The 115,343-nt window shown below is 46.1% G+C and carries 107 protein-coding genes (2 of these 107 only partly in view); 52 read left to right on the forward strand and 55 right to left on the reverse strand.

Features of this window, described 5'->3' with window-relative positions:
* The 3 genes from ACSF8X_RS09330 to ACSF8X_RS09340 all read right to left on the reverse strand — a co-directional run.
* Positions 1–485: the start of an acyltransferase gene (locus ACSF8X_RS09330; protein WP_500849753.1), read on the reverse strand. 541 nt of this gene lie to the left of the window's left edge; only the first 485 of its 1,026 coding nucleotides appear in the window; its start codon is at positions 483–485; its stop codon lies beyond the left edge, outside the window.
* A 160-nt stretch (positions 486–645) separates the two neighbouring features.
* A complete protein-coding gene (locus ACSF8X_RS09335) occupies positions 646–2,112 on the reverse strand; it encodes a protein adenylyltransferase SelO (protein WP_500851171.1) in 1,467 nt (488 codons plus the stop codon).
* 93 nt (positions 2,113–2,205) lie between these two features.
* On the reverse strand, positions 2,206–3,564 hold the full coding sequence (locus ACSF8X_RS09340; RefSeq protein ID WP_047878060.1) for a hypothetical protein: 1,359 nt from the start codon (positions 3,562–3,564) through the stop codon (positions 2,206–2,208).
* Positions 3,565–3,817: 253 nt separating this feature from the next.
* Between ACSF8X_RS09340 and ACSF8X_RS09345 the strand changes: the two genes are divergently transcribed.
* Complete coding sequence (locus ACSF8X_RS09345; protein WP_047878061.1) at positions 3,818–4,657, forward strand: CvfB family protein; 840 nt, start codon at positions 3,818–3,820, stop codon at positions 4,655–4,657.
* Positions 4,658–4,789: 132 nt separating this feature from the next.
* Positions 4,790–6,406, forward strand: a complete 1,617-nt coding sequence (locus ACSF8X_RS09350; protein ID WP_500849754.1) for a peptide ABC transporter substrate-binding protein — start codon at positions 4,790–4,792, stop codon at positions 6,404–6,406.
* Positions 6,407–6,497: 91 nt separating this feature from the next.
* Here ACSF8X_RS09350 and ACSF8X_RS09355 read toward each other — a convergent pair whose 3' ends face one another.
* From ACSF8X_RS09355 to moeA, 3 genes are all read right to left on the reverse strand, one after another.
* Positions 6,498–7,130 carry a MarC family protein gene (locus ACSF8X_RS09355; protein WP_500849755.1) on the reverse strand — a complete coding sequence of 211 codons (633 nt, stop codon included), beginning with the start codon at positions 7,128–7,130 and terminating at the stop codon, positions 6,498–6,500.
* 121 nt (positions 7,131–7,251) lie between these two features.
* Positions 7,252–8,004 (reverse strand): molybdopterin-synthase adenylyltransferase MoeB, encoded by a 753-nt coding sequence (gene moeB, locus ACSF8X_RS09360; protein WP_500849756.1) that lies wholly within the window; start codon positions 8,002–8,004, stop codon positions 7,252–7,254.
* 84 nt (positions 8,005–8,088) lie between these two features.
* Positions 8,089–9,321 (reverse strand): molybdopterin molybdotransferase MoeA, encoded by a 1,233-nt coding sequence (moeA, locus tag ACSF8X_RS09365; protein WP_500849757.1) that lies wholly within the window; start codon positions 9,319–9,321, stop codon positions 8,089–8,091.
* A gap of 339 nt (positions 9,322–9,660) precedes the next feature.
* On the opposite strand from moeA, the gene folE reads away from it, so the two are divergent.
* Both folE and ACSF8X_RS09375 read left to right on the forward strand, forming a co-directional pair.
* Positions 9,661–10,314 carry a GTP cyclohydrolase I FolE gene (folE, locus tag ACSF8X_RS09370; protein ID WP_047878064.1) on the forward strand — a complete coding sequence of 218 codons (654 nt, stop codon included), beginning with the start codon at positions 9,661–9,663 and terminating at the stop codon, positions 10,312–10,314.
* A gap of 106 nt (positions 10,315–10,420) precedes the next feature.
* Positions 10,421–11,368 carry a LysR family transcriptional regulator gene (locus ACSF8X_RS09375; protein WP_500849758.1) on the forward strand — a complete coding sequence of 316 codons (948 nt, stop codon included), beginning with the start codon at positions 10,421–10,423 and terminating at the stop codon, positions 11,366–11,368.
* 10 nt (positions 11,369–11,378) lie between these two features.
* Here the strand turns inward: ACSF8X_RS09375 and ACSF8X_RS09380 are convergent, their stop codons facing one another.
* Positions 11,379–12,245 carry a YjjW family glycine radical enzyme activase gene (locus tag ACSF8X_RS09380; RefSeq protein ID WP_500849759.1) on the reverse strand — a complete coding sequence of 289 codons (867 nt, stop codon included), beginning with the start codon at positions 12,243–12,245 and terminating at the stop codon, positions 11,379–11,381.
* Positions 12,211–13,749 (reverse strand): YjjI family glycine radical enzyme, encoded by a 1,539-nt coding sequence (locus ACSF8X_RS09385; RefSeq protein ID WP_500849760.1) that lies wholly within the window; start codon positions 13,747–13,749, stop codon positions 12,211–12,213. The genes ACSF8X_RS09380 and ACSF8X_RS09385 overlap by 35 nt, the downstream gene beginning before the upstream one ends.
* Positions 13,750–14,066: 317 nt before the next feature.
* On the opposite strand from ACSF8X_RS09385, the gene ACSF8X_RS09390 reads away from it, so the two are divergent.
* Positions 14,067–15,845, forward strand: a complete 1,779-nt coding sequence (locus tag ACSF8X_RS09390) for a L,D-transpeptidase family protein (RefSeq protein WP_500849761.1) — start codon at positions 14,067–14,069, stop codon at positions 15,843–15,845.
* Between the two features lie 77 nt (positions 15,846–15,922).
* Here the strand turns inward: ACSF8X_RS09390 and ACSF8X_RS09395 are convergent, their stop codons facing one another.
* Positions 15,923–16,867, reverse strand: coding sequence for a TerC family protein (locus tag ACSF8X_RS09395; RefSeq protein WP_047878068.1), 945 nt, complete (start codon positions 16,865–16,867; stop codon positions 15,923–15,925).
* 627 nt (positions 16,868–17,494) lie between these two features.
* Between ACSF8X_RS09395 and ACSF8X_RS09400 the strand changes: the two genes are divergently transcribed.
* The 3 genes from ACSF8X_RS09400 to ACSF8X_RS09410 all read left to right on the forward strand — a co-directional run bounded on the left by ACSF8X_RS09400 (position 17,495) and on the right by ACSF8X_RS09410 (position 19,937).
* Positions 17,495–17,653 carry a hypothetical protein gene (locus ACSF8X_RS09400; protein ID WP_500849762.1) on the forward strand — a complete coding sequence of 53 codons (159 nt, stop codon included), beginning with the start codon at positions 17,495–17,497 and terminating at the stop codon, positions 17,651–17,653.
* A 331-nt stretch (positions 17,654–17,984) separates the two neighbouring features.
* Positions 17,985–19,202, forward strand: coding sequence for a glucose-1-phosphate adenylyltransferase (gene glgC / locus ACSF8X_RS09405; RefSeq protein WP_500849763.1), 1,218 nt, complete (start codon positions 17,985–17,987; stop codon positions 19,200–19,202).
* A gap of 336 nt (positions 19,203–19,538) precedes the next feature.
* Entirely contained in the window at positions 19,539–19,937 is a 399-nt protein-coding gene (locus tag ACSF8X_RS09410; RefSeq protein WP_500849764.1) for a hypothetical protein, read from the forward strand.
* An 89-nt stretch (positions 19,938–20,026) separates the two neighbouring features.
* Here ACSF8X_RS09410 and ACSF8X_RS09415 read toward each other — a convergent pair whose 3' ends face one another.
* Both ACSF8X_RS09415 and ACSF8X_RS09420 read right to left on the reverse strand, forming a co-directional pair.
* Positions 20,027–21,433 carry a basic amino acid/polyamine antiporter gene (locus ACSF8X_RS09415; RefSeq protein WP_047878071.1) on the reverse strand — a complete coding sequence of 469 codons (1,407 nt, stop codon included), beginning with the start codon at positions 21,431–21,433 and terminating at the stop codon, positions 20,027–20,029.
* Between the two features lie 333 nt (positions 21,434–21,766).
* On the reverse strand, positions 21,767–22,240 hold the full coding sequence (locus tag ACSF8X_RS09420) for a SulA-like leucine-rich domain-containing protein (RefSeq protein WP_500849765.1): 474 nt from the start codon (positions 22,238–22,240) through the stop codon (positions 21,767–21,769).
* A 689-nt stretch (positions 22,241–22,929) separates the two neighbouring features.
* On the opposite strand from ACSF8X_RS09420, the gene ACSF8X_RS09425 reads away from it, so the two are divergent.
* The 6 genes from ACSF8X_RS09425 (at position 22,930) to ACSF8X_RS09450 (ending at position 28,159) form a co-directional block, all read left to right on the forward strand.
* Entirely contained in the window at positions 22,930–23,760 is an 831-nt protein-coding gene (locus tag ACSF8X_RS09425; RefSeq protein ID WP_500849766.1) for a DUF2262 domain-containing protein, read from the forward strand.
* 126 nt (positions 23,761–23,886) lie between these two features.
* The gene (cyaB, locus tag ACSF8X_RS09430; protein WP_500849767.1) at positions 23,887–24,444 is read left to right on the forward strand and encodes a class IV adenylate cyclase; all 558 of its coding nucleotides are present in this window, start codon (positions 23,887–23,889) and stop codon (positions 24,442–24,444) included.
* Positions 24,445–24,734: 290 nt separating this feature from the next.
* Entirely contained in the window at positions 24,735–25,508 is a 774-nt protein-coding gene (locus ACSF8X_RS09435; RefSeq protein ID WP_500849768.1) for a DUF1007 family protein, read from the forward strand.
* 65 nt (positions 25,509–25,573) lie between these two features.
* The gene (locus ACSF8X_RS09440) at positions 25,574–26,599 is read left to right on the forward strand and encodes a nickel/cobalt transporter (protein ID WP_500849769.1); all 1,026 of its coding nucleotides are present in this window, start codon (positions 25,574–25,576) and stop codon (positions 26,597–26,599) included.
* Positions 26,600–26,645: 46 nt separating this feature from the next.
* Complete coding sequence (locus tag ACSF8X_RS09445) at positions 26,646–26,867, forward strand: DUF7661 family protein (protein WP_500849770.1); 222 nt, start codon at positions 26,646–26,648, stop codon at positions 26,865–26,867.
* Positions 26,868–27,151: 284 nt separating this feature from the next.
* Entirely contained in the window at positions 27,152–28,159 is a 1,008-nt protein-coding gene (locus tag ACSF8X_RS09450; RefSeq protein WP_500849771.1) for an ankyrin repeat domain-containing protein, read from the forward strand.
* A 117-nt stretch (positions 28,160–28,276) separates the two neighbouring features.
* On the opposite strand, the gene ACSF8X_RS09455 is transcribed toward ACSF8X_RS09450, so the two are convergent.
* Positions 28,277–28,726: a DUF411 domain-containing protein gene (locus tag ACSF8X_RS09455; RefSeq protein ID WP_047878078.1), complete on the reverse strand. Its 450-nt coding sequence runs from the start codon at positions 28,724–28,726 to the stop codon at positions 28,277–28,279.
* Between the two features lie 797 nt (positions 28,727–29,523).
* On the opposite strand from ACSF8X_RS09455, the gene ACSF8X_RS09460 reads away from it, so the two are divergent.
* Entirely contained in the window at positions 29,524–29,880 is a 357-nt protein-coding gene (locus ACSF8X_RS09460; RefSeq protein WP_047878079.1) for a helix-turn-helix domain-containing protein, read from the forward strand.
* Between the two features lie 84 nt (positions 29,881–29,964).
* On the opposite strand, the gene ACSF8X_RS09465 is transcribed toward ACSF8X_RS09460, so the two are convergent.
* The gene (locus tag ACSF8X_RS09465; RefSeq protein ID WP_500849772.1) at positions 29,965–30,714 is read right to left on the reverse strand and encodes a phosphatase PAP2 family protein; all 750 of its coding nucleotides are present in this window, start codon (positions 30,712–30,714) and stop codon (positions 29,965–29,967) included.
* 135 nt (positions 30,715–30,849) lie between these two features.
* Between ACSF8X_RS09465 and ACSF8X_RS09470 the strand changes: the two genes are divergently transcribed.
* Entirely contained in the window at positions 30,850–31,803 is a 954-nt protein-coding gene (locus ACSF8X_RS09470) for a Gfo/Idh/MocA family protein (RefSeq protein WP_500851172.1), read from the forward strand.
* A 341-nt stretch (positions 31,804–32,144) separates the two neighbouring features.
* A complete protein-coding gene (locus tag ACSF8X_RS09475; RefSeq protein ID WP_500849773.1) occupies positions 32,145–33,719 on the forward strand; it encodes a BCCT family transporter in 1,575 nt (524 codons plus the stop codon).
* Positions 33,720–33,865: 146 nt separating this feature from the next.
* Here ACSF8X_RS09475 and ACSF8X_RS09480 read toward each other — a convergent pair whose 3' ends face one another.
* The 4 genes from ACSF8X_RS09480 to ACSF8X_RS09495 form a co-directional block, all read right to left on the reverse strand.
* On the reverse strand, positions 33,866–35,461 hold the full coding sequence (locus tag ACSF8X_RS09480; RefSeq protein ID WP_500849774.1) for an efflux transporter outer membrane subunit: 1,596 nt from the start codon (positions 35,459–35,461) through the stop codon (positions 33,866–33,868).
* Complete coding sequence (locus ACSF8X_RS09485) at positions 35,454–38,603, reverse strand: efflux RND transporter permease subunit (RefSeq protein ID WP_500849775.1); 3,150 nt, start codon at positions 38,601–38,603, stop codon at positions 35,454–35,456. The genes ACSF8X_RS09480 and ACSF8X_RS09485 overlap by 8 nt, the downstream gene beginning before the upstream one ends.
* Before the next feature lie 9 nt (positions 38,604–38,612).
* Positions 38,613–39,797, reverse strand: coding sequence for an efflux RND transporter periplasmic adaptor subunit (locus ACSF8X_RS09490; protein WP_500849776.1), 1,185 nt, complete (start codon positions 39,795–39,797; stop codon positions 38,613–38,615).
* 255 nt (positions 39,798–40,052) lie between these two features.
* Positions 40,053–40,610: a hypothetical protein gene (locus ACSF8X_RS09495; protein ID WP_500849777.1), complete on the reverse strand. Its 558-nt coding sequence runs from the start codon at positions 40,608–40,610 to the stop codon at positions 40,053–40,055.
* A gap of 179 nt (positions 40,611–40,789) precedes the next feature.
* Here ACSF8X_RS09495 and nagE point away from each other — a divergent pair, with 179 nt between their 5' ends.
* The 3 genes from nagE to ACSF8X_RS09510 all read left to right on the forward strand — a co-directional run bounded on the left by nagE (position 40,790) and on the right by ACSF8X_RS09510 (position 44,344).
* The gene (nagE, locus tag ACSF8X_RS09500) at positions 40,790–42,148 is read left to right on the forward strand and encodes an N-acetylglucosamine-specific PTS transporter subunit IIBC (protein ID WP_500849778.1); all 1,359 of its coding nucleotides are present in this window, start codon (positions 40,790–40,792) and stop codon (positions 42,146–42,148) included.
* A 215-nt stretch (positions 42,149–42,363) separates the two neighbouring features.
* Positions 42,364–43,041: a winged helix-turn-helix domain-containing protein gene (locus tag ACSF8X_RS09505; RefSeq protein WP_047878085.1), complete on the forward strand. Its 678-nt coding sequence runs from the start codon at positions 42,364–42,366 to the stop codon at positions 43,039–43,041.
* Complete coding sequence (locus ACSF8X_RS09510) at positions 43,022–44,344, forward strand: sensor histidine kinase (RefSeq protein ID WP_500849779.1); 1,323 nt, start codon at positions 43,022–43,024, stop codon at positions 44,342–44,344. Before ACSF8X_RS09505 ends, ACSF8X_RS09510 begins: the two co-directional genes overlap by 20 nt.
* Positions 44,345–44,448: 104 nt before the next feature.
* Here ACSF8X_RS09510 and ACSF8X_RS09515 read toward each other — a convergent pair whose 3' ends face one another.
* The 7 genes from ACSF8X_RS09515 to ACSF8X_RS09545 form a co-directional block, all read right to left on the reverse strand.
* The gene (locus ACSF8X_RS09515) at positions 44,449–45,165 is read right to left on the reverse strand and encodes a DUF3581 domain-containing protein (protein WP_047878087.1); all 717 of its coding nucleotides are present in this window, start codon (positions 45,163–45,165) and stop codon (positions 44,449–44,451) included.
* A 298-nt stretch (positions 45,166–45,463) separates the two neighbouring features.
* Positions 45,464–45,778: a hypothetical protein gene (locus tag ACSF8X_RS09520; RefSeq protein WP_205626052.1), complete on the reverse strand. Its 315-nt coding sequence runs from the start codon at positions 45,776–45,778 to the stop codon at positions 45,464–45,466.
* A 17-nt stretch (positions 45,779–45,795) separates the two neighbouring features.
* Positions 45,796–47,571, reverse strand: a complete 1,776-nt coding sequence (locus ACSF8X_RS09525; RefSeq protein WP_500849780.1) for a bifunctional molybdopterin-guanine dinucleotide biosynthesis adaptor protein MobB/molybdopterin molybdotransferase MoeA — start codon at positions 47,569–47,571, stop codon at positions 45,796–45,798.
* A complete protein-coding gene (mobA, locus tag ACSF8X_RS09530) occupies positions 47,568–48,152 on the reverse strand; it encodes a molybdenum cofactor guanylyltransferase MobA (protein ID WP_047878089.1) in 585 nt (194 codons plus the stop codon). The genes ACSF8X_RS09525 and mobA overlap by 4 nt, the downstream gene beginning before the upstream one ends.
* A complete protein-coding gene (locus tag ACSF8X_RS09535) occupies positions 48,139–48,843 on the reverse strand; it encodes an ATP-binding cassette domain-containing protein (RefSeq protein ID WP_047878090.1) in 705 nt (234 codons plus the stop codon). The genes mobA and ACSF8X_RS09535 overlap by 14 nt, the downstream gene beginning before the upstream one ends.
* Before the next feature lie 12 nt (positions 48,844–48,855).
* The gene (locus ACSF8X_RS09540; RefSeq protein ID WP_047878091.1) at positions 48,856–49,557 is read right to left on the reverse strand and encodes an ABC transporter permease; all 702 of its coding nucleotides are present in this window, start codon (positions 49,555–49,557) and stop codon (positions 48,856–48,858) included.
* Complete coding sequence (locus tag ACSF8X_RS09545) at positions 49,558–50,370, reverse strand: ABC transporter substrate-binding protein (protein WP_047878092.1); 813 nt, start codon at positions 50,368–50,370, stop codon at positions 49,558–49,560.
* A gap of 264 nt (positions 50,371–50,634) precedes the next feature.
* On the opposite strand from ACSF8X_RS09545, the gene ACSF8X_RS09550 reads away from it, so the two are divergent.
* Together ACSF8X_RS09550 and ACSF8X_RS09555 are read left to right on the forward strand one after the other, a co-directional pair.
* Positions 50,635–52,155, forward strand: coding sequence for a sigma-54-dependent transcriptional regulator (locus tag ACSF8X_RS09550; RefSeq protein ID WP_500849781.1), 1,521 nt, complete (start codon positions 50,635–50,637; stop codon positions 52,153–52,155).
* Positions 52,156–52,158: 3 nt separating this feature from the next.
* Positions 52,159–54,204 (forward strand): sensor histidine kinase, encoded by a 2,046-nt coding sequence (locus ACSF8X_RS09555; protein WP_047878094.1) that lies wholly within the window; start codon positions 52,159–52,161, stop codon positions 54,202–54,204.
* A 434-nt stretch (positions 54,205–54,638) separates the two neighbouring features.
* Here the strand turns inward: ACSF8X_RS09555 and ACSF8X_RS09560 are convergent, their stop codons facing one another.
* Positions 54,639–55,817, reverse strand: coding sequence for a transglycosylase SLT domain-containing protein (locus tag ACSF8X_RS09560; protein ID WP_500849782.1), 1,179 nt, complete (start codon positions 55,815–55,817; stop codon positions 54,639–54,641).
* A gap of 311 nt (positions 55,818–56,128) precedes the next feature.
* Between ACSF8X_RS09560 and ACSF8X_RS09565 the strand changes: the two genes are divergently transcribed.
* The 6 genes from ACSF8X_RS09565 (at position 56,129) to ACSF8X_RS09590 (ending at position 60,469) form a co-directional block, all read left to right on the forward strand.
* The gene (locus ACSF8X_RS09565; RefSeq protein WP_500849783.1) at positions 56,129–56,638 is read left to right on the forward strand and encodes a lecithin retinol acyltransferase family protein; all 510 of its coding nucleotides are present in this window, start codon (positions 56,129–56,131) and stop codon (positions 56,636–56,638) included.
* Positions 56,639–56,799: 161 nt separating this feature from the next.
* Positions 56,800–57,078, forward strand: coding sequence for a polyhydroxyalkanoic acid system family protein (locus ACSF8X_RS09570; protein ID WP_047878097.1), 279 nt, complete (start codon positions 56,800–56,802; stop codon positions 57,076–57,078).
* A gap of 337 nt (positions 57,079–57,415) precedes the next feature.
* Entirely contained in the window at positions 57,416–58,027 is a 612-nt protein-coding gene (locus tag ACSF8X_RS09575) for a phasin-related domain-containing protein (RefSeq protein WP_084722180.1), read from the forward strand.
* 106 nt (positions 58,028–58,133) lie between these two features.
* Positions 58,134–58,493, forward strand: coding sequence for a phasin family protein (locus ACSF8X_RS09580; RefSeq protein ID WP_047878098.1), 360 nt, complete (start codon positions 58,134–58,136; stop codon positions 58,491–58,493).
* 337 nt (positions 58,494–58,830) lie between these two features.
* A complete protein-coding gene (locus ACSF8X_RS09585; protein ID WP_047878099.1) occupies positions 58,831–59,769 on the forward strand; it encodes an alpha/beta hydrolase in 939 nt (312 codons plus the stop codon).
* A 331-nt stretch (positions 59,770–60,100) separates the two neighbouring features.
* Positions 60,101–60,469 (forward strand): MmcQ/YjbR family DNA-binding protein, encoded by a 369-nt coding sequence (locus tag ACSF8X_RS09590; RefSeq protein WP_500849784.1) that lies wholly within the window; start codon positions 60,101–60,103, stop codon positions 60,467–60,469.
* Positions 60,470–60,586: 117 nt separating this feature from the next.
* Here the strand turns inward: ACSF8X_RS09590 and ACSF8X_RS09595 are convergent, their stop codons facing one another.
* From ACSF8X_RS09595 to fdhD, 5 genes are all read right to left on the reverse strand, one after another.
* Positions 60,587–61,219, reverse strand: coding sequence for a TetR/AcrR family transcriptional regulator (locus ACSF8X_RS09595; protein WP_047878101.1), 633 nt, complete (start codon positions 61,217–61,219; stop codon positions 60,587–60,589).
* Between the two features lie 96 nt (positions 61,220–61,315).
* Complete coding sequence (locus ACSF8X_RS09600; protein WP_047878102.1) at positions 61,316–61,834, reverse strand: DUF2505 domain-containing protein; 519 nt, start codon at positions 61,832–61,834, stop codon at positions 61,316–61,318.
* 10 nt (positions 61,835–61,844) lie between these two features.
* Positions 61,845–63,830, reverse strand: coding sequence for an SDR family oxidoreductase (locus tag ACSF8X_RS09605; protein WP_500849785.1), 1,986 nt, complete (start codon positions 63,828–63,830; stop codon positions 61,845–61,847).
* 739 nt (positions 63,831–64,569) lie between these two features.
* Positions 64,570–65,520: a substrate-binding domain-containing protein gene (locus tag ACSF8X_RS09610; RefSeq protein ID WP_240478268.1), complete on the reverse strand. Its 951-nt coding sequence runs from the start codon at positions 65,518–65,520 to the stop codon at positions 64,570–64,572.
* Between the two features lie 3 nt (positions 65,521–65,523).
* Positions 65,524–66,420 carry a formate dehydrogenase accessory sulfurtransferase FdhD gene (gene fdhD, locus ACSF8X_RS09615; RefSeq protein WP_047878104.1) on the reverse strand — a complete coding sequence of 299 codons (897 nt, stop codon included), beginning with the start codon at positions 66,418–66,420 and terminating at the stop codon, positions 65,524–65,526.
* A gap of 276 nt (positions 66,421–66,696) precedes the next feature.
* Between fdhD and ACSF8X_RS09620 the strand changes: the two genes are divergently transcribed.
* The 9 genes from ACSF8X_RS09620 to cobB all read left to right on the forward strand — a co-directional run bounded on the left by ACSF8X_RS09620 (position 66,697) and on the right by cobB (position 76,529).
* The gene (locus ACSF8X_RS09620; protein ID WP_047878105.1) at positions 66,697–67,200 is read left to right on the forward strand and encodes a DUF3305 domain-containing protein; all 504 of its coding nucleotides are present in this window, start codon (positions 66,697–66,699) and stop codon (positions 67,198–67,200) included.
* Positions 67,190–67,861 (forward strand): DUF3306 domain-containing protein, encoded by a 672-nt coding sequence (locus ACSF8X_RS09625; protein WP_053062399.1) that lies wholly within the window; start codon positions 67,190–67,192, stop codon positions 67,859–67,861. The genes ACSF8X_RS09620 and ACSF8X_RS09625 overlap by 11 nt, the downstream gene beginning before the upstream one ends.
* Before the next feature lie 382 nt (positions 67,862–68,243).
* Positions 68,244–69,905 (forward strand): 4Fe-4S dicluster domain-containing protein, encoded by a 1,662-nt coding sequence (locus ACSF8X_RS09630; protein ID WP_500849786.1) that lies wholly within the window; start codon positions 68,244–68,246, stop codon positions 69,903–69,905.
* 24 nt (positions 69,906–69,929) lie between these two features.
* Entirely contained in the window at positions 69,930–70,514 is a 585-nt protein-coding gene (locus ACSF8X_RS09635) for a TorD/DmsD family molecular chaperone (protein WP_240478270.1), read from the forward strand.
* Positions 70,515–70,667: 153 nt separating this feature from the next.
* Complete coding sequence (locus ACSF8X_RS09640; RefSeq protein ID WP_047878108.1) at positions 70,668–70,868, forward strand: twin-arginine translocation signal domain-containing protein; 201 nt, start codon at positions 70,668–70,670, stop codon at positions 70,866–70,868.
* A gap of 13 nt (positions 70,869–70,881) precedes the next feature.
* The gene (locus tag ACSF8X_RS09645) at positions 70,882–73,740 is read left to right on the forward strand and encodes a formate dehydrogenase subunit alpha (RefSeq protein WP_047878109.1); all 2,859 of its coding nucleotides are present in this window, start codon (positions 70,882–70,884) and stop codon (positions 73,738–73,740) included.
* Positions 73,741–73,751: 11 nt separating this feature from the next.
* The gene (gene fdh3B / locus ACSF8X_RS09650) at positions 73,752–74,369 is read left to right on the forward strand and encodes a formate dehydrogenase FDH3 subunit beta (protein WP_047878110.1); all 618 of its coding nucleotides are present in this window, start codon (positions 73,752–73,754) and stop codon (positions 74,367–74,369) included.
* A 111-nt stretch (positions 74,370–74,480) separates the two neighbouring features.
* On the forward strand, positions 74,481–75,557 hold the full coding sequence (locus ACSF8X_RS09655; protein ID WP_047878111.1) for a formate dehydrogenase subunit gamma: 1,077 nt from the start codon (positions 74,481–74,483) through the stop codon (positions 75,555–75,557).
* A gap of 255 nt (positions 75,558–75,812) precedes the next feature.
* Entirely contained in the window at positions 75,813–76,529 is a 717-nt protein-coding gene (cobB, locus tag ACSF8X_RS09660; protein ID WP_500849787.1) for a Sir2 family NAD+-dependent deacetylase, read from the forward strand.
* 50 nt (positions 76,530–76,579) lie between these two features.
* On the opposite strand, the gene ACSF8X_RS09665 is transcribed toward cobB, so the two are convergent.
* Positions 76,580–77,014, reverse strand: a complete 435-nt coding sequence (locus ACSF8X_RS09665) for a PACE efflux transporter (RefSeq protein ID WP_500849788.1) — start codon at positions 77,012–77,014, stop codon at positions 76,580–76,582.
* Positions 77,015–77,105: 91 nt separating this feature from the next.
* Here ACSF8X_RS09665 and ACSF8X_RS09670 point away from each other — a divergent pair, with 91 nt between their 5' ends.
* On the forward strand, positions 77,106–77,987 hold the full coding sequence (locus tag ACSF8X_RS09670; protein ID WP_500849789.1) for a LysR family transcriptional regulator: 882 nt from the start codon (positions 77,106–77,108) through the stop codon (positions 77,985–77,987).
* A gap of 57 nt (positions 77,988–78,044) precedes the next feature.
* Here the strand turns inward: ACSF8X_RS09670 and ACSF8X_RS09675 are convergent, their stop codons facing one another.
* The 5 genes from ACSF8X_RS09675 to potA form a co-directional block, all read right to left on the reverse strand.
* Positions 78,045–79,088 carry an extracellular solute-binding protein gene (locus tag ACSF8X_RS09675; RefSeq protein ID WP_047878115.1) on the reverse strand — a complete coding sequence of 348 codons (1,044 nt, stop codon included), beginning with the start codon at positions 79,086–79,088 and terminating at the stop codon, positions 78,045–78,047.
* A 344-nt stretch (positions 79,089–79,432) separates the two neighbouring features.
* Positions 79,433–80,464, reverse strand: coding sequence for an extracellular solute-binding protein (locus ACSF8X_RS09680; protein WP_047878116.1), 1,032 nt, complete (start codon positions 80,462–80,464; stop codon positions 79,433–79,435).
* A 108-nt stretch (positions 80,465–80,572) separates the two neighbouring features.
* Positions 80,573–81,343 carry a spermidine/putrescine ABC transporter permease PotC gene (potC, locus tag ACSF8X_RS09685; protein ID WP_047878117.1) on the reverse strand — a complete coding sequence of 257 codons (771 nt, stop codon included), beginning with the start codon at positions 81,341–81,343 and terminating at the stop codon, positions 80,573–80,575.
* Positions 81,343–82,200, reverse strand: a complete 858-nt coding sequence (gene potB, locus ACSF8X_RS09690) for a spermidine/putrescine ABC transporter permease PotB (protein ID WP_047878118.1) — start codon at positions 82,198–82,200, stop codon at positions 81,343–81,345. The genes potC and potB overlap by 1 nt, the downstream gene beginning before the upstream one ends.
* Positions 82,184–83,332, reverse strand: coding sequence for a spermidine/putrescine ABC transporter ATP-binding protein PotA (potA, locus tag ACSF8X_RS09695; protein ID WP_420835120.1), 1,149 nt, complete (start codon positions 83,330–83,332; stop codon positions 82,184–82,186). The genes potB and potA overlap by 17 nt, the downstream gene beginning before the upstream one ends.
* 357 nt (positions 83,333–83,689) lie before the next feature.
* On the opposite strand from potA, the gene ACSF8X_RS09700 reads away from it, so the two are divergent.
* The 3 genes from ACSF8X_RS09700 to ACSF8X_RS09710 are packed head-to-tail and all read left to right on the forward strand — an operon-like array spanning position 83,690 to position 85,947.
* The gene (locus ACSF8X_RS09700; RefSeq protein ID WP_047878182.1) at positions 83,690–84,490 is read left to right on the forward strand and encodes a membrane protein; all 801 of its coding nucleotides are present in this window, start codon (positions 83,690–83,692) and stop codon (positions 84,488–84,490) included.
* Complete coding sequence (locus tag ACSF8X_RS09705) at positions 84,487–85,281, forward strand: glucosaminidase domain-containing protein (RefSeq protein ID WP_500849790.1); 795 nt, start codon at positions 84,487–84,489, stop codon at positions 85,279–85,281. The genes ACSF8X_RS09700 and ACSF8X_RS09705 overlap by 4 nt, the downstream gene beginning before the upstream one ends.
* 3 nt (positions 85,282–85,284) lie before the next feature.
* On the forward strand, positions 85,285–85,947 hold the full coding sequence (locus ACSF8X_RS09710) for a DUF2987 domain-containing protein (RefSeq protein ID WP_500849791.1): 663 nt from the start codon (positions 85,285–85,287) through the stop codon (positions 85,945–85,947).
* Positions 85,948–86,019: 72 nt separating this feature from the next.
* On the opposite strand, the gene ptsG is transcribed toward ACSF8X_RS09710, so the two are convergent.
* Positions 86,020–87,459 carry a glucose-specific PTS transporter subunit IIBC gene (ptsG, locus tag ACSF8X_RS09715; RefSeq protein ID WP_047878120.1) on the reverse strand — a complete coding sequence of 480 codons (1,440 nt, stop codon included), beginning with the start codon at positions 87,457–87,459 and terminating at the stop codon, positions 86,020–86,022.
* A gap of 206 nt (positions 87,460–87,665) precedes the next feature.
* Between ptsG and ACSF8X_RS09720 the strand changes: the two genes are divergently transcribed.
* From ACSF8X_RS09720 to pepT, 4 genes are all read left to right on the forward strand, one after another.
* Complete coding sequence (locus tag ACSF8X_RS09720; RefSeq protein WP_500849792.1) at positions 87,666–88,370, forward strand: response regulator; 705 nt, start codon at positions 87,666–87,668, stop codon at positions 88,368–88,370.
* Positions 88,367–89,821 carry an ATP-binding protein gene (locus ACSF8X_RS09725; protein ID WP_500849793.1) on the forward strand — a complete coding sequence of 485 codons (1,455 nt, stop codon included), beginning with the start codon at positions 88,367–88,369 and terminating at the stop codon, positions 89,819–89,821. The genes ACSF8X_RS09720 and ACSF8X_RS09725 overlap by 4 nt, the downstream gene beginning before the upstream one ends.
* Entirely contained in the window at positions 89,821–91,068 is a 1,248-nt protein-coding gene (locus tag ACSF8X_RS09730; protein ID WP_500849794.1) for an ABC transporter substrate-binding protein, read from the forward strand. Before ACSF8X_RS09725 ends, ACSF8X_RS09730 begins: the two co-directional genes overlap by 1 nt.
* Before the next feature lie 118 nt (positions 91,069–91,186).
* Positions 91,187–92,416: a peptidase T gene (gene pepT, locus ACSF8X_RS09735; protein ID WP_047878184.1), complete on the forward strand. Its 1,230-nt coding sequence runs from the start codon at positions 91,187–91,189 to the stop codon at positions 92,414–92,416.
* A gap of 79 nt (positions 92,417–92,495) precedes the next feature.
* On the opposite strand, the gene ACSF8X_RS09740 is transcribed toward pepT, so the two are convergent.
* Complete coding sequence (locus ACSF8X_RS09740) at positions 92,496–92,786, reverse strand: hypothetical protein (protein ID WP_047878124.1); 291 nt, start codon at positions 92,784–92,786, stop codon at positions 92,496–92,498.
* Positions 92,787–92,963: 177 nt separating this feature from the next.
* The gene (locus tag ACSF8X_RS09745) at positions 92,964–94,448 is read right to left on the reverse strand and encodes a carboxypeptidase M32 (protein WP_500849795.1); all 1,485 of its coding nucleotides are present in this window, start codon (positions 94,446–94,448) and stop codon (positions 92,964–92,966) included.
* Positions 94,449–94,758: 310 nt separating this feature from the next.
* Here ACSF8X_RS09745 and ACSF8X_RS09750 point away from each other — a divergent pair, with 310 nt between their 5' ends.
* From ACSF8X_RS09750 to ACSF8X_RS09760, 3 genes are all read left to right on the forward strand, one after another.
* Positions 94,759–95,937, forward strand: a complete 1,179-nt coding sequence (locus ACSF8X_RS09750; protein WP_047878126.1) for a D-alanyl-D-alanine carboxypeptidase family protein — start codon at positions 94,759–94,761, stop codon at positions 95,935–95,937.
* 206 nt (positions 95,938–96,143) lie between these two features.
* A complete protein-coding gene (ttcA, locus tag ACSF8X_RS09755) occupies positions 96,144–97,037 on the forward strand; it encodes a tRNA 2-thiocytidine(32) synthetase TtcA (RefSeq protein WP_047878127.1) in 894 nt (297 codons plus the stop codon).
* Positions 97,038–97,231: 194 nt separating this feature from the next.
* Positions 97,232–97,594, forward strand: coding sequence for a hypothetical protein (locus ACSF8X_RS09760; RefSeq protein WP_240478271.1), 363 nt, complete (start codon positions 97,232–97,234; stop codon positions 97,592–97,594).
* Between the two features lie 52 nt (positions 97,595–97,646).
* On the opposite strand, the gene uspE is transcribed toward ACSF8X_RS09760, so the two are convergent.
* From uspE to ccoN, 10 genes are all read right to left on the reverse strand, one after another.
* The gene (uspE, locus tag ACSF8X_RS09765) at positions 97,647–98,588 is read right to left on the reverse strand and encodes a universal stress protein UspE (protein ID WP_500849796.1); all 942 of its coding nucleotides are present in this window, start codon (positions 98,586–98,588) and stop codon (positions 97,647–97,649) included.
* A gap of 256 nt (positions 98,589–98,844) precedes the next feature.
* Positions 98,845–99,600: a fumarate/nitrate reduction transcriptional regulator Fnr gene (gene fnr / locus ACSF8X_RS09770; RefSeq protein ID WP_047878129.1), complete on the reverse strand. Its 756-nt coding sequence runs from the start codon at positions 99,598–99,600 to the stop codon at positions 98,845–98,847.
* A 75-nt stretch (positions 99,601–99,675) separates the two neighbouring features.
* Positions 99,676–100,353, reverse strand: a complete 678-nt coding sequence (locus ACSF8X_RS09775; protein WP_047878130.1) for a sulfite exporter TauE/SafE family protein — start codon at positions 100,351–100,353, stop codon at positions 99,676–99,678.
* Positions 100,343–100,543: a cbb3-type cytochrome oxidase assembly protein CcoS gene (gene ccoS, locus ACSF8X_RS09780; RefSeq protein WP_047878131.1), complete on the reverse strand. Its 201-nt coding sequence runs from the start codon at positions 100,541–100,543 to the stop codon at positions 100,343–100,345. Before ccoS ends, ACSF8X_RS09775 begins: the two co-directional genes overlap by 11 nt.
* The gene (locus ACSF8X_RS09785) at positions 100,536–102,926 is read right to left on the reverse strand and encodes a heavy metal translocating P-type ATPase (protein WP_500849797.1); all 2,391 of its coding nucleotides are present in this window, start codon (positions 102,924–102,926) and stop codon (positions 100,536–100,538) included. The genes ccoS and ACSF8X_RS09785 overlap by 8 nt, the downstream gene beginning before the upstream one ends.
* The gene (locus tag ACSF8X_RS09790) at positions 102,923–103,414 is read right to left on the reverse strand and encodes a FixH family protein (RefSeq protein ID WP_500849798.1); all 492 of its coding nucleotides are present in this window, start codon (positions 103,412–103,414) and stop codon (positions 102,923–102,925) included. The genes ACSF8X_RS09785 and ACSF8X_RS09790 overlap by 4 nt, the downstream gene beginning before the upstream one ends.
* A 64-nt stretch (positions 103,415–103,478) precedes the next feature.
* Positions 103,479–104,462 (reverse strand): cytochrome-c oxidase, cbb3-type subunit III, encoded by a 984-nt coding sequence (gene ccoP, locus ACSF8X_RS09795; protein WP_500849799.1) that lies wholly within the window; start codon positions 104,460–104,462, stop codon positions 103,479–103,481.
* 5 nt (positions 104,463–104,467) lie between these two features.
* The gene (locus ACSF8X_RS09800; RefSeq protein ID WP_047878135.1) at positions 104,468–104,641 is read right to left on the reverse strand and encodes a cbb3-type cytochrome oxidase subunit 3; all 174 of its coding nucleotides are present in this window, start codon (positions 104,639–104,641) and stop codon (positions 104,468–104,470) included.
* Positions 104,642–104,650: 9 nt separating this feature from the next.
* The gene (ccoO, locus tag ACSF8X_RS09805) at positions 104,651–105,271 is read right to left on the reverse strand and encodes a cytochrome-c oxidase, cbb3-type subunit II (RefSeq protein ID WP_500849800.1); all 621 of its coding nucleotides are present in this window, start codon (positions 105,269–105,271) and stop codon (positions 104,651–104,653) included.
* Between the two features lie 11 nt (positions 105,272–105,282).
* Positions 105,283–106,710, reverse strand: coding sequence for a cytochrome-c oxidase, cbb3-type subunit I (ccoN, locus tag ACSF8X_RS09810; protein WP_047878137.1), 1,428 nt, complete (start codon positions 106,708–106,710; stop codon positions 105,283–105,285).
* Between the two features lie 272 nt (positions 106,711–106,982).
* Here ccoN and ACSF8X_RS09815 point away from each other — a divergent pair, with 272 nt between their 5' ends.
* Positions 106,983–107,423 carry a hypothetical protein gene (locus tag ACSF8X_RS09815; RefSeq protein ID WP_500849801.1) on the forward strand — a complete coding sequence of 147 codons (441 nt, stop codon included), beginning with the start codon at positions 106,983–106,985 and terminating at the stop codon, positions 107,421–107,423.
* A gap of 76 nt (positions 107,424–107,499) precedes the next feature.
* Here ACSF8X_RS09815 and ACSF8X_RS09820 read toward each other — a convergent pair whose 3' ends face one another.
* On the reverse strand, positions 107,500–108,219 hold the full coding sequence (locus ACSF8X_RS09820; RefSeq protein WP_500849802.1) for an SDR family oxidoreductase: 720 nt from the start codon (positions 108,217–108,219) through the stop codon (positions 107,500–107,502).
* A 167-nt stretch (positions 108,220–108,386) separates the two neighbouring features.
* Here ACSF8X_RS09820 and ACSF8X_RS09825 point away from each other — a divergent pair, with 167 nt between their 5' ends.
* The 3 genes from ACSF8X_RS09825 to ACSF8X_RS09835 all read left to right on the forward strand — a co-directional run bounded on the left by ACSF8X_RS09825 (position 108,387) and on the right by ACSF8X_RS09835 (position 112,671).
* Positions 108,387–109,568, forward strand: a complete 1,182-nt coding sequence (locus ACSF8X_RS09825) for an FIST signal transduction protein (protein ID WP_500849803.1) — start codon at positions 108,387–108,389, stop codon at positions 109,566–109,568.
* A gap of 3 nt (positions 109,569–109,571) precedes the next feature.
* Positions 109,572–111,668 (forward strand): ATP-binding protein, encoded by a 2,097-nt coding sequence (locus ACSF8X_RS09830; RefSeq protein WP_500849804.1) that lies wholly within the window; start codon positions 109,572–109,574, stop codon positions 111,666–111,668.
* 535 nt (positions 111,669–112,203) lie between these two features.
* Positions 112,204–112,671 (forward strand): phage protein, encoded by a 468-nt coding sequence (locus ACSF8X_RS09835; protein ID WP_047881200.1) that lies wholly within the window; start codon positions 112,204–112,206, stop codon positions 112,669–112,671.
* A gap of 27 nt (positions 112,672–112,698) precedes the next feature.
* Here the strand turns inward: ACSF8X_RS09835 and ACSF8X_RS09840 are convergent, their stop codons facing one another.
* From ACSF8X_RS09840 to ACSF8X_RS09860, 5 genes are all read right to left on the reverse strand, one after another.
* The gene (locus ACSF8X_RS09840) at positions 112,699–112,854 is read right to left on the reverse strand and encodes a hypothetical protein (RefSeq protein ID WP_157037953.1); all 156 of its coding nucleotides are present in this window, start codon (positions 112,852–112,854) and stop codon (positions 112,699–112,701) included.
* A gap of 9 nt (positions 112,855–112,863) precedes the next feature.
* On the reverse strand, positions 112,864–113,061 hold the full coding sequence (locus ACSF8X_RS09845) for a hypothetical protein (RefSeq protein ID WP_500849805.1): 198 nt from the start codon (positions 113,059–113,061) through the stop codon (positions 112,864–112,866).
* A 94-nt stretch (positions 113,062–113,155) separates the two neighbouring features.
* Positions 113,156–113,770 carry a hypothetical protein gene (locus ACSF8X_RS09850; protein WP_500849806.1) on the reverse strand — a complete coding sequence of 205 codons (615 nt, stop codon included), beginning with the start codon at positions 113,768–113,770 and terminating at the stop codon, positions 113,156–113,158.
* The gene (locus tag ACSF8X_RS09855) at positions 113,767–114,912 is read right to left on the reverse strand and encodes a hypothetical protein (RefSeq protein WP_500849807.1); all 1,146 of its coding nucleotides are present in this window, start codon (positions 114,910–114,912) and stop codon (positions 113,767–113,769) included. Before ACSF8X_RS09855 ends, ACSF8X_RS09850 begins: the two co-directional genes overlap by 4 nt.
* Positions 114,909–115,343, reverse strand: the 3' portion of a protein-coding gene (locus tag ACSF8X_RS09860; protein ID WP_500849808.1) for a hypothetical protein. It continues 291 nt past the right edge of the window; 435 of the gene's 726 nt are visible here — the last part of the coding sequence; the start codon falls outside the window, past its right edge — the gene reads right to left on this strand; the stop codon is at positions 114,909–114,911. Before ACSF8X_RS09860 ends, ACSF8X_RS09855 begins: the two co-directional genes overlap by 4 nt.

Consider the following 115,343-nt stretch of genomic DNA (forward strand, 5'->3'; position numbering starts at 1 on the left):
ACGATTGCTGTATGCGGCACCTTGTATTTAAAGCAAAGGGCGATAACAAACAGGCCAGATAGCAACCCAGGGATGTACCAAAGGTGGACCATTCCGCCTTCAAACAAGGTATTAAGTGGTTGAGAAAGCAAATATTGCCAGTAACCCATGCGCTCGGCAAAGTAGCCTTGTTTGATCAGGGTATCGAAATTAAACGGCGAAACGAGGTAGATCACACTCCAAGCCAGCCAGACTTTAAGGAGTGGCTGGCCATATTTTTTTAACGTTGGAAAAGGCGCATCTTTAAGTTTTGGGGCAATAAAATAGCCAGCCAGAATAAAAAATAGGGGAACAGCAAAACGACTGAGTTGGTTTAGGACTAATCCAACCCATGGCTCCCCATTGATCAGCGGGGCGGTTTTAAAGAGTTGGCAGTGGATGGTAATGACGGCAAATAGTGCAATGACTCTGCCTGCATCAAAACTGGTAATACGATTTGTGTTCATAGCGTCAAGATTGAGAGAAAACTGCCATGAATTTACCAATATTTGAGAACAACACGCCATGTTTTGGGTTGTATTCTTCTTAAATTCCTCGATTCTTTTTTCGTTTCGTGAACCAACTCTATATTTTATAAATTAACACCGTTCTTATTTTGGCGTGTTTTCAAGATGAACAGCTAATGATGATTTTCTTCCCCCATGCTGGTGGCATTGCTGCCAGCGATTCGAAGTGCGGCTGCTCATCAAAGGGAGTGCTGAGCGCAATCAGGAGATCATTGATCATACTGACATCCCCATGCTCAGCTTTTTCAATCGCCTGTTGGGCAAGGTAGTTTCTCAATATGTATTTGGGGTTGTTATTCAGCATGATGTTGCGGCGCTGTTCGTCGCTGCTTGTTTGTAGGGTTAATCTTTGTGCATAGTGTTTTAGCCAATGTTCTAGAGGGGGGAGTTGGCTAAACAGCGTGCGAAATTGTGAGGCTGACTGTGGGATATCTGGTTGGGCAATATGGCTTAGGGTACGGAAGAACAGGGTATAGTCGACGTGTTGTGATGCCAATAGTGCAAATAGCTCTTCATATAACTGCGCATCTGTAGCGGAGGGGGCATCAAGACCGAGTTTTCGCTGCATATTAATATTGTATGCTGCCTGCAGGGTGGGCTCGTAGGTATCAAGAACCGTTTCAATCTGTTGTTTGTCGATAAGAGAGCTCAACGCGTAGCCAAGAGCTGACAGATTCCATAATGCGATGCTAGGTTGGCGATTGAAAGCATAGCGGCCCGCATAGTCAGAATGGTTACAGATATACCCGGGGTCATAGTCATCAAGAAACCCAAACGGCCCGTAGTCAAGCGTTAGCCCTAGCACGGACATGTTATCCGTGTTCATTACCCCGTGGGCAAATCCGACTGCTTGCCAATCGGCAATCATGTGTGCGGTACGTGTTACGATTACCTTGAACATTGCCCGATATCGGTTCTGGGAGTCTAGGGTGGCCAAATCGGGGAAGTGGTGCGTGATCAGGTAATCAGCCAATGTCGCTATTTTGTCATGTTGTCCGGTATAGAAAAGGTATTCAAAATGGCCAAAACGAAGATGGCTTTCTGCAACTCGAACCAAGGTTGAGCCTCGTTCGACATCTTCGCGGTAAACCGGTGTGTCGCTGGATAGCACCGCAAGGGCATGGGTTGTTGCAATCCCCAATCCATGCATGGCGGCACTGGCAAGGTATTCCCGAATGCATGATCGTAAAACGGCACGCCCGTCACCCATTCGAGAGTAGGGGGTGATACCCGAGCCTTTGAGGTGAATATCCCATTTCTCGCCTGCATTATTGATGACCTCACCCATTAACAGCCCACGCCCATCACCCAGATCTGGGTTGTATTGCCCAAATTGATGGCCGGTATATTTCATGGCGAATGGGGCGAATCCGGCCAGTTGGTCATTGCCGGTAAATATATTGATAAAGTATGGATGCTTGGCAGATTCGGGGTCGAGATCAAGGGTTCGGCACACTTGTGGGTTAACACTGATCAGAAACGGCTGGGTGAGCGGGTGTGGGGATACCGGAGTGCCAAAGCCTTCGGGCAAGGTGAGGAAAGTGTTGTTAAATACCCATTGGGACAAGGTTTTCATCATATTCTGCTATTATTCTCAGCCAAGTACAGTTTCAGTTTGGCTGAGAATAGCAGCAGTTACAACGGACTAATTGTAGGGTTATCAAGCCGACTCTTTGCTTTCGATCGCTTCGATATCGACAATTTTGGAACGGTTCATGATCACTTTCCAGCGTTGGATTCGAACGGTTTGATCTTCATCTCTCTCGCGGGTGATGAGGTTAAACAAATGCCGTTTTTCGACGGATTCCCGGGTGACTTGCCCGTCTTTTACCTGATAGATCTTCTGCGAGCCTTTTTCCATTAGCCGGGTAATATCGCGAAGGTTAAGCATGATTGACTCTCGCGTTTCTTCATAACCGGTCAAGAACTTGGTCGGAGACATCCGAGTTGTGCTTTTATAGTGCAAAATGGTTTCTTCACGCTGTGAAACCGTGTGGCGTCGGACTTTGCGGATTTCCTCATCCAGGCTCTTATAGCTGCAATATTCCATCCATTCCAGCTGACGGCCGATGAGCTGGTTAGAGTTGACGTCGAAAAATTGCTTGCGCCACTTTGGCTTACCTTTGCGTACCCAACGCCATAGCATCGATTTAAGGTCGTCTTTGAAGACTTCGCGGGCCGCATAGATAAATGACAAAACTAAGATAAACGAGGCGGTAATGTCGCCCAGTACGCCACGCGCTTGAATGAGCATCAGGGTAACGAAAATCATCACAAAACCGGCGGCAAAGCCAGTGACAACTTTACGGGTTGTACTGCCTAGCTCGATGGTTTTCTCTTTCATCGTGACCGGGTATTCAATCAAGCGTCGCAGCAAGCGCATTTTGTTCGACATCCGGGTTGGGTCGGCCATCGCTCGGCTAGAGTTGTAGTTATTCTCTATCCGGTGGGTAGACTCTTTTTCACATACCTCAAGCAGTAGTTTTTTGATTTCACTGTAATCGCTGCTGCGAGGCAGGTGGGCAACGAGCTCGAGCAATCGTTGCTCTGTGTACCAGCTGAGGTAGTTATCGATATTCTCGTAGTACTTTTGCAGTTTATCGTCAGTCGGTACGCTTCGGCGTAGTCGCTTGAGGATACGGCGGGTCAGCTTGGCAACATCTTCCACTTCTTCGAGCGTACGCTCTTCGCGATCATCAAGAAGGAGCTGGGTAGTTTTTTCCAGTGCCAGTGCATACTGGTAGGCATACAGGCTCAAGCTGAGTCGGTATTGCTCCGTGGATAGCTTTCCTCGGCTGGCAAGGCGGCTGTGTACAAGAGGTAGGTGGTTTATATCACTGTAATAGGTGCGTTTACCTTGGATGGCGTTATGGAAAAACTCATCCTCGGTGATGATATGGCTGTTGAGTCCCAACTCGCCTGGCACAAAAATATAGAGGTCAAGCTGTCGGTTGGTGGTTTCCTGAATGACATGGGAGATTTTCAGTTTATGGCCGTCTTTCTTTTCAACAGTGATCACTCTATTTCCATACCTCTGGATAACATTAATAACAGTGAGCTTAAATTTTTCGGGTTAATTTTAGATGAATAAACAGTGAAATAGCAGCAGTATTTGTTGCCGTAATGCTCGGTGGTTGAAAAACTAAACAATAAAATGAAGATAGGTCAGGCGTCTTGAACAAACATCACGTATAATATGCTCCCTGATATTATGATGAATACCTGCTATTCCTTGAGCTGGTGTAACTAAGTTTCCGAGAGTGTCGAAAGCAATGATCAAAATTGGACAATACAACACATTAGAAGTCGTCAAACTGGTAGATTTTGGCGTTTTTCTTGATGGTGGTGAAGACTTTGGCAATATTTTGTTGCCAAAATCGGGTGTTCCTGCCGGCACTGAACTGGGGGATAAGCTTGAGGTATTTGTCTACTTCGATTCTGAAGATGATGTTATCGCAACGACCGAGAAGCCGACGGCAATCGTCGGTGATTTTGCTCTGCTGCGCGTTGTAGGCATCTGCGGCGTGGGTGCTTTTGTTGATTGGGGATTGCAGAAAGACCTGCTGGTTCCGTTCAGCGAGCAGCGCCGCCGTTTGGAAGTGGGGCAGGAAATCATGGTCCACATCTACACGGACAAGGCATCAGGCCGTATTGTTGGTTCAACGAAGTTTAACCGTTTCCTAGACAAGACCCCAGCGCGTTACAAAGTGGGCGACGAAGTACAAGTACAGATCGCAGAAGTGACGGATCTGGGCTACAAGGCGGTAATCGAAGGCCAACATTGGGGTCTTCTGTTCAAGACCGAGTCGTTCGGTAAACTGTTCCCAGGCAAGAAACTGAAGGCGTACATCAAAGAGATCCGTCCGGATGGCAAGATCAACCTGTCACTTCAAAAAGCCGGTCGTGCCAAGGTGGATGATTTGTCTGATAAGATCCTTTCTACCCTTGAGCGTAAAGGTGGCTTTGTGCCGTTGAGCGACAAGTCAACCCCTGAAGCGATCTTCAAAGAATTCCGTACCAGCAAGGCGACGTTCAAAAAGACCATTGGTGGCCTATACAAGAAAGGCATGATCATTATCGAGCGTGATGGTATTCGCCTAAACGACAATTAATTATTGTTGGAATAAGCTGTAAAAACAGAGAAAAGCCAGTGATTATCACTGGCTTTTTTTTGACCATTAATATGGTCTGGCAGTCTGAAAATGTGTATGTTGGTGGCTTTCGATGACCATAAGGATATGGATATGCAAGGATGTAAGCTAACGGTGATTGCGACGGCAATTGCGATGTTATCAGTTCCAGCTGTTTGGGCCGCCAATGTTCCAACAGGGGTAGAGCTCGCCAGTGTGCAGGACTTAGTGCGGGGCAATGGTGACGAAGTCCCGACGTTAGACCCGAATTTTTCGTCTGATAATGCCAGCTCTCGGGTGATTACCGATATGTTTGAGGGCTTGGTCACCCAAACCCCTGAGGGCGAGGTAATACCGGCTCTGGCTTCACGTTGGGATGTCTCTGATGATGGTAAGGTTTATACTTTTCATTTACGCGACGGCATAAAGTGGTCGAATGGTGAGCCTATCACTGCCGCTGATTTTGAATATAGTTTCAAGCGCGTTATCGACCCGAAAACCGGTGCGCCTTATGCGTGGTATTATTCTACGGCCCATATTCAGAATGCGGCTGCGATTAGTGGCGGTAAACTTGCACCTGACCAGCTTGGGGTGAAGGCGATCGACGACAAGGTTGTGCAAATCACCCTTGATAAACCTGTTCCGTATTTTGTCAAAATGTTGGTGCACGAGTCGACATTTCCAGTCTATGCGCCTGCCATTAAGGCGCATGGCGATGCATGGACCAAGCCTGAAAATATCGTGACCAGCAGTGCCTATAAACTCAAGGAATGGGTATTGAACGAACGTATTGTGCTTGAGCGTAACCCACTGTACTGGAACAACGATAAAACGGTGATTAATAACGTTACCTATTTGCCTGTGGCGGACTTAACAGCCGAATATAACCGTTTCCGTACGGGGGAAATTCATATTACCTCTTCTTTTCCGCTTGAGCAGTACAACGCCATCAAGAAGCAGCGCCCAGATGAATTGATCACCATGCCAGCTCTCGGTACTTATTATTATTTGTTTAATGTTCATAAGCCGCCGTTTGATAATGCTGATGTGCGTAAGGCCTTGGCGTACGCCATAGATCGTGACGTTGTCACAAATGTAATCCTTGGGCAGGGGCAGCTACCCGCTTATGGTGTGACACCGCCATCGGTTGATGGTTTTAACGCTCCTGATCTCGCATGGGGCGAGCTTAAGCAGAAACAACGAGAGAAACAGGCGGTAGCCCTGTTGGAAAAAGCCGGTTATGGCAAGGACAACCCGTTAGAGTTTGAGCTTGTATATAACACTTCGGAGTCGCATAAGAAGCTAGCTGTAGTCATGTCTTCTATGTGGAAAAAGGCGTTAGGGGCGCATGTGAATCTTGCAAACCAAGAGTGGAAGACGTTCTTGCAAAAACTCGGACAGCAAGATTTTTCTGTCGCCCGCTATGCTTGGATGGGGGACTACAACGAGGCATCGACATTTCTGTCATATTTTGAATCAACAGGGATGAATTACGCCAAGTGGTCAAACGCAGAGTATGACGAGGTGATGGGGAAGGCTATACTGGCGGCCGATAACGAAAACCGCAATGCCTTCTATCAGCAGGCTGAACAAATATTCGCAGATGAAATGCCAGCAATTCCTCTCTATCACTATACCCGCTCGATACTGAAGAGCACCAAGGTGGGGGGCTACTCGAAGACTAATGCCGCAGAGGCCCGCTATACGCGTGATCTTTATATTATAAAGTGATGATAGATTGCTGTAGCTTCCGATCAACAAGGCCCGCCAGTGCGGGCCTTGTTTTTTAACGCAGTGTAGTTAATTAATGCTAATGAATAGGCTAGGGCTTTACTTGATCGAAAAGCAGAGTCGCATCGTGAACGCCCTGAATGGCCATTTGCATGGCGATAACGGTAAGGATCAGCCCCATCAAACGGGTAACGATACTGATGCCGTCCTCGCCGAGGAAGTTGACCAGTTTCTGGCCGTAGATAAAGCACACCAAGGTGATTAGACACAACACGCCAAAGGCCGTAATGGTTAGCAGGATGTGAAGCATACTTCCTGCGGCTGAATAGTTCATTGCGGTAGCGATGGTACCGGGACCAGCCAAAATGGGCAGGGCTAGCGGAGAAATAGACACATCCTGCCCTTCGTCGCTGGGTTCGCTGCTGTGCATTGAAGAGCTGTTGCCTTGGAGCATATGATAGCCAACCACGAATACTAAGATCCCACCTGCCAATCTGAGCGCGGGTAGGGTGATTCCGAATACTTGGAAGATCCCTTTGCCGAGCAGGCTAAAGGCGGCGACGATGCAAAAGGCGGTAAAGGTTGCTTTGATGGCAGTATTACGTTGCTGGTTGGCTGATTGTTTGGCGGTTAGGCCGATAAAAACCGCGGTGTTGGCTACGGGGTTCATAATGGCAAAAAAGCCCATGAAGACAGAAAAGCCTGCGGTAACGAGATCATGCATGAGGGTTCCCCTAAGCGCGTTATTGTATTGAGTTTAGGTCTATTTTATTTAGTCATGCGCAAAAAGTTGCGTAAATGCCTCTATAAATAAAAAGCCAGCGACCGAGGTGGCTGGCTTTCTGTTACTCTGCGCTGCAGACGGTGCAGGTAGGCTGTTTACCCAGCTTCATTTCCCGCCAACTCATGCTCATGGCATCGAGCATCAGGATTTTGCCGGTTAACGGTTGTCCCATATTGGCGACAACTTTGATCGCTTCCATTGCTTGCACGGCACCAACAATACCGACAACCGGAGACATAATCCCCGCTTCTACGCAGGTGAGCGCCTGTTGGCCGAAAAGGGCGCTGAGGCACTGGTAGCAAGGTTCGCCATCTTGGTAGGTGTAGACGCTAATTTGGCCTTCCATGCGGATCGCGGCACCAGAGACTAGCGGGGTACGGGCAGCAAAACACAAACGGTTAAGCTGGTTGCGGGTCTCAACGTTATCGCTGCAGTCCAGCACAATATCATGCTGCTCGATAAGCGGCATAAGGGCGGCGTCGTCGAGCCGTTGTGCCAATGTCTCAACCTCGAGGTATGGGTTGATTCGCTGCAATGCCTGCTTGGCAGATTCAACCTTGAGCATGCCCACTGTGCTGTCTGAATGCAGGACTTGACGCTGCAGGTTTGATACCTCGACCTTATCGTCATCGATTAATGTCAGTTTACCGACTCCGGCGGCTGCCAGATATTGGGTGGATGCGCAGCCAAGGCCACCAGCACCGAGGATCAGCATGGATGTGCCTTTTAGGGCTTCTTGGCCATCGAAGTCAAATTGGCGCAGAATGATCTGGCGGTTATAGCGCAGCATTTCTGCATCAGAAAGTTCTACCACGAAGTAAATCCTATCTCGTTATATCAGCCGCGCCATATTAATGGCAGCGGCTGTGTGCATAGATATTTCCGGAGATGCCCGGAATCAGTACATGGTGTGATTAAACAGTTCGATTGTGACTGTTTCGCCTGCCTCGACACGTCCGCGTTCTTGTTCAAGAACCACAAAGCAGTTTGCTTGGTGCATCGAGCTGAATGCGCCTGAGCCTTGGTTGCCGGTTGTGGCGACTTCTACTTGGCCTTGGGCATTGATCTGGTAGATGCCGCGTTGGTAGTCGGCACGTCCAGGACGTTTCTTGAAGGTTGTTGTTGCCTTGGCTGCCAAACGCTGTGGTGGCGTGTATTGGCTGTGGCCGGCAAGTTTTGCCAGCATAGGTTGTACCAGCTGGTAAAGGGTAACCATCGCAGAAACAGGGTTGCCCGGCAGGCCACAGAACCAAGTGTTCTTAATGGTACCAAAAGCGAATGGTTTGCCCGGCTTCATTGCGATTTTCCAGAAGCCAATTTCACCTTCTTGATCCAAAATATCTTTGGTGTAGTCGGCTTCACCCACACTGACACCACCAGAGGTGATCAGTACGTCGGCTTGGGTTGCCGCATTGAATGCGTCACGCAGTTTTGCTGGATCATCAGGAATGATACCAAGATCCATCACATCACAGCCGAATTTTTCCAGCAGGGCACGGATGCCGTAGCGGTTGCTGTCGTAAATCTGTCCTGCATCCAGTGTTTCGCCAACAGGGCGCAGCTCATCACCGGTTGAGAAGAAGGCGACAACCGGACGGCGGTAAACCGGCAGGGTGGCGATGCCCAGTGAGGCCAGTAGCGGCATTTCGCGTGCCGTAATACGGTTGCCTTTAGCCACAACGACTTCACCCAGTTTCACGTCATCACCAATAGGACGAACGTTCTCTCCTTGCTTGGCACGGCCGGTAAAACGGATTTGATTGCCGTTGGCTTCCGTTTCTTCTTGCATGATAACGGTGTCAGTTCCTGCGGGGATTTCTGCACCGGTCATAATACGGATGCATTGACCTGACTGGCAGGTTCCTTCAAATGGGATACCTGCAAAGGATTTGCCGACCATTTCCAGCGTATCTGTATGCTCGAGATCGGCAATACGAAGGGCATAACCGTCCATTGCCGAATTGGCAAATGGCGGTACGTTGATCGGCGAGCAGATGTCATCAGCCAGTACCAAGCCCATTACATCGGTTAGCGGTACAGAATGCACCGTTTCAAGCGGGCTCACCTGGTCAAGAATTTTGCCTAGCGCAGTTTCGACAGGGATCAATCCCGGTGTGTCACAACATCCCATAGTAGGTATCCGTCTTTCGTTCTTATGTAAGCAATTATTATGACAAAAAATGGGCAGGTTCACTAATCCCCAATAGGAATAGTACGGATTATCCGTTTAACTGCTGTAACTTGAATCAGACTTTGTCGCTATTTTAGCCAGAGGGATTGCAGAGTTTCCGGTAGTGCATGGCTTAATTATCCATGCATTTTTTAAGGGAAAATAAGTCGCTTGAGCTAAAAAGGTGATAGAGGTATCCTTCGTCATCACAGTTTACTGGCAGTTAGATGCAAATTGATGATTGATTTTGTGTATCTAATAGGGCATTGAAATCCATGGCCAGCCAGTTGGAGGAGTAGAATGACAACATATAGCGAATCAGCGTTGAAGGTACGCCAAGCATTGGCAGATCGTGGCCTTGAAACCCCAATGACTGAACAGTCGATCAGCCGTGAAGAGAAAAAAGAGAAGATCGAACATCATATGCGCGAGATCCTCGAGCTTCTATCGCTGGATCTGACCGATGACAGCTTGGTTGAAACGCCACATCGCATCGCGAAAATGTATGTCGATGAGATTTTTTCGGGATTGGATTATGCCAATTTTCCGAAGATCACCGTTATCGAAAACAAGATGAATTGTGATGAGATGGTACGGGTAAAAGATATTACTCTGACTAGTACGTGCGAACATCATTTGGTAACTATCGACGGTAAGGCGACGGTAGCCTATATTCCTCGTGGCAAGATTATCGGTTTGTCCAAGATCAACCGTATTGTTCGTTTCTTTGCCCAACGTCCACAGGTTCAAGAGCGCATGACTCAGCAAATTCTGGTTGCGTTGCAAACCTTGTTGGAAAGCGAGGATGTTGCGGTGACGATTGACGCTACCCATTACTGCGTGAAGGCTCGTGGTGTTATGGATGCAACAAGCGAAACGACAACCACTGCACTGGGTGGTATTTTCAAACGTAATCCTGCGACCCGTGCCGAATTTTTGCACGGCATCCGCTGAACAAGCGTTTGTCAGTGATAAACAATATTAATACTATGAAGCCAGCAGCGTTGTCTGCTGGCTTTTTTGTCATTTGTTCTAATCAACACGCACGCTAGTAGATGGTATGGATCTGATTAAGCTTTCCCGAATTAGCATGAAGCACTTGATCACACTGCATGTGATGCTTGATACCTTGAGCGTTACCGCCAGTGCTGAGCGACTTTGTCTGAGCCCGTCTTCGGTTAGCAAGACATTGACGCAGCTTCGTGAGAACCTCAATGATGAGCTGTTTTATCGGCATGGGAACCAACTTGTTGCAACGCCATTAGCACGTCGTCTGGGACCGACAGTACACCAGATGATTAACGAGATGAATCAGATGCTGACGCAGGAGGCGTTTGATCCGTCTTCCTACGAGGGGCGTTTCTCTTTGGCGATGCGAGAGAGCACCTTTGAGCTTCTGGCTGCCAAGCTGACGGCAAGGGTACTGGAAGCCTCGCCGGGGATGCGATTGGAAATCTGGTCGCGCGACAGCATGGGATTGGACAGTTTGGCGAAAGGGCAACTCGATTTTATTATTTTGCCCCATGACAAGAGCCAGCCACCTAGCGCCCAGAGCAACTTGGTATGGGAAACTCTGCTTGATGACGAGATGGTTTGTCTGATGCGGGAAAGTCATCCGCTCGCAGATCAGCCTTTGGGGATCGACGATTATCTCAGCTATGGCCATATCGGGATCATGGATAGCGATCTCAATGTGCCTTATTTTGAGATGCAACTGGCACAGCATCATCAGAAGCGGCGTATCGCCGTGAATGTGCCCGATTTCGGTAGTGCGGCGGTAATGTGCCATCATAGTGATTTGCTGTTTACCTGCTCGCGACAATGGGCCGATGTGGCATTGCAGGCTAAGGGGTTAGTTGCCAAGCCGTTGCCGTTTAATTATGGTGAAGTGGCCTATAGCGTGGTCTGGCATCAACCAAGCATGAATGATCCGGCTCAGCGCTGGCTCTATGAACAAATTGTTGCGGTATCTAAAGCGGCACGTTCTGAAGAAGAAAAAACGGCATAATGCCGTTTTTTTATATCCCCATTCGGTAAGTGACACGAACGCCCTTTGTTTCAAGCTGGTGGGCAAAGTGTTCTATCTGCGAATTGCTGCAGGTATCCCATTCTAATGCTTCACCCGTGACACCATGATGTTGAAAAGCGTTGAGACGGATGGTGGTTCTACGCGGAAGCTCCCTCAGGTAAGATGCCAGCTCGTCGATTTCACGTTCGTAGTCGGTGATCCCCGGTATATGGAGTAGGCGCAACTCTTCCAATTTGTCATGTTGTTTTAGCAGGGCAATTGACTGCATGACACGATGATTACTTCGTCCTGTTATCCAGCGGTGGGTTTCTTGCTGCCATGCCTTGAGGTCTATCATCGCCCCGTCCATGACAGGCAGTAGCTTTTCCCAACCCGTTTGACTCAGGCTGCCGTTACTATCAATCAGGCAGGTTAAATGACACAGGGCAGGATCTTGCTTTATGGCGCTGAAAAGGGCGTGAATAAAGCCAGCTTGTAATGTCGCTTCACCGCCGCTGACCGTGATGCCTGTCAGAAAAGGGCTATGCTGTCGGATATGCGAGAGCATGTCGGTCACACTAACCGTTTGTGTTTTCGGATTTGACTGCTGTGGGCAGACAGCAAGGCATTTGTCACAATGGGTACATGTATTGGCCTGCCAGGCTATTTTGCCATTAATTAATTGCAACGATCCCGTGGGGCAATGAATGGCACAGTCTCCGCAATGGTCACATAGACCGATAGTGTGGGGGTTATGGCAATTCTTGCACTGGTAATTGCACCCTTGCAGGAAGATAACGAGCCTGTTGCCAGGCCCGTCTACACATGAAAAATTGAGTATCTTACTGACCGTTGCAGTAGCGTGGAGTTTGCTCACGGCTAATTACTCGTGGTTGGCGATCCAAAATACCGGTATTTGCTGCTGCTTCGGCACCCAGTCCCGTCGTGTTGGTACGTGATCCCTGTTCTTTGAACTTGGCGACATCAGAGAGCTTGATCATGTAGCCTGTAACACGAATAAGATCGTTGGAGTGCACGTTTGCCGTGAACTCGCGGAATCCGATATTAAGAGCGCCTTTACACAGCTGGAACATGGCCAGAGGGTTACTCTTTACCGTTTCATCGATGGTCAGAATGTCACTGATCCCCGAGGTGTAATATTGGTGATGTTCTGCCAATGCCTGAACATGTTGTACTGGATCTGGTTCGCTACCATATGGGATTCGAACGCCAGGGGTCACATCGATATCTAAGCTGATACCACCTTGGGCATGGAGCAGAGCCCGTTCCTGATAGCCATATTTCACTGGTGTTGAGGTGACAATGTCACTTAATGTGCGGGAAATCGTATGCCCCAGTTTGTTGGCTTCGCTGTCATGGCCATATTGCTGCTCGGCTTTTCCGTCTTTTTTCATTAGCAGGTTCACCGCTTCAGCCATCCCGTAGATACCGAACATAGGTGCAAAGCGATCTTCTTCGATGAGGCCTTCTTGGACGAGGAAGCTGTTAAAGAAACCGGATTCTTCATGCAGGAAGGCGGCACGGGCGTCGATTAGCTCGAACATCAGTTGGCTGTAGTAAGGTAGTACATCGTTGAAGAAGTGTGCTGATGAGGCAGCGTTTTCAGCGACTTTTTTCAGGTTCATCCGCACTAATGTATTGGCACCGCCAGCAAGAGGTAGCGAGTTGTAGCAGCTGACAATACCGAACCCTTTGGCATCATAGGCATTGGCATGCATCGGGTAGTTGGCGATATGGGGCTTGCTGCATTCGCAAATATTTTGGCAGGCTTGCTGGAGTAGGCTGTCTGGCGTGATAGCCGGATCGTACATAAAGGTCAGGTTTGGGGCAACCTGCTTGAGTTCGGCATCAACGCGCAGGATTGTGCGGCAAACGATATTGTCTGATGGGCCGATGTTTACGTGCATGAAGGCATCAGGCAGAGTGCGGTCTAGCATCATCCAGAACAGGCGAAGTTTACGATATAGTGTATCTTCGTCTACTTCTTTGACATAAGGTAAAAGCACGTCATCAAGTTGCCCTAGGTAAACTGGGATACTGGTTACTGACGGGACGTGATGATAAAGAATGGTCAGGCTGTTTAGTGCTTCATCAAGATCGCGAGCGGGTGCCAGTTCAAGGTACTCAGACCCGTTTTTCAAAAATTTGGCGTAATCCGGTAGCACGTAGCGCGGTTTGTAGGGGGCATGACCTTCAAACATGTCACAAATAATATTGTTATCCAACGCATCTTGAACGGCTTTACTGACCGGCATATATGGCAGGCTGGCTTCAGCTTCTAAAGCCAGATAATGGGCTTTTTGCTTTGCAGAGAGGTGTGGATCACGAACGATATTAGAGAAGTTGGTTTGAGACGTCATTGTAATTAACCATATTTATAATATGGGTAAGAGATTAAGTCTAATATCTTGTTTCTTGAAGTGAAACTAATCTAAGTGTGTTTTTCCATTATGGAAATCCGGCGAAGCAGGTCGCATTAATATTTATTGGCTTTTAACACCATTTTTTATTTTAGCGAAGTGGTTGGTAATTCATCGAAGTCATGTCGGCAATGATGCAACATTATGATAATTTTGTTGTCATAGTGTCACATTATTGACTAAATATTAAATAGGTACCGCAAGGAAATATTACTGTGTTGCGATGGAGTGCAAATCAACCATTTAAGGTGGCTGCTGTGCAGCAAAATGGTGACACCATGCTTAACTGTTTACGTCGTATATTGGTCCCTTGTTACTGTGCATCAGCATTGATGGTGGTATCAGTACCTAGTTTTGCAGAGCTTACAGCCAGTGGCTCGGTGGAAACACTACCCGATATACAATCCAATATGCTACCAATATCTACCGCTTCGCAACAAGCAGAGCCGATAGCTTCATCCCGATTAGATCTTGGTTTAATTAAAGGGGTGGAGATAAGCAGTACGTCTCGGTTGTGTCCGAGTGCAACGTCTAATCTTTGTTTTAGCAAGCAGTTAGAGGAGATCTATGCCCTTAATGGTTATCTGCCATTATGGGGGCAGGAATCAGCTCGTGAGGCATTGTTATTGGCTTTAAAGTCAATATCTTATTCCGGTCTGCTTGATACTATGCGGCCTAGGTTGAACGAGTTAGGGCAACTAGCCGAACAACAAGATCAACGTGGTTATGATTTGCTGGCGACGGATTCTTACTTGGCTCTGCTGGCGTACAGAAAGCAGCTTAGTGAGCATCCCAGTATCTTGTTCCGCCATCAGCACCTGCCTCCTCTTGACGAGCAAACCTCTGCCTCCTTACCTGCATGGGTGATGGCCTCAGACTTAAATAGCTCGGTATTAATTTCCAGCCTTTATCCCTCGAAAGCCGATTTCGACAATGAACGACAGGCTATCGACTATATAGAGTATTTCAATCAGCTGCCTGCTCATCATTTTTCTTTCAAGGGAAGTGGTGTAACCAAAGCGGGGGAGGTTGTCGATAATGGTTTTGAGCTGCTGGAGGTTATGTATCGTTTAGGTGATTTGCCCAAAGCACAGTATGAGATTTTGTCTATGCAGCCTAGGGTGGTGAACAGTGGTGATGTCAATCAAGCTGTCCGTCGCTTCCAAGCACGTAATGGTTTGAACAGTGATGGTATCATCGGCCCAGCAACACGACGCCAGCTCGCATTGCCGTATCAAGAAATTGCGCGAGTTATTGCGTTGAACCTGCAACGCGGTGTACTCGGTGCAAAAAATCAAGACAGGCCGAGTATTACGGTTAATATTCCAAATTATCAGTTAGTGATCACACATCAAGACAAGGTGGTATTTGAATCCAAGGTGATTGTGGGCCGTCCCGATCGGCCAACAAATTTATTCTCGTCGGAACTGAATATATTGGTCGTTAATCCGCGCTGGAATGTTCCTGAGACGATAAAAAAGAAAGATATTATTCCCGGTATGAAGCGGTCAACGGATTATCTATCGAGGAAAAATCTGACGATGATTAAGAGTTGGGGGGATAGAACCGAAATTTCTCCGGAGTTGGTGGAATGGAGTAATGTTGATCCCGATACCTTTCCTTATGAGTTTATGCAGGGGCCAGGCCCCCGTAATGCCTTGGGCAATGTCAAATTCTTGATGCCGAATGATTACTCTGTATACCTGCATGACACGCCTGCACGGGGATTGTTTAACCGGGACAGACGTAATTTAAGCTCTGGTTGTGTCAGGGTAGAGAAGGCGGCGGAGCTTGCCGAATACGTGTTGGATTATCAAGGGCGTCCACGCTGGCGGAACTACAGCCAGTTAGTGAAGAACCAAGAAACCGATACGATATCGCTGCCAAGGCGGATTGATGTTGATGTGACATACGTAACAGCATGGGTAGATAGTCAGGGTAATCTGCAAATGCGTGAAGATATTTATGGGTATGATCGGCCTAGTCGTCACACGGCGGATGATAAATACTCAGCGGTAAAAAATTATCGTTATTAGTTGACTGAACTATAAAAAAATACCCCGTATCGGCATAGTCGGTACGGGGTGTTTTTATTGCATGATCAAGCTAGAAATTAAGCCTGAGGCTCGCGGGTTTTCCAAAGCGATGCGCTAATTGCAACTGTAATCGTTACTACGATCACGCCCAGAGATACAGCGGTAGGGATCGCGTAGCTTGTTTCCATCAGCAGCATCTTCACACCGATAAAGCTTAGGATGAACGCCAAAGCCGGACGTAGGTAGCAGAAACGAGTCAGCATACCTTCCAGTACGAAGTACAGAGAGCGAAGACCCAGTAGGGCAAATACGTTAGCTGTCATGACGAGGAACGGTTCTTTGGTCACGGCGAAAATAGCCGGGATCGAGTCCAAAGCAAACATGACGTCGGTTAGGGCGATAACAGCGATAACAATCAGTAGTGGTGTTGCCAGCCAGCCAGCACTGTCTTTTACGAAAAACTTATGTTCACGGTAGCCATCAGTAACACGGAAGCATTTTTTCACCAGACGAACAGGAAGTGACTGAGAAAAGTCTTCTTGTTCATCTTCGTCTTCACTCCATAGTTTGTAACCGGTATACATCAGGAATGCGGCGAAGATATATAGGATCCAGTGGAACTGGGTAAGCAGCTCTGCACCTACGGCGATCATGATGCCTCGAAGGATCAATGCGCCAACCACACCTAACATCAACACGCGTGGACGAATAGCTTCAGGAACGGCAAATTGACCGAAGATTAAGGCAAATACAAATAGGTTATCAACGCTAAGTGATTTTTCAAGCAAGTAACCAGTTAGGAACGCTGTAGCAGCTTGACTGTTGGTGTAGCTGCTATCAGGAGCCATTTGTGGCCAGTACATGTAAATAAGGACATTGAAAGCCAATGCCAATACTACCCAGAACAAACTCCAGATTGCGGCTTTTTTAATAGTTACCTTACCCCCGCGGGTTTGGTATAAATCTAGCGCCAGCATTACCAAGGTAAGTATAGCGAACCCTTCATAGCTAAAAAGGCTCATGGTTTTCTCCTTTCACGATCGCGCGAAAGGGGCAGGAAACGTGTTCTGCAATGACCCTTCGCGCATTAACGACTCTACACATAAGTGCATGAAATAATGGCGTTGGTCTCGTCAGAATGGTGTTGAAGAGTTGGCTACAACTCAGGAACAAATCCACCCTCGGCTGCCGGAAGTCTTGGACTTCGAGATGACGACAGACGATCTTAAATGGTGACTACTCCCCAAAGCAGAGCGGATTCTAAGAGTAAACTTTCAAATACGCTAGTTATTTTTACACCTATTTTATGTATGCATCAAGGCAATTGTTTGCTTGTCGTAAAATTGCCGTTTATGGTGCATTTGTAACCACATGTTTTTGTGCGTTGTTTCGCAACAGGGAGCTGATGGTAAGCAAATACGCTATGGCTGACACTTGTATGCCAAAATCAACATTCACTTTACCGATAATTGTGGTTGGGTAGGTATTAATACAAAAAGAAACAAAAGAGTTTTGTACAAACTATACCCACTGGTGATAGTTGTAGCCTGTGCGAGATACGGTTTTGTCGCAGAAAATAAGTACGTTGTATTGATAACCATGCTGATTTGATAGCAGGGTTGCTAATGGTTTTACAGAAGGTATGAAGTATGGACAGACAGATTTTGATAAGGAACATTGCCTATATGGAGCGTGAGTTGCTTCAGATGAAAAAAGAACTTGCAGAGCTTGATGCCAAAGTCGAGCAGCAGGAGGGGACATCTTTTACGTCTTGTAGTGAAATGACGCAGACATACTGTCATTTTTAACGCATCTGTGACGTTGCAAATGCGCGGCATTACGCCGATTGCTAGCAGCATCAGTGAGTGGCTCTATCCCTACATTAGTTGTATAAGCGTGCTGAATATATCATCACGCTTTTTCTCATCGGCGATCCTTTCAGTTTGTCTCTGCTTATCCGTTAAATTGAACTTGGCGCATTTTGGTGCAGCTCTTCTTCTGTTTTTCACTGTTTTGGTGCAAGCGGGATGGGTTTTGATATTGGCTCTATAAGGATCATTGGCTTACATCTGTGCTTTATTGGTCTGGATATTGCTCTGTTATGAACAGATTAACTGGATTTTAATGGAGTAGGTAATAATGGATGATGTCATTACTGTAATATTGGCGGGTGGGGTAGGTTCGCGTTTAGCACCCTTGACCAAAGAGAGAGCAAAGCCTGCGGTGCCGTTTGGTGGGAAATATCGAATTATAGATTTTACCCTAACAAATTGTCTTCACTCAGGTTTACGGCGAGTACTGGTGCTTACTCAATACAAGTCACATTCATTGCAGAAGCACCTTAGGGATGGTTGGTCGGTCTTTAATCCGGAACTTGGCGAATATATCACCGCCGTGCCTGCACAGATGCGAACGGGTGACTGTTGGTATCAGGGAACAGCAGACGCAATTTATCAAAATTTATACCTTCTTAACCGTAGTGGGGCCAAGTATGTAGTGGTGCTGTCTGGTGACCATATTTATCGAATGGACTATGTACCAATGCTTGAGCAGCATATCGAGACAGGCGCACAACTGACGGTAGCTTGCATGGAGGTGAATAAATCAGAGGCATCATCATTCGGTGTCATGGCGGTAAATAGCGCACAGCAAATATTGAGTTTTGAAGAAAAGCCACAGAACCCCGAGCCATTACCTGATAATCCCGATAAATGTTTGGCTTCAATGGGTATTTATATCTTTTCGATGGAAACACTGGAAACAGAGTTGGAAAAAGATGCTTTGTCTAAAACGTCGTGCCATGACTTTGGGCAGGATATTATCCCGCGATTGATAGACGGAAAACGGGTGTACGCCTATGCGTTTGGTAGCGAAGCTGGTCGAGTTAGCCAAGACGCTTATTGGCGGGATGTTGGTACGCTTGATAGTTATTATCAGGCCAACATGGACTTGCTATCATTGCAGTCGCCAATGGATCTCTACCAAAGTAACTGGAATATCAGAACGTATGAGCCACAGTTACCACCCGCAAGAACCGTTTCATCACCAGCCGGAAATGAAGGGATATTTATCAATTCTATTGTATCGAGTGGCGTGATTATCGAAGGTGGAACAGCCCAAAATTCAATATTATTTCCCAAAGTAAAAATCAATAATAATGCCGTTGTACTCAATTCGATTTTATTTGAAGGCGTAACTGTCGGCGAGGGAGCGATCTTGCAAAATTGTATTGTTGATAAAAACGTTAACATTCCGCCAGGAACAATTATTGGAAAAGATCCCCAACAAGATAAACGGTATTTTACGCTTTCTTCCCAAGGCGTAGTTGTTGTTGCTGATGGTGATAAGTTCGCATAAACTGTTTGGTGCTATGCGTTATTATTTCAACTGTCAATAATAGAGCTAATCGTGCAGGCGTATTTGAGGTTAGCAAATTTATGCTATATGCAAATTCATATAGCATTTCCATTTGGTGAACAAGTTGTTCGCAAGGATGCACCTATGTTAATTGATTGTTTTGAGGTTATTTTCATATTGATGTTCTCGACAGAAAAAAACAGATCAAGAGCATACTTTCATTAATTCGACATAGATCATGATTAAGTTCACCGTATAGTTGATTAGAGGAAGAGCATAATCAACTCGATGCATGAGTTATTTCCAATTGTCATCATGTTTCTTTTAGGGATAGTTATGGAAACATCAGTTGAACTTTTAAATGATGAAAGCGTTGTATTTAATTATACGACTTTTTTATCCGCATCATGCAAAAAACGTGTGACGTTGGTCGATGCATTGAAGACCTTAATACCCGCTTTTGAATTTTCGTGGTCTTCGTCGATGCCAAATGGAATGAGCGGGTCAGAGAAGCTGCAGTTGCAGGCGCTAAAGGTGTTGTCGACAAGTGTAAGTGATACAAACAATATCATACGCTTGTTACGTTTGGCTCGGGCAGAGCATATTGATGAGTTGATCATTCGACTGCCATATGCGCTGGATGAGGAACAATTGTCAGAGATTGAAACGAGGGCCTGCGCTAAGATTATTCAGCTCGATGCTGACGGTGAAGAGTTACGGGCCCATTTGCTTTAGTTGGGAGGGCATAGATTTTGAAGGCGTATGAAAATAGAAAAGCCAGCATTATTATGCTGGCTTTTCTATTTGTGGATCATGATGAAAGGTTAAAGCATACCTTGCCATAGCATCCCGGCTGCGCAGAAGGCTGCTACAGTGAGTAGGCTGGCTGCTGTCATTTCCTTCCCTACAAATGGGCGGGTATTAAGCTCTTGCTTAGCCTTAATGTAGAAATACAGGCCTGGTAGATAAAGCAGCGCAGAGAGCAGCAGGTAGTTCAAACCTGAAGCATAAAGTAGCCATAGCCCATACAGGCTTGCACACATTCCAACAATAAGCAGGCCACCACGATTTTTCTGCTCAATGGCAAGTTTTAGTGTATAGGCGCCTACAAGGAAGTAGGGCACCAGAATCATCTCTGAAGCGATTGCCAGTAGTGTTTCATAGGTACTGCCAGCGACCATTACAAACAAAAGAGAAAGTTGGATACAGCAGTTAGTTAGTAATAGGGATTTTATCGGGCTTCCCGCTTCATTCTGCTGGGCAAATACGGCAGGGAACATCTTGCTGCGAGCACCAAGGTAAGGCGCTTCGGCTGCCAGTACCGTCCAACTCAGGAATGCACCACAGACAGAGATCAGTAAACCACCACCAATGATAATTTTGCCCCAAGGCCCCAAAATGGTTGTCAGTACCGTTGCCATTGAAGGGTTCTGGTAATGGGCAAGCTCTTGGGTGGAAATCACCCCCATAGAAAGTAGGGTAACAAATACGTAGATGGTTAGCGCTGTTAGCAACCCTAGAATGGTTGCTCGGCCGATATCTCGACGATTGCGGGCACGACTAGATACGACCACTGCGCCTTCTATACCGATGAATACCCACACGGTAATAAGCATGGTGCTTTTGACTTGGGCGACGAGATCGTGGCCATCACCGAAGTGGAGTCCGGTGAAATCAAAAACAAAGGTATCCCACTTAAACGCAATAAACGCGCAAATAATGAACACGCAGAGAGGAATCATTTTGGCGCAGGTTGTGATGAGATTGATCATTGCCGCGGTTTGAACGCCGCGCATGACCAACGCGTGGACAAGCCATAGTAAGACGGATGATCCGATAATGGACAACCATGTGTTGCCCTCACCAAACAGAATCATGTCTGGCTGATCGAATAGCATGCCTAGCGTACTAAATACGATAACGAGGTAGGAGACATTCGCTAGCATAGCGCTGAGCCAGTAGCCCCATGCAGAGCAAAATCCGATGAAGTCGCCGAATCCAGCCTGAGCATAGCCGAAAACGCCAGTATCAATTTGAGGTTTTTGTTGGGCGAGGTATTGGAAGGAGAGAGCGAGGAAGATCATGCCGATACCGGTGATGGTCCAGCCAATTATTACTGCAGCAGGGCTTGCTACCGCCGCCATGTTTTGCGGCAAGCTGAATACCCCCGCACCTATCATTGATCCTATGACTAAGGCGGTTAAAGAGCCTAATCCCAGTTTTTTATCCATGTTTCACCCGGTTTAGTGTCTAAATAATTATAGTTTTGGGGTGTATTATGATGGATTTATAGTAGATTGCACGGCCAAAGTGATGTCGATCACTTTATTTATAGATAAAAATACCATTCAAATGTACTGGATCAATAAACCACCTATCCGTTGAAAAAATTGCATCGGTAAAATGGGTTAAGTGGCTGCTTGTAAAATGTATTTTATCCTAAATATGACACCTGTCGGGTAACCATCAAATCATCAAATACCCAAGATACACATGCTTCTTATTTATAAGCATCATTCAGTATAGGTGATGTCTTGCTGGTTTCCGGAGCCATTGTGCCTTTATTAGTGGATGGTCATTTGCTGTTTGGCCTGACGGTTGATCACAAAGGCGAAACTCTCGCTGAGGATCGCCGCATCACGAATTGCACCAGAGGTAAAGTTTAGAATATCGCCTGTTACAATAACCGCGCTGCTATTTCCACTCTGCAGGGCCTGGATCATAAGCTCTTGAACACTATGACCTTTTTTATTACACACAACCAATACTTTATTGAGGTCAATACCTGCACTTTGTAGTAAATTTTTATCAACCAGTGCTTCGTGGCCGATAAAGGTTACCCAGCGGTTTTGCTGGCTTGCTTGTTTAAGCAGGCGTAGGAAGTAGGCCAATTGTGTCTGTGTATCATCGCTAAAACTGACTTCGATAGGGCACGGCACCTTGATTGAAGATGATGGCTTATGTTCGTGAGAGGCGAATGTTGCTTTATATGCCTGAGAAGCTGAAACCGCATGTAGGTGTTCGAAATGTGTAGCCATAAGTCATCATCCTCAACAGTGTTTTTATATACAGTGCTGTATGCGTGTACAGTAGTTTTATTTGGTAATTGATGCAAGACTTTTTTGAGTGTCTGTTTTTGGTGATTTAGGGTAGATATGAGGCACTGAAATATTTGTATTGTCACTTAAAATCTTGTTTTTAAATGATTTATATCGTCGGGTGGATGGTTTTTGGGTTGGTGAGTGGTTGTAATCGGTAAATGAATTCATTCATAATTTCGAGATGGAGCACACAGTAGGATGAGTATCTATACAGTAGTTTCATGAGCAGTACTGTACAGTAGCGATCAGTGTGCAAATTGGTGATTATTGTGATGTTGCACTTTATCATTCAGGGGCATTGGTTGGCGGTTGTCATAGAGCATGAATATACGGCAATTAGCGGGATATTGTTGATGCTGTCATGATTTGTAATTAGCCTGTATTTAGTAATAGTAAAAAATACTAGAGCTTAATTTTATATTATGTAGAATTGCCATTGATTATCGTTGGTGTATACCGAAACAGTCTTATTTTATTATATTCTGAATATGAAGAATGCATTGTTTAAATGTGATTGGCAATTAGTTGTATTCTATTGTTAATTCTCTTTACGTTATAAGTCACTATTTGTTCTGGTATTACGCTGCTGATCTCTAACTGGATGGTCGTTATTTTTAGGAATGAAAATGGAAAATATATATAAAGATGCCGTAATAAAAATGGAGAGACTTGAAAAAGAATTTCTCGAATTACCTGAAACGGTAATCGTTGGTGTTGTTGGTGCGAGTGGGCCAGGCGCGGGAAGGAATCCTAAAGATAAATATTGGAACTTAAGTTTTTCTCTTATTGCATGGAAGGAGCTTGGCGGTGAGCTTCATCAATCACCACTTCTTCTATCCAAGAAAGTGACGGACGATGAACTAAGAGAGGTTCAGATCCGGGTTAAGAAAGAGTCTTTGGTTCAATTCAACGTTAAGCTATCAAAAGTAAGCCCGTTTGGTGACGCTAGAGCACAGCTTATTTCTGTTTTAGATGCTCCGGATGAGGTTGACTTAAAAGCGGCCCTTGAAAAATTCAAAGAACCCGTGGAAATTACGCACTCTGAATTTGGAACCTTAACTCTTGATAAATCAGTGGATTGGTTTGACGGTACCGTTAACTGGTTAGGTGATAGTATCAGGGTGTCCGTGTCTATTGATGACGATACAGGTTCTCCGGAGGGGAGTCTCAGGACGCTGGAAGCCTTGTGTGGTGATGCAAGAAATTGGTCCAAAAAAATTACGGATTATGCGGTATCGTCACTTCTCGAACTAAAGAATGATAATTGGCTAATGGAAGATCAGCACGAATTAACAGAGACAGATTTTATCAATGCGATGAGATTGGATTCAATTACGGTTCATCCTGATGGTGAGTTTGAGTTTTGGCATGATGATGGTGATTTGTTCTTGGGGCATTCAATACTGATTTCTGGTTCATTACAGGATGGTCCAACGGACGCCGATATTCCGGGCTAACAGTTAGTTTGAAACGATAATGATAGTGCCCGTCGTTGGGCACTATATGAAGAGATTGTCGTAACGCTCATCTTGTTGCTGTCATCTGGCAAATAGCGTTTGAGATATTAAACAGGGATTCTATTTATGACGAATAAACATTTCCAAGGTAAGTATGAAGTAGAGCTAAAGTATCGTTTACATTCAAAATCTACCTTCTTGGAAACATTGGCAAGTATGCCCCATGAGGTCATGCTGCAAGATAACACTGAAAGCGATTGGTACTTTGACCGGCTCGATAAATCTCTCGAATCTGAAAATAAAAGTCTCTGCATTCGTACCATGGAGCCGTCGGGCATTAAGCTCTGGATTGTAAAAGGCCCAGAGCCGGATAGGTGTGAGGCAACGAATATTACCGATGCCTCTAATGCGAAGAGTATGCTGGAAAAGATGGGTTTTGAGGTCGTGCTCAAAGCCGAGAAAACACGCAGTATCTACTTTGTCGGAGAGTTCCATATCACAGTTGATTCACTAGAGGACATTGGTGATTTTGCTGAATTTGCCATTATGACAAACGATGAGTCGATGTTGGTAGAATACCAGTCCCAGCTTGAAGCGCTGGCGAAACAATTTGGCTTAACGGAATCGGCACTTCAAACCCAGTCTTATAAGCAGATGTTTGCTGAAAAGAGACTGACACTTTAACGAAATATTCAGAGTGAGATGCAACTTTCATCTTCCTGCGTAACTCTGGTAGCTGTTGGTTTTGAATTGTATTAACAGACAGTATTTCCCCATCAAGATACAGTTCTATTTTTCCTTGTGTCTGGCAGTTTGCGAAACAGTCATTGAGGCGGTTGAGGGCTCGTAGAAACACCTATCATTTAGTATGGAAAGGGGCCTTAGCGATACCGCAGATTTATTGTACTTTTTATTTTTAACCCTCATTATGTTATAACATAACAACAAAGGTAAGAAAGTGTTCAGTTAATAGCATGATAAAGCATCTCGTTCATTTAGTACGATACCGTATCCCAACATCGAAAGACGTCTTTCATCCAGTGAGCAATGTTTGGCAGCACATAGCCAATTATCATTCAAGGGGCTTGAGTGCAAAAGGTTGGCTGTGGGTGATAGTGGCCTTTTTCTCCCCAGCCGTTCAGGCGCATCCTCATTCTTGGATTGAGATGAAAACGTACATTGAGGGAGGTGATGGAATGATCACCGGTTTTCGAATGGAGTGGTCGTTTGATGCTATGACCTCAGCATATATGTTGGATGGTGAAGATGTTTCACCTGAAAACGAGCAGGAGACATTCCGCAAGCTGTCGGCATCAGTGTTGGAAAATATGAAGTATGAACATTACTTCACCTACTTTTATGATGGTGATAGCCCCGTTAAGTACCGAGTCGCTCACAGCGAGAAACTCACTCGAGATAGATCTCGATTAGTACTCAGCTTTGAACTTCCACTTTCTACTCCTAGAGCCGTTACGCGAGATACGTTGCGCCTGCTTATCTTTGAACCTAGCTATTATGTTGATATGGCGTGGAAACAAGAAGCGGATGTTGTTTTATCTGACGCTCTCGCCCGTCAATGCAAGTTAGAGCTGATTGAACCGAATCCGACCCCGGAACAAATGAGTTATGCCATGTCTCTGCCTGCAGATGCCGACCCAGATAATGCGTTAGGGCAGTTATTTACTCAAACTGTCAAAATTTACTGCGCGAGTATTCCTGCCGCGTTAGGTACAAGTAAAGAACAATGAAACCGATATTGATTGATCCAAAGCGAAACAAGCGGAAAAGGCATCAACAGCAAAGACGTTGGTGTATGGCTACCATCGCCATGTTACTTTTAGCGTTCGGGCTGTATCAGTTGTGGCTGATATGGCCATCACTGGTGGTTGCCAGTATTCAGTGGCAGCGTGAGGTAAATACCCAGCTAGCTGATTTATTATATGATGCAAAAACAAATCCCTGGGTTGCTGGTGGGTACCTTGCTGGTTTCAGTTTTCTTTATGGCATGCTGCATTCGCTGGGGCCTGGCCATGGCAAAGTCATTGTGACGACATACCTTGCGACACATCCAGCCAAGGTTAAAGCGAGCTTGATACTGACGGTCGTATCGGCTTTATGCCAGGCCGTGGTGGCAATTGCTTTGGTGAGTGTGTTGGTGTGGGGATTCGGTGCGTCAATGCGTATCGTAAATCAGAAGGCGATGTTTTTTGTGTCCTTGAGCTTTGTGTTGGTTGTTATGTTGGGAGGGGGGATATGCTGGAAATCGATTCGGCAGATGTATCGTTCAATATGCCGTCACAAGCCTGAGATGGGAACGCTGATACCGATGGCTGAATCATCTGAAACAATGAAACCGTCAATATTGAATGCCAACGTTACGTCTGCAATTTCATTTAACGCACAGCAATCTTCTCATCATTACCATCATGATGGATGTGGGTGTGGTCATCAGCATGTTGCAGATGCTGATGCAATTAATCGGGCTTCTACTTGGCGAGAGTATATTGGTATTGTCGCGTCTATTGGGGCTAGGCCTTGTACTGGGGCCATTATGGTACTTCTGTTTGCCAATATGGTAGAGCTGTACTGGATGGGTGTCGTGAGTGCGGTGGTGATGGCGGCAGGGACCGCTCTGATAACATCTATTATTGCGATGATGACATTATCAGGTAAGCATTTAGTCAAACGTTATCTGCTCATAGGTAGCCGTTCTCGCCAGGGGAGATGGGAAATAGCAGGTTATTCCCTTCAGCTTCTAGGGGGGGTATTGCTGGTGGTGATTGGCCTACTGTTAATGAGTGGGCAGGATCACGGTATATCTCCGGTGTTTTCGATGTAATATTCTCAATACTGTTTAGTTTAATCTGTGTTGTCCGAGGGACGTTATGGCTGGGATTAAATTTAATGTATTTAGCAAGATAATGTCAGTGCATCGTAAGGAAGGGGAATGGTTGTTATTCCTTGAATCAGATACATCCATGCGAGTTAGGGTCTATGATGTGATTATTCCCTCTGAGTTGGAAGAAGGGGCGCTAGCATCATATTTGTTTGATATTTATCATGAAAATGCCAATCAAAAATATGTCAGTGTAGAAAGGTTACGATAGTTCTGATAAGGCTACCTGAAAACAGGTGGTTTTATTGAATAACTAAAATTATAAGAAGCAGGCGCATTATGTGCCTGCTTTTTTGTGAATCTCTCATCGTTACGCCTTATATCAATAAAGAATTAAGTTGATAAGAAACAAGCAATTTAGTGTAGTGAAGTCAGTTATACTTCAGTGAGTTTGATTTCTGATGCAAACTTAGTCAATAAATGGATATTTTAATTAGAGACTGACAAATGATATTAAGTAGTGGTGAAAACTTGAGTAATATCGCGCGATTGATAATGGATGAAGATATTGATGGCCTAGAGAAAGCGTTTTCGGCTCTGAATATCAATGATGACATTAAATTTTCTGATTATACCGCTGGAACACCACTTCAGTTGGCAATATCTGAAGGAAAAAAGAGCGTTATTAGCTGGCTTATTTCACAAGGTGTGAATTTGAATGATGAGGGTTCACCGTCAATGGTGATCGCTGCGCAGCATGGCTCGCCAGAGCTCCTGTCAATATTACTAACACATGGCGCTGATATTAATGCTATCTCGAAACCGATTGGAAAGAGTGCGCTAAAAGCAGCAATCTATGCCAACAAAATTGATTTGGTGAAGTGGGTGATTGCGAACGGTTATGACTTAAAAGCAGATGGGTCAAGCCTTAGATTGGCAGTTTACCGGCAATTTCATCAGGCGGTGGAATTATTAATTGAAACCGGTGTGGATGTTAACCTGAGTCAACCAGATAGTATCTTTCCTTATAATTCCACTCCCGTTCAGGTTGCCGTTGAACAAGGTGATATGTCACTCGTCAAGCTGTTAGTTAAGCATGGTGCAGATGTCACAATAAAGAATGCGTACGGAGATAGGCCTTTTACCATTGCCTGCCAAAATGATAATGCTGAGATGCAGGTATATTTAAAATCACTAGAGCCCGCCCAGTGGCATGATATTGGTGAAAGATCCGCTTACTTCCTGTCTTTGGGCGTTTCCCTGGAATGCGTTGAATTTTTGAAGGGCATGACGCGTAAAGTTGAAATCGATGATAGTTATGGTGTTAGATATGTCGTTTTCAACAACCTTGTCACCTGTAAAGAGTTTGAGTGGGAAGGAGAGCAACTTATTGATTTGCTTCATGAGGTCGACAATTTTGATTCGACCGGATTTTTGGTTTGGAATGTGCGAGAGAGGTGTCTGGGAACATTGGATTATGAGCATGAAGAGTATAAAACTCTTGGTTCGTGGGAGTGTTTTATGGCTGATCCCGCCGCGATCATTGAGTCTATTCTAGAATAAGCCTTAGTACGCTACTTGTGATGATAGGCTGACTCTTCATGATTATCGGTTTATCAGCAATCAGATTTCGAAAAAAGCAGGCATATGTAATGCCTGCTTTATGTTTTTTATAGTGTATTACTGGTTGTGCTTGGAGTAGACCATTGTGCGCCCGTTTTTATCGAAAGCGAGCACATTGTAAGGATCTTTCTGATCGCCGTATTCCATACCCGGCGAGCCCATTGGCATCCCACCCACAGCCAAGCCGATCATGCGGGTCGGCTTGCTATCAAGAAAGCGCTTAATGTCGCTGGCCGGAATATGCCCTTCAAAGGTATAGCCGTTAATTTCAGCGGTATGGCATGATGCGTATTCAGGGCGTACACCTAGCTTGATTTTGGTTGGCGTTAGGTTTTCTTCATAAGCCATTTCCAGTTCGAAGCCGTTTTCATTCATGTGTTTGACCCATTCCTTACAGCAACCACAGTAAGGGGATTGGTAGTTTGTCCCTTTGATTGCTGTAGCTGAAGCAAATGCACTAGTTGTAAGCAGGGATAGGGCAAGCAGAGTCTGTGTTTGGCGTTTCATATCGATTTCCTCAAAGTACAAAAATTAAAACATTGATAGACAGACGTGTAATGGCACAGTTTGTGACCCTGTCACGTCGTTGTGATTGACAATGGTTTAGGCGTACATTGGGGGGCGATAGATCACCGGCTTGTTGCTGATGCGCTCTCCGCTTTGAGCGTCAAAGGTGTGTCCTGTTGGCAGTAACTCGAATGATAGAGTAGATGGCAATATAGCGGCTAAAAAGGCACTTCCCATCTGGTGGCAATTCAGATCATTGCAACAAGAGATCGATACATCTGACGAGTTATCGATACCGGGATAATGACATGTAGAAAAGCTGGTGGAATTGGCTGAAGCGCAGCAGTCCGTTGTTATTGGAAGTTGCTGCGATGAATGACAAGGCATTCCTACCGACATATTTCCTAAGGGTTGTGCGACAGATGTAAGGGTCGTCGATGTAAATAGCATCGTGATTGCAATCAGCACTGCGACAGATTTTGCAATAACTTGATGTAAAAACATAGGAAGCCTTAAGAAGTAGTAGGCTGACATTATAGACAAGGTTAGCGATATTCGACAATGGTCGAGTTAGCTGATTGCAAAAAACTTACGCAAATAACTTCTACAAAAATGGTTTCATGCATCTTATCAGGCCAGTTTATTCTTTTTGCCTTTGTTAGTAGGCAATCACGTCTACGGCCTTGTGCTACATGGGTTCAGACTTTATCAAGACTAACGGAGCCCTGACAATTTGATAGGATGAATCAGGTTAAATACATGCAATTAAAAAATACCAAGTGCTAGGAAATTTTGGGATGCAATATACAGAACAAGACCGGCAGGTCCTTCATGATACATGGATGAGCTACAAGGCAAAAATGCGCGTAACTCAAATTGAAATGGCGAAAAAACTGGGTGTTAGCCAGTTGGTGTTTTCCGATATTTTGCGAGGGAAAATGCCGCTGGAGTCGCGGTTTGTGAATCAATTCTGTACGTATATTGGTGTTGATCCGGTTCTGACCCTGCCATCATTGCGCCACCAGATGGGCGGGGATATGCCGGGTTCGGTTACACTAACCAATAAGTTTATCGTTGATGGTGATATTAAGTCTGTTCACTATAGCGGTAATCAAATTGTGGTTGAATATGTGCACAATGTTAACGCCAGTTAGCATTTGGCTGGCAGTGCCTGAGTGGCCTGCATTTATGCGTTACCATTAAAAAGCCCTCTATAGAGGGCTTTTGGCTTTTTAGTGTTATGAATTGCCGTTCACGGCCGGTGCTTGCCTGGGATTAAACAAAGGCGTATTTAAGAACTCAGGCGTGAATAGATATAGCAAGGCGGCGGCTAAAATGGATGCAATAATATCTGAAGGCCAGTGCATACCTAGCCAGATACGGCTAAAGCCCACTCCGATCCCCCAAGTAATGATTGCCGCAGTTGCAATCCAGTGTTTGCGACGCAGAAGATATCCTCCCCAGAATGCAATGCATACCGCTGCAAAAATAGAGTGGCCAGAAGGCAGCGAGTAGTTGGTTTCACCTTGCCAGTGTGCAATACGCCAATGACTTACCGAAGCCTGTGCTAATTCTACGACTTTATCCTTTTGTGCTTGGTCTAGGGCGTAAAATGACTCGGGAGAATCAATCAGGTTTAATGCTTGCAATTCGTAGGTATACGGACGAGCTACTTCAGTAATATGTTTGAGGGTTGTCTTAGTGGCGAAACTCATGATGAGCAGTATGGCAAATTGGCAGGTCACTTTCATGACTTCTTGCTTTGTGCTTTTTCGGGCAATGGGAATTAGCAGCAGTAAGCTAACTGTGATTAAAAATCCGGGGTTGCCGGCTGAGTGGGTTAGAGCTGTAAAGAGACTGCCAGTAACATCGGATACCGAGCCTGTTAGGTTGGCTTGTGGGTAAATCATCAAAATACCAGACATAAGAGTGGCGAATGTCAGTAAACAGATGAGTCCTGGAATTTTTTGGTGAAAATATGCACGCATTGTTGTCATGCTCTAAAAGAATTTCAAAGAAAGAATGATGTTAGCAAAGGATACGGCTCACAACGTAAAAAAAATGTCATTTTCGTCGTGAAAATATTCCGCTATTTTCAGTATGACTCTGGGAGAGAGGAATATATGAAAATAGCGTTAATCGGGTTGGGAGACATCGCTCAAAAAGCGTATCTTCCTGTGCTTATGCATCGGACGGATGTGGAGTGGGTTCTGTGTTCTCGGCAACCCAAAGTGGTTGAGTTGCTGGCCCGCCAATATCGGATTTCACAGGTTGCAACGGACTATCGTCAATTGCCATCAATGGGCGTTGATGCCGTGATGGTGCACAGCGCAACGGTATCTCATTATGAGATTGCTCATTATTTTTTGAATGCCGGTATTCCTGTCTTCGTTGATAAGCCTCTGTGTGACACTTATGAAGAGTGCGATGCGCTGTATGACTTGGCCGAGAAAAAGAAGCAGCCTTTGTTTGTTGGCTTTAATCGTCGTTACATTCCTCTATATCAACAGCATTTGGTTGGTTTGAACTCGATAGGTGCACAAGGCGAAGGACTAGAGGCGAGTGGGCTTCGATCACTAACGTGGGAAAAACATCGCCACAATTTACCGGGACATGCTCGAACTTTTGTGTTCGATGATTTCATCCACCCATTGGACAGCGTCAATCAACCTTGTTGTGTCAATCCTCAAGACCTGTATATATCACAGCAAAGGATCACCGGCAGTGATGGCCACACCCTTTTAGCTCGGTTAGATGTGCAGTGGCAGCAAGGGGGCATATTGTTTCATGCGTCAATGAACCGTTGCCATGGGGCTACGATGGAGAGTGTGTCCGCCAATTATGTCAATAGGAGCTATCGGTTTGATAGTTTTTGCGATGGTATTAAATGGGAAGATGGAGTCGAGTATCGTTTAAAACAGGCGGATTGGACGCCGATGCTCGAGAGCAAAGGCTTTTCGGCAATGATTGAGCATTGGCTCCAAGTAGTGAAGGACGGTGAATTGCCACTGGTATTGGCTGAACGCAACTTGCGTAGCCATCGACTGGCGCAGTATATCCTTCAGCAGTTAGAGTGATTGTGGGGATATGTCCCATCGATAGCGATCAGAAAGCCCAAGCAAATGCTTGGGCTTTTTGATCGTCTAAAAGAAGAAATCGAACCGCTCTGGTTGTTTTGTGAACGCGCGTTTGGTTGTATTTTGTTCCTTCTTACCATTTATATTTTGAGTTCAAAACAAAAGAGTTGTAATGGAATAATCGTCAGCTAACTGCTTAAAATCGCTGGAATAAATATATTGAACAATGTTACTGGATTGTTTTAATTACCGTAAGTTGCAGGATATTAAGAGATATTTCACTGGAAAGGGAGGTGATGTGCTGGTAAAGTACCGCCCCTCACACAAACCGTGAGAGAATTATGTACTGCAATCCCCATAAAGGTAGCGACAAAAAAGTTTCTGTTCTAACGATTAGTTTCTTAGGGCTCTTCCTTCTTTTCTCCTTCTATGATTTAACCCTCTTTAGCCAATGGATCAATTCCGCGTTTGCGGCATCGACTGAAATGTTTGGTCAGTTTTGGCAGTGGTTGATGGTCTTGAACTTGGTACTTGCTGTTGGTATCGCCTTGAGCAAATACGGCCGAGTACGCTTGGGGGGGCAAGCCAAGCCAACTATCGCGACGTTTCGTTGGTTAGCTATGATTATGTGTACCTTGCTTGCGGGCGGTGGTGTATTTTGGTCAGCGGCTGAGCCAATTTATCATTTCATGACTACGCCTCCGAGCTTTGATGGTATTGCAGCCAGTAGCGAGGCAGCCGTCGTTCCTGCTCTGAGCCAAAGTTTCATGCATTGGGGATTTCTTGCGTGGGCGGCATTGGGGACGTTGTCGACCATTGTATTGATGCATGCACACCATCAGGGTGGGGTTAAGTTACGTCCACGTGCATTGCTGTACCCGTTGGTTGGTAAGCGTCTGGAAAACCACTGGCTTGGTTCTGTGATTGATGCGTGTTCGATCATTGCCGTTGCGGCAGGTACGATTGGTCCGATTGGCTTCTTGGCTTCGCAGCTGGGTTATAGTTTGGAAGTGGTTGCAGGTGTCACGAATAGTACTAGCACTCAGTTGATCATTCTGGCTGTGGTTGTGGGTATCTATTCGATCTCGGCATTTACCGGCATGGACAAGGGTCTGCAATGGTTAAGCCGCTTCAATGTTATCGGGGCATTTGCTCTGCTTCTGATTATGTTGCTGTTTGGTCCTACGGCATTTATTTTTGAGCACTTTGGTATGGCGTTTGGTCATTACTTGCAGCAATTGCCTGCGATGAGTGTCAATGCGGCTGATCCAGCATGGAGCCAATGGTGGACATGGTTCTTCTGGGGCTGGTTTATTGGTTTTGCCCCGATGATGGCTATTTTTATTGCCCGTATTTCTGCTGGCCGATCTGTTCGCGAGTTGGTGCTGACGATTGCGATAGCTGCACCTATTGTGACGAATTTCTGGTTTACCGTACTTGGCGGAACGGGCATCTATTTCGAGCTGATGCAGCCAGGAAGTATTTCTGGTCCATTGGCTGATTCCGGTCTGCCTGCTGTATTGTTGGCATCGTTGGCTCAGTTACCATTTAGCGATCTGTTGATCCCGGCATTTTTGGTGCTGACCACCACGTTCGTAGTAACGACTGGAGACTCAATGGCGTATTCCATTGCTATGGTGACAACAGGTGATCAGCAGCCGTCAAAGGCAAACCGTTTGTTCTGGGCTGTCGCAATGGGTGTGATTGCCGCTGTTTTGCTCGTAGCGGGTGAAGGGGGACTCAATGCCTTGCAGTCATTTATCGTGATTACTGCGGTACCTGTATCGTTATTGCTGGCTGCAACATTGCTGACGGGTCCAATGGCTGTAATGAAAATGCATGCGCAGGCGAATGAATCTGAAGCGGTGAAAGAGCAGTCATGGCACCAAGGTGAGGTAGCCAGCTCGTCATCATAATGCAGGCTGCATATTCATTGTTGCTCTAATACTAACCGGCTCTTTTGTTGAGAGCCGGTTTTTTCGTATTGGATGATAGGCTTATTTTCTAATTTGTCGCCAACCTATTGCCAACATTCATCGTAACAACGAGATCAACCGGAAGGCTAATCGTTGATAGCGGCTGTATTTACCTCTTCTTTGGGGACATATTTCCCCGGCTCTGGCGAAATAACATCCGTTTCAACCCAGCCGCCTCCGAGGACTTTGTACAGGGTCAGGAAATTGAGCTGTTCGGAGAGTTTGGTATTGATTAAGTCCTGTTGTGCTGTGTAGTAGGAGCGTTGGGAGTCCAACACCGTAAAGTAGTCATCAACGCCTTCATCGAAACGTAAATTAGAGAGGCGGAAGCTATCGCCTGTGGCATCAACCAGCATTTGCTGGGCTGCTACCTGATCTTTGAGCGTTTCTTGATTGGCCAGTGCATCGGCAACTTCACGAAACGCTGTCTGTATTGATTTTTCATATTCATTGAGAGCGATTTGTTGGTCGGCGCGGGCCACATCTAGTTGGGCATCAAGCTCTCCCCAGCGAAAAATGGGTAGGACAAGGCTTGGGGTAAAAGCCCAGCTACGGCTGTCAGATGAGAACAAGTCGCTGGCTGAAGCACTGAGTAAGCCGCCCGTTGCGGTAAGGGATATGGCTGGGAAGTATGCGGCTCGGGCTGCACCAATGTTGGCATTAGCCGCAATCAACTGATGCTCAGCGGCAACAATATCAGGTCGGCGCAGCAGGACTTGTGACGGCATCCCAACTTGAATAGGGGCAAACTGGATACGTTCAGCGCGTTGTGGCAATAAATGTAGGGGAATACGAGTACCAACCAGCGTTGTCAGTGCGTTGATGTCAACATTGACTTGGCTGGTGAAGCGAGCAACGTCTTTTAGCGCGGTGGCGACAGTTGTTTGTGCCTGGGCAACATCCAATCCTGTAGCAACACCGCTGTTGAAACTCTTTTCGGTTAAATCCAGTGAGCTTTGTTGGACGGTGAGCGTATCTTTGGCTAGCTGAAGCAAGTGCTGATCGGCCAATAGGGTCAGATAGGTTTCGATCACACTACTGACTAAGCTCAATTGGGTATTCTTACGCCCTTCGATTGTGGCGAGATATTGTTCCAGAGCTTGTTTTTCAAGGCTGGCAATCCGCCCCCAAAAGTCGATTTCATAGCTAGTTACCCCAAGATCCACACTGTACTGACGGCTGATCGTCGAAGTGCCGTTATTGGCATTTTCAGGCAAGCGTTGATTAGCCGCTCCTGCCGTCAAATCCAGATTCGGAAAGCGGTTGGCCCGTTGAATACCAAACAGGGCTTCCGCTCGCTGGATATTTAAGATTGCAATACGAACATCTCGGTTATTGGTCAGTGCGAGCTCTACGATGGCTCGAATTTTGTCGCTGTTGACAAACAATCGCCAGTCATCAGCGGGAATAACAGCTGCTATCTTGTTGTTGCTTACCGAATTAGGCGTAGTTCGCTTGGCTGGTGGTGTAGCATGGCTAGAGAGAAGCAGAGGTTCTGCGGTATAAGTGGTGGTATCCGGCGTATAGATGGAGTAATTGGCATTATCAGCTGTTTCGGACTGATTTGGCCAGCTTTGCTCTACTGGCATTGCTGGGCGTTGGTAATCAGGAATGAAACTCATACAGCCAGAGAGCAATGCTGAACACAAAAAGGATAGGGTGAAGCCGTGGCGGTTAGTCATGGCGAGGCTCCTCCTTATCTGGGGTGATAGGCAGCGTATCGGGCTCAGGATCTTTGCCTTGGAAAACGCGGGTGACAACAACGAAAAATAGCGGCACAAAGAAAATACCGAGGAAAGTTGCTGTCAATACGCCGCCGACCACACCAGTCCCTACCGCATTTTGTGCCCCTGAGCCTGCACCGTTTGATGTAGCAAGAGGGATTACACCCATACCAAAGGCCAGTGAGGTCATCAATATTGGTCGGAGTCGAATTTTGGCGGCATGAATAGCGGCTTTGAACATGTCTTCACCGGCTTCATGGTAGGACTTGGCAAATTCAACAATCATGATGGCATTTTTTGATGCCAGCCCGATGGTTGTTAGCAATCCTACTTGGAAATAGACATCATTATCGAGATTGAAGAGAAGGGTGGCGGTAACAGCCCCCAAGATCCCAAGTGGGATGATCAATATAACGGAAAATGGCACAGCCCAGCTCTCGTATAGTGCGGCAAGACACAGAAAGACAATGAGAATAGAAAGCGCATAGAGCATGGGAGCCTGTCCGCTGGAAATACGCTCCTGATAGGACATGCCGGTCCATTCAAGTCCTACACCGGCGGGTAGTTGGCTGACAATATTTTCCATTTCCAGCATCGCATCGCCGGTACTAACTCCCGGCGCGGGCTCGCCTAAAATTTCCATCGCTGAGATCCCGTTATATCGCTCCAAGCGTGGTGAGCCATAAGTCCATTCGCCCTCGCTGAAAACACGCATGGCGACCATTTGCCCCTCGCTGTTTCTGACCTTCCACTCCATGATGTCTTCGGGGTTCATGCGGTAAGGGGTATTGGCTTGGACGTAGACTTGCTTGACTCGGCCGCGATCGACAAAGTCATTGACATACCGGCTACCAAGGGCGGTGCCGAGGGTGCTGTTGATATCGTTAATCGAGACCCCGAGCGCGCGGGCTTTAAGCTGGTCTATATTGAGGTGGTACTGGGGGGTGTCATCCAAGCCATTGGGACGAACGGCGGTTAGTTTGGGATTTTGTGCCGCCATACCGAGCAGTTGGTTGCGAGCCTCAATCATTTTTTCATGGCCAAGGCCGGCACGGTCTTGCAAAAACATATCGAAACCGGTCGCGTTACCCAATTCCATAATAGCCGGAGGGGCAAAAGCAAAAATAAGCGCCTCGGGGATTTTGGTAAAGGCCATCATGGCCCGCCTGACAATGGCATTGACCTTGTCATTGTCGCTGGTGCGTTTGTCCCAGTCGGTCAGAGATACAAACATCATGCCGGTATTGGCTCCGGAACCGGCAAAGCTGAAGCCGGCCACGGAGAACACTGACTTGACGTTTTTCTTTTCTTCTTCAAGGAAATAATCTTCGACCTGATCAAGGATCTCCAATGTTTGCTCTTGGGTCGAACCACTGGGCAATTGCACCATACTCATCATTACCCCCTGATCTTCATCAGGAAGAAAACCGCTTGGCAAACGCAGGAACAGCATGGCCATCACTGCGCCTATTCCCAAGTAGATTAAGAGGAAGCGCACGCTCCGATGGGTAATGAAGGTGACAGCCTTGGTATATTTGTCCGTGGCGTTGTTGAAGTGACGGTTAAACCACCCGGCAAAGCCAGTGTCTTTGTGGCCGTCGGTGGTTTTGAGCAAGCTGATGCACAGCGTGGGCGTCAAGATGATAGCGACCAGTACCGATAGGGCGACTGCTGTGACAATGGTGATTGAAAACTGGCGGTAAATTGCCCCAGTAGAACCGGCAAAGAAGGCCATAGGAATAAATACTGCACAAAGTACCATACCGATCCCGATGAGGGCACTGGTGATTTCGTGCATTGATTTCTCCGTGGCCTCGCGTGGTTCGAGTCCTTCTTCTTCCATTATTCGTTCGACGTTTTCGACCACCACGATGGCGTCATCCACCAGCAGGCCGATAGCCAGTACAAGGGCAAACATCGTCAGAGTATTGATGGAGTAACCGAGTATGAGCAGTACGGCGAAAGTGCCTAGTACTACAACGGGCACGGCAATAGTGGGGATCAAGGTGGCACGTAAGCTCTGCAAGAACAGTAGCATTACCAAGAAAACCAGAAATACAGCTTCAAGCAGTGTCTTAACCACTTCCTCTATAGATATTTTAATAAAAGGCGTTGTGTCGTATGGGTAGACGACTTTTATCCCTTCAGGAAAGAAGGGTTGGAGCTCGGTCAGTTTGGCTCTGACGGCATTGGCGGTTTCCAACGCATTTTTCCCTGTCGCGAGGGCAATCGAGATCCCTGAAGCGGGCTGTTTGTTATAGGACGAGTTGGTTTGGTATGACGCTGATCCGAGTTGGACCTCGGCAACGTCTTCCATCAGAACTTGTGAGCCATCGGGATTAACTTTGAGCAGAATTTTCTTAAATTGTTCAACCGATTGTAATCGAGACTGAGCGGTAATGGTGGCATTAAGCTGCTGCCCCCTTGCGGCCGGCGCCGCGCCGAGCTGGCCAGCGGATACCTGAGCGTTTTGCTCTTCGATAGCAGCGACGACATCCGATGGCATTAAATCAAAATTTTCCAACTGGTAAGGATTGAGCCAGATCCGCATGGCGTATTCAGCACCAAACAGCTGGGTTTGGCCAACTCCGTCAACCCGGCTGAGAGGATCGAGCACATTACTGGCGATATAGTCGGAAATATCCGAATTATCGAGGGAAGGATCATCGGACACAAAGCCGATCACCATTAGGATCGAGTTGCTTGCCTTTTCAACTCTTACCCCTTGATTCTGTACTTCTAATGGAAGCAGCGGGGTTGCAGCCGAGAGCTTGTTCTGCACTTGAACCTGAGCGATATCAGGGTCGGTTCCGGCGGCGAAGGTTAGGGTGGTAGTAATGTTGCCGAAAGAATCAGAGGTAGAAGACATATAGAGCAGGTTATCCAACCCGTTCATTTGCTGTTCAATGACCTGTGTGACCGAGTCTTCAGCGGTTTTTGCCGAAGCCCCCGGGTAAGTTGCCGAAATCTGGATCGCGGGTGGCGCAATGGTCGGGTATTGGGCGATAGGCAGCAAAATAATGGCAATGACGCCAGCTAGCATGACCAGAATCGCCAGAACCCAAGCAAAAACTGGGCGTGCAATGAAAAAATGGGCCATATCGTCGTCCTACTGGTTAGTCTTGCCGTTAGTTGCTGCCGAGCCGGATATTTCATGGGATTTGGCGACGGGGCTGCCGGGGCGAACAAACTGCAGGCCTTCTACAATAACTTTCTCTCCCGCCTTGATACCCTTGGTGATTAGCCATTCATTGTTGACCATACGACTGGTTTCCACGGTTCGTAGCTCGACTTTGTTATCGGCGGTGATCACACTCAATTGGGCACTGCCTTTCGGGGTTCGGCTAAGTGCCTTAGCAGGTATCAAAATAGCGTTATCGACGATCCCTCGGGGGAGCGAGGCACGGACAAACATCCCCGGTAACAGGATTTGATCGGGGTTGGGGAAGCTGACCCTAAGGACGAATGATCCTGTGGTTTGATCAATATTGATGTCTGAAAACAGAATTGATCCTCGTCGATCATAAGCTGTGCCGTCTTCGAGGAAGAGCGTAATGTTTTTGGATTCGGCTTGGGTACGGGTAAATTGGCCGGCAGCCAATTCGCGGCGAAACTGCAGCAGTTCAGCACTGGATGCGGTGAGATCAACATACATTGGATCATAGGTTTGCACGGTGACAAGCGGTGATGCCTGATTAGCGGTAACTAACGCCCCGGCAGTGACGGTTGAGCGACCAGCCCTGCCATTTATTGGGGCGTAGACCTTGGTGTAGTTGAGGTTGATTTTGGCATTTTCTACCGCAGCCCGGGCACTGGTGACATCGGACTGGGCTTCCTGATAGGTTGCAACAGCATCATCGAAGTCCTGCCTTGAAACGGCTCTCTCCTTAACCAGCCTGCGATAGCGATCGGCCCGGTTACGAGCCGTCGACTGGTTAGCTTGGGCTTTTCGCAAGTCGGATTGTGCTTGGTCGAGTGCCAGTTGGAACGGTGCGGGATCGATTTGATAGAGAGGCTGGCCTTTTTGGACCATCGTTCCTTCTTCGAATAACTGCCGGAGGATAATGCCCCCGACTTGAGGGCGGACTTCCGCTTCGTAGGAGGCGAGGGTACGTCCGGGCATTTCGTCTTTTAGCTCAACGGGACGAGATTCGACAATCATATAGCCGATATCGTATTGGGGAGCCTGCGGGGAGGCGGTTTGTTGCTCGTCACATCCCTGCAAGGAGAGTAGCCCTAAGGAACCCAAGACAAAAACGAGCTGATGAGATAGGAATTTTTTGAGTATCGCCACAGATAGAGCCCACCCCTGACAAAGCCAAACAATAAAGGTTATTCGATGCAGTCATCCAATAGGACATTCATTAGCTTATTCAGCTTTCGATGAGAGCTATGTCTTATCTTTGCGGTATTGTTCAATTACTCAAGGATGGAGATTGTTGGATTTTGTGCTCTTGATGGCGGCATGAAAGTCGAAATGCGCATTTATGATTGGTAGTAAAATAAGAAAGCCCGATAGCAATACCGGGCTGTTAAGCTATATCAGACACTATTCTGCGACCGGCACCATAATATGAACGTAAGGCGTATCTTTCCACATTACGTAAGGGCCACCACTGCTCGGCTCGTCGGTGATTCCGGCCAGCATTTCTTTGGGGACGATAATCATCAGGTGAGGCCCTGTCTCGACATAGTCCTTCGCTTTTTTGGGTTCGGGATGATAGGGATCGGAATTGCTGACACCCGCACCGCGATCACCTTGCAGCATGTATGAAATGCCTATTTTGGTCGCTTTGAAATCCTTTTTGTTGACCATAGCATCGAGCATTTCCATCCATACGGCATCGTTGCACATTGGCATCCCGTCTCCGGGGAAGGTATCCGGTAGGCAGGTCCAGCCATTACTGCCTTTGACGACGACCTTGCCATCTACAATCACTGTCGCATCATCACTGATAGAGGCTGGTGCTGCTGATTTCGCCCGGCCGATTTTTTCTGTCATCAAGTCTTCGGACATCTTGTTGTCGTCGGCGAAAGCTGGCGTGATGAACAGCGGGCCAGCGAGGATGGCAGAAAGCAGGCACGAGCGTTTAAAACAATTAACCATGATTATTTCTCCACTTTGTTTGAAATTGGCATCATGGGTGGCCCATTGTTGATAAAAGGCATAGTAAGTATAGAAGGCGCAGGACGACATTAAGTATTCTTAATGTTTTCAAAAGGTATTGTTAACGCTCAATCACTTATCGTATAGCCATGACATGTTGTCATTCATGGAGAATTACGATGAATATATTGGGATACTTCCAAAAATTAGGTAAAGCCTTGATGCTCCCCATCGCGGTGCTTCCGGTTGCGGGCTTGCTACTGCGTTTTGGCCAACCAGATCTACTTGATATTGCCTTTATCGCCCAGGCTGGACAGGCCATTTTTGATAATTTGCCCCTATTGTTTGCGATGGGGGTAGCAGCCGGGTTATCGAAAGATGGTTCAGCTGCCGCTGCGGTTGCCGCCGTTGTCGGTTTTTTTGTTATGAATGCATCACTTACGGTGATGAATGCGGATATCGATACGGGAGCCGCAGGAGGGATCATTTCAGGTATTATGGCTGGCCACCTTTATAATCGGTTCCATACCATTGCTTTGCCTGAGTTCTTGGGCTTTTTTTCCGGCAAGCGTTTTGTGCCGATTATCACCGGTCTTTCTGCATTGTTGCTGGCTTTCCTATTCAGTATTGTTTGGCCCCCGATTCAAGCTGTCATCAACCAGTTAGGTGAGTGGATGCTGTCAAGCGGCCCGGCCGGGACGTTCACCTATGGCTTTGCTAACCGCCTGTTGATCCCGTTTGGCCTGCACCACATTTTAAATACGATGGTTTGGTTTGTATTTGGTGAGTTCAATGGGGCAACTGGGGAGATTTCTCGCTTTTGGGCGAATGATCCTGAGGCCGGGGTCATGCTCAGTGGTTTCTTCCCCGTGATAATGTTTGGTCTTCCTGCCGCAGCTGCCGCGTTTTATGTGACAGCCAAACCTGAGAACAAAGTGAAGGTGGCCGGTATGCTGGCCAGCGTTGCCTTCACGGCCTTTTTGACAGGGATTACCGAACCGCTTGAATTCCTGTTTATGTTCCTTGCTCCTGCACTTTTCGTGGTGCATGCAGTGCTGATGGGCATTAGCTTGGTTATAGCACAGGCGTTGGATGTCCATTTAGTGTTCAGCTTCTCTGCGGGCCTTATCGATTACATTCTTAACTTTAATGCGCCAGCTGCCAAGAATGCGTGGATGCTCGTACCATTGGGATTGGTCTTTGGCGTGCTTTACTTTGTAATTTTTGTTGCGGCTATTCGGATGTGGGATCTGAAAACGCCGGGCAGAGAAGAAGATTGCGTTGAAGACAGTGCGGCGGTTGTCGGTTCGGATTTGGCGTTGCAGTATCTTGAAGCATTGGGCGGCAAAGACAATCTGACAGATATTGACGCTTGTATTACGCGATTGCGTCTGTCGGTTGTCAATGCTAGCAAAATTAATAAGCCACTATTGACCAAGCTAGGAGCCAAAGGCGTTATTAATGTCGGCGAGAACAATGTACAGGTCGTTGTCGGTACGGCGGCTGAATCCTTGGCCGGTGCGATGAAGTCAATTTAGTAGACAATACGGTTTCCCCCCTAAACCGTATGCGGCCAGCTCTATAAGCTGGCCGCGTTTCATTTGGCAAAGACAGTCAAGAAGGTCGCAAGACAGAAAGTTAATGGCAGTTTTACGAGGCAGTGCAAACTGGCAGGATGCAACGATCTGAGTCGTAAAATAATTTCGATACACTAGAGGATGATTTTTCAGGGCAAGGATAGCGGGAGCACTGGGTGAAAGTACTGATTATCGAAGATGACAATACTACGCGGGATTTTGTCGCTACCGGACTTCGTCAGCAGTATTTCGTTGTGGACGAAGCGCGTGACGGAATAGAAGGTCTGACAATGGCGGCAAGTTGTGACTATCAATTGGTCATTCTGGATAGAATGTTACCGGGGCTGGATGGTCTCAAGGTACTGGCGGCTATCCGGGCAACAGGCAATCAAGTGCCCGTCATGATTCTTAGTGCTTTGAATAGTGTGGATGACAGAGTGACAGGGTTGACTGCGGGGAGCGATGACTATTTGATTAAGCCTTTTGCCTTGGCTGAGTTGATCGCCAGAGCTCAAATTTTGACTCAGCGGAATAAGGCCGCGCCATCTGTGGTAATGGAATATACCTATGCCGATTTGAGCATGGACTTGCGTACGCATCGGGTGTGGCGGGCCGGGACTCAGCTGTTATTGCAGCCGAAGGAGTTCTTGATCCTCCAATACCTGATGGAGCGTGCCGAACAAGTGGTTTCAAGAATGCAGGTCTTTGAGGCGGTATGGAGTTACCACTTTGATCCCAAAACCAATGTGATTGATGTTCATATTGCTAACCTACGCCGAAAATTGGATGAAAATGGCGGTGAAACGCTGATTCATACCGTAAGGGGGGCAGGGTATGTCCTTCGTCAGTCATGATGTTCTTTATCGTTCGTCTATTTTCAAAACCTTGCTCTTGGTGTGCACCCTGATTGCGGTGATGTATGGGTTGATTGTCCAACTGGTGTATTTGGGTTCGAATGCCTTTTATCGCACTCAACTCGAACGTGAGTTGGTGACAGAAAGAGAGTTATTTAGCCGCCAGTTCACACTGGGAGGAAAGGATGCGGTCCACCAATTGATCCGTTCTCGCCAGCAGCAAGGATCTCCATTTTCCTATTCAATTGAAGCTAATCGGTATTTGCAGCCTGTGGCCGGTAATTATCCAGCGGTATTGGCCGGGTTGACGGATAAGCAAGGGCTGGTGGTTGAGAATTCTAGGACGGGTATGGCGATAGATGACCAACATAAGCTGATCATAGGAATTAGCCGCCAGCTTCAGGATAAATACCGCAAGGAGATGGAACCGGTAATGATATCCGGTGTTTTGCTGCCTGCGGTATTGATGTTGGGCATAGTTGCTTTTATTGCGCTAAGAATCATCAAGCGGTTGCAAGAGGTTAATCAGGCGATGAACCGGGTGTTGTGTGGTGAGAAACAGGTCAAGCTACCTGTCAGCAGTCACAACGATGAGTTTGATTTAATGGCTATTCATTTGAATTTTTTGATAGAACAAGTAGAGAAACAAGAAGCCTCTTTGCGCTCATTGACGGTAGGTTTAGCACATGATCTGCGTACCCCGATTGCTCGTATCCGGTTGCGGCTTGATGCGTTGTTGTCACAAGATGGGGCGAAATTATCAACGTCACAGCAAAGGGCGATTGAGGCGTGTCATGATGATGTTGAGCTGTTGCTGGGCCTATTTAATGGGATGCTAGAAATTGCCAGTTTGAATAGCGGTAAGGCGCAGATAGAAAAGCAAGCGGTTGATCTGGCTATGGTCTGTGCCGATGTGGTGGATTTTATCAAGCCGATTGCCGAGCAGAAGTCACTGGTTGTAATGATGCGAGAAGATGGTCGCTGCGTGATACAGGGAGAGCCGAGTTTGTTATTTCGTGCCATTTATAATCTGGTCGAAAATGCCGTTAAATATTCCCCTGAAGGGGGACGGGTTGAGGTGGTTATTGATCCATTTGGGTTGGTGGTTTGTGATCAGGGCAATGGCATTGCAGCGGAAGAAAAAATGCGGGTTTGCGAACCGTTATACCGTTGTGACAGTAGCCGCTCGACTCAAGGAGAAGGACTTGGTTTGGCGTTGGTAAATGCGGTGGTGAAGCGTCATTCCGGATCATTGGTGCTGGGGGACAATCATCCCGGACTCCGAGCGAGGATGTTGTTTTGAAAGGCTGTTTTGCGTGAAAAAATGTTTGTTACGTGAGTGAGAGAAAGGCCCTGATAAAAAGAAAAAACCGATGCGTAGGCATCGGTTTTTTATGGGATAGAACATTAGGCCGCAATGTTGGCAAATTCAGCCTTGCGTGCATTGAAGCGTTCAACCAGATCATCAATATCATCTTGGTTGTACGGCTTTAGGCCGCTCATTAGCATGCGTTTACGACCTGTACCGACAACTTCGCCATTTTCTTTGAAGCAGAAGTTCAAGGTGACGCTGCCTCGTTTACCATCAACATCGATTTCTGACTCACTCAGTTCAACGGTTGGTGAAGTCAGATCCAAGCGGGTGAAGTTAAGTTCCATACTTTCATAGATCACCAATGGGCGAGCTGTGTTGATCATAATGCCTTTTGATTTCATCAGTGGCACCATGATATGCGGAAAGTTCATGCCAGAGAACTGAACATAGCTTTTGGTGACCTGTTCAATCAGGGTTTTATCCGTGGTGATATCGCCTTCGCGAGTCACATGGAGATACTCTTTACCAGCATCGTCGATAACGGCAAAGTCATTAAAACAGCTATGTTTGGCGAAAAGGCCGATACCATCGTTAATCATGCCGGCGAACTCGAAGCGCATCTTCTTGCTGATACCTGCACGGGCCAGTACAACAGAGAACAGCAAATCGCCCGGTACACAGAAACGTTTGTTGTCTACATCATGAATGGGGTTGTAGTCGCCAGCGATCTTTTTTGCAAAATGGCTTGCCTGTTCGCGGTTAAAAGAGAAAACACCATTCTGTTCAGAGTAATAAGAATCTAAAAACATAACTCACGTTCTGATAGGGATTAATTAACTACGTACATTTTACCTGATCTGTTTCGTTTAAATGGTCTAGCCAGTGGTTTGTTTAATAAGTATTCAGGTTTGTACTGACAGAGCAATAGATATACGGCATTGTTCTTGCTTTGTAAACAAGAATGGAAAAAACAGCGGTTTAGTCATTTATTGTGTATCGTATTGTACGAAGAGTGATTTTTGTTAACTAAGTCATAAATTAACAGTGCGAATTTTCTCGAAACTCTGGTAGTATCATGGAGATAATGGCAAATGTGACAATAAAACCTTAAAAATTACTAATTGTTACAAGTGAATTTGCTGTTTGACAGACAGGTTCTTGATTAAAAGAACAGGGCTGGGGTTGCTTTAGTTTTAACTGAGTGTCGGAAAAGTTGTATACCCTAAGGGGGATACATTCATCTTCTAGCGTGTAGAAGCTCGGAAAACATAAGTAGCACGGAAGCTGCACTAAAAAAAGAGGCACTCGGTAAACAGCGTTCGCGCTGTTTGCTGAGTGCCAAAAATCAGCAGCAGTACAGCCTAATCCCCAATGCTCATAAGTAAAGCGAAAAAAGGCAGCCAATTGGCTGCCTTTTTTCATTGCGAGAGATTATCCATCTAAATCCGATTGATGAGAGGGATAACTCGGACCTGTCCACCCATTTCGACATTAGGTTGTTCAGGTAGGATTTCAATCAGGCAATTTGCTTCACTCATCGAGCGCAAAATGCCTGAGCCTTGCTTGCCTGTCGCACTAACAGTCAGGCGACCATTGGCATCGAATTGGTAGCAGCCTCGGCTGTACTCGGTTCGTCCTGGGCGAGAGCGCAACTTTTCTGTTGCCGTCGCAAGCATAACTGGTGCCTGCCAAGTGGTGTAACCTTGCATCTTGCGCAGAGCGGGTTCGACAAATTGCAAGAAGGCCACCATAACCGCGACAGGGTTGCCGGGTAGGCCAAAGAATGGTTTGTTGTTGATTTGGCCAAAGGCGAGTGGGCGGCCCGGACGCATATTGATGCGCCAGAAGTTGATTTGGCCCAGCTTGTTGAGGATGGTCTTGATGTAATCAGCATCACCGACCGAGACACCACCGGATGACAAAATCACGTCGGCTTGTTCACTGGCTGTCTTTAGCGTTGCTTCAAGTGACGCCTCGTTATCTTCGATAATACCCAAATCGACGACCTCACAGCCTACTTTGCTAAGCATGGCATGCAGGGTGTAGCGGTTGGAGTCGTAAATGCAGTTTTGTTTTTGGGCTTCGCCAGGGTGCTGGACTTCATCCCCTGTTGAGAAGATGGCCACTTTCAGTTGTGGGCGAACAGAAACCGATGGCAAGCCTAGCGAGGCAATCATACCCAGCTCAGGAGCGGTGATTAGGCTGCCTGCATTGACGGCAGCTTGGCCGATAGCCAGATCTTCACCGGCCTGACGGACGTTTTGCCCTTGGCGAATAGCTCCCATGGTAAGGTCAAACGTGACGGTGTCACCGTCTTGTTGTGCTTGTTCACGCATAATGACCGTATCGGCATTGTCGGGAACAGGGGCTCCGGTCATAATTCTAACCGCTTGGCCTTGCTCCAGTGGGGCGTCATAGCTATGACCTGCCATCACTTGGCCGACAACCTGGTAGCTGTTGCGGTCGAGGTCATCGCCGCGAATGGCATAGCCGTCCATCGCTGAGTTGGTGTGCTGAGGCACATTAACCGGTGAAAGAATATCGTCTGCGACAATTTGTCCCAATGCGGCTTTCAGATCAACGGTTACCTTGGTGGTTGGTGCGACGATTTGTGCCAATATCTGTGCGCGGCCCTGTTCGACGGACAGCATGCCAGACGGGTCCAGGTCACTGCAGCTCAATGTCTCTTGTTGTTGGCTTGGGGACTTGGCGAAGTTGATGACAAACTCAGTAATCGCATCCAGATCATTGATATCTAGTGTAGGCAGTTCGGTTTGTGCTTGGCTGTCGCTGGCAACGGCAATGATGTTGCTGTCTTCAGGGAAGAGCCAAGGCTTGCCGATTTCGTCGCGGTGCAGTTCGATTTTAGGAAAATCGATTTTTTTGAATCCTTCAACCAAGATAAGGTCGAGCTGGGTTTGGTCGAGCTGATTAATGAGTTGCGGCAGTGTTGCTTCTTGCTCGGGCGTTTCCGTAACCATTGCGCTGCGGTAACGAGAAGAGATAAGCATCTGGTTCGCCCCGGCTTTGCGCAGGCGGTAGCTGTCTTTGCCTTCTTTATCGATATCGAAATTGTGGTGGGCATGTTTGATTACAGCAACGCGAATGCCACGCTCGACCAGTTTAGGCAGCATGGCTTCGAGTAGGGTAGTTTTGCCGGTGCCGCTCCAGGCTGCAAAGCCAAGAAGCGGGAGGTTTGCAGTAATTTGGCTCATAGCGCTTGTCCGAATTTTTCTAGTTCTTCTGGAGTATTGAGGTTCACGAATGCATTGGGCTGATCGCTAAAATCAACCGTGATCATGTTGCATTGACGATATAGCAAAATAATCTTTCGGTCACCGTCTGCAAGGAATTGTTCGAGTTTTGGCAGAATACGGCGGTTGACCAGGGTAACAACGGGCTGGATGTGGTCGCCATCATGGGCAACGGCGATGTCTGTTGTTTCATCGCAGGCCCGGCTCATTCGATCAACTAGATCATAGGGAAGCTGCGGGCAGTCACATGGAACAAAGCCAATCCATTCACTATCAATGTGATGTAAGGCTGCATGCATACCGCCAAGTGGGCCGGGGTAGTTTTGGATATGATCGCCAAAGACAGGGGCATACTGCTGGTATGTTTCCTGATTGCGGTTGGCGTTTATCGTTATGTTGTTGGTTTGCGGCTTGAGGATGCCAATAACGTGTTCGATCATGGCTTGGCCGGCCAGTGTGACCAGCCCTTTATCGTTGCCGCCCATTCGGCTGGCTTGCCCGCCGGCAAGGATAACCCAATGGGTTTGTTCAGGCGTAGGCATAGGTGTCGTTGTCCCCGTCTACAAGTTGAAGTGTGGCGCGTTCAATCAATTGCGAATCTGTAATTGTCCATTGCCGACGGCAAAGTTCGGTAAGGGCATTTTTCTGATGGCTGGTGATCACCAAACTGGTACCGCGCGCAAGTAGGTCTTTGCATAATACCACCATACGCTCTATAGATTCCTGATCAAGGCTGGCGCTGGATTCATCCATCAGTAGCACGCTTGGGTTCAGAACCCATGCGCGCGCCATAGCAACCCGCTGGCGTTCACCGCCAGATAACACCGAGATATGTTCGTCTGCCAGCGTTTCAAGTCCGACCATCCGCAGGGCATTGATTGCCTCGGTGCGGCGCTTTCGGCGATCACGAAGAGAGAACTTTAGGCCATAACACACATTATCCAATACACTGCCGTCGAACATATACGGTGTTTGGTGCATGTAAATGACGCCGCTGTTGCTTTGGGCACAGAACAAACGGCGGATCCACGAGTTATGGCTTAGGTTAATATCGCCGGTTGATGGCTTTTGCAATCCGCTCAGCACTTTGAGCAGGGTGGTTTTTCCCACGCCATTGTCGCCGGTAAGGTAGATGGCATCTTTGGGGCCAAGTACCAAGTGCGGGATGTGAAACAGCAGCCGCTCTTTAAACCGAACAGACAAATCATTGGCTTGTATCGAGAGTTGAGTCATCAAAATTCCCGCTTAGTTAGTACGCAAATGGGCCTTGCCATGTGCGACAGATAAGATGAAGTTTAGTCCCAATGCCAATACCAGCAGTACCATCCCTAATGCTACCCCCTGGGCGAATGCGCCTTTGGAGCTTTCCAGTGCAATGGCCGTCGGAATATTTCGGGTAGAGTTTAAAATATTTCCACCCACCATCATAGAACAACCGACCTCGGTAATGATTCGGCTGAATGAGGTGACGACAGCGGCAAGCAGCGGAAAGCGGCTTTCCCACATCAGGCTCATGAAGGCCCGAGGCAGGCTGGCTCCGAGAGTGAGTGAGGTTTCCCAGGCGCGACGGTCACTGTTTTGAAAAGCGGCGTGCATCATAGAGACAAGAATGGGAAAACAGATCAGAATCTGACCGAGGATCATCGCTTGCTGGGTAAACAGAAGTTTCCAGTCACCGAGTGGGCCGGCACGTGAAAGCAGCATATAGAGCAGCAGACCGATCACTACAGTTGGAATAGACTGGAAGGTGTTGAACAAAGATAAAATAAGCCATCGCCCCGGGAATTTCCCGTAGGCGAGGGCAAAGCCGATCAGCATTGAAGGCAATAGCACAATCGCTATTGCCAGCAATGAAACCGAGAATGAAACACCGACGATCCCCCAAAGAGCGGTATCCCCGCTAAACAGCAGTTGGATCGCCTGGTGTGTGGTTTGCCATATATCCATTTATTGAGCAATAGCATCCGCAACAAACAGCTGCTCGCCGTGTCGCTTGTAATCGTTGATTAGGTGTTGTGCTTTGGCGTTTACCAACCAGTCGCTGAATACTTTAGCACCCTGGTAGTTGATGTCTGGGTAACGGCTAGGGTTAACAAGAATCACCTGGTAAGGGTTGAATAGGCGTTGGTCGCCCTGCAAAACGATTTTCAGGTCAAGCTTGTTTTGGTAGGCCAGCCAAGTACCGCGGTCAGTCAGGGTGTAAGCCTGCAGTTCAGATGCCATGTTCAATGTTGGACCCATACCTTGGCCAACGGCTTTGTAGTTAGTGAAATGAGGTTCGATTTTCGCCTGAGCCCACAGGTTTAGCTCTTTCTTGTGGGTACCAGAATCGTCACCGCGAGATACAAAGCCTTCATCTTCTTTGGCGATAGTTGTTAGAGCTTTGGCAACATCAGTCATACCGTCGATGTGGGCTGGATCCGCTTTAGGGCCAACCAGCACAAAGTCATTGTGCATCAGTTTACGAGGCAGAACACCAAAACCTTTCTCAACGAAAACGGCCTCAGCTTTTGGTGCGTGGGTCATAACTAGATCCACATCGCCGTTTTCACCCATACGTAGAGATTTGCCTGTACCTGCCGCCAGAACTTCAACGGTGTAACCTGTATCTTTCTTAAATTCAGGTAGTAGGTAATCTAGCAAACCAGAGTGGTATGTGCTGGTAGTGGTCGCCAAGCGTACAGTCATATCTTCAGCGGCATGCAATGCTGTCGCTGATACTAGTGCCAAAACTGCAATTGTTGTTTTTATAAATTTCATAGGTCTTCCTGACGGTTAGTCATTTATAGCTATTAAAAGAAAAAGCGCACAGTTGCGCCATCATCGAGCATCCATAAGCAAATACCGCGCCAACTTTAAAGGTGATGCCTGTAGTGATAGCTGAAAGGCATTTAAATTAATGATTATAAACAATATAAATACATATTGTTATGACGTAGGCGGAATCTTTTGCAAACAATTTTGACAGGGATTATGACTGTGAGACAAAATGTCGCACAGATTTCTTAAGTGAACATACAATTTATGTCTGAAAATACCGTGAACTCTTGGTCTGCCGTTTCCGTGCTTGTTGTTGATGACGAGCCGGGGATGCGAGCCATATTGAAAAAAGCGCTTAGTAAACAGTTTGCTCAGGTCGATGTCGCCGGCAGTATTGAAGAAGCCGAAGAGCTCAGGAAACGTTGTCACTTTGATCTGTTGATTGTTGATATCAACTTACCAGGACGTTCCGGTATTGAATGGCACGAAGCTTTTGATCCGAGTACCCGCCGTAGTGATGTGATTTTCATGACGGGTTATGCGGATTTGGATACTGCGATTAAAGCGTTGCGTGCGGGGGCATCTGATTTCATTCTCAAGCCTTTCAATCTTGATCAGATGATGCAGTCGGTGCAGCGCTGTATTGAACGCCGTTTAATGGAACGCCAGAATTTTGCCTTGCAGCGTGACGTTGAGCGTACCTATCCGATAGATATTATTGGTGATGCGCAAAGTACATTGAGATTAAAGAAGATTATTGGCCAGCTTGCACCGTCATTGGCTGCAGTATTGGTGGAAGGTGAGTCTGGGACCGGGAAAGAGTTGGTTGCCCGTGCGCTGCATCAGCTCAGTCAGCGGAGCGGGCCGTTTGTACCATTAAACTGCGGGGCGATTGCTCCAGATCTGCTGGAGAGCGAATTGTTCGGCCATGTTTCAGGAGCGTTTACCGGAGCAAAGAAAGGCCGTGAGGGACTGTTCCGGGTTGCCAATAACGGAACCTTGTTCCTCGATGAAATTGGCGAAATGCCATTGTCGATGCAATCCTCTTTGCTGCGCGCCCTTGAGCAGAAGGCGATTCGTCCGGTTGGCTCGGAGCGTGAGGTTCAGGTCGATGTCCGTATTGTGGCAGCGACGAACCGCAATCTTAAAAAAGAAGTCGAAGAAGGGCGCTTCCGCCGAGATTTGTACTATCGACTCAATGTGCTCACCATCGATATGCCGGCACTGCGAAACAGACTAGAAGATATCCCTGCTTTGGCTCATCACTTTACGGTACAACTTTCCAAAGAATTAGGGGTACAGCCAGTCAATTGGACCCATGAAGATATTGCAGCGATGCAGGCATACGATTGGCCGGGTAATATTCGTGAGCTGCGTAATATGATGGAACGCTGTTTGCTGTTGGGTAAACCGCCTGCGGACTATTGGCGCGAACTAGGTGACGGTGTCACGCAGTGGGAAGCAAGCAGTGATGCCAATTCGGCGGTAAAAGCAGAAGAGAGTGAGGCCCAAGAGGCAGGCGTATCTCAATCTTTGCCATTATCAAATTATAGCGATGACGATCGGCCATGCCGCTGTCACGAACATGACAGTGACGAGGTTATTTTCTGTTATCCGAGCGAATGGCCTCTAAAAGAGGTGGAAAAGGCGCACATTATGCAGGTAGTGGATTACAACTGTGGTAATAAGTCAGCAGCTGCCCGTCAGCTTGGCGTGGCACGCAAGACCCTTGAGCGAAAATTCAAGGAGTGGGCTGATGAATCTGAATTGTCGCCGGAAGAATAGGGCATGTCTGTGAAGCAGTTTATTCTGATGTGGATCCGGCGTTTTCGCACTATGGTTCGTTATCGTCTTTTGATGTTGACCTCGGTGCCGATCATTATCACTTTGCTGGCCTTGATTGCGCTGACTATGTACTGGACCGTGCGTTATACCTGGCAGAGCGCCTTGATGAATGTCCGGGCCGATCTGGCGGTTGCCCATCACAGCATGGAATTGCTGCAAAAAGAACAGCGGATGCAATTGCATGCCTTGGTTGAATCTTATGATTTCCAGATGTTGCTTCGGAATAACGAAAGCGAGTTGATTGATTGGGCCCACCAGCAGGCAAAGCATTACGACTTGGATTTCGTGGCAGTGCATCCGGCCTCGGCGTTAGGGGAATTTTCCAAATCGAGCCGACGGTTGCTGACCCAAGGAACTGAACAGACATTTTTCCAGACCTTGGAAGGGTATCAGCTTGGTAAATTGAATTCGGATTTGCCGATTCGAGCCCAGATCCCGCTGCTCAACGAGCCGGGGATCATCACTCGGGGTTTGGTGAGTCGAAGTTTGTTGCCGATCTTTAACGAAGAGGGCCAGCTTCAGTGGATTGTCGACGGTGGCATGCTACTTAATAACAGTACGCGGCTGGTGGATCGGATCCGCGATTTAGTCTACGCCTCTAATACCTTGCCCAAAGGGTCGATCGGAACGGTTACCCTGTTTATGGATGATATCCGGGTCAGTACCAATGTGCCGCTGGATAGTCGTCAGCTTAATGGGCGTGCTATCGGTACCAGAGTGTCGCCAGATGTTCATCAATTGGTACTTGAAGACGGAGAGACCTGGGTTAACCGTGCCTTTGTGTATGATGATTGGTATGTCTCAGCCTATGAGCCGTTGAAAAATCAAGAAGGCGATATTATCGGCATGCTCTATACCGGGTATTTAGAGTGGCCGATGATCAAAATCTATCTGACTAATATTATAGAGCTAGGTTTTGGTATCGTGGCTGTGCTATTGATTTCCGGAGGGATCGTTTATCGCGGCTCGCGGGATTTGTTCAGGCCTATCGAGCGAATGCACCAAGTGGTGATGGCAGTGAAGCTGGGGCTTGACCGTCGTATCGGTTGTTTGGATTTAACCGATGGGCATGAGTTGCAAATACTCGGTCAGCAGTTTGATACCATGCTTGATCAGCTCCACCAGCGCAATGAGACAATCAAGCAAGCCTCTTTGGAACTAGAAGATAAAGTTAAGGACCGAACTCATAGCTTGCGCGAGAAAACCGAAGAGTTGGAACAGCATATTAAGCTGCTTAACTTGGCTCGTAGCAAGTTGGTGAACAGTGAAAAGTTGGCGGCATTGGGTGAGCTTACCGCAGGTATTGCCCATGAAATCAATAACCCGACGGCTGTGATTCTCGGCAACGTGGAATTACTTCAGTATGAGTTGGGAGAGGATACCGAGCGGGTAAGGGAAGAGTTGGATGCAATTCACGAGCAGATTGACCGCATACGCAATATAACCCGCAGTCTGCTCCAATACAGTCGCCAAGGGGGCGTTCAGGACGAGATCACCTGGCAGCATCTCAATCCGATTGTCGAGGAAAGCCTGACGTTGGTCAGAACCGGTACTAAAAAGTACGATGTTGTGATTGACGCTCACCTTGAGGCTCGTTGCAGCGTAGAGGTAAACCGCCATCAGTTGTTGCAAGTATTGGTGAACCTGATGATGAATGGGGTTCATGCGATGGATGATTCGGGACGGCTGGTGGTAAAAACAGCCGATTGGATTGGAGAGCAAGGAGAAGTACTGGGGGCCGTGGTAATGATTAGCGATCATGGCTGTGGTATTAGTGACGAGAACCTTAAGCGAATATTCGATCCGTTTTTTACCACCCGACGAAGTGGTACTGGGCTTGGCCTGTCGGTGAGCCAGGGGATTATCACCAGTATCGGTGGTGAAATTACCGTTGAATCACAGCTAGGCGAAGGCTCGACATTTTCAGTTTTCTTACCAGAAAAAGCCCTAGGGGATAAAATTGATACACTTGAGCTTGAAGCTATTTAGTGGTCGAGATTTGGGGCTGAGATAGCAAATAAAAAGGCATGATGAGAGTCATGCCTTTTTTAATGCTGCAGTGTGATGACAGATTGATATTGAATAATCATAGTCTGCTTATCTGTTGTATTGCCTGCTACATGAGGATTAGGCCGATGAACATTGCGCCAAGGGCAGTGAGAACCGTACGTGTGATGATGCCACAGTGATTAGGGTTAATCATTTCTTGATGCTGCATATATGATCCTTTTATGACAGAAATAATAAAATTCAGTGAATTAGCATAATTAAGAATAGATCAAAAAACGTTTCGGAAGAACTGGAAAAAGTGAATTGTTTTGAGGCGTGTTCGGAAATGTGACTAACTGAACACTATTCATAATAGTGTCATAATCTAAGTTAAAAGACGGTGTAACCGATCATAATGGGAGTTGGCTACAGGGCTATTGCGATGGCGGAAGGAGTAATTTTTGGCCAACCCGAATGAATGAATCATTGAGTCGGTTGAGCTGTTTAATTTCATCAACGGAGATATTGTTCAGCCATGCCAGTTCATTGAGTGAATCTCCGTGTTTGATGTCATAAACGGTGAATTTTTCTTTCGCATATCGGGATTCGTGGCTGTTGGCATAGAACTCAGTGATATTCGCGGATGGCAGTAAAATATAATTGTCACCTTTGCTGTGAGTTACCCCTGCGGTGTAACCGGGATTGAGCTGGTATAGCATTTTGCTGGGTACTCCTGAATGTTGGGCAATCGTTTTTAATTTAATTTTATTTTTTACGATGACGGGTTCAATAACCGTATGTGCTTTGATGTCGGAAAAAGGGAGATTGAGTTGATGACGTTTGGCGACGATTTCTGCCATAGCAAGGAGTTTTGGCACATACATCCGAGTTTCTTTTGGTAACTCCAATGCCCAGAACTCTGTCGACCGACCTGCCTTTTTGTTTTTCTTGATGGCTTTTTTGACCCTTCCTTCCCCGGTGTTGTACGCGGCGATGGCATGAAGCCAGTTTCCATCGAATTTGTCATGTAGATAAGCCAGTAGATCCAGAGCCGCATCGGTTGATTGGACGATGTCTCTGCGTCCGTCATAGCCACGAATAATATTTAGCCCGAAGGTTCTGCCTGTTGGGGCTGTGATTTGCCATAGCCCGGATGCCCCTTTCGATGAGAAGGCAAATTGATCGAAGCTACTTTCAACGAAGGGTAGCAAGGCGATTTCAATCGGAAAATCGCGAGCATCTACCTGTTGGTAGATATAGAAAAGGAAAGGTTCAGCACGTTGGGTGACTTGCTCAATATGATAGGGGTTATTGATATACCAGCGGCGATAGTAGTTGATACGGCCATTGCTCTGTTGGCTAAACTGAAAATCTTTAACCATGAGATCCCATAAACTTGGCGCATCGTGGCTATTTTCAATAGGAAGGCGTTCGATAGAATCTGTGGCAATAAATGTTCCCTTGAAGCTCTCCGGGCTGATGGAGCAGGAGAGATCCAGGTCCATTGTTAAAGGCTCGGGGGTGTTGGTTGCCGCAACAGGCTCTGACACTTTAGTAGACTGACAACCGCTTAGTAACATCAAGATAATAGCGCTAATAATAATTTTATTCATAAATACAATACAGCTATGAAATATTTGCTTTTTGTTTTGTCATTATTTTGACCATTCATAAAAGCGTAGCAGTAAATGAGCCAAATCGTGGTAATGAGCCCAGTGGCAAACCCGTTTATTACAAGGTGTTCACTTGATAATGCGTTCAGCTATAAGAGAATTAAATCAATAAAACAACATGTTAGATGAGTTATGTATTCAACATGAGATCGTGGCATAACCTTATCGCAATGCTGAAAAGGACAGAATCGCGCAACTGTGAAATTGATCTAGCCTTAAAAATAGACTGAACATTAATCGGGAAGAGTGTGATGACCCATTATGCACCGGGTACGGTAGTTAAAGTGCGCTGTAGTACGTATTGGCATTATGGCATGGCGGATGGCCACGGTTATGTGGTGCATAATTCCAAAAAGTGGCGGCAAGTCACTCGCGAAACAGAGGCGGAGTTCTCGGAAGGTCGGCAAATTGTGTTGAGCGACATACAAGGCCGAGATCCAGGTCAGGCTCTGGATTATGCCCTGAGCCAAATAGGGCGTCGTTATAATTTGTTTAGCCAAAATTGCGAGCAATTCGTTCGTGAAGCGCATGGCCTGACGAAGGAGTGTACGCAGTTACAGCGGTTATTGGTTACCGTTGCTGGTGGCTATATCACCGTTAGTGCGCTGAATCCGGTTGTGAAACTGGCAGGTTTGGGGTTGATTTGTGGGGCTCTGGTTGGTTCAGTAGAAAACAGTCCGTATGAGCGGGCAGTCAAGGGGGCACAATTGGTTGCGGGCACGGCGATAGTGATATCAACTGTACTAAGGCGTATCCGTTAGTGTTTCATCCTCCACAAAATGGAGTTAATGAGGGCCGCAGTAACCTATCAAATTACTAATAGTTGGATCTTTGCCACAGAAATCCCATAACTATGAATATATGTTAATAAATAGTGACTGAGTAAAAGCACTAATTTGTGGATGATATTGTGGGATAGCTTGTGACAATTTATATCGAACGACATCATGATAAAGATCAGCAAGATATTACGAGTCTTACTGAGAAAATTGCCGGGGAGCTGGAGCAGGAATTTGGCTTAAGTTGGGTATGGCAAGAGAATCGCTTGCACATTAACCATGCTTCGGCGAAAGGCTATCTGCATGCAGAAGAAGGTAAGATCACCATTCAACTTCAGCTTGGCTTTGCCGCCAGTCTTTTTGCTGGAGCAATAGAGCAGAATATCAGTGAACGGTTGGATCAATTGTTGCTGGTGGGCTGACGTTCATTGAATAAAAAGCGTAAGTGTGCAGCCAACGGGCTGGGCAATAACAGAAATTCTCTTTTGGTTTAGTTAAAAACCCATGTTTTATTGAGGCCTTTGGGCCTCTTTTTTTTGTCCATGATTTTACCTACGTGTTTAACTTGTTGATATTAAAGGTTTGTTTTCGTTACTGGAGAGCGTTGGTGGTGAGAGCGTTAAAATTTGATCCAGAGCACGATATTTATGGGATTTAGGGAGAGGATTCTAATCGAAAATCGTACATTAACTATAACAAATGACAGATTGACTAGGTAAATCAAGCGCCTGGGAATGTGAATGAATGGAGGGGACTGCAATGGGAATCATCAACAAGGCAGAGCCGAAGAAAGAGCAAATTCGTGATGCCATGGTTTATAACATTTGGTTGGCTGGCCTTGGGGCTTATGCAAAGAGTCGTGAGGAAGTAAACCAATTATCAGACAAAGGCAAAAGTCTATTCGATGAATTGATCGAACGTGGCCGTGCGCTGGAATCCAAGACCAAGGAGCGTGTGCATGCATCACGCAGCCAAACATCGGTAGCCATCGAAGAGCGCATGCACAGCATGGTTCAGAAATGTATCGGTATCGATAATGAACGCTTGGATCGCGTAGACGACAAGATTGATCAACTCACTGCCAGTATTGAAGTGCTGCTAGAGAAGCAAAAAGCAGCTCAAGAAAGTGGCAAGACGCCGGTTCGCAAGCCTGTGGCGAAAAAAGCAAGTGTTGCTCGCCGTAAAAATGTGAAAGCGGCACAGCCTGTACCACCAAAGAATGACGCTCCAAAGAACGATGCGGTAAAACCTGAGGCTGAAAAAGCAGTGGTAGCACAGCCTGTTAAGGTTGAGCAGAAAGAGGTTGCAAAACCTGTTGAAGCGGCAAAGCCAGCAGTAGCGGCAGAAGTTAAGAAAGAAACAACTAATTAATTGCTCGCACCGTATCGCGGTTTAAGAGCTGAGGAATACCCACCTTACCTATGCGGTAAATGGGCTGACACATTAATCCAGCGTAGCGACGCAGGGGGATATGAATATGAGTGACAATACAGTAGTAAAAGCGGCCAAGAATGTCGTTGAAAGCGGGGAAGGTGTTGCACGTAACATCTGGTTGGCAGGTTTGGGTTTGTACAGCCGCAGCCTAGAAGAAGCGCAACAGCTTAATGACAAAACTAACCAATTGTTCGACGAGTTGGTTGAGCGTGGTAAGGAAGTAGAAGTACAGGCCAAAGAATGCATTGGTCGTAATAGCGAAAAAGCCTCTGAAGAAGTGGAAGCGGGTATGAATGATTTGTTCTACCGCCTAAGCGGGGTTGATCGTGAAAAGCTTGAGCGTATGGATGAGAAAATTGACAAGCTGACCCATGCTGTAGAGAAATTGGCAGCCGCAGAGTAACTGCCAATACAGAGCTACGTTCTAAGCCAGCCAGACAATAAGTAGCTCTGGGGTGTTACTGCCTTAATTCCAGTCTGCAGGTGGTGATACCGTTTAGGTTGCGCGTGGGCCATGCACGCGCAACTTTTTTGCCATTTAGCTTTTACTGTTTTTAACGACGTGACTTCAAAGCCACATGTCACGTGATTGTAAAAGAATAAAAACATGCATGTTTGTCTCTTTTGGCAGAAGTTGGTGTATTTTTACCGAAAATAGATAATTCATTTTCTGATAGGTATTGACCAAATGCATAGTTTAATTCTAAGTTTGTAAATGAATTGTAACACAGGTGGCGGTTATGGATAGTTGGCGTAATAGGGCTTTCAACAAGGTTTTGTTTCGGATCATGCGGCAGAGATTGGCAAATTGCCATTCAACGGAAGAAATGCGCAGCTTGATTTTGTCTATCGACAATTACGGGCCGTTTATTTCGGCTCCGAAGGGAATGGAAGTCACGCCAACCAAGTTTGCCGATGTCGATTGTGACTGGGTTGACATGCCAACGAGTAGTGGCAACAAAATAATCCTGTATTTTCATGGCGGAGGTTTTTGTTTTCATAGCCCCCGTATTCATAATGCCTTTCTTGCCCGCCTAGCCGGTGCGACAAACTCTCGTGGTTTGATGGTCAATTACCGACTGGCCCCTGAAAACCCATATCCTGCCGCTCCTGATGACTGTTACGCCGTTTATCGCGCTTTGTTGGTGAAAGGGTACCTTCCTCAAAATATCTTCTTTGCGGGCGATTCAGCGGGTGGCAACTTGGTTCTCACTACTATGCTGCGTTTGCGAGAAGCCAAGCTACCGATGCCTGCTGGTGCTTTGATGATGTCGCCGGTCTCTGATATGGCGGTTACAGGGGAATCGGCATTTTTGAAGAGCAAGGATGATCCGTTTTTTGATCTTGGTACTTTGCTGTTAATGCGTAACAACTACATTGGTTTGCAGAATCCTTGTATCCCAGATATTTCACCTTACTATGCCGATCATCATGATTTACCGCCGGTCTTCATTACTGCGGGCACAGAAGAGCTTTTGATGGATGATGCTATCCATCTTGCGGAACGAATGGGAGAAGCCGGAAACGATGTCACGGTTCATATTGTCAAAGGTGTCCCGCATGTCTATCCGCTGTTTTATCAACTGAATGAGGCGAGAGAGGCGATCAAGTTGATGACAGCGTTTGTTGCAGAGAAATTCAAGCAAGCGAAGGCGGTTGATACCAAGCGGGCGAGTTAGTTTTGTTCTACGAATGCAATGCTAACTTTGCGAAGAATTGTCTTTGTGATCTGCAAATTTGCTAAATGTCCTGCTCCGTTTTTAATGTCTCGTGTTCGTAATAGTCTGTTGCCTGTGAATTGTTGTTAAGAGCAGGCAAGTCTTGCCTTAATAGTTCTTGTTGTCTTGGAACCTCATGCTTTCTTAGCCCCTCATGTTTGCGTTGCAATAACCTTCCGATCTACATCTGAATTGGGTTATTGAAAGCACTCTGGGGGCAAGAGAATTTCGTGTTGGGTGCATCTGTGGTAAAAATCAGATCTTGAGTGTATTCATTCACAGGGTTTTTATTATGCAGCCTAAGACAATGGTCGAGTATTTGCTTTCGTTTCCTTCTGCGGAAAGTAGCTATCCGTTTGGCCCGGATGCCGAGGTATTCAAGGTGATGGGTAAGATGTTCGCGCTGGTGGCTGAGCATAAAGGTAAAATGCGAGTCACGCTAAAAGGCATGCCGGTTGATAACTCACTGCTGGTTAGCCAGTTTGAGGGGATTATTCCGGGTTACCATATGAATAAGCAGCATTGGATCACTGTCGAGCTCGCTGGCGATGTACCTGCTCCTATGCTGGAGGATCTGGCATCGCGCTCTTACAAGCTGGTGGCTTCCAAGCTTACCAAAGCAGAAAAAGACCGGCTTCGCCTACAAGGTGCCGAGTGCTAGACGAAGATTATCCGTGCTAGTGTAGCGGTATTAAATCAACGCCAAAAGAAACAGCCTGCATCTGCAGGCTGTTTGGTTTATGGCTTCTTGTTGATATTTATTTTTTGGGCGAGTGGCTTAGGTTACCAGCTCTTTCACCAAATCTTCATGGGTAAAGAAAGGCGAAGTTGCGCTCTCGGCCAGGTAGGGCTCTACCATTGAGATCAATCGAAGTACCCCTGAGCGCACCAGTTCGCTTTCGCTGTAATGGTCATCAAGCAGTGTTTGGTAATTTAGCCAATTGAGGCTGACCAGCAGTAGGTTATCAGCGAGAAGCGGGAGACTCTCGCTGTCGCATTTCAATTTACCCAGAACAACCAAATGCTTGAGCATTTCATTGCACATATGGCGTAACTTCAGAATCAAGGTGCGAATTTTGCGTTTGATCTGAGGATTGTGGCCATTGAGGTTGTCTAAGTTACGGAACAAAAAGCGGTAGTGGGTGAATAGCGCCATCACCGTGTGCATGAATGGCCAGTAGTCATCAAAATCTTTGACTTTGTCGGCATATTCGTTGCTCAAGGTTGTCAGTGAATTCTGCAATTCGCTAACCAGCGTGGCAATAATTTCATCCTTGCCGCGGAAGTGGTAGTACAGGTTGCCCGGGCTGATCCCCATCTCTGTCGCAATGATCAGAGTGCTGACCTGGGCGACGCCGTCGCGGTTAAACAGTTCTAGGCTAACCGATAAGATCCTGTCTTTGGTTTTCATCGTGCTTTCCTTGTACATGGTGAACCAACGTAATGGCAGAGGTCGACATCCGGAGCATGCGATGCTCCGGCCTTATCGTCCACTGCCACACGGCGTTTAGGCTTCTTCTGCAATCAGCTTAGGGAGTGATTGGCAAAGAAACGCATATTCTGCCTGCATTTGTTCTTTGATATCTGTACAGATGAAAGACACCAGCGTGCCGCCCACCAAAGGAACCGATGAATCGACATCGACATAGACCTTGTTGACGGTGGCGATATTCGGACGATCCGTCGGCTCGGTAAAGCACATCTTGCCGCGAATTTTTGCCGGTACCCCAAGAATTTCGACATCGAAATTGCACTGGAGGCCACCGTTTTCTTGCCAGCGCCACGTTTCATCTTGTTTGATGGTGTTGAAGCTGCCCAGCAAACTTTTGAGGACACGTGGAACATTAGCCGGCATTTCTCGTTGGGTGGTGACGGTAAAGCCGTCTTCGGTTTCTTCCAGCCCAACTACCTTGACCTGCTTGCCACCGAGCTTGGTGTATTTGTCGATGATCAGCGCTTCTTCGCTGAAATACCGGAGCAGGGTATCAAGGTCTTCTTTGTAGTCATGTATCGCTGTAACTTGCATGATCTGCTCCTTACATGTGTATTTCGCGCATGATGCTATTCAAAGCAACCACGTCTGCAGTTGGCTCTTTGCGCTCGCTGTCTTCACCTTCATCGGCGTTACCGTGGTCAGGGTTATAACCTGTTGCCATCAGCAGTTCACCGAGTTTAGGGTAGACGCCGTGAACGAAGGCGCCGAGCAGGCCGAGTTTGGTTGCAATACGCTTCGGCTTCTCGATGATAGCCTTGATAATGAGATCAGCGGCTTCTTCTGGGCTGAGCAGCGGGATGCCCCCCTCATGGCGGTAATGCTCGGAGATCATGCGAGTTTCAACCAGCGGCATGTTAATCGTCGTGAAATTAATGCCCTGACCACCTAGCTCGATACTGGCTGTACGGGTGAAGGTATCCAGTGCGGACTTAGAGGCGGCATAGGCTGAGAACAGCGGTTGGTTGGTCAACACGGCAATCGACGAAATGTTGATGATATGGCCCTGTTTGGCCTCAATCATTTCAGGCAGGTTGCCGAGGATCATGCGTAGCGAGCCGAAGTAGTTAATCTGCATGGTACGTTCGTAATCGTGCAGGCGGTCAGTGGCTTTGCTGACCGAGCGGCGAATAGAACGGCCTGCATTGTTGATCAAAATATCGACTTTGCCGTGATCACGCTTAATTTGTTCAATGGCTTTTTGCGCAGATTCATCTTTGCTGAGATCGCTTTGATAAATAAATGCTTGGCCGCCAAGACGTTCTATTTCATTGCGGGTTTGTTGCAGGCGTTCAAGGTCGCGGGCAACAAGCACCAGTTTGGCTTTGGTAGAGGCAAGTTTAATTGCCGTCGTATAGCCGATACCTGATGATGCGCCGGTGATCACAACGACTTTCCCGTCAACACAGCCTTTAAGGCTTTTTTCTACGTATAGCTCAGGGTCTAGGTTGCGCTCCCAGTAATCCCAAATCTTATCGGCATAATCAGGCAGACGAGGACAGGTGATCTGGCTGTCTGACAAGGCGTTCAAGGTATTCGTGCAATCAAATTGGGTTGGGTAGTTAAAGAAGCTCATCGCGTCTTTAGGGACATCCATCTCTTGGCTGATGGCATCAATAAAGCGTTTGAGGACAGGGATCTGGCCAAGTTGGCTCCATAGATGTGAAGGCACCATACGGAAAACACGCATATCAAGGCGCATTGCCATACGCGGTGCGTGACCTGCTTCGGCAAAGATATTGATGACTTCACCAGCCCGGTAAGGGTCAGGGTCGACAATATGGAAACATTGATTGTCGAGGTTTTCCTTGTGAGAGATATGGTCAATTGCATCGGCAACATAATCCACCGGAACCAGATTCAGGCGTCCGCCTTCGAGGCCGAGTAGCGGAGCCCACTCAGGGAGCGCACGACGAATTTTCTGAATGACCTTGAAGAAATAGTACGGGCCGTCGATACGATCGGCGAGGCCAGTCTTGGAATCACCGATTACGATACCTGGACGGTAAGCACGCCAAGGAATGGTTGCGGTTTCTTGCAGCAATTTTTCGGCGTTGTGCTTGGTGGCGAAGTAGGGATGCTCAAGCCCAGTCGCTTCGTTGAGCATGTCTTCGCGGAACCAGCCACGGAATTGTCCGGCAACAGCGATTGAGCTGAAGTAGTGGAAGCAACCTGCATTGATACGCTCGGCAAAACGCAGAGTGTACTCGGTGCCGTCGATATTGGCACGCATCATGTCTTCTTCACTCGCTGTCAAGTCATAGATGGCAGCAAGATGGAAGAAGTGGGTGATTTTTCCAGTCAGTCTCTTTGTATCTTCGGCTGAAATACCGAGGTTAGGTTCGGTAATTGAGCCCTTGATGCAATGAAATTTGTTTTTGGGTAGTTGGTGCTTTTCGATTAGTGCGGAGAGCCTATCTTCAGACAGTTGATCATAGGTGAGAAGGTAGATATCCCCAGGACGCTTAGCCAGCCTTTGCAGTAACTGAGAACCGATAAATCCAGTTGCGCCGGTAATGAAATAATTCATGACCACTCCTTACGCGGTATTAGACATTCATGTGCAGAGTAATTTACTGGTCTGATGACCAACTTTAGTGTGCATCTTGTCGCACAGTGACTCAAAGTAAAACCAGTCAAAATGTGCTCCCGTTCAAGATTCCTAAAGGGAATTTCTCCAATTAGAGTATTTGCTCACATAAATTCAACATCTGTTACAGCTTTCACATCTGACCAGTGAGAAATATCGGCAATATGTCTTTATGTTCATATTTGTTTTTGCGACTTGTCTCGATGATTTGCTTCTGTTCAATCATCAACATAGTCAATAGTGACCAGTTTGCATCTCATGCGTGAGGCTGCCAGATGTTAAAATACTGTGCTTCCTGCCTTGCTGAAAAAGGCATTTAAGAGGGTATAAAGGGGATTAAACCTTGTTGTTAATAGGTTTTTCTATTTCTTCTCGGCATGCTCTGCTGCTTTTGCTAGTGTTTTGCAGCGTTAGATTTTGTTTTTTATTTATTTGATAGCAAATTGGCTTGTGATTTGTCTATGTAATTGCAAATGATGGTATTCCTCGCTGGGTGTATAGCGATGGCTATAAAAATATGCAATCAAATTAGCTTTTCGGATAACTCGGATAAAAAGATGAAATGAGCGTTGGGTACGTTTTATTTATTAGGTATTAGGGCGTTTGTAGGTAACGACCAAACGTCAGGGAGACTGACGTTTGGCCGTTGAAGGAAATGCTGCTAGGTATCAGTTGAGGATCAGTTAGCGCTCCAGACTTGTTGTCCGGTACGTTCGAAATTATAGCCGCCTAGTTGGTCACCTTTGGCCTGTACAAGAGGATCGGTTAATGCACTTAGCAGCTGTTGTTGTAGCGTTCTAAAATAGATGTTCTTCGGGATCACCAGCTCAAAGGCTTCGGTACACAAGGGAATGAACCCTAACCCGAACTCACCCGCGGTACTTTGGCTTGCACAGCCAACATCGGCCTGTCCGCGGGCAATCATAGAAGCGAGCTCTCGTTCGCTATTGCAAGTATCGACATGGTTTAGCATATCGATGGTATAGGCATGATTGTGCAGCCACTCGGAGAGGGCACGCATACTGCCTGCACCTTCTTGGCGTAACGCCCAGCGCCAGCGTGCAGCGATCAGCTCTTGGGGCATCAGTGAACGGTTATTGACGCACTCTGCGATTTCCTGCGACACAACCAGTCCTTGCTGACGCTCAAAAGCATGAATGAGAACCCAGTTACGGTGCCCTGAATATTGCTGGACAAGCGCAGGATGGCGCAAAGGGGCTTCGTGAGCATGACCCCAATGAATTGCGCACATATCAACGTGGCCCTTACTGAGCATCGCCAGTCCTTGACGGGTTCCTGTCGAGGTATAGCCAACCATTGCTGTACTGCCGATTTTATTGGCAATGTCGCCAATAATGAGCTGAAGCAGAGGATCATCGGATCCGGCAATCAACAGCCGATCGTTCATGGCGCCATTATGGCAAGACTCAAGCAGCCATTTGTCGAGCATCGCTTTGGGGAACAGCCATTTCCCCGTCACTTTGGTTGCAGGCAGCAAGCCGTCATTCGCCAGGGCGTAAACTTTCTTTTCATTGAGATCCAGGTACTCGGCAACTTGCTTGGCATTCATGAACTCGGGAAATGCATTGGGCACGGTATTGGGCATCGTCTGGTTATTTTCCTGCGTCATGGTTTAAGCCTTTTTCCTAGAGTCGGTATCACCTTTGTGGGTAGGCTTATGGCTATCATCAAGCTGGTGGTTGTTTGTGCCGCCTTTCACATCGAGGATCAGGTTTTCCTTGCCGTTGTAGATCTGGAAACGATGACCCTTGGCACGGGCAATCATGGTAATGCCAAGCTTTTGTGCCAGTTCATAGCCCATTTGAGTTGCGCCAGAACGAGAAAGAAGCACTGGAATTCCCATCTGGGCGACTTTGATCACCATCTCAGACGTCAGGCGACCTGTGGTATAGAAAATCTTGTCGGACCCTGTCTCGCCATTTAGCCACATTTCGCCTGCCAGCGTATCAACGGCATTGTGACGGCCAACATCTTCGACAAACGAGAGGATTTCGGTTCCTTTGCAGACAGCACACCCGTGAACTGCGCCTGCAGCCTTGTAGGTGTCGTTATGATGAGTGAGGGATTCCAATAGGCCGTAAAGCTGAGACTGGGGAATTGTCGGCGTAGGAAGACTGATCCCTTCAAGTTTTTTCATGACGTTGCCAAACATCGTGCCCTGACCGCAGCCAGATGTCACCGTCTTCTTTTCTAGCTGCTTTTTGACGCCTTCCGTATTTTCGCGGGTGATCACGGCGGCGGAATTGGTATCCCAGTCAATGATAAGTGACTCGATGGCGGAGATATCTTCGATAAACCCTTGGTTCTTTAGGTAACCCAGCACTAAAGCGGAAGGGCGCTCACCCAGGGTCATTAGGGTAACAACTTCAATCCAGTTGAGGTAAACCGTTAGCGGGTGCTCGCAGGCGATTTCTTTTTCCATCATGTCGCCATATTCATCCATCACTTCTACGGTCATGGTTTGCTTGACGGACGATTGGGTCTTAATGATCTTCGGCAATTGGTTCATTAAAGAATTCCTGCTTTTACAGACTGACATATAAGGGTAACCCAGATTAGGGCAAAGTCGTGCTGGTGGTTTGTGGAGATGAGAACTCAGCAATGTCGACAATGGCCATAGGGTCTCAAGCCTACATTCGCGAAATGCTAGAAGGGGGCTAATCTCATAAATGCACCACCTTGATTTGCATTTGTCGCTGATGCCGACTTGATGGCATGGTGTTAGGTAAGCAAACATCGTTCCAATTTTTTCAATTCGTAGAAAGTTGGCGTGGTCTTTGCATCTATGTTGCGTCATTTCCAGAGAGAAGGAGCGAGCGTGCCAGAACTACATAAAGATGAATCGATTTGGCCTATTGGTTTCCGGTTGGTTTCTGAAGAAAAAAAGATTGGTCGCTGGACAACACTGTCTTGGTCGATTGAAGACGTTTGCTTGTATGGTGAAGAGGAGAAAGAGTCATTGGCTGCCGTGGAGGGAGGCTATGTTCTACCTCTGGAGTTGTATCGCCATGAACGCTCTGATTACCGCTTTAATCTTAGCTCTCGTGACCCGCACCTTTTCATTGTGTGTGAAGAGGAAAACGAGCAGTTATCGCCATTGTTGATCACCGCATCCCAAGGACTGGCCAGCGGTTATATGGACGGTGACTACCAAGTCCTGCATATCCAAACACCAATTCAGGTTCAGGCATGGATGGAGGCTTATATTGGCCGGCATGGCGAACAGATAGAATTCCGTAAGAATCGTTGTAGAGACAAGAACAGAAAGGGGCGTTCTAGTGGCAACTAATTTCTTCCAGCGTTGGTCAAGCCGAAAGCTACAGGCAAGGGAAGAAAATAAGGATATTGAGCCAGTTATTGAAACGGAAGAATCGGCATTACAGGTTGTTGATAATTCAGCTGATAACGAGGTTATAGCGCATAGCGATGCTGTTCACCGTTCTGAGCCTACCGTAGATGAGGCCTCTGATTGCGAGACTGAGACTCCGGCGCTGACTTTGGCAGATGTAGCCGCCGTGAGTTATGAGTCTGGCGTGACAGATTTCATGAAGAAGGGTGTTGAGAAGTCTGTAAAGAAAGCAGCACTTCGTAAATTGTTCCATTCTGATGAGTTTAACTATGTCAGTGATATGGACGATCACACCGAGGACTTTTCAAATGTTCCTGTGCTAGATAGCAAGGTGACAGCCCAATTGCGTAATTGGGTTAATGAGGCTGTGGAAAATGTGGAGTCGATGCTAGAAGGCGAGGGCAAAGCCGATACAGCGTTGGCTGGTGGACAGGGTGCATTGGCATCAGAAATAGAATCTGGCATTGCTATGCCGTCTGATCTGAGTGTGTATGAGGCTGAACAGTCTGCAAATACTCTTGTGCAGTCAGATGCTACTGAGGTGGCCAGTGAACATTTCTCTGATGAAGAGCGTGCCACACCAACAGGTAAATCCGCATAACGCAGAGATTGGCGTGACAGCAAGGCGGATAAAGCCAATAGGCTAATGAAAAATAATAAGTTTAGTAAGGCCGCCTTCACTCGAAGCGCAGAAAAAACAGACAATGGGACAAAAAGGGAATAATACCCATAAAAAAAGACGGGACATTTTGGCGCATGACGCAAAATTGACTGGGACAAATTGTCCCTAATCGGTTAAGGCAAAATGTCTCTTAGTTATTTTAGCTCCCTATAGGTCATTTTATTCCGTAAAAAGTTGGAACGGTTATTGCTCTATTACTGAGTACGAAGCGAAAGTTTTTTCTAAGTACCTGAAAAGTTACTTTAAAAAGAATTCGTTTCAATCGGCACTGACTTGCGGTGACGAGTAGACAGGAATAAGAATGTTAAATAGTACACTAGAAGCACAGACTGCAATTGATGACCGCAATGGTCAGGCTCGTTTGGCTGCCCTGAAAGGGACAGTTGAGCTTGCGAACCTGATCCCACCTACGGTTTCTTATGAAAGCCGTGGTAATTTGCTGATCATTGGTGCAGAAGACGCTATTACAACACTGGCTCCACAATTTTCCGCTTTGAATTCGGTAACCCTACTTGCCACAGAAAAAGCAGAAAACAGTGAGAAGCGTGACAATCTTTATTTCGCGAGTCATGTTGCACTAAAAGGTTACCTTGGTGCCTTTGAGGCAACATGTGAAGTAGAAGGCATGCTGACAAAGGCCAATCTGGCAAAAGTGGCTATTGGTCGCGATTGTTTTGATTTGATCGTTGATCTGACCGCCGACGGCGTTATGGATGTTGAAATCCCAGCGCCTGGTTATTACGCCATCGGTGCAAGTAAAGCGAAACTGGCGACGGTTATTGAAGAACTACCGGCTATGATCGGTACGTTTGATAAACCTAAGTATTTCCGTCTGAATCCAGATCTTTGTGCCCATTCATCTCGTGGCGTATCAGGTTGTGATCGTTGTTTGGATGCTTGTCCTGCTGGTGCATTGACCAGTAACGGCCATGCTATTGATATTAATCCATACCTTTGTCAAGGCGTGGGTACATGTGCAACAGCTTGTCCGACAGAAGCCATTACATATGCATTACCTGATCCGGAAAATACTCAGCATTTCGTTCATCGTTTGCTGACCCGTTATCAACAAGAGGGTGGTGAAGCACCGACATTGTTGTTCTTCGGTAATCGCGATGAAGCTGCTGTTTGTAGTGCTTTGGCTCATTTCCCATCATCTGTGATTCCAGTCGCTCTGGAAGAATTGGCGACTGTGGGTATTGATACTTGGTTTAGTGCATTGGCTTACGGTGCGCATCAGGTGCTTCTGGCTACGAATACGTCTTATATTCCTGAAACGATTGATCGTGTACTTCGCAATGAATTGGCAACTGCGCAAACATTGCTGGGGGATCTTGGCTTTGATGCTTCACGGATTACATTGTTTGATTTTGCAGACGCCGAGCGTTTTACCGCGTTTGACGATGCATTGCTAACAATGGAAAACCGCCTAGAAGGGGATAAGCGAGCCAAACTCTTTACGGTTCTTGATGCCCTTTACGCTAATGCGCCTGAAAAACCTGCGCGTTCAGATGTTGTAGAGAATGCACCTTATGGTTCGGTAGATTGTCGTACGGAAGATTGCACATTGTGCATGAGCTGTGTTGCGGTTTGTCCAACTCGTGCATTGCATGCAATTGGTGATCGTCCAGGATTGCTATTCATTGAACAAGACTGTGTTCAATGTGGTATGTGTGAAAAAGCGTGTCCTGAAAAAGTGATTTCTCTGGTTCCTGGTATTTCATGGGATCAGAAAGCACGTCAGGAAGCGAAAACCGTTCATGAAGAAGAGGCTGCTTGCTGTACCAGTTGTGGTAAAGCTTTTGCACCGGCTTCTATGGTGAAAATGCTAACTGAAAAGTTACAAGGTCACTCACATTTCCAAGGCGATGCAATTCGTCGATTGCAAATGTGTGAAGACTGTCGTGTACGAGATATTTTCTCATCAGTTATTGACGATCCAGAAAGCCAGCTAAGAGTGTAAGACATGCAATTGGAATCTCCTCAAATGAACACACAAGAAGAAAGTGTACTGCGCGTTGATATTTACGCCCTGTTAGCTCGTTTGCTGCGTTGTGCCCCTGATCAAGAGGTACTTGCTTGGCTGAGCGAATTGGATGTTGATGCCAATGCTAATGCGTCTGCAGGTATGGCCGGTGCTTGGCCTGTTCTTAAATTGGCAGCTCAGAAAACATCTGTGCTTTCGGTAGAAGAAGAGTATCAAGATCTGTTTATCGGCATTGGCCGTGGAGAAATTGTTCCTTACGGTTGTTGGTACCTGACGGGATCATTGATGGAAATGCCTCTGGCTCACCTTCGTCGTGATCTTGCTCAATTGGGTTTTGCCCGAGATGAGTCAGTTAAAGAACCTGAAGATCACATTGCCGCTTTGCTTGAAGTTATGGCTATGCTGGTGGAATCGGGTGATGCGCATTTGCAGAAAACGTTTTTTAATCGCCACATTGCGGCTTGGTTTGAACGCCTGTGCCTAGATATGAAATCAGCTAATAGTGCTGTGTTTTATAGCGCTGTTGGTGAATTGGCACTGCAATTCCTGACCATCGAAAAAACACGTTTTGTTGAAGTGAACTAAAATCAACCTAATTTGTTTTCTGTTACGACGTCACAACTAGATTGCGTTGATGTTTAAGCGGCTAGTTGTTTGATTAAGAAAAATTTAGCAATAAAAAGTGATTCCTGACCGCTACTTAGTGAATACAGGAACAAGATAAAGGAGCTAGCTTTTATGAGTGAGCACAATAAACCCGATCAAAGCCGTCGCCAATTGTTGAAAAACATTGGTCTGACTGTGGCTGCTGGTGCTGTTGCGGCGGGCGCAACAACGGCTGTACATGCCGAAGTTGTCCAAGCTGATGAGAAGAAAAATGAAAAAACAACAGGCTATCGCGAAACACAACACATTCGCGATTACTACGAAACCTTGTAAGGCGGAGCTATAAATGAAACTGATTAAACGTTCCGACAACGTGAGCAAGGACGAGAACCAGCTAGGTATTTCACGTCGTTCCTTTATCCGTAATTCATCACTGGCTGCGGCTGGTGGTATTGCTGGTGCAGGTATGTTTGCACCGGGCATGATGAAAAAGGCACAGGCAGCGTCTCAAGACGTGCATGATGCACCAAAAGAAGTGAAGCGTACCATTTGTTCTCACTGTTCTGTTGGCTGTGGTATTTATGCCGAAGTACAGGACGGTGTATGGACCCACCAGGAACCTGCTTTTGACCATCCTTTCAATGCTGGTGGCCACTGTGCAAAAGGTGCGGCACTTCGTGAACACGGCCATGGTGAGCGTCGTGTGAAGTACCCAATGAAGCTTGTTAACGGTAAGTGGCAGAAGCTGAGCTGGGAACAAGCGCTAAACGAAGTTAGTCAGCAAGTGCTGAAAATTCGTGAAGAGTCAGGCCCGGATTCTGTTTACTTCCTAGGTTCTGCTAAGCACAACAACGAACAGGCTTACCTGTTCCGTAAAATGGTATCACTTTGGGGTACCAACAACGTTGACCACCAGGCGCGTATCTGTCACTCAACCACAGTGGCCGGTGTTGCGAACACTTGGGGTTACGGTGCAATGACCAACTCACTGAACGACATGCATAACTGTAAGTCGATTCTGTTTATTGGTTCAAACCCTGCTGAAGCACACCCAGTTGCAATGCAGCACATTCTGATCGCGAAAGAGCGTAACAACTGTAAGATCGTCGTTGTTGACCCTCGTCGTACTCGTACTGCTGCTAAATCTGATCACTATGTTTCTCTACGTCCGGGTTCTGACGTTGCCTTTATTTGGGGTGTGCTATACCACATCTTCCAGAACGGCTGGGAAGACAAAGAGTTTATCCGCCAGCGTGTTTGGGGTATGGACGAAGTTCGCGCAGAAGTGGCGAAATGGAACCCTGCAGAAGTTGAGCGCGTAACTGGCGTTAAAGAAGCCGACGTATACCAGACAGCGAAAATGCTATCTGAAAACCGTCCTGGCTGTGTAGTTTGGTGTATGGGTGGTACTCAGCATACTACTGGTAACAACAACACACGTGCTTACTGTATCCTTGAACTTGCTCTTGGCAACATGGGTAAATCTGGCGGCGGTGCAAACATCTTCCGTGGTCACGATAACGTACAGGGTGCAACTGACTTCGGCGTACTGTCTGATAACCTGCCTGGTTACTACGGTCTGTCTGAAGGTGCGTGGAAGCACTGGTCAAAAGTGTGGGATGTGGACTACGAATGGCTGAAAGGCCGTTTTGACCAAAACGAATACCACGGCAAGAAGCCAATGTACAACGCGGGTATTCCGGTTTCTCGCTGGATCGACGGCGTGTTGGAAGACAAGGCTAACATTGAGCAGAACGACAACATCCGTGCCATGTTCTACTGGGGCCACGCTGTGAACTCACAGACTCGTGGTACAGAAATGCGCAAGGCAATGGGTAAGCTGGATATGATGGTTATCGTTGACCCGTACCCAGGTGTTGCAGCTGTGATGAACGGCCGTACCGATAACGTGTACCTGCTACCTGCGACAACTCAGTTCGAAACTACGGGTTCTGTAACGGCAACTAACCGTTCAATCCAGTGGCGTGATCAGGTTATTGAGCCACTATTCGAATCTAAGCCTGACCACGAGATCATGTACCTGCTTTCTCAGAAGCTAGGTCTTGCTGATCAACTGTTCAAGCACATTAAGATTGAAAATAACCGCCCAGTAATCGAAGACATCACCCGTGAATTCAACAAGGGTATGTGGACTATCGGTTACACAGGCCAGAGCCCTGAGCGTCTGAAAGCGCACCAGAAGAACTGGCATACGTTTGACAACACCTCGCTAGAAGCGGTAGGTGGTCCTGCAAACGGTGAAACCTACGGTCTGCCTTGGCCATGTTGGGGTACGCCAGAGATGCAACACCCAGGTACTCACATTCTTTACGATACGTCTAAGACGGTTGCACAGGGTGGCGGTAACTTCCGTGCTCGTTTCGGTGTTGAGCGTAATGGTGAAAGCCTATTGGCTGACGACAGCTACTCTCTAGGCTGTGAGCTTGAAGACGGTTACCCAGAGTTCACTGACAAGATGCTGAAGCAGCTTGGTTGGTGGGATGACCTGACAGCAGAAGAAAAAGCGGCTGCTGAAGGCAAGAACTGGAAGACTGACCTGTCAGGCGGTATCCAGCGCGTAGCGATTAAGCACGGCTGTATCCCATTTGGTAACGCAAAAGCGCGTACTGTTGTTTGGACATTCCCTGATAAAGTGCCACTACACCGTGAACCACTGTACACGCCACGCCGTGATCTGCTACCTGAATACCAGACTTGGAACGACAGCGAGGCGATGTTCCGTCTGCCAACGCTTTACAAGTCAATTCAGGACAAAGACATGTCTGGCGAATACCCAATCATCCTGACATCTGGTCGTCTGGTTGAGTACGAGGGTGGTGGTGAAGAAACCCGTTCAAACCCATGGCTGGCAGAGCTTCAGCAAGAAATGTTTGTTGAAATCAACCTGAAAGATGCCAACGATCTTGGCATTCGCGATGGTGACATGGTTTGGGTTGAAGGTGCAGAGAAAGGTCGCATCAAAGTGAAGGCGATGGTTACTCCTCGTGTTCAAGTTGGTCTTGCGTTCATTCCGTTCCACTTCGGTGGCTACTTCGAGGGTGAAAACCTGCGTAACCGTTATCCAGAAGGTTGTGAACCATACGTATCAGGTGAAGCGGCTAACACAGCAACCACCTACGGTTACGACCCAGTTACCCAGATGCAAGAAACAAAAGTAACCCTTTGTAAAATCAGTAAAGCGTAAGGAGTCATCAGATGGCACGTATGAAATTTCTTTGTGACTCTAAGCGTTGTATTGAATGCAATGGTTGTGTTACGGCTTGTAAAAACGCGAATGATGATGCGCTAGAGTGGGGTATTCAGCGCCGTCGTGTGGTGACTCTGAACGACGGTCTACCAAACGAAAACTCTATCTCGGTTGCTTGTATGCACTGTAGTGATGCGCCATGTATGGCCGTTTGTCCTGCAGATTGCTTTAGCCAAACTGAAGACGGCATTGTTCAGCACGACAAAGATCTATGTATCGGTTGTGGTTACTGTCTGTTTGCTTGTCCGTTCGGTGCGCCGCAGTTCCCTAAACAAACTGCGTTTGCTGAGCGTGGCAAGATGGACAAGTGTACTTTCTGTTCTGGCGGTCCAAACACTGAACCTGGTTCAGAGAAGGAACGCAAACTGTACGGTGCTAACCGTATTGCAGAAGGTAAGCTGCCAATGTGTGCCTCAATGTGTTCAACAAAATCACTACTAGCGGGTGATGCAGAGAAAATCTCTGACATTTTCCGTAAGCGTGTTGTTGCTCGTGGTGCGAAAGAGGCGGGTTGGGCAAGTGTTGAAGACCTTGCTTACGATGCTGCTGACAAGCAAAAGGCATAAGCCTTTAATTATCCCTGCTTGATGCAGGGGTAGTTTCAACCCACAGTTGCATCCCGCACTGTGGGTTGATTTCAAGATTGAGAAACACTGTTGATAACAGTCGGGAGTTTTATGACTAAGCGAATTCAACATTGGCTTGCGATGCTGGTAACCACATTTATGCTGACGCTGTCTGTGTCAGCGGTGGCCAGTAATGAGACCAGTGCTAATTCTGATAATGAGCGTCTAGGCGAGTCTGTTGTAAGGCAAGAAATTACAGGCTTTGCTGGTGCTGACTATTGGCGCATGGTCAAGGATGGTCAAGAAGGTTACACCACGTCAAAATCACCAGAGCACGGTGTATTGATTAGTGTGCCGGGCCAGACATGGTACATTTTGAAAGAGAAGTGGATGTCACCACTAGGTGCTTTGGCTATTTTCGGTAGCTTGGCAATGGTGGCACTGGCTTACGTAGTTGTTGGCCCATTGAAACTGAGCAAGCCAAAAACTGGCCGTAAGATCAAACGCTGGAGCCGTTTTGATCGCGCTCTTCACTGGAGTATGGCGTTCACCTTCCTTACGTTGGCATTTAGTGGTTTGACACTCGTTTATGGTAAACATTTTATCAAGCCTGTTGTGCCTACAGAGGTGTGGGGATGGATCATTTATGCCGCGAAGCAATACCATAACTACATGGGGCCAATTTTTGGCATCCTACTTGTTGCGGTATTGGTGAAGTGGTGGCGTAAGAGCCTGTTCACTATGGTTGATATCAAGTGGTTCATGAAAATGGGCGGCATGGTAGGTAAGCATAAGGGTACGCATCCATCTGCCGGTTTCTCTAACGGTGGTGAAAAGGCCATTTTCTGGCTACTGATTTTCTTCGGTATTGCAATCACAATCTCTGGCTTGGTTTTGGATTTCCCTATCTTCGATCAGACTCGCCGTGATATGGAGTTGTCTAACCTGCTGCATATGTTCTCTGCACTGATCCTGATTTGTGGCTTTATCTTCCACATCTATATCGGTCTGTTCGGTATGGAAGCGGCGCTAGATGGTATGATCACAGGTGAAGTTGACGAAACATGGGCGAAAGAGCACCACGACCTATGGTACAACGAAGTGAAAGATCTTCCTGAAAACCAACCAGGTTATGATGCTGCACAAGAAGCAGATAAAAAAGGCAGTGCTTCGCAGAATAATGCGTAAGTTGTACTTTTAAGAGTCATGAACAGCAGCCCTAGGCTGCTGTTTTTTTATCTGTCATATTGCCCATTATTTCATTTTGCCTACGGCATTGATGACGAATTGTTTATTGTGAGTGGTATTAACGCAAACTCTAATGCACTATAACTTTATTGTTTTAAATGAATTAGACCAATGTCGTAGTCGCTGTACTTATAACCGTATAAAAACAATGGTATAAAGTTAAGCAAGTGAATACGACTAGCAAAGGACACGGCCATGCAATTTCCCTATCGTAATATTGTCATTCTGACAGGAGCCGGTATTTCGGCAGAGTCAGGCATTCGAACGTTTCGCGATCAAGATGGATTGTGGGAAAGCCACCGTATTGAAGATGTTGCGACTCCGGAAGGGTATTACCGTGATCCTGCATTAGTTCAGAATTTCTATAATTTACGCCGTCAGCAATTAGAGAGTGGCTCGGTTTTTCCTAATAAAGCCCACGAAGCTTTGGCGTTATTGGAGCAGCAACTTGATGGCACGGTAACACTTGTCACGCAGAATATTGATAATCTTCATGAAATGGCAGGCAGTAAGAATATCATCCATATGCATGGTGAGCTGTTGAAGGCGCAGTGTAGTAACACTGGGCAAACCGTCGAATGGAGTGGGGACATTTCGCTAGATGATCATTGCCATTGCTGCCAAATCCCGGCACCGTTGCGTCCTAATGTGGTGTGGTTTGGTGAAATGCCAATTGGTATGGATAGAATACACCAAGCCTTGATGGAGGCTGATTTGTTTATTTCAATTGGTACATCGGGTGCGGTATATCCCGCTGCCGGGTTTGTTCATGAAGCAGCAATGCATGGGGCACATACGATTGAATTGAATTTAGAGCCGAGCGAAGTAGAAAATGAATTTGCTGAGAAGCGTTATGGCCAAGCATCGGATATTGTTCCGGCCTATGTGGCGGAGTTATTAGCAATCAGTTGAATTTTAGTAGGTTATAAAAAACGCCCGCATAAGCGGGCGTTTTTTATTGATCAGGCTTGGGCTGTTTGAGCAGTCTGCTTCGTGACAAATCGGGCTCGAATGTGATCGTATAGCCAGTTATAGATAATGGCATATAACAAGAAGAAGGCGACAAGCCCCAAATCGAGAATGAGCACACTCCAGAAATCCATTTTCAGTACCCACATTAGAACGGGAACGGAAACAAACAGCAGGCCACCTTCAAAACCAATACCGTGAATAATACGCAGGCCCAGCTTGCGAGAAAGGCGATCTGTACCGAATGCTCTGTCGAATAGCAGGTTGTAAATATAGTTCCAAGTCATTGCAATCAGAGACATAGCAACACTTAACCCTCCGACAACGGCTGGGTTATGTTGGGTAAAGATGCTGGCGAGCCCCATAAGGATGAGTAGGGCAAATACCTCAAATAAAATAGAATGGAGAATTCGTTCTTTTGTTGTCATGGTAATCACTGAACTAATGATAATCGTGAAAACAAATATATCTTGAGATATGATTATATCTAGTTAGTTATCATCACTTTTACTGATACTTATGTATAACCTTGAACAACTGAATATGTTTGTTACCGCGGCGAAACTGGGGTCGTTTTCTGCTTGCGCTCGTAAATTAGGCAAAGTGCAGAGCGCTGTGAGTCAGGGTATTGCTAACTTAGAAATTGACCTTGATGTTGAGTTGTTTGACCGTTCCACGCGTAAGCCGACTCTCACAGATCAAGGCAAACACTTGTTATCGTTTGCTGAAGCGATACTCATGCAGAAAAGGGAACTCGACAGTACTGCTAAAGCTCTGAGCGCCCAGCAAGAGAGCCAGATCAGTCTTGTTGTTGATGATAGCCTGCTGAAGCAGCGCTATTACGACATCATTTTTGAATTTGAACAACAGTTTCCGTCAACATCTTTGCGTTGCTTCACGGCAGCAAGTGTGGATATCCCACATTTAGTACGTGATGGTGTCGCGTTGTTAGGGGTGATGCTGAGCGAGATGTCATTGGTTACCGATGTTGATATTCGCTATATCGGTAATCTAAAATTTGTGCCGGTTGCAGCACCTTCACATCCATTGTCAACGCTCGCACAGGTAACCCCGACAGATTTAGTTCCTCATCGGCAAATATTGATCCAGGGTTTAAATGGCTACCATCAGACTCAGCTCCAACCGATATCTTCCCGGCAGTGGAGCGCCAATGATCTTCGACTGCTTGAAAACTACGTGATTCAGGGGTTAGGGTGGGCTTATTTACCCAAACACAGGGCGGATGAATTGGCTCTTGCCAACAAAGTAAAATTGCTACCTGTTACTTTCGATTACAAAGAGTGGGCGGTACCGATTGAATGCTTGCTAAAGAAAGGGGAGAGTCTTGGGCCTGCCGCCAGTTGGCTAAACCAAGCACTTAATAGCCTGTTGCCAGATTAAGTAAGAAACTATTGAATGATAATAAAAAACCGGGCTTGATAGCCCGGCTTGTTTTGATTACTGACCAGCTTTTAGTTTCTGGTAGTACTCTTCGTAAAGTGGTGTTGCATTACCAACGCTGTTCTGCCATTCGCCAGCGTCCATCACTTCTTGAGGTGGGTAGATGCTTGGATCATTAACAAAGTCAGCTGGAAGTAGCTTCTTGGCTGTTGCAACTGGTGTTGGGTAACCGATTTCAAGAGCGATCTTCGCAGCGTTTTCAGGACGAAGCAGGAAGTCGATCATCTTGTGTGCAGCTTCGGTATTTTTTGCGTTAGCAGGAATAGAGATGCTATCCATCCAGAAGATTGCGCCTTCTTTTGGCCATACGATATCAATCGGAGCACCTTCTTGGCGGGCCATGTATGCTGAACCATTCCATAGCATACCCAGTGAGGTTTCACCTGCCATGTACGGGTTAGCTGGGTAGTCTGAGTTGAATACCAATACGTTTGGCATTAGTTTCTTCAGTTCTTCGTACGCAGCTTTGATTTCTTCTGGATTTTTAGTGTTCGCCGAATAACCCAGTTTACGCAAACCGATGTGGAAGAATTCGCGAGCGTCGTCCATCATCATTAGCTGGCCAGCCCATTTAGGGTCCCAGAAATCAGCCCAAGAAGAGACTTTGCTCTTGTCTAGCATTTCTGTGTTTACGCCAATACCCGTTGCACCCCAAATGTAAGGAATGGAGTAGTCATTCTTAGGGTCAAATGGTTTGTGCAGGAAGTTAGGATCGATTTCTTTAAAGTGAGAAAGCTTTGATTTGTCGATCTTCTGGAGCATATTTTCTTCACGCATCTTAGACACGTAGTACGTTGAAGGAACAACCAGATCGTAACCTTCACCGTGAGTCTTCAGTTTTGCGTACATGGTTTCATTCGACTCATACGTCGAATAAATTACTTTAATGCCTGTTTCCTTCGTAAACTGCTCAAGTACATCTGAAGGGATGTACTCAGACCAGTTGTAGAAATACAGCTCGTCATCTGCTGCCGTAGCCATGCCTGAAAACATTGCCATTGCGCATACGCTGCCGGCCATCAAAGAAGACCATTTTTTCATTATTTTCTATGCTCCAATAAAGAAGATTTTTAAGGGTTCTCTTAGCGAATGTAACCAAAGGGGCGTGAGCCGGGCTGGATACTTACCGCTTCTCCTAACAAATAAAGAAAAGAGAATTAGGCTCTTTTCTGTGACTGATAACAAATTAATCGTGAAACATTATAGCAGACTATCAATGTCTTATGGCAATCAATTGTTGAGTATGAATAGCGCAAACTATTTTATTGCCCTATCTATATACCGCTTGGTTGTATATTGGTCGTAGAAAAAAGGAAGGGGAGAGAGGAAGAACAGATGGGTTAGATATGAAAAACGGCCCCGAAGGGCCGTTGCGCTTAGAAAAATTACTGACCGGCTTTTAGTTCCAGGAAGTAGTTTTCATAACGGATGTTCATATCGCCAACAGAGTTCTGCCACTCACCACGATCTAGGTCTTCTTGTGGTGGGAACAGAGTAGGGTTGTCTTTGTATTTAGCGTTTGATTTCTCAACCGCTGTTAGGTAACCCGTCTCTTCAGAAATTTTAGCAGCAACGTCTGGGCGCAGTAGGAAGTCAATCATCTTGTGTGCAGCATCAACGTTTTTCGCGTTTTTCGCGATCGCTAGGCTATCAACCCAGAAGATACCGCCTTCTTTTGGCCAAATCAGCTCAATAGGAAGACCTTCACGTTGAGCGGCAGCCGCAGAACCGTTCCAAAGCATACCAAGACCAACTTCGCCTGCAAGGTAAGGAGCTGCTGGGTTATCAGAGTTAAATACCAATACGTTTGGCATTAGTTTTTTCAACTCTTCGTTCGCTTCGTCAATCTGCTTAGGATCAGTGCTGTTACCTGAATAGCCTAGTTTGCGAAGTGCAATATGGAACACTTCACGAGTGTCGTCCATTAGCATGATCTGGCCTTTCAGCTCAGGGTTCCATAGGTCAGCCCAGCTGTCGAAATCAGCAGGGTCGTACATTTCTGTATTGACCGCAAGACCAGTCATCGCAATAACGTGCGGGATGGAGTAGTCGTTGCTTGGGTCAAAAGGCTTGTCCAGATAGTTCTTATCAAGCTCTTTGAAGTTGTTTAGCTTTGATTTATCGATTTTCTGTAACATGCCTTCATCGCGCATTTTCGCAACAAAGTAAGTTGAAGGCACAACCAGGTCGTAACCCTGTGGGTGAGCTTTCAGCTTAGCGTACATAGTCTCGTTCGACTCGTAAGTCGAATAAATCACTTTAATACCAGTTTCTTTAGTGAACTGTTCGCGTAGCTCCGTAGAAATATACGGACCCCAGTTCATGAACACCAATTCCTTGTCTTCAGCCATCGCAGCAGTTGAGAAAAGAGCTGCTGCACATGCAGTACCGGTTAGAAAAGCGGACCATTTTTTCATTAGATTATCATCTCCAAAACCCGTTTAGGGTATTCATACAAAACAAGTGGCCCGAAGGCCACTTGCTCATGTTGGCATTTCTGCCATTTAAGCATTATGTTGCCTAAATTATTTGATCTTCTCGCGAGCCAATAGCTGAGAGGAGACCACCAGCACCAGAGATACAATTAGCATAAGTGTAGCCAATGCATTTACTTCTGGTGAAATTCCAACTTTAACCATTGAATAAATCTTCAGTGGTAGGATTTCGTAAGTTGGACCGGTAACAAAAGAGCTTACAATCACATCATCTAGTGAGAGGGTGAAGCTCAGTAGCCAGCCTGCTGCAACCGCAGGTTTTGCCAATGGTAGGATAATCTGCTTTAAGATTACCCACTCACTTGCACCTAGGTCACGTGCCGCTTCAAGCATTTTCACATCGAAGCCGTTTAGTCGGCTGTAAACTGTTACCACAACAAATGGTAGACAGAATGTAATGTGTGCCAACAACAGTGTTAGGAAGCCAAGCTCAGCACCAACAAGGATAAACAAGGCCAGCAGAGAGATTGCCATTACGATATCTGGAGACATCATTACAACAAATAGCATCCCGTTGACAAAATGCTTACCGCGGAACTGGTAGCGGAAGAGGGCGACTGCCGTAAGGCTACCGATGATTGCCGCTGCCGTTGCTGAGAACACCGCAATATTTAGCGAGTGCCAAGCTGCCTGAACTAGGCTGTCATTGCTGACTAGTTGGTGATACCACTTGGTGGTAAAACCGCCCCATTTCATACCAAATTTGCTGGCATTAAATGAGTTAACAATCAGGATGATGATAGGGGCATACAGGAATGCGTATACCACCGACATAAAACTGAATTTAAATAGACGTCCCATTATTCCAGCTCCACTTTACGGTTCAACAACTTGCCAGCACGGTAGTAGGCATAGAGCATAATAGCCATGCTGATTGTCAACGCGATACTTGTCGCTGCACCAAACGGCCAATCTCGGGCGTTCAGTACCTGACTCTTGATCACGTTACCGATTAGTAGGTTCTTCGCACCACCAAGAAGGTCAGATACATAGAACATACCTAGAGCAGGGAGTAGTACCAGCAAACAGCCAGCAATAATTCCCGGCATGGTTAATGGGAAGATAACCTTGATAAAGGTTTGAATCTTGTTTGCACCCAAGTCACGCGCCGCTTCAATGTAGTTGTTATCCAATTTCTCGATCGCCGAGTAAAGCGGTAACACCATAAATGGCAGCAGAATGTAAACCAGACCAACCATAACCGCATATTCGGTGTACATGATACGTAGTGGCTTGTCGATAATATCCAAGTACATCAGGCTCTTATTAAGGATACCTTGAGTACCAAGCATGATTTTCAGGCCGTAGGTACGGATCAGTGAGTTAGTCCAAAAAGGTACAATCACCAAAAACAACATAAATGGACGCCATTTTTCAGGCATCTTGGCAATCATGTAGGCAAACGGGTAGCCAATTGCTAAACAAAGCAGGGTAGCGACCAGAGCCATATAAAATGAGTGCCACATGACCTTCGCATAAAGCGGATCGAATAACCGGATGTAGTTGTCCAGTGTAAAGGTCATTTCGATCAGGTTGGCATCATCACGGGTCAGAAAACTGGTACCGATGATCATCAAGTTTGGTATGAAGACAAACAGCAACAACCAACTTACGATGATGGTAATGATGATGTTCTGAAGATTAAGCTTCTTGTTCATCTGCCAGCACCACTTCCCAGCTTTCTACCCAAGTAACCGCAACTTTCTGACCCAGAGAGTGGTCCACATCTGGATCGTCTTCGTTGAAGAATTCGCTAACCATGACTGAAGTACCTGATTCCAGTTCAACAACAGAATCTAGAGTCATGCCCTTATAGGTACGTTCACGGATATAACCGATTAGGCCATTGCCATCTTCGCCATTGTTGATTTCTTCTAGACGAATATCTTCAGGGCGAAGCATCACCTTGACTTTATCGCCAGAATTAACCGGAAGCTTGCAATGAATCATTGCGTGGCGACCTTCAACATTAGCCAATACACGGCTTTCGTCTAAACGTTCTTTAACGACGGCATCGAATACGTTGATTTCACCGATAAAGCGAGCAACAAACAGGTTAGCTGGCTCTTCGTAAATTTCACGAGGAGAACCATCCTGCTCAATGTTTCCTGAACGCATAACAATAATACGGTCAGACATTGATAGGGCTTCTTCCTGATCGTGAGTAACGAAGATGAAAGTAATCCCAAGTTTACGTTGTAGCTGCTTAAGTTCGATCTGCATCTGCTTACGCAGTTTGTAATCAAGCGCAGACAGTGATTCGTCAAGTAGCAGAACTTTTGGTTTGTTTACTACGGCACGGGCAATCGCAACACGTTGCTGCTGACCACCAGATAGCTGATGCGGTTTGCGAGGGGCAAACTTATCTAGCTGAACCATACGCAATGCTTCCATTACGCGCGGTTCAATTTCGCTCTCAGCCACTTTTTGCATGCGTAGACCAAATGCAACGTTGTCAAACACTGTCATGTGCGGGAATAGCGCATAACTTTGGAAGACAGTATTAACGTTACGTTGCTCGGCAGGAATGTCGGTTACATCTTTGCCTGCGATAATGATCTGACCTGCGTCTGCATTTTCAAAACCTGCAATCAGCCTTAGTACAGTTGTCTTACCACAGCCAGATGGACCAAGGATGGTAAGGAATTCACCATCGTTTACATTCAAATCTAGGCCAGCGATGATTTGTTTACCATCAAAACTCTTACTCAGCCCTTTAAGCTGAATGACTGGCGCTTTATTGTTTTCTGCAGCGTTCAATTCTACGTGCTCTCCACCTAGGGGTTTCATAGATAATCCCCCCAACTGTTCGGATGAATTTAGGGGGCGCATGATAGACCCCTAAACGTTCAAATTAAAGCGTTTTTTTCCCTTTTTTTAGACAAATTTTGCACTAAAAGAAGGGCTGTCATTACCTCATGAAATAGCGTTACCTATACACACTAAAAAGTACTTAAAAATCAATGTCCAATTCGTATTCCTTGCGGAATAACGATTCATTAATCATAGTGTACTTGCTATAAGATGTTGTCACTGATTGGGATTATTCGCGCCTCGTTGAACAGAGTTTGAACGGCGGACTATTTATCTATCCTGTCTCTGTGTCGTACAATCTTTTGTTCTTGAATATGAAACTTAGTGGAAGCCATGAACAACAAAACATTCAAAATCGGCGGGTCGATTGAAAAAGCGTTGAAAGGTGAGATTGAATTACGCTCTTTAGACGTCCTGCAAGAAGCCTGGCGAATAACAGCGAAAAATTATTTTACGTTTGTTCCAGCCGTGATTGGTTTGTTCTTGGCACAAGTTGCATTGTTGCTGGTTGGCCTGCATGTACAGCTTGGGAGTGCCTCAGTGTTCTTCGATGCTGTAGTTAACGGGGGAGAGATTCCGGTTAATGTTATTGATGCCGGTTACATGGCCAATTTTTGGGCTGATGTTCTTAGCGCACCATTGTATGCCGGAGTTAGCATGATGGCGCTGAATCATGCGGTTGGTTTGCCGAGTAAGCCAACACAATTAGTGAAAGGATTTAGCTTTACGTTAGTTAGTATTATAACGGTATTGCTGGCATCGTCGATTCAAGGCATCGCAAGTAATCTACTGCCACCGATAGGGCTATTTTTGACGATGGCATTTAGCATGGCCATTATTTTGGTATGTGAGAAAAGAATATCGCCACTGAAGGCAATTCAGTTCTCTTTGCTAGCGACAATCCGTAAGTTGCTGCCATTTACTGCAATTTTTGTCGTTATCCTGACAATGTTTATTGTATCATTTGCTACGGCAGGTCTTGGCCTTATCTGGACGATTCCATTCTTTTTCAATGTAAAGGCCATTATCTACCGAAACCTTTTTGGCATAACACTACAAGTGACCAACGTTAAGAAAGGTCACGATGATGATGCTCCTGACGAACAGGAGGATCCTAAGGTTTTCAACGCGTGATAAAAAATAATAAAACAAAATCTATAGCTCTTATTGCATTTCTAACCAGCCTCACAGCCTGTGAGGACACTCCAAACAAGTCCCAGCCTTCAGAAAAATTGCCACTTGCTGCCGAGGCAGCAAGTAGCAAACCTGATTTTTCCGCCTATAAAGATGTTAAACAGAAAAAAGCGGCTTTCTTCGATTTTCTCCGCCCAGCGGTTATCCATGAGAATCAACGCATAGAGAAAGAACGCCAATTTCTTCTTGGCTTGGTTACAGCACTTGAGGCAGGCAAGCCTGTTGATGGTGAAGATTTGGCCTATGCCATTAAATTGGCTGCGGTATATAAACTGCCGGTTCAAGGTGACAGCGTCACACCGGAGTGGTTGTCAGAGATTCTGATCCGAGTTGACACCTTGCCGCAAGAATTGGTACTTAGCCAAGCAGCTAATGAATCAGGTTGGGGTACGTCACGCTTTGCAGTTCAGGGGAACAACTATTTTGGTCAATGGTGTTATCGTAAGGGCTGCGGTTTAGTACCTTCAGCCCGTAATGACGGTGCTGACCATGAAGTAGCGGTATTTGCGACACCTTACTTGTCTGTTCAAGCCTATTTTAGCAACGTGAATACCAACCGTGCCTATAAAGAGTTGCGTGAAATTCGTGCCTCTCAAAGGCAGATGGGAGAAACGGTGACTGGAATTAAATTGGCTGAAGGACTGATTCGCTATTCAGAGCGCGGTAGTGCCTATGTAGAAGAGATACAGGCAATGATCCGCCATAATAATGAGTATTGGCGCCAAGGATAAAGGATGAGAGTACACCATTGGCTAATGGTTGGTTTGGTAGCGACGAGTGCAATTGTATATACAGGAAATGTTTCGGCTCAAGATATCCAGATCCGCTATAGCACCTTGTACGGTAAACTGAAGCAGAACGTTAAAGAAGGGCATGACGATGTCAAAATGGCGTTCTTCTTGTTAAACCAAAGAGATGGCTCTGTTTGTAAAGTACATCGTGGCTGGATGCAAAAAGACGAGCATTATGAAGCGTTGGTGATTCCGAGTTCTTACGAGCTGGATGTTCCTGTTGATAAAAATTTACGTCAGGCGAACCCTGATGTGACTTTTGTTATTGATGATGGAATCACCTGTGATATGTCAATGCAGGTTATAGCAAAAGATCGTTTTTCAACAACGATGACGCAAGCTGATGTCACACGTTTAGTTCCTCAGATGCAAAGTTTGCTCTCTGATCTCGGTGGGATGTTTTCAGATTGGTTCATGCCAGAAGTCAGTGGTGTGGTTGTTCACCTTGCCGAACAGCCATTGGATTTTGTTCCGTTAGCAAATGGACAGCGTATTCCGGTTAACGAAAAAAAAGCCGTGATTAAGCTGTCTGATTTGGCTATTGATGAACAACTTACATTTCCCTCAAAGATTGTCAAAGTAACCCCTTGGTTGCCTAGAGACTAATCTTCATATTGTGAAAACCCGAGCCATGCTCGGGTTTTTATTTGGGGGAAATAATTGCCATTGTTAATGGCACTAGCTCGTGAGTAGCACCTGATTGATCTCTGTTTTTATATGGTCGGATTGAGTCCCAAAGATCGCTTGAAGGTTATCGCCAATCACTAAAACTTCACGGGCCCCAAGTTGTTTAATTCTTTTGATATCGGCTTGTTTGATGTCATGAAGGCTAACACGTAGGCGGGTAATGCACGCATCAACATTTTTGATATTGCTCTTACCACCCAATGCGTTTATCAATTGTGCTGCCATCTCGTTGCCAATTTCAGCGACCTGACTAATTTCATCTTGCTCGTTTTCTCGCCCCGGTGTCATTAGGTTGAACTTAGTGATCATGAAGCGGAATATGCCGTAGTACATCACAGCCCATAGCGGACCAATTAAGATGAACAGCCAAGCATTGCTTGATAGAGGGTAGTAGATAAGGAAATCAATGGCGCCATGAGCAAAAGTGACACTGTGATGAATATCGAGAGCACTTACGATAGCAAACCCAATCCCAGTGAGAACACAGTGAATAACGTACAGTACCGGTGCTACAAACAGGAAGGAAAATTCCATCGGTTCAGTGATACCTGTTAGCCAAGATGTTAGTGCCGCAGAGGCCATTATACCGCCTACAAGAGCCCGTTTTTCTGGGCGGGCTGAGCGGTAAATCGCCAAACCAATTGCAGGTAACGCCCACATGGAATACATATAGCCACCAGCAAGATTACCTGCCGTTGGGTCGCCCGCGAGATAACGTTGAATTTCCCCTTTGATGACTTCCCCTGTTTCTGGGTTTACATATTCACCAACTTCGAAGAAGAAGGGGACATTCCAGATATGGTGCAGGCCAAATGGGATCAGAGAGCGTTCGACGAAACCGTAGATACCAAATGCCAGCGTTGGATTTTGGTAGGCCGCCCAGTGGGAGAATTGATCGATCATATTACCGATTGGTGGCCAAACATAACTCATCATGATACCCAGAGCGATAGCAGCAATACCCGTAACTATAGGTACAAAGCGTTTACCAGCAAAAAAGCCCAAATATTCGGGTAATTTTATATTAAAGAAACGGTTATAGAGCATTGCTGCAATAGCACCGATAATGATGCCGCCAAATACGCCAGTGTTAATGGTTGGAATACCGATGACCGTCGCTGTTTCTATACCGTGAAGTTTTGCCATTACCCCCATTGTGGCCGTCAGGATGGCAAAGCCAACAGTTGCTGCCAAACCGGCAACACCATCGTTATCGCTTAGACCCAGAGCGACGCCTATTGCGAAAATGAGCGCTAAGTTACTAAATACCGCATCACCAGACATAGCCATAATGTCGGAGACAAGGTTGGGCATCCAGCTAAAATTAGCCGAACCTATCCCCAACAGTAACCCCGCTATTGGTAACACGGCCACGGGTAGCATTAGCGATCGCCCAATGCGTTGTAGAATACCGAAAGTTGTACTGAACATATTCATTATCCTTATGTGGTTATTCATGCTCAGTATGCAGACTACCGAATAATAAAATGCTGAAGGTTACATTTGGTTATTGCATTGTAAGAGGTTGCTTACAAATGAAGATAAAATTTTATCTCGGTCAAATTAATCAACTCGAAGGTTTTATATTTTAGCTGAGCTTTTATATAGATAGAGTGTGGTAATAAAAGAGAACCTACATGGATCAGAAAATAATACTGGTTGTTGATGATAGCGAAGAAATCAGGGAGGCACTCAGCGCCTATCTGAGTCGTTCTGGTTTTATGGTCATCACCGCTGCCGATGGTGATGAGATGTGGCAGAAAATCAGTAAAACAGCTCCGCATTTAATCATTTTAGATATCATGTTGCCCGGCGATGACGGCCTGACATTATGCGGCCAGCTTCGCCAGCATTCCCATGTGCCTATTATCATGTTAACAGCCGTATGCGAAGAGGCTGATCGAATTGCCGGATTAGAAATAGGAGCCGATGATTACATAACGAAAACGTTCAGTCCTCGAGAGTTGCTAGCTCGTATCAAAGCACTGCTTAGGCGCAGTCATTATCATACGAGCCAAGCAATCAGCCGTCGGATTGCCTTTCTTGATTGGACCTTTGATACCGTCAAACGCCAACTGATACACCGCACAGGCGAGGTTGTTCAACTGTCAGGGGCTGATTTTTCATTGTTAACACTACTTCTTCAATCACCCAATAAGGTAATTAGTCGTGATCATATAGCGCAATGTGTCTGGGGGCGGGATGCTGAACCCATGGAGCGTGGGATCGATGTACAAATTAGCCGGATAAGAAAGCATCTTCATGACCACCAGCGGTCTATTATTCTGACTGTCAGAAATAAAGGCTATATGTTGGCGGTTGAATATGTACAAGAATTATGAAATTTAGAAGCGGTAAAATCGGATTTTTTGATTCAATAACGTTTCGTGTGAGTAGCACACTTTTAATTGTGATTGTTATTGCCGAGCTTGTTGCTGGCGCTGTATGGTATTTTGATAATGAAGAAGTAAAAAAAAATAATGCCAATAAGATCATTCATACCATGGTCGATTCTGTTATAGAGACCTATCAATATTTCCAATTGCTTCCTGTTAATTACCGTCATTTGATATTGAATCAATTAATGGATGCCGGCGGTAGCCGTTTTTTTATTTCGATCAATAATCGCTATATTCCGAATGAAAACGTCACCGATTTACCATTGACTAATTGGCTGTCGGATGTTGCTGCTGCATCATTGCGTGAAAAACTAAAATCACCGTCCAATATCGCGGTTGCCGTGACCCAACGTGAGTCGGTTAGGGTGTTTAATTCTGCGCTTCAACTTGATGAGCTACCAGAGATCTGGACCAAGTATAGTTTGGTGCTTGGAGAGCTAGACTTGCCGATTTTAGTCATTCAAATTCAGCTCTCGCCTCAAGAGTGGTTTTATATAGCATCAGTACTGCCTATTCCGTTTTCCTCGCTGTCTACGTCGTTTATGGAGGTAAGGCAGTTGGTATTCCTCGCATTGACCTCTTTGCTACTGATGTTGTGTACCGCCTGGTTATTACAACGTGAGTTCCGGCCTATACGTGCTTTGGCCAAAGCTGCAACGTTGATGGGAACGCAGCTGTCGGTGATGGCGATTGATGAATCGGGTAGCAGGGAAACGCGCGCCGCCGTACATGCATTTAATAAAATGAACAATCGCGTTAAATCCTATATCCGTGATCGGGAAATGCTCTTTAGTGCCATATCGCATGATTTAAAGACACCGCTAGCGGCATTAAAACTACGTACCGAGATGCTAGAGGATGAGGCGGTGAAAGAACGCTTTGAAAAATTGCTCAATGAAGTGGAGATGATGACAAACGGGGCACTACAGTGCATCCGGGAAACAGACATTCACGAGGACCCAATTGATATCGATATTGAAGAGCTTCTTATGGGATGTGCGGATCATTTTAATCGGCAGGAGACGCTTGTTGAATTGGCTGACGATATTGCCAATATCCCTAGCTACATGGGTAAACCCGTTGCGATAAAACGTTGCATATACAATGTGATTGAAAATGGCGTGAAGTATGGTCGCAATGTATCGGTTTCCTTTAATGAGACGGCTAAAAGCTTGATTTTAAATGTTAGAGATCACGGCCCCGGTATTGACCAAAAGTTACTAGAAAAAGTCTTTGAACCTTATTACAGGGTACATCCCAATGATGCCAATGGAAGTGGGTTAGGGTTAACGATAGCAAGAAGCATAGCCCGTACTCACGGGGGGGATTTGCAGATAAAGAACCATTCGCAAGGCGGACTCGAAGTGTCAATCCAGCTATCGAAGGAGCTGTAATGAAAACTATTAGCTGGCTGATTCTAATCAGTACCATGTATGTAAGTGTTGTACATGCCCAGCAAGAACTACAGTTTTTGCATTGGTGGACATCAAAAGGAGAAGTTGATGCCGCCAATGAAGTGGCTGTACAGCTTGGAAAGCATGACATTGTGCTGGCAAGCGTGGCTGTGCCTGGCGGTGGGGGAAAAATGGCCAAATCGATACTTCAAGCAAGGGCAATAGCGGGTAACCCGCCAGATATGGTACAGCTAGAAGGGCCCGCTATTAAATCCTGGGCTGCGTTGGGGTTTCTGCACAATGTTAACCCTGTTGCTAATGAAGCGCATTGGGATCGAAAGTTACCATTAACAATAAGGGATATTCATAAACTCAATAATGAATACGTTGCCTTGCCGGTGACAATTCATCGTTTGAATTGGTTATGGATCCATACGCCATTACTGAAAAGGCTAGGGCTGTCTGTTCCGCAAACATGGCCTCAGGTCGTCAAGGCGTTCAAGGTAGTAAAACAGCGGGGGATTGCCCCCTTAGCGATGGGCAATGAACCTTGGCAGGTTGTTCAACTTTTTGAAAACATAGCTTTTGGCTTAGGTGGGCCGAGCTATTATCGAAAAGCATTTATTGAAATGGATGAAGCAACGCTGACAAGCCAGATAACCTACGATGCGTTAACTATATTTAGGCAAATTAGTGAAATCGTGTTGCCTGACATGACGAAACAGCGCTGGGAAGAAGCGACGCGATCATTGATGGCAGGTGAACGTGTATTTCAGATCTCTGGCGATTGGGTCGCAGGGGAGCTCATGGCTCTAAATGGCGAGTTCCCATCGTTTATCCAATGTCATGTTGCCCCTGCATATCAATCTGGCTTTATTTATAATATTGATAGTTTTGCCTTTTTCAAGAAACCCACCTTTGGTGCTGAGCAGGCATTAGCTGTTGCAAATTTGCTCTCTGACCCTCATTTTTTATCTAAATTCAACCAACGTAAAGGTTCAATTCCTGCCTTCCGTGATGTATCTGTCGAGGGGTTCAATTCTTGTTCGCTAAAAGCGAGAGATGACTTTTTGGCGAGTGAGAAAACCGGCACATTAATGCCTAGTATTATTGATTCGATGGCAGTGAGTTCGGTGATCGAAAAAGCCGTTTCTAGTGAACTCTTCCGTTTCTTCAATGATCCATCAATGACTCCCGATGATGTCATCTTGCACATGCAAAATGTGAAGGTGGGTATGCACATGTAACAAAACGTGTATTTTCTTCTGCGAATTTAAAAAAAACTGATTCATCGCAATTCATTTTGCCGGTTTAGCTATGATACTTGCCTGCGAATTGATTTTTATCGAACATTACGAGTGGGATATGGAACAGCTAATTGAGCGATTTTTACGATACGTACGCTTTGAAACTCAATCAAATTCTGCCAATGCCCAGTGTCCAAGTACTGAAGGACAGCGTGTATTAGCACAGCAGCTCAAAGATGAGTTGATTGAACTAGGTTTGGCTGATGTCAGCTTGGATGACAACGGTTATGTGATGGCTCGTTTGCCATCGAATGTGGAGCATGACGTTCCTGCTATTGGTTTTATTGCCCATATGGATACAGCGATGGATGCATCGGGCAAAAATGTGAAACCACAAATTGTTGAGAATTATCAAGGTGGTGATATTGCTCTGGGTGTTGGTGATGAAGTGCTATCGCCGATTCAATACCCAGACCTCAACAAGCTGCACGGACATAACATCATTACTACTGATGGGACAACCTTGCTAGGTGCTGATAACAAAGCGGGTATTGCTGAAATTATTACAGCTGCGGCTTACCTGATTGCCCATCCAGAAATTAAACACGGCGATATATGTATTGGTTTTACACCCGATGAGGAAATCGGGCGCGGCGCGAATCTTTTCGATGTTGAGAAGTTCAATGCGCAGTGGGCTTATACTATTGATGGCGGCCCGGTTGGTGAGCTAGAGTTTGAAAACTTCAATGCTTCTTCGGCTTATGTGACTTGTCATGGTGTCAATGTGCACCCAGGCACAGCCAAAGACAAAATGATCAACGCCATGAATATTGCGGCTCAATTCCAAGTGACTATGCCGGCTGAAGAAACACCTGAATGTACTGAAGGGTACGAAGGTTTCTTCCATCTTGTCTCGATGGAGCCAAGCGTAGCCAAAACTAAGTTGCACTATATCCTACGTGATTTTGATTCAGAAGGCTTAGAAAGACGTAAGACACTGATCCAAGAGAAAGTAGATGCACTAAATACTCGTTTGGATAAAGGCCGCGTTAGCCTAGAAATCGTTGATTGTTATTCAAACATGCGTGAAATGGTTGAGCCACATCCACACATTATTGAATTTGCCAAGCAAGCGATGATTGAGTGTGATGTAAAGCCGGTTATTAAACCAATCCGGGGCGGTACAGATGGTGCGCGTCTATCATTCAAAGGTTTACCGTGCCCGAACATTTTCACTGGGGGCTATAACTTCCACGGCATTCATGAATTTATTACAGTAGAAGGCATGGAGCAGGCTGTAAAAGTGATTGTGAAGCTGGCTGAAAATACCGCAAAAAACTACGCATAAGCGTAGGGTTCTTTGCCTTGCATTGTGAATGCAAATAGCAAATAAAGGAACGCCCTGACAGATTGTCAGGGCGTTTTTGTTAGTCTTTATCGTAGAGCTTTGCTTGATCTTGAATTTCGGTGTGTTTTTCTAGTTCATCAACCATCCAGTTATTCAAATGTTTGATAATTGCTGTGATGGCATGCTGCTTAGTACCTTTTTCATCATCAGTAATATCTAACTGCTGCTTGGCATGGAGTCCGGTTTGATCTTCAGCGATGTGTAGCCAATCTGGGTGCCAGTAAAAACTATGGCCTTCATCGGTGATCCAGTTATGCACACCGCAAGATTCCCCTTTGTAGTTCAAATCTTTTGCTTCGTATCTCATGATGTCGCTCCTAAGCCATATCTTTTATATCATCAATAGTATATACCCATGAAGGATACTCAACCTGTGGCATTGGTCACGAAAATGAGTGCTATTGTCGAGGGCGTTCTTGTATAAGTGTGAGTTGAATTGGAGGAGCATAAGAATCCCTGACCAAAAAGGATTGGCCAGGGGAGGAGATCAGTTGAGGTATCGTGCGATTAAATGTTCTTTAAAGTACGAAGCATTAAGGCTTTCGCCCGTTGCATCTATTAAAATTTGCTCGGTTGATACTGTTGACCCTCGTTTCCATACATGGCGGTCGAGCCAGTTAAAAATCGGTTGAAGATTGCGCTCACGGATCAAATTAGCAACATTCATTTCTTTCGACATGGCAGCCATAAATTGGGCTGCATACATGGCCCCCAGTGTATAAGAGGGGAAATAGCCAAAGCTGCCAAAACTCCAGTGGATATCTTGCATACATCCATCAGTAAAGTTTCCTTTAGTTGATAATCCGAGGTATTCAGACATTTTCCTGTCCCATAACTCCGGAATATCGGCAACATTTATATGGCCGTTAATTAAATCGCGTTCTATTTCATAGCGCAGAATAACATGAGCCGGATAGGTGACTTCGTCGGCATCAACACGAATATATCCAGGTGTGACTCGTGTATTGAGCAGTGTCAGGTTTTCGGCTGTGATTGCGGGATCATCGATGCGGTTAAACTGTTCAGCGGCAGCAGGGGCGATGAGCTCAATGAAGTTTTCGCTACGAGATATTTGCATTTCGAAAAATAGGCTTTGTGATTCATGGATTCCCATTGAGCGGGCTTTCCCTACCGGTAAGCCTGACCATTTTTCGGGTAAACCTTGTTCGTAGCGTGCATGTCCCGTTTCATGAATAACGCCCATAAGCGCTGAAGTAAAATCATTTTCATCATAGCGGGTTGTTATACGTACATCGGTCGGCACTCCGCCACAGAACGGGTGAGTACTGATATCCAGCCTTCCATGATTGAAATCGAAACCGAGTTTTTCCATCATCGCTAAACTTAGCTGTTGTTGCTGCGCCACAGGAAAGGGGCCTAGAGGAAGGATAACCTGATCATGAATTTGTTTCTCTTGGATTTGCTCAATCAACTCAGGTAACCAGCTTTTTACCTCATCGAAAAGAGCATCAAGTTGCTTGCTGGTCATTCCCGGCTCGTACAGATCAAGCAAGGCATCGTAACGACTTAGTCCTGTCGCATCTGCGCGTATCTGTGCTTCTTGGCGGGCAAGTTTTACGACTTTTTCTAAGTTGGTACTATAACTCTGCCAATCATTTTTACCACGTTGATTGCGCCATGCATGCTCACACTTATTTGCGGCAAGCGATTGGGCTTCGACAAGGTCGCTAGGCAGCAAGTTAGCTTGTTGCCATTGACGTTTCATCTCAATGACGCTGGCGCGTTGCTCTTTCGATAGGGGTTCTCTGTCAACTTCCGAGAACCATACTTTGAGTTTGATATCAGTTGCTTGTTGATGATGAAGAACGGCTAACTCTGCTAATGCTTCAGAACGGGCTTGGTTACCTCCTTCTGGCATCATTGCTGCTTGGTCCCAGCGGCATATTGCGGCAAGGTGCTCTAGCTTCGCCATCTTTTTATAATGCTGTTCTAATTGTTGATAAAAAGTCATTACCCATCCTTATGTTGACTTGTATCAGAAAACACCACTGTAAACCTTTCTTATGGTATTTTTCAACAAGCCCGATAAATAGAGAAGCAAAATATACGCATGATAATGCATTAAGAGGGTTGCTGTTCTTTGTGTGAAGTACGCCCCATAAATTAATATTATTGACCTCAGGCCGAGGTTCTATTCTCAGAGTAGATGTAAACGAATTTACAATATCGTAAGACTTCGTAAAGCTAACAAAAGATAACCATTTACTTGGTTATACTGCGTTAAGTTTAATTGCTGTAATGAACCTTAGTGGCTAAAGAAAATGAAAAGGAAATTGACTTCTCTTGTTACTGCCTTCGCTGTCAGTTCTGCTTTAATTGCCAGCCAAGCCGCCATTGCGGCGCCTACTGTTGTGCCTGATGCGCCAACATTGGGTGCTAAAGGCTATGTATTGATGGATTACCATACCGGTAAGGTGTTGGTAGAAAAGAATGCGCATGAGCGCCTGAACCCGGCTAGCTTGACTAAGCTGATGACCAGTTATGTGGCCGGTCAAGAAATGAAGCAAGGAAATATCAGCGAGGAAGACTTAGTGGTCATCAGCCGCAATGCCTGGGCTCGCAATTTTCCTGATTCATCGAAAATGTTCATAGAGGTAAACACCGAAGTGAATATGATGGATCTGTATAGAGGGCTGATAATTCAATCGGGTAATGATGCCAGTGTTGCTATCGCAGAGCATGTGGCTGGTTCGGAAGGCGCATTCGTCAGCTTGATGAATTCTTGGGCCAAAAAGCTGAATATGCATAATACATCATTTGCCAACCCTCATGGTCTTGATAGTAATGAGCTATATACCACGCCTTATGATATTGCTTTGCTGGGGCAGGCTTTAATCAATGATCTGCCTAATATCTATAAGCTTTATAGCGAGCGTTCGTTCACTTATAACAATATTACGCAACGTAACCGCAATGGCTTGCTTGGAGATCGAAGCCTTAATGTTGATGGAATGAAAACCGGTTATACCAGTGGTGCTGGGTACAGTTTGGCCAGCTCGGCGACTGAAGGCAATATGCGTTTGATATCTGTCGTTATGGGGTCAAGCAGTACCAAAAGCCGTGAAGCTGAAAGTAAACAGCTATTGAATTATGGTTTCCGTTTTTACCAGACATTGACTCCGCATAAGAAAGGAGAGGAGCTTCTTAATGAGAAGATTTGGATGGGAAATACCAGTGAGATTTCACTAGGTACGATGGACGACACATACGTGACCCTGTCACGAAACGATGCGAAAAAACTCAATGCAAGCGTTGAATTAAACGGCGATTTGGTTGCTCCTATTAATAAGGGGGATGTGGTCGGCAATATCTTCTATGAAGTCGACGGCAAAGAAATTGCACAAGTACCGCTGGTTGCATTGGAGTCGGTTGATGAGGGAAGTTTCTTCGGCCGAATTATTGACTACATCAAGATGTTTTTCTTAAGTTTGTTTAAATAACCCATTAGTTATCACCGACACTCATACCATAGAGCCGCTCTGCGGCTCTTTTTGGTTATTAGTAATTTTATGAATCTGTCATGGTGAAGCAACTTGACGATCAAGATCTGTTTCAACCGCAAAGAAAAATCCGTATAATCCACGCCCTATAAAGAATCCACTTAGGAAATCTACAGTCGACGTAGTCGATAGTGTGAGAAGTCGTAATGAATCAGACAGATACAAGAAAAGAGACACTTGAATTCAACAAACTCCAGAAACGCCTGCGGAGAAATGTTGGCAATGCCATTATTGATTACAGCATGATTGAAGAAAATGATGTTGTTATGGCATGTATCAGTGGTGGCAAAGATTCATTTGCGATGCTCGATATCCTATTGAATCTACAAAAGGCTGCACCGATTAAGTTTGATGTTGTTGCTGTTAACCTAGATCAGAAGCAGCCAGGTTTTCCTGAGCACATTTTGCCTCAATACTTTGAAAGCCTGAACATTCCTTACTACATCGTAGATAAAGACACTTACTCTGTAGTTAAAGAGAAGGTGCCGGAAGGTAAAACGACTTGTGGCCTGTGTTCTCGACTACGTCGTGGTACGCTGTACTCGTTTGCTGAGAAAATCGGTGCAACAAAAATTGCACTTGGTCACCATCTGGATGACATCGTGGAGACGCTATTCCTTAATATGTTCCACGGCTCTCGCATGAAAGCGATGCCACCAAAACTGCGTTCTGACGATGGTCGAAATGTGGTTATTCGTCCTCTGACGTACTGTCGTGAAAAAGATCTGATCAAATACGCTGAGCACAAAGAATTCCCGATTATTCCTTGTAACCTATGCGGTTCTCAAGAAAACCTTCAGCGTCAGGCAATTAAAGCGATGCTGATTGATTGGGATAAGAAAACACCGGGCCGAGTTGAGAATATCTTTAAGTCAATTCAGAACGTTAGCCCAAGTCAGCTTGCAGATAAGTCCATTTTTGATTTTATCAATCTGCCGCTGGATCGCGAAGGCGATCGTGAAGAGTATGAGTTCAACGAAGCCGTTGTTTCATCAACCAATATCGATGAATCAATGTTTATTGATGTAACAAACATCTAATAATGGCTTGGGTCGGGAAGGGGCATATCTGCCTCTTCCCTGATTTTCTCTATCTTCTGCAATACCATACATTCTCCGCCTGCCTTCCAAACTTGATAAATTCTGTACAATAAAGCAGGTATAGTCCTGATTTATCAGTTATATTTATCATTCACAACGTCTTTTTCTTTCCATCATAAAGAGCTGTATTTTTTATGCGTTTATTTTCATCTCGCCAATCACAAATGGCCCTATTGGGAGTATGTGTTGCGGTATTTCTGAATGGTTGTTCTGCCCAACAATCAGAAAAGCTCGGAATGAGAAGTGGCACGGTTACTAAAACACCCCAGCAAATGACCAATCTTGAAATCTGTGAAACTTACGCCTACGGACGTAAATCGACACAAAGCCGATTTGCTATTGCCAGTGAATGGAGTCGCAGAGGGATAAGTAAAAAATACTGCGAAAAAATTCGCGGTGAATTGTTCGTGACGAGTGTAGTGAAAAAACTTGCTGATATGGAAGAGAAGCCCGATAGCCGTACGGTTAAACCTGTTCAGTCTGTAAAGTTTAGGTAGTGACAAAATGCACCAAGCCCCACTTAAATTAAAAAGTGGGGCTTGTTTGGTTCTATTCAAGAGTAGGGCTTAAAGGGCTGACATAGCCATCTGGTTTTAACGCTAATAAATCACAATTTAGCTGGTCTATGATATGTTCTGCAGTATTCCCGATAAAGACTGCGGACAGCCCGGTTCGACCTGTTGTTCCTAGTACAACAATCTTCGCATCAAGATCGGCGGCCATTTGAGGAATAATGTCTTCAGGTAGTCCTTCAAGGACATGCGTCTGCTCTTCAGGCAACCCATGTTTGTGACGCAATGCTTTCATTGATTTTAAATGATGACCACGAACAGCATCTGTGTAAGAAGCAGGATCAAACTCCGGCAACTCAATGGTGATGTTGACAGGGGTAGCTGGGTAAGCATTAACTAAATTTAGTTCTGCATTCAGTAAGGTAGAGACAGCCTTGCCTTCATTAACGATTTTATCGTTGAGGTGTTCGTGGGTTTCATCGTCGGCAGCAAGGTTGACGCAACTTAAGATTTTCCCGTTTTCTGGCCAGCTGTGATCTTTCACTAACAGTACAGGGCAAGGACACTTTCGCAGTAAATGCCAGTCCGTTGGTGTAAAAATGACAGACCCTAGTTTGTCATGGTCATGGGTTGCCTTAATGATCATGTTGTGATTTTTGCTAAATACTTCAGCGATAATAGCTTCGTAAGGACGGTTGTGCCACACCACCGTTAACTCAATCTTGAAACCTTCTTCAACATAAGGGTGAATAATGTCTTTTAGCCATGCTTCGCGCTGCATGACAACACCCCGCCGCATGGCCTGTCGTTCGTCCGCTGACAGCATCGATGTCATTTCATAGGAAAAATCGTAAATAGCCAAAAAGAGGGTAATTGTCACATCCTCTGCATTTCGGGCAAGGTGAATAGCCCGAGACAATGCTGGTTGATGGTCTTGAGCCGGATCGGCAACAACGAGAATATTGTTGTATTTGTTCATAACTTGCCCCCTTACACCTAATGTGCTGGCAAATAGTCAATGAAAAAACCGCTATAAAGCTGTAGAAACTACTTGAGTTTACGGTATCTTTACCCTCAAGTGTGTAACCAATTGGTAACAATGTTATCTGAGTTAGTAATAATAACTGTAACGTATTGGAAAGGAGAAGGGGAGGATAGGCGAAGAGTTAATACAAAAAAAGTGATACGGCTCATAGCTCGTATCACTTTTTGTGGAGGTTGAAGGCGTCAGCGTGTTAGCAAGCGGCGCTCTTATTAACTCCAGCAAGTTTGGCTAGTGCTTCATGGTCAAGGATTGTGATGTATTTACCTTTAACACTTAGCATTTCTGATTTTTGGAAACGACCTAGTAGGCGACTGATTGTTTCAACAGTAAGTCCTAGGTAATTACCAATATCACCACGAGTCATAGTTAGACGGAATTCGCGAGGCGAAAAACCGCGCTGAGAAAAACGCAGTGATAGATTGTACAAGAATGCAGCCAAACGTTCTTCGGCATTCTTCTTGGACAGCAACAGGATCATCTCCTGATCACCTTTGATTTCATTGCTCATCAAACGCATGATTTGTTGACGCAGTTTTGGCATTTTCCCTGACAGGTCATCCAAAATTTCAAATGGGATCTCACAAACCATCGATGTCTCTAGCGATTGTGCAAAGCTAGGGTGCATCATTTCGTTAATCGCATCAAAGCCAACTAAGTCACCGGCAAGGTGGAAGGCAGTGATCTGCTCGTCACCTTGCTCTGTGATGGTGTAACTTTTGATCGTGCCTGAACGAATAGCATAGAGCGATTTAAGCTCATCACCAGCCTTGAAAAGCTCTTGGCCTTTCTGGATTGGCTTCTTACGTTCAATAATTTGATCTAACTGATCTAATTCAGACTCATTCAGCGTAAATGGGATGCACAACTGACTGATACTACAATCCTGACAGTGGATTGCACATCCGCCTGATTGGATACGTTTGGTTGTAAGTTTGTCTGAAATCATAAGCCTGTCTAACCAATTTGATGTAGGTCAATATTTTAACATAATATGAATCATTATGACGAGTATTAAAAATGACTACATTAGTTGTTTGATTGCTATATAACCAGTATGAACGCCATACGACAATAACAGCAAGGCGCTTGCACGCCTAAAGTAGAGGTTACGTAAAACTAGTTGCAGTTGCTGGGCCATCGTTCCTACGGCCAGCATCGCAGGGAGTGTACCTAGGCCAAAAGCCAGCATGACAAGCCCACCCGACAGGGCACTACCAGAAACAGCAGCCCAACTAAGGGTTGAATAGACAAGCCCACATGGTAACCATCCCCAAAGAATACCAAAAGGAAGGGCTGCTATTGGAGAGGATAGCGGTAACATTTTATTGGCTTTAGGGCCAATAAAACGCCATAAGAATTGACCGACTCGCTCTACTTTACTAACTGCCAACCACCATTGCCCGATATACAAACCTAATAAAATCATCATGATAGCAGCAATTAAACGCAGGTAGACTAATGCGCTACTGTAACCACTGAAATCAGCTAGCTGGGAAAATGTACCTCCGATAATCCCACCAGCAAGCATGTAAGATAGCAAACGGCCTATGTTATAGAAAGCGAGATAGGGCCAGCGTTGTTGTTGCTGTTTCTGTGGCATCCCCAAAGTAATGGCCGCGGCTATTCCGCCACACATCCCTAGGCAATGCCCAGCCCCCATCAGGCCGATGGCAAATGCTGCGTAGAAATCAATGTTCATCTTTATGTTTTTCTTTGGATGATGTCGTTTTTGTAGGTTTTTTTATCGGATCGTTTTCATCAAATAGTATGTCATACCCTTGACGCTCAAGATCTTCGAACTGTTCGTTGCGTACCGCCCAGATAAAAATGCCAACGGCAACGCAGACTAAAATGATCGCAATTGGTATTAACAAGTAAAGACTAGCCATGTTCTTTTAATAACCTTAAAGAATTTGACACAACAATGATCGAGCTAGCAGACATTCCGACAACCGCGATATAAGGTGCCACAAAACCGGCAACAGCAAGAGGCAGTATGATTAAATTGTACCCTAAAGCCCATGCTAGGTTTTCACGGATGATTTTCCGAGTTTTCAGTGCCAGTTGGCGAGCCTTAAGCAGGCGAGAAAGCTGATCGCCAAGCAAAACCATATCTGCGGATGATTTAGCAACATCGGTACCGCCACCCATTGCCACAGACAAATGCGCACCGGCCAGAACCGGAGCATCGTTGACGCCGTCTCCTACCATTAGTGCCACATCTCGATCATCAAGGCTGCGTAGATATTCGAGCTTTCCTTTAGGACTAGCCCCTGCGATGAGGTTGTCAACGTTGAGCTTCTCGGCAACGGTTTGTGCTGCCGTGGAATGATCACCCGTTAACATTGTTACTTTAATACCAGCTGCTTTAAATTGCTTTATAAGTTCAGCACTGTCTTCACGAATTGGATCATCGAGCTTAAATGCGGCGACCGGTGAGCCATTGCAACTCAGCCAAACCTGAAATTGTTCTGCTTCGGTAAGGTTAAGTGTGTCGAGTGTCTCGGTATCTAGCGCGAAACTTACTTTGCCTATTTTCCATTGCTGTTCATTAAGAGCACCCACTAATCCGCTACCGATTTCGTTTTCAACGTGGCTAAATAGGGGGCTTTCAGCCCTAAAAGTTGCAAATGCTTTGGCTATCGGGTGATTGGCAAAACGCTCAAGCTCCGCAGCCAATTGTGTGACGTATTCTTTTGAATGATGAGTAAATACCAGTGTTTCAACAATACGTATATTGCCTTCGGTAACAGTACCGGTTTTATCTATGACTAACTGGTTAACATTGCATAGTGTTTCAAGAACGTGTTCCCGGCGAAGCAATATTCCCAAACGGCCTAGACTTGATGTAGAGCATGTTAGTGCGGTGGGTGTTGCTAAGGATAGGGCACAAGGGCAGGTTGCAACAAGAACAGCAAGGGTAATCCACAGTGCATCGTCAGGTTTTTGTTGATGCCAGTAAAGCCACGTACCGGCTGAAATAATTAAGATGGCAGCCACAAAGTAGCGGGCAACAATATCAGCGACTTCAGCAACCTTTGGTTTGGAAACTTGCGCTTCGTCTTGTAATCGGACGATATTGGAGATCAAAGAGTTTTGTCTATCCTGAATTACTTTGAGTGTAATGTTGCCTTCTCCATTGATCGTGCCGGCATAAACGGTGTCACCAATATGTCGGATAACAGGCATGGGTTCCCCTGTTAGCATTGATTCATCAATTGCTGTTTGCCCCGCGGTGATTACCCCGTCAGCGGGTAGGCTTTCACCTGGTAAAATTGTGACGGTGTCACCTATTTTTAATGTTTTGGCCGCAATTTGCGATCCATCTTCTAATGTTGCCATTGCCGGTACTAATTTGAGTAAGTTGGCGCTGGCTGCGGCAGCATGTCGTCGAGCCCGCATTTCGAGAAATCGGCCCAGCAACAAAAAAAAGGTGAACATGGCGATGGACTCGAAGAATACTTCACCTTTTTCCATAACAGTAGCGTATAGGCTGGCAACATAAGCAAAGAGCAGTGCTATCGAAACCGGAACATCCATGCCGAGTGTTTTAGCTCTGAGATTACGCCAAGCGTTAAGATAAAATGGCAATGCTGAATAAAGAAGTACGGGGGTTGCGAAAATCAGACTAACCCAACGTAAGTAACTTTTGAACTCGGCATCGAGATCCCCAAATATCTCGAAATATAGTGCTACGGCTAACATCATCACCTGCATAGTGGCAATACCCGCAATACCTAACCGGTAGAGGTATGTTTTCATTGTTTGGTGATACATTTGTTCGTGCGCATCGGCTTCAAAGGGCGCGGCTTTATAGCCAAGTCGATGGATAACACTAAGGAGATGACTCAGCTTTGCTTGCTTGGGATCCCAGCTTAACAGTGCACGGTGAGTAGTCGTATTTACGCGAATTGAACGCACACCGTCTTCGCGCATCAGTTGTTTTTCAATCAACCATGCACACGCTGCACATGATACGCCGTCTAATGATAACGTGGCTTCTTTATCATTTCCGGTATTACGGACAAAATCCTGTTGAATTTCATCATGATCATAGAGTAATAACGACTGTAATTGTTGAGGTACAAGATCGGCTTTTTCAGCAGGGGCAGTGCGGTATTGATAATAAGAGGTTAGGCCGCTTTCAACAATCGTCGTGGCAACAGCCTCGCAACCAGGGCAACACATTTCGCGCATTTCCCCTAGTATTTCTACTTGATGGCAGCAACCCTGTGGAACAGGATCGCCGCAGTGATAACAGTCTTTAGTCATTCCTTGTTCTGCCCGTACAGCGAAATCGGGTCGGATGTAGGAAGGTTTACCTGACCTTGCAACATCCAGTCTCCTGCAAATGGTTCTACTTCTACAAACCAAGGGCCTTCAAGGGGCAATTGAGATTCGAAGCGATAAGTTCCTGATAAATCAGCACTGACCATTTGTGTAAAGTCTTTATCAGCCAGAGTACGGTGTGTGAAGGTTACACGCAAGTTTGGATTGTTCTCTAGCTCGCCTTTATTGAAATAGACGGTGATTTCCTTGGATTGAACGGCGACTTTAGCTTTGAGGTTTAGTGCGTCAGCCACCCGTAGACGAGACAAATCAAGATTGATGGCTTTGCCTTTTTTGTAGTAGTCTTCAGCCACAAGGTCGACCTTGTTTTGTGAAAAAATATAGACGGCAGTTAGGCTATAACAAATTGAAATGGCAGGGATGGCAAAGACGAACCAAGGCCAAAACTGCTTATACCATGGCTTTCCCATAAGAAATTACCTATAACACTTTGAAGGAAGGAGCCCCTGAAGATAACAGGGGCTGGTTGCGTATTTATTGCTTATCTTGCTCGTTGCTTAAACCCCAAACATAGGCTGAGATCAGTTGGATTTTTTCTTCACCTAGGATGTCTTTCCATGCTGGCATCACACCGTGGCGACCATGAGCAATGGTTGCTTCAACCGCACGACGGGATCCGCCGTACAACCAAGTATTATCAGTGAGATCCGGGGCGCCAAATGCTGGGTTACCCTTGCCATCTGTACCATGACATGCTGCACAAACAACAAATTTCTGTTTTCCAGCTGCGGCCTCTTTGGCATTCACACTTCTACCTGACATGCTTAGTACATAGGTAGTCACCTCAGAAACACCGTCTTTGCCTAATGAGTCTATCCATCCAGGCATAACGCCTTGCCTGCCATCCATGATGGTTGTTTTAATGGCTTCGGCTTCACCGCCATATAGCCATGCACCATCCGAAAGGTTAGGGTAGCCAAGTTGGCCTCGCGCATCTGAACCATGGCACTGAGCACAGTTTTGTAAAAATAGACGCTGGCCAACTTTGATGGCTTCGCTGTCACCGGCAATATCAGTTATTGGTCGTAGTGACGAGCCCGATGTATCAAATGCCAATGTATTGAAGGTCTCTCCGTAGTGAGCGTCGGCATCTCCGAGTTCCTTGGCATATTGATTAAGGCGCTTTTCATTTTGTGCTTTGTCGATGGCTTCTTGGGAAGCTGCAAGGGACCGGACTGTTTGATCTGAACTTTGCCATCCTAAGAATCCTTTATAACTGCCTAATCCTGGGTAGAGGAATAGGTAGAGCAGGCCAAAGATCAATGTTCCCCAAAACATGTAGGACCACCATTTCGGCAGCGGGTTATTGATTTCACGAATACCGTCATATTCGTGCCCCATATCTTCCCCGTCTTCGACACCCATTTTGTCTTTGCTGCACCAAATCAATAGTGCGGCAATACCAGCTAGGGTGCCTAGGGTGATAATTGTTATCCATAGACTCCAAAACGTCGTCATGCTTCCTAGCTCCTGTCATTCTCGCGCGTCGCCACATCGTTATCTTCGTCGGCAAAAACTAAGTTTGCCGCTTCTTCAAAGCGTGACTTCTGGCGTTTACTGTAGGCCCATATAACAATACCGATAAAGCTACCGAATAGGATCAGTGTCCAAATGCTATGAATGGTTCCAATATCCACGGTGCCTCCTTACTTCATGGCATGGCCGAGTGACTGAAGATAGGCAATAATTGCATCCATCTCAGTCTTGCCTTTAACCTCAGCCCCGGCATTTGCGACTTGTTCTTCGGTATAAGGCACTCCGAACGTATCACGAAAGACGGCGAGTTTTTTAGACGTTAACTTGCCATCAAGCACGTTTTCTTCCAACCAAGGGAAAGCCGGCATGTTGGATTCAGGTACAACTGCGCGTGGGTCACGCAAGTGAACACGATGCCAATCATCAGAGTAACGTCCGCCAACACGAGCTAGATCAGGACCTGTACGTTTGGAACCCCAAAGAAATGGGTGTTCCCAAACACTTTCACCAGCAACAGAGTAGTGACCGTAGCGCTCTGTTTCTGACCGGAACGGACGGATCATCTGACTGTGGCAGACATTGCATCCTTCACGAATATAAATATCACGTCCTTCCATTTCCAAAGCAGTATAGGGACGAAGGTTTTCAACAGGCTCTGTTGTTTGGTCTTGATAAAGTAGGGGGGTAATTTCAACCAGCGCTCCAAAACTGATTGCAATAACAATCAGAATGGCGAGCAGGCCAACATTTTTTTCTACGATATCATGACGGTTATTTGAATTATTAGCCATTCTCAAACTCCTTATGCTGGCTGCTCAGTCGCTTTTAGGCTTTCTTTGGGAGCAACAATCGTGCGGTAAGCGTTATATGCCATTAAGAACATACCAGCTAGGAAGATTGCACCGCCAACAAAGCGAACGAAGTAGAACGGATAAGAAGCCTGTAACGACTCAACAAAACTGTAGGTCAACGTACCATCAGTATTTACAGCTCGCCACATCAGACCTTGCATCACTCCCGATATCCACATAGATACGATATAAAGAACAGTACCGATCGTTGCCAACCAGAAATGTACGTTAATCAACTGGATAGAGTACATACGTTCTTGATTGAAGAGTTTAGGGATCAAATGGTACACGGCACCGATCGAGACCATAGCTACCCAACCAAGAGCACCTGAATGTACGTGGCCAATAGTCCAGTCTGTATAGTGGGAAAGGGCATTGACCGTTTTGATCGACATCATCGGGCCTTCGAAGGTCGACATGCCGTAAAACGACAATGAAACAACCAAGAAGCGAAGAATTGGGTCATAGCGTAGTTTATGCCATGCTCCTGAGAGGGTCATGATACCGTTGATCATACCTCCCCACGAGGGTGCAAATAACACCAGTGACATCACCATTCCTAAGGACTGTGTCCAATCAGGCAGAGCGGTATAGTGGAGATGGTGCGGACCGGCCCAGATATAAAGTGAAACTAGCGCCCAAAAGTGAACGATAGACAAACGGTAAGAATAAACAGGACGGCCTGCTTGCTTAGGTACGAAGTAATACATCATTCCCAAGAAACCGGCTGTAAGTAGGAACCCTACCGCGTTATGGCCATACCACCACTGGATCATGGCATCAACCGCACCTGAATATATTGAGTACGATTTTGTCATGGAGACAGGAATAGCCATGCTGTTCACTATGTGAAGAACGGCAACGGTTAGAATGAAGGCACCGAAAAACCAGTTCGCTACATAAATATGTGACGTATTACGTTTTATCATGGTACCGAAAAAGACAACGGCGTAGGCTACCCAAACAACAGCAATGGCAATATCAATCGGCCACTCCAGTTCAGCGTATTCTTTACCTGACGTCCAACCTAATGGCAATGAAATTGCCGCGGCTAGAATGATAGCCTGCCAGCCCCAGAAGGTGAACGAGGCTAACTTGCCACCAAATAACCGAGTTTGACACGTTCGCTGAACAACGTAATAAGATGTTGCAAATAGCGCACTAGTTCCGAATGCGAAAATGACTGCATTAGTATGCAGGGGACGCAGACGGCTATACGTCAACCACGGTACATCGAAGTTAAGTGCCGGCCACACCAGTTGAGCGGCAATCAATACACCAACGCCCATTCCAACAATTCCCCAAAGTATGGTGGCTAAGGTGAACTGGCGAACGACCGTATAGTTGTAGTTATGTTCAAGCTGCTTTACTTGGCTCATGTTGCATGCTTCCAATTTTTTGTTAACTACACTTTCTTTCCTTGTGCGAACAACAAGTTGTCGCAATGCCACCCAAAGCTTCACCAATTACTGCAGTGGTTATTGACCAGTTCAGCAATTAAATTGCTATTTTGTTGTAAAAGTGGCATTTTCAGTGACATATACTACTTGTTTTAAAATATGAATGACAGGGTCAAAGCCACACATTGTTTACGCTTAAGCAACATTTATGTGAAAACTTTGACCTCTGTAACATGGGATGCACAGTAAAAATGGCAGCAGAAAAGCTAACTCGAGGCAGATTAATTCAGATTATTTTCCTAATGGCGGTGTTAATGACGGCATTTGTTTGGAGAACAGTAACCTATGAAAACTCGGAGTCCGTCGCAATTACGGCAATAAACTGTGAAATTGGACCGAAGGGTTGTACAACACAAGATAGCACACACATCAATGTGACACTGTCACCAACTCCTGCGCAGGCAGATACACCTTTGGTATTACATATTGGTAACACAGATGTGAAGCCTAGCGCGGTTATTGAAGGGAAGTCTATGTATATGGGACAGATCCCTGTCGTGTTTGAGCGTATTGAGTCTGGCTGGAAAGGGACTTTCAGTGTGCCGGCTTGTACCCATGATGTAATGAAATGGGTGGTTATAATCACGCAGGGTGAAAAAGTGATTAATGCAAATTTTGAAGTAAATAAGTGATTTAAAATATAACCTTATACATACTTATTATGAGATATAGGGGTTTGTACTAAAACCCCTATCTTGATCCTAGTTTTTATTGGTAAATCATTTTTTTTGTCATTCCTCCATCGACAACAAAGTTTTGCCCGGTGATAAATCCTGCATGCTCTGACAGTAAGTAGGCGACGAGCGAAGCAATATCTTCAACCTTACCAACCCGCCCAACTAAATGTTGCTGATGATCGTGATCTGCCAAAGGTTCACCAATTACATCTATCCAACCGGGTGAAATACAATTCACGGTTATTTCAGGGCCGAGGCTAACAGCCAAGGAATGGGTTAAGGCTACAATTCCTCCTTTTGAAGCACTGTATGCTTCAGTATTTTGCTCTGATTGAAGCGCTCTCGTTGAGGCAATATTGATTACTCGGCCATGATTTTGTTTAAGCAAAGGTAGGCATAGCTTTGTTACAAGCATTGGAGCTGTGAGATTAACAGCTATAACTCGATTCCAATGATGAATATCAAGCTCTTCCAGCGGGGGATTATAGGGATCTGCAATCGCCGCATTGTTGATAACAGCATCTAGTCGGCCGTGTTGGCTCTTGATCTCAACAACCAATGCTTCGAGTTGTTGTTCCGATGTAACATCAACAGATTTAAAACGTATAAGTGGGTTATCAGAAACCAACTGGTGACCTGCATCTTCATCAATGTCGACAGCAATGACGGTCATATCTTGCGATAGGTATTCGGCAATACCTCGTCCAATACCTTTCGCACCACCAGTGATAAGTACAACGCGTTTGTTCATAACGTCCTTATTCTCCAATCAATAGTTAGCCCAGCTACAGTATAACGGTTAACCTCGTCAAAACTTTACCGTTAAAAATTCAAATAATGATGGATATAACTGAAAGTAAAAAGAAAAATGTCTATGATTGAGTATAGGTTTGATCAATCACAATAATGACTTTGCTTATGGATATAGCAACGAGTTTTTCTGCTAACAAGGACACAGCTTCAGCAATTAACGAAGCTATTGAGCAGTTACGGCAACGACTGCCGAGTCCTCGTTTGGTTCTGGTGTATTTTTCAGAACACTATGATGTAAACGTATTACAGAAAACATTGCTATCGGCTTTTCCAAACACTCAGATTTTAGGTTGTAGTTCTTGCCAAGGCGTAATGACTGATTACGGTTATCATGCTGGGGTTGGTGTTGGGCTTTGGGGATTGGCCGATTATGATGGCGCTTATGGGAGTGCCATTGTATCGTCCAATAAATCTAAATATGAGATGTCTCAGCATGCATTATTGAGAGCAATTACAAATTGCAGTCGAGCCGGTGAATTACCTTCACTTATTCTTATCCATGCAAGCCCAGGTGATGAAGAATCTGTACTTAAAGGGATTGAAGATCAATTAGGCGTGACGGTTCCAATTATTGGAGGAAGCTCTGCTGATGATCTTATTCAAGGCAACTGGCATATTTTTAATCATGAGCAAATTTGCCATGAAGGCGTCGGGATTTGTGTCTTTTATCCTTCAACTAAGTTTGGTATTTCCTTTCATTCAGGGTACGCCAGTACTGGGTTAAGCGCATGCGCCAATAAAGTTATTGGCCAAACAGTAATGGAATTAAATGGGCAACCTGCGGTAGAACTGTATGAAGAATGGATGGGGATTACTTTAAAAGATCAAAAGAATATCAGCATGCTAAGCAGTATGAACCCGCTTGGCCGGATAGCTGGTCAAATTCATGATCTGCCATATTTTAAATTAGCGCATCCATTACGTATTACCGAAAGCGGTGGTTTGGAGTTATTTTCCCAAGTGACTGAAGGTGAACATCTGTATTTCATGGAAGGTACCGAAGAGCGCTTGATAACACGGGCGGGCAGGGTAGTTGACTCTGCATTTGATGTCTACGGTGACGAAAGTGATGATATCCAACCTATTGGTGGCATAACAATTTACTGTGCAGGTTGTATGTTAAGGGTTCAACATTTAATGCCGCAAGTTGCCCATCATGTTAATCAAGCAATGCATCATGCTCCTTTTATTTGCCCCTTCACATTTGGTGAGCAAGGACAGTTTGCCGGCGGTGAAAATGCTCATGGCAACCTCATGATATCGACAGTGCTATTTCATAAAGGCTAATCGATGGCTAACTACGAATCGGAAAAACTGCAAGAAACGTTACTCGACTTGATGCGAAGCAGAGAAAGAGAGCGGCAACTAAAAGAAGAAAACAAAGCGATTTTGGCTGGCATGGCCGCAATGGCTGGAGCTAATAATAAGCGTCAGGTTTTCAATAGTTTGCTTGGTGTATTGAGTAAATTTATTGGTTTTGAACATGCTTTAGTATTAACTCGTGAAGATGAGTTATCACCGCTTAAAGAGTTGGTTACTACTTGCCGCTATTTTGAATCTAGTGTTTGGCCTATTGCCGATACCTTTACCCGTTCGATAAATGGAGAAAGCATCGCGTTATTTGATTCTCGGCAAGTTGTCGAGTTTCAAGAATTACCATCTAACCTAATGCAGTACTGTCGTTCAGTTCTGTTAACCGGTGTGAAAGTCAGTTCAGGCGATGCGGTTTTGATCTTTTTGCATTCAGAAAAAGGAAAGTTCTCATCAAACTGCAAGCGGGTGTTGGAACACTTTCGGCCGTTACTTGAGCGAGCAATAATTGATATTGACTATCGTGAACGGCTTCAGTCATTGGTAACAGCCAGGACGCTTGAATTATCACATAGCCAACAACGGTTTAAAGATTTTGCACGAACGGTTGGCGACTGGTTTTGGGAAATTGATACTGAATATTTCTTTTCATATATATCCTCACCATCATTGTCTACTCACAGTATAGATTCAGCCTCTATTCTGGAAATTTTCAGTCATGACCCTGAAACTGCAGAGCGGTTGAAAGCCAGATTTAGTGCAGAGCAACCATTTGAAGATATTGAGTGGCAATTACCACCCAGTGAAGGTAGTGGTTGGATGAGCATTAGCGGCACACCATATTATAACAAACAAGGTCAATTTCTTGGTTTTAGAGGGACAACAAAAGACATTACCAGCCGCAAGCAACATATGATGGAACTGCAGAAAGCCCGACAACAAGCAGAAGATGCCAATAAAGCAAAATCACAATTTTTGGCCATGATGAGCCATGAAATTCGCACGCCACTCAATGCCGTGATGGGGTTGATGGATTTACTGGCCGATTCCGGGCTAGGGAAGCAACAGCTTTCTTGGATCGACCAAATGGATCAATCCGCACAACTATTATTGACGATTATTAATGATATTCTGGATTTGTCTCGAATCGAATCTGAATCGTTCGAGTTGTATGAAAGCACTATGCGTATTATGGACAGTGTTGATCTTGTTGTGACTCAATTACAAGAACAAGCCAATAAAAAAGGAGTCCTTCTAAACGCAAAGAGTGATCAAGATGTACCTGAGTACATGTTTGGAGATAAGAACCGGGTGTCGCAGGTGCTATTTAACTTGGTAGGTAATGCCATTAAGTTTACAGATACCGGTAGCGTTGATATTTATGTTAGCCAACAAGATCAAAATCTTCAGCTCACGGTAACTGATACGGGTATTGGTATTTCTGAAGAAGCCCAGGCTATGTTGTTCAATCCATTCATTCAAGCTGATGGCAGTATTACCCGGAAGTATGGCGGAACGGGACTTGGCCTCGCCATAAGCCAGCACTTAGTTAATAAGATGGGCGGCAAGATCATATTGAAAAGTACATTGGGCAAAGGAAGTTGCTTTACAGTCAATCTTCCATTAAAAGCCATAACTGTAAGCCGCGAGATTAAGGTGCCGAGCTTTAAAGCATCAACACATTTGCCGCCGCTACGGATTTTAGTTGCCGAAGATAGCCCAACAAACCAGTTGGTCGTAAAACTCATGCTTGAAAAGCGAGGTCATCAAGTCAATATAGCTCCAAACGGTCAGATGGCTGTTGAGATGATCGCTGATGGTAAAGGGTATGATTTGATCCTTATGGATATTTCTATGCCTGTAATGGATGGCATTCAAGCAACTAAAATTTTACGTAGTCATGGGATCAAATTACCCATTATAGCTTTAACGGCAAACGTAATGCGTGCCGATCAAGAAAAGTACCAACAAGTTGGTATGAACGGGCTGCTGGCCAAACCAATCATTGTAAAAGAACTCGAACTTATATTGTTTGAATCACAGTTGGCGTTGGCAAATGGTGATTACAAACATTAGTCGTTAACGTCAGATCTTGCAGAATGAATACGGATAAGTAATTAGCAAGTATTTTGAAGAACCAGGCAAACTGAACATTTGCAGCAGGACTTAAAAATAAGTGCTAATTACCTATTTTATGGTAAATACTAATACTGTTAAATAGCCATGTTTTTTACTGCTAGAATCCCCAAGAGGAGTGGGAGATAGGATAACTAGATGAGCATAATGTATTGATATATTGGATTTAATAAACCTTATTTAACATAATATACATAATGCGCACTAAGGGATCTAAATTTAACATTTGAAATCGGGATTTGAGTCAGCCCTGAAACCATCATAAATCCCCATAAAAAACCCTTTGGAAACATCCCGTTATAACCAAAGACTGTCACTTTCTCAATACTCGGATTTGTTGTAAATCTGGCTCGTCATTGACAGACATTTTGTTCGTCTCTGGTAGTCAGTCCTTTTTAATCGCAAAAGTAGATTATTACCGCTGCGAGGAATCGGAAAAAACTTAAATTAAATAATAAGAATTGTGAGGTGCATCATGCTGCACGAGTCATTCGTCACGCTGTTCTGGCGGCATTTTGAATCAATCCGCCAAGCCGCTGCTTGGTTTCATGTCCGGGAAATTACTGTTCAACGCTGGCTCAACGGCGAAGTTGACGTTAATCCTATGGCCGAAAAATTACTGATTATTCGTGCCCGTGGCTATCTCCCCGATGATACCCGGTGGCAAGGTTTCCGAATCTGCGAAGATCGCTGCATTATCATTACTCCTGAGAACCGCGTTTTCAGTCCCAAAGAGCTGGACGCATGGGTTTTACGCAATGATGAATACCACGCCCTTAAACGAATGTACGAATTAGATTATATTCCGACCCGTTCGAACGTAGTTACGCCACTTCCGTTCCGTGGTGGCCGTCGATTGAAAGAACCTAGACAGGAAACCATCACAAAAGAACAGAAAAAGTTACACCGTAATGCGCGTGAGAAACGACGGAAAGCCAACTGATATACTACTCAAAACACCAAGGGCGCGTTATGCGCCCTTGTTTTCTATGGTAGCCAGCCGTTTTTCGTGCGACTCGATAATCTTCTTAATCCATGCGATATCGGTCTTCATGGCAATCCCGGTGCCGAACGCCGAGCAAAACCCCGTGGCGGCGGCAACCAGTACGGTTTGGTAAATGTCCACACAAGTCCCCTAGTCTTTTTCTTTGCGCAACGTGTCAAACACGCCGATGATCGCGGCGGCCACTGCCGGAATGGCTCCGCCAATTTGGGCACCGGATTCGCCAACGGTCACGGTGACCAGCTCGCTATTGCCAGTAAAAACGCCAGCGATAACGCTGCTCAACAAGATCAGGCCTGTTTTGGTGCTCGATTCCTTGAGATTAATCATAACCATCCTTTTTTACGCAGGTATTTGAGTGTATAGGCACCGATTACGATGCCCGTGACGCTGATCGCCACCGTAGTGACGGCTTTTTTGGTTGTCATGCCAGTGCGACTCCTTCCATGACTTCGTTGAAGGCGTATTTCTTGCCAACTTCCATCCGTGCCATTGCCTTGATGATCTTGGCGGCCACGGTATCGTTGCGAACATCGACCATCTGGTGTTTGCCGTACCCTGACCAGCGGCTCACCATATCGGCATAATGGTCGCTGTTGTTTTCATGGCTGGGCGCAAACGTGTGCACGATGCTGTGAATGGTGTTGATCCCGCGTTTTTGGTAGCTGCGAAGGATCCTGGCACCTGCGCGAAAGCCCCATTTGTCATCTTCGAAAATGGAAAAACGGCCATCGCTACCCACTTGGCCGCGCCAGTTGTTGCGGGTGCTGAACTCAATATTTAGTGGGTTGTTGTTGCGGATCCCCCGCGGTTGTCCGGTTGTCATATTGTCGGTCGTCCCTGTTAAGTCTTCCCAGTTCACCACCGCGCCCGGCTTATCGGTCACAATGGGTTTGCTGGGCTTGGTTGGTTTCTGATTGGGTTTGGTTTTCGTTGGTTTTGGCTTGCTGGCCTGTTGTGTCGGTGGCGACTTGCGCGTGAACCACCACGCCGCCGCACCATAGGCGGCGACCAAGGCTACGGCGGCGAATGTTCTCATGCGTAAATCCCCCGGTTAAATGGCGTTGCACTGTAACGCAGGTATAACCGCATCCCGCCGCAGTTGCGCACCGTGTTGGCATTGGCTTCGGACAGCTCGACAACCAAGCGCGTCCCGTCAAAGCTCACCATTTCCACCCCGCTATCCAGCGAACCGCTGCTGACATTGCCGCTTGCCTTGCCGTTTACCCCACGCCAAAAATACAGGTTGTTCATGGTCAGGTGGTTGAATGCCCCCGCTGGGCAAGCCACATTGGCCGAGTTTTCCAGCTCGAACTCGAACTGGTTGCCTGCGGCCGTGGTATCCAAACACACCAAGCTAAGTGCTTCGGTAAAACGGGTATAGCCGTAGCCATCGCTGCTCATATCCACCGGGCCATCTTCTAACGGGTTGCCGTCTTTATCGGTTTCAATGACCTGCATCCCCAACAGCATGACGGTCGCCATGTCGCCCGGCTTGGATTCAGTCTCGAAACAAACAAGTTCCGGTGCATTGCTCGCGCCCGACACGCGGTAAACCTGCGACTCAAGGGTGATCATGTTGTAGCTGGTCGAAGGTGGTGTTTCGTAAATGCTTTCGGTGGTAGTCAGTGACGTTTCGCTGTAGAGCCGGCCTTGAACATCGCCCCGCTGAAACCCAACTGTCACCGTCACATCGGCATTGGCGGCAAACAGTGCCTTGGCCTTGAAGTAAGCGACACGGCGTGGCAGGTGCAACGCCTGATAAATCATCCCCTTGCAGTTGTTGGCCGACACCCAAATATCATTGGCGGCAAACGGGATTGCAGTGAAAAACGCTGGGAAGTGTAAATTGCGGTGGGCACTGAAACTGGCCGATTTGGCGGCATCGAGCGGCGGCCCCTGCTCGAAGTTCCAGCCATCGGCAAAGTGCCCCGCGTTCTGGTGCGGGTTGCCTTGAATCGCCCCCGGCTTGGGCTCTCCGGTAAATTTGGTGTGCTGCGCGCTGTTTGACGCATGATCCAAAAATGCCGGGTTGCGCACGTAGTTTTTGACGGGCATCCCCGACTCGCCCAACTGGCCGCCAAGGTCTGCCAATGCCTTGTCCATCAAATCGGCCAGAAACTCAATCTTGTTGCGGGCACTGCCTTGCGGCAGCAACTCGCGTGTGGTTTTCCCTGTCATCGTGTGACCTCGATAATTTCAATGGTGTCGCCGTCCGTCCCGGCAAAAGCCAGCGCGGCGGTGGTTTCCAGTTTGATATGCTCCCCGGCGGCCAGTGACCAGCCGCCCCCAATCACCACGGTCGCGGTGTTGGCACTGCCAGCCTTGACCAAAACGTGACAACGTGACGGATTGGCGGCTAACTCAACATCGCCCGCTATTGTTAGCACTTGGCTTGCGCATTTCTCCGGGATTGCGGGCTTGGTAGTCAGTGCCGTGGTGCTGTAGACCCGAACCGCCTGCCCGTTTTCCAATTTCATCCGGGGCAATTCGCCAATCGCCAGTTTTTGCCCTTCGGCCAATACCATTTCCGGCATTTGGGTGACGGCAAAGCCCTGATCTGCCTCGAAGGCCATCGGCGGCATCTTGCCAATATCAATGGCCTGATTCGG

This window comes from Photobacterium panuliri (assembly GCF_059920555.1).

Coding starts and splice junctions, on each gene's coding strand:
- ACSF8X_RS09820 (WP_500849802.1), bottom strand. CDS start 108,219: ATGAACAAACGCGTTGTACTTATCACTGGTGGTGCGAAAGGTATTGGA.
- ACSF8X_RS09510 (WP_500849779.1), top strand. CDS start 43,022: ATGTCCTTCGTCAGTCATGATGTTCTTTATCGTTCGTCTATTTTCAAA.
- ACSF8X_RS09675 (WP_047878115.1), bottom strand. CDS start 79,088: ATGAAAAAATGGTCTTCTTTGATGGCCGGCAGCGTATGCGCAATGGCA.
- ACSF8X_RS09545 (WP_047878092.1), bottom strand. CDS start 50,370: ATGAAATTTATAAAAACAACAATTGCAGTTTTGGCACTAGTATCAGCG.
- uspE (WP_500849796.1), bottom strand. CDS start 98,588: ATGAACAAATACAACAATATTCTCGTTGTTGCCGATCCGGCTCAAGAC.
- cobB (WP_500849787.1), top strand. CDS start 75,813: ATGCAATTTCCCTATCGTAATATTGTCATTCTGACAGGAGCCGGTATT.
- ptsG (WP_047878120.1), bottom strand. CDS start 87,459: ATGTTCAGTACAACTTTCGGTATTCTACAACGCATTGGGCGATCGCTA.
- cyaB (WP_500849767.1), top strand. CDS start 23,887: ATGACGAATAAACATTTCCAAGGTAAGTATGAAGTAGAGCTAAAGTAT.
- ACSF8X_RS09670 (WP_500849789.1), top strand. CDS start 77,106: ATGTATAACCTTGAACAACTGAATATGTTTGTTACCGCGGCGAAACTG.
- ACSF8X_RS09580 (WP_047878098.1), top strand. CDS start 58,134: ATGAGTGACAATACAGTAGTAAAAGCGGCCAAGAATGTCGTTGAAAGC.
- glgC (WP_500849763.1), top strand. CDS start 17,985: ATGGATGATGTCATTACTGTAATATTGGCGGGTGGGGTAGGTTCGCGT.
- ACSF8X_RS09385 (WP_500849760.1), bottom strand. CDS start 13,749: ATGACGTCTCAAACCAACTTCTCTAATATCGTTCGTGATCCACACCTC.
- ACSF8X_RS09680 (WP_047878116.1), bottom strand. CDS start 80,464: ATGAAAAAATGGTCCGCTTTTCTAACCGGTACTGCATGTGCAGCAGCT.
- ACSF8X_RS09355 (WP_500849755.1), bottom strand. CDS start 7,130: ATGCATGATCTCGTTACCGCAGGCTTTTCTGTCTTCATGGGCTTTTTT.
- ACSF8X_RS09395 (WP_047878068.1), bottom strand. CDS start 16,867: ATGAGCCTTTTTAGCTATGAAGGGTTCGCTATACTTACCTTGGTAATG.
- folE (WP_047878064.1), top strand. CDS start 9,661: ATGACAACATATAGCGAATCAGCGTTGAAGGTACGCCAAGCATTGGCA.
- ACSF8X_RS09745 (WP_500849795.1), bottom strand. CDS start 94,448: ATGACTTTTTATCAACAATTAGAACAGCATTATAAAAAGATGGCGAAG.
- moeA (WP_500849757.1), bottom strand. CDS start 9,321: ATGGGATGTTGTGACACACCGGGATTGATCCCTGTCGAAACTGCGCTA.
- mobA (WP_047878089.1), bottom strand. CDS start 48,152: ATGCCTACGCCTGAACAAACCCATTGGGTTATCCTTGCCGGCGGGCAA.
- ACSF8X_RS09435 (WP_500849768.1), top strand. CDS start 24,735: ATGATAAAGCATCTCGTTCATTTAGTACGATACCGTATCCCAACATCG.
- ACSF8X_RS09835 (WP_047881200.1), top strand. CDS start 112,204: ATGCTGCACGAGTCATTCGTCACGCTGTTCTGGCGGCATTTTGAATCA.
- ccoS (WP_047878131.1), bottom strand. CDS start 100,543: ATGGCTAGTCTTTACTTGTTAATACCAATTGCGATCATTTTAGTCTGC.
- potB (WP_047878118.1), bottom strand. CDS start 82,200: ATGAACAAGAAGCTTAATCTTCAGAACATCATCATTACCATCATCGTA.
- ACSF8X_RS09465 (WP_500849772.1), bottom strand. CDS start 30,714: ATGCGTGCATATTTTCACCAAAAAATTCCAGGACTCATCTGTTTACTG.
- ACSF8X_RS09855 (WP_500849807.1), bottom strand. CDS start 114,912: ATGACAGGGAAAACCACACGCGAGTTGCTGCCGCAAGGCAGTGCCCGC.
- ACSF8X_RS09760 (WP_240478271.1), top strand. CDS start 97,232: ATGCGTTTATTTTCATCTCGCCAATCACAAATGGCCCTATTGGGAGTA.
- ACSF8X_RS09845 (WP_500849805.1), bottom strand. CDS start 113,061: ATGATTAATCTCAAGGAATCGAGCACCAAAACAGGCCTGATCTTGTTG.
- ACSF8X_RS09585 (WP_047878099.1), top strand. CDS start 58,831: ATGGATAGTTGGCGTAATAGGGCTTTCAACAAGGTTTTGTTTCGGATC.
- ACSF8X_RS09720 (WP_500849792.1), top strand. CDS start 87,666: ATGGATCAGAAAATAATACTGGTTGTTGATGATAGCGAAGAAATCAGG.
- fdhD (WP_047878104.1), bottom strand. CDS start 66,420: ATGAACCAATTGCCGAAGATCATTAAGACCCAATCGTCCGTCAAGCAA.
- ACSF8X_RS09560 (WP_500849782.1), bottom strand. CDS start 55,817: ATGAATAAAATTATTATTAGCGCTATTATCTTGATGTTACTAAGCGGT.
- ACSF8X_RS09575 (WP_084722180.1), top strand. CDS start 57,416: ATGGGAATCATCAACAAGGCAGAGCCGAAGAAAGAGCAAATTCGTGAT.
- ACSF8X_RS09495 (WP_500849777.1), bottom strand. CDS start 40,610: ATGGTTAATTGTTTTAAACGCTCGTGCCTGCTTTCTGCCATCCTCGCT.
- ACSF8X_RS09460 (WP_047878079.1), top strand. CDS start 29,524: ATGCAATATACAGAACAAGACCGGCAGGTCCTTCATGATACATGGATG.
- pepT (WP_047878184.1), top strand. CDS start 91,187: ATGGAACAGCTAATTGAGCGATTTTTACGATACGTACGCTTTGAAACT.
- ACSF8X_RS09710 (WP_500849791.1), top strand. CDS start 85,285: ATGAGAGTACACCATTGGCTAATGGTTGGTTTGGTAGCGACGAGTGCA.
- ACSF8X_RS09750 (WP_047878126.1), top strand. CDS start 94,759: ATGAAAAGGAAATTGACTTCTCTTGTTACTGCCTTCGCTGTCAGTTCT.
- ACSF8X_RS09620 (WP_047878105.1), top strand. CDS start 66,697: ATGTTGCGTCATTTCCAGAGAGAAGGAGCGAGCGTGCCAGAACTACAT.
- ACSF8X_RS09605 (WP_500849785.1), bottom strand. CDS start 63,830: ATGAATTATTTCATTACCGGCGCAACTGGATTTATCGGTTCTCAGTTA.
- ACSF8X_RS09440 (WP_500849769.1), top strand. CDS start 25,574: ATGGCTACCATCGCCATGTTACTTTTAGCGTTCGGGCTGTATCAGTTG.
- ACSF8X_RS09790 (WP_500849798.1), bottom strand. CDS start 103,414: ATGGGAAAGCCATGGTATAAGCAGTTTTGGCCTTGGTTCGTCTTTGCC.
- ACSF8X_RS09635 (WP_240478270.1), top strand. CDS start 69,930: ATGAACACACAAGAAGAAAGTGTACTGCGCGTTGATATTTACGCCCTG.
- ACSF8X_RS09345 (WP_047878061.1), top strand. CDS start 3,818: ATGATCAAAATTGGACAATACAACACATTAGAAGTCGTCAAACTGGTA.
- ACSF8X_RS09830 (WP_500849804.1), top strand. CDS start 109,572: ATGGCTAACTACGAATCGGAAAAACTGCAAGAAACGTTACTCGACTTG.
- ACSF8X_RS09700 (WP_047878182.1), top strand. CDS start 83,690: ATGAACAACAAAACATTCAAAATCGGCGGGTCGATTGAAAAAGCGTTG.
- ACSF8X_RS09725 (WP_500849793.1), top strand. CDS start 88,367: ATGAAATTTAGAAGCGGTAAAATCGGATTTTTTGATTCAATAACGTTT.
- ACSF8X_RS09350 (WP_500849754.1), top strand. CDS start 4,790: ATGCAAGGATGTAAGCTAACGGTGATTGCGACGGCAATTGCGATGTTA.
- nagE (WP_500849778.1), top strand. CDS start 40,790: ATGAATATATTGGGATACTTCCAAAAATTAGGTAAAGCCTTGATGCTC.
- ttcA (WP_047878127.1), top strand. CDS start 96,144: ATGAATCAGACAGATACAAGAAAAGAGACACTTGAATTCAACAAACTC.
- potA (WP_420835120.1), bottom strand. CDS start 83,332: ATGAAACCCCTAGGTGGAGAGCACGTAGAATTGAACGCTGCAGAAAAC.
- ACSF8X_RS09410 (WP_500849764.1), top strand. CDS start 19,539: ATGGAAACATCAGTTGAACTTTTAAATGATGAAAGCGTTGTATTTAAT.
- ACSF8X_RS09850 (WP_500849806.1), bottom strand. CDS start 113,770: ATGAGAACATTCGCCGCCGTAGCCTTGGTCGCCGCCTATGGTGCGGCG.
- ACSF8X_RS09775 (WP_047878130.1), bottom strand. CDS start 100,353: ATGAACATTGATTTCTACGCAGCATTTGCCATCGGCCTGATGGGGGCT.
- potC (WP_047878117.1), bottom strand. CDS start 81,343: ATGGGACGTCTATTTAAATTCAGTTTTATGTCGGTGGTATACGCATTC.
- ACSF8X_RS09470 (WP_500851172.1), top strand. CDS start 30,850: ATGAAAATAGCGTTAATCGGGTTGGGAGACATCGCTCAAAAAGCGTAT.
- ACSF8X_RS09445 (WP_500849770.1), top strand. CDS start 26,646: ATGGCTGGGATTAAATTTAATGTATTTAGCAAGATAATGTCAGTGCAT.
- ACSF8X_RS09785 (WP_500849797.1), bottom strand. CDS start 102,926: ATGACTAAAGACTGTTATCACTGCGGCGATCCTGTTCCACAGGGTTGC.
- ACSF8X_RS09640 (WP_047878108.1), top strand. CDS start 70,668: ATGAGTGAGCACAATAAACCCGATCAAAGCCGTCGCCAATTGTTGAAA.
- fnr (WP_047878129.1), bottom strand. CDS start 99,600: ATGATTTCAGACAAACTTACAACCAAACGTATCCAATCAGGCGGATGT.
- ACSF8X_RS09400 (WP_500849762.1), top strand. CDS start 17,495: ATGGACAGACAGATTTTGATAAGGAACATTGCCTATATGGAGCGTGAG.
- ACSF8X_RS09655 (WP_047878111.1), top strand. CDS start 74,481: ATGACTAAGCGAATTCAACATTGGCTTGCGATGCTGGTAACCACATTT.
- ACSF8X_RS09555 (WP_047878094.1), top strand. CDS start 52,159: ATGTCTGTGAAGCAGTTTATTCTGATGTGGATCCGGCGTTTTCGCACT.
- ACSF8X_RS09825 (WP_500849803.1), top strand. CDS start 108,387: ATGGATATAGCAACGAGTTTTTCTGCTAACAAGGACACAGCTTCAGCA.
- ACSF8X_RS09815 (WP_500849801.1), top strand. CDS start 106,983: ATGGCAGCAGAAAAGCTAACTCGAGGCAGATTAATTCAGATTATTTTC.
- ACSF8X_RS09515 (WP_047878087.1), bottom strand. CDS start 45,165: ATGTTTTTAGATTCTTATTACTCTGAACAGAATGGTGTTTTCTCTTTT.
- ACSF8X_RS09550 (WP_500849781.1), top strand. CDS start 50,635: ATGTCTGAAAATACCGTGAACTCTTGGTCTGCCGTTTCCGTGCTTGTT.
- ACSF8X_RS09475 (WP_500849773.1), top strand. CDS start 32,145: ATGTACTGCAATCCCCATAAAGGTAGCGACAAAAAAGTTTCTGTTCTA.
- ACSF8X_RS09730 (WP_500849794.1), top strand. CDS start 89,821: ATGAAAACTATTAGCTGGCTGATTCTAATCAGTACCATGTATGTAAGT.
- ACSF8X_RS09645 (WP_047878109.1), top strand. CDS start 70,882: ATGAAACTGATTAAACGTTCCGACAACGTGAGCAAGGACGAGAACCAG.
- ACSF8X_RS09415 (WP_047878071.1), bottom strand. CDS start 21,433: ATGGATAAAAAACTGGGATTAGGCTCTTTAACCGCCTTAGTCATAGGA.
- ACSF8X_RS09450 (WP_500849771.1), top strand. CDS start 27,152: ATGGATGAAGATATTGATGGCCTAGAGAAAGCGTTTTCGGCTCTGAAT.
- ccoP (WP_500849799.1), bottom strand. CDS start 104,462: ATGACGACGTTTTGGAGTCTATGGATAACAATTATCACCCTAGGCACC.
- ACSF8X_RS09420 (WP_500849765.1), bottom strand. CDS start 22,240: ATGGCTACACATTTCGAACACCTACATGCGGTTTCAGCTTCTCAGGCA.
- ACSF8X_RS09525 (WP_500849780.1), bottom strand. CDS start 47,571: ATGAGCCAAATTACTGCAAACCTCCCGCTTCTTGGCTTTGCAGCCTGG.
- ccoO (WP_500849800.1), bottom strand. CDS start 105,271: ATGGCTAATAATTCAAATAACCGTCATGATATCGTAGAAAAAAATGTT.
- ACSF8X_RS09375 (WP_500849758.1), top strand. CDS start 10,421: ATGGATCTGATTAAGCTTTCCCGAATTAGCATGAAGCACTTGATCACA.
- ACSF8X_RS09565 (WP_500849783.1), top strand. CDS start 56,129: ATGACCCATTATGCACCGGGTACGGTAGTTAAAGTGCGCTGTAGTACG.
- ACSF8X_RS09425 (WP_500849766.1), top strand. CDS start 22,930: ATGGAAAATATATATAAAGATGCCGTAATAAAAATGGAGAGACTTGAA.
- ACSF8X_RS09610 (WP_240478268.1), bottom strand. CDS start 65,520: ATGACGCAGGAAAATAACCAGACGATGCCCAATACCGTGCCCAATGCA.
- ACSF8X_RS09600 (WP_047878102.1), bottom strand. CDS start 61,834: ATGCAAGTTACAGCGATACATGACTACAAAGAAGACCTTGATACCCTG.
- ACSF8X_RS09480 (WP_500849774.1), bottom strand. CDS start 35,461: ATGACTAACCGCCACGGCTTCACCCTATCCTTTTTGTGTTCAGCATTG.
- ACSF8X_RS09665 (WP_500849788.1), bottom strand. CDS start 77,014: ATGACAACAAAAGAACGAATTCTCCATTCTATTTTATTTGAGGTATTT.
- ACSF8X_RS09540 (WP_047878091.1), bottom strand. CDS start 49,557: ATGGATATATGGCAAACCACACACCAGGCGATCCAACTGCTGTTTAGC.
- ACSF8X_RS09455 (WP_047878078.1), bottom strand. CDS start 28,726: ATGAAACGCCAAACACAGACTCTGCTTGCCCTATCCCTGCTTACAACT.
- ACSF8X_RS09630 (WP_500849786.1), top strand. CDS start 68,244: ATGTTAAATAGTACACTAGAAGCACAGACTGCAATTGATGACCGCAAT.
- ACSF8X_RS09595 (WP_047878101.1), bottom strand. CDS start 61,219: ATGAAAACCAAAGACAGGATCTTATCGGTTAGCCTAGAACTGTTTAAC.
- ccoN (WP_047878137.1), bottom strand. CDS start 106,710: ATGAGCCAAGTAAAGCAGCTTGAACATAACTACAACTATACGGTCGTT.
- ACSF8X_RS09590 (WP_500849784.1), top strand. CDS start 60,101: ATGCAGCCTAAGACAATGGTCGAGTATTTGCTTTCGTTTCCTTCTGCG.
- ACSF8X_RS09485 (WP_500849775.1), bottom strand. CDS start 38,603: ATGGCCCATTTTTTCATTGCACGCCCAGTTTTTGCTTGGGTTCTGGCG.
- fdh3B (WP_047878110.1), top strand. CDS start 73,752: ATGGCACGTATGAAATTTCTTTGTGACTCTAAGCGTTGTATTGAATGC.
- ACSF8X_RS09535 (WP_047878090.1), bottom strand. CDS start 48,843: ATGACTCAACTCTCGATACAAGCCAATGATTTGTCTGTTCGGTTTAAA.
- ACSF8X_RS09520 (WP_205626052.1), bottom strand. CDS start 45,778: ATGAAAAAAGGCAGCCAATTGGCTGCCTTTTTTCGCTTTACTTATGAG.